General features: G+C 72.0%; 109 protein-coding genes (1 of these 109 only partly in view). 59 read left to right on the forward strand and 50 right to left on the reverse strand.

All coding sequences use genetic code 11. The features are described 5' to 3' along the window. Positions 1 to 323: 323 nt before the first annotated feature. Complete coding sequence (gene dnaG / locus ACIBK9_RS21595; protein ID WP_397160575.1) at positions 324 to 3122, reverse strand: DNA primase; 2799 nt, start codon at positions 3120 to 3122, stop codon at positions 324 to 326. A 242-nt stretch (positions 3123 to 3364) separates the two neighbouring features. On the opposite strand from dnaG, the gene ACIBK9_RS21600 reads away from it, so the two are divergent. Next, positions 3365 to 4237, forward strand: coding sequence for a M23 family metallopeptidase (locus tag ACIBK9_RS21600; protein WP_397160576.1), 873 nt, complete (start codon positions 3365 to 3367; stop codon positions 4235 to 4237). Here ACIBK9_RS21600 and ACIBK9_RS21605 read toward each other — a convergent pair. After that, positions 4200 to 5363 (reverse strand): NAD(P)/FAD-dependent oxidoreductase, encoded by a 1164-nt coding sequence (locus ACIBK9_RS21605; protein ID WP_397160578.1) that lies wholly within the window; start codon positions 5361 to 5363, stop codon positions 4200 to 4202. The two genes, ACIBK9_RS21600 and ACIBK9_RS21605, sit on opposite strands and share 38 nt — an antisense overlap. 77 nt (positions 5364 to 5440) lie before the next feature. After that, positions 5441 to 6661, reverse strand: coding sequence for a deoxyguanosinetriphosphate triphosphohydrolase (locus ACIBK9_RS21610; RefSeq protein ID WP_352352533.1), 1221 nt, complete (start codon positions 6659 to 6661; stop codon positions 5441 to 5443). A gap of 80 nt (positions 6662 to 6741) precedes the next feature. On the opposite strand from ACIBK9_RS21610, the gene ACIBK9_RS21615 reads away from it, so the two are divergent. After that, positions 6742 to 8232, forward strand: coding sequence for a M48 family metalloprotease (locus ACIBK9_RS21615; RefSeq protein ID WP_397160580.1), 1491 nt, complete (start codon positions 6742 to 6744; stop codon positions 8230 to 8232). Here the strand turns inward: ACIBK9_RS21615 and ACIBK9_RS21620 are convergent. Together ACIBK9_RS21620 and ppdK are read right to left on the reverse strand one after the other, a co-directional pair. Further along, the gene (locus ACIBK9_RS21620; protein ID WP_397160582.1) at positions 8229 to 8699 is read right to left on the reverse strand and encodes a GNAT family N-acetyltransferase; all 471 of its coding nucleotides are present in this window, start codon (positions 8697 to 8699) and stop codon (positions 8229 to 8231) included. The two genes, ACIBK9_RS21615 and ACIBK9_RS21620, sit on opposite strands and share 4 nt — an antisense overlap. Positions 8700 to 8985: 286 nt before the next feature. Beyond that, positions 8986 to 11622: a pyruvate, phosphate dikinase gene (gene ppdK / locus ACIBK9_RS21625; RefSeq protein ID WP_358292165.1), complete on the reverse strand. Its 2637-nt coding sequence runs from the start codon at positions 11620 to 11622 to the stop codon at positions 8986 to 8988. A gap of 419 nt (positions 11623 to 12041) precedes the next feature. On the opposite strand from ppdK, the gene ACIBK9_RS21630 reads away from it, so the two are divergent. Then, a complete protein-coding gene (locus ACIBK9_RS21630; protein ID WP_397160584.1) occupies positions 12042 to 12485 on the forward strand; it encodes a hypothetical protein in 444 nt (147 codons plus the stop codon). Between the two features lie 68 nt (positions 12486 to 12553). On the opposite strand, the gene ACIBK9_RS21635 is transcribed toward ACIBK9_RS21630, so the two are convergent. Together ACIBK9_RS21635 and ACIBK9_RS21640 are read right to left on the reverse strand one after the other, a co-directional pair. Further along, positions 12554 to 13726, reverse strand: coding sequence for an ATP-binding protein (locus tag ACIBK9_RS21635; RefSeq protein WP_397160586.1), 1173 nt, complete (start codon positions 13724 to 13726; stop codon positions 12554 to 12556). Next, positions 13723 to 14385 (reverse strand): response regulator transcription factor, encoded by a 663-nt coding sequence (locus ACIBK9_RS21640; RefSeq protein ID WP_352323395.1) that lies wholly within the window; start codon positions 14383 to 14385, stop codon positions 13723 to 13725. The genes ACIBK9_RS21635 and ACIBK9_RS21640 overlap by 4 nt, the downstream gene beginning before the upstream one ends. A gap of 150 nt (positions 14386 to 14535) precedes the next feature. Between ACIBK9_RS21640 and ACIBK9_RS21645 the strand changes: the two genes are divergently transcribed. Beyond that, a complete protein-coding gene (locus tag ACIBK9_RS21645; RefSeq protein WP_397160588.1) occupies positions 14536 to 15447 on the forward strand; it encodes a dienelactone hydrolase family protein in 912 nt (303 codons plus the stop codon). Between the two features lie 90 nt (positions 15448 to 15537). On the opposite strand, the gene ACIBK9_RS21650 is transcribed toward ACIBK9_RS21645, so the two are convergent. After that, entirely contained in the window at positions 15538 to 16923 is a 1386-nt protein-coding gene (locus ACIBK9_RS21650; RefSeq protein ID WP_397160589.1) for a glycine--tRNA ligase, read from the reverse strand. A gap of 94 nt (positions 16924 to 17017) precedes the next feature. Continuing rightward, positions 17018 to 17305, reverse strand: a complete 288-nt coding sequence (locus tag ACIBK9_RS21655) for an antibiotic biosynthesis monooxygenase (RefSeq protein ID WP_352352524.1) — start codon at positions 17303 to 17305, stop codon at positions 17018 to 17020. Between the two features lie 57 nt (positions 17306 to 17362). Here ACIBK9_RS21655 and ACIBK9_RS21660 point away from each other — a divergent pair, with 57 nt between their 5' ends. From ACIBK9_RS21660 to ACIBK9_RS21680, 5 genes are all read left to right on the forward strand, one after another. Next, positions 17363 to 17707, forward strand: coding sequence for a DUF6703 family protein (locus ACIBK9_RS21660; protein WP_397160592.1), 345 nt, complete (start codon positions 17363 to 17365; stop codon positions 17705 to 17707). 93 nt (positions 17708 to 17800) lie between these two features. Continuing rightward, positions 17801 to 18706, forward strand: coding sequence for a metal ABC transporter substrate-binding protein (locus ACIBK9_RS21665; protein WP_397160594.1), 906 nt, complete (start codon positions 17801 to 17803; stop codon positions 18704 to 18706). Then, positions 18703 to 19482, forward strand: a complete 780-nt coding sequence (locus tag ACIBK9_RS21670) for a metal ABC transporter ATP-binding protein (RefSeq protein ID WP_387672591.1) — start codon at positions 18703 to 18705, stop codon at positions 19480 to 19482. The genes ACIBK9_RS21665 and ACIBK9_RS21670 overlap by 4 nt, the downstream gene beginning before the upstream one ends. Continuing rightward, positions 19479 to 20351, forward strand: coding sequence for a metal ABC transporter permease (locus ACIBK9_RS21675; RefSeq protein ID WP_352323402.1), 873 nt, complete (start codon positions 19479 to 19481; stop codon positions 20349 to 20351). Before ACIBK9_RS21670 ends, ACIBK9_RS21675 begins: the two co-directional genes overlap by 4 nt. Further along, positions 20348 to 20737 (forward strand): transcriptional repressor, encoded by a 390-nt coding sequence (locus tag ACIBK9_RS21680; protein ID WP_352323403.1) that lies wholly within the window; start codon positions 20348 to 20350, stop codon positions 20735 to 20737. The genes ACIBK9_RS21675 and ACIBK9_RS21680 overlap by 4 nt, the downstream gene beginning before the upstream one ends. Here the strand turns inward: ACIBK9_RS21680 and ACIBK9_RS21685 are convergent. Next, positions 20677 to 21594, reverse strand: coding sequence for a DMT family transporter (locus ACIBK9_RS21685; RefSeq protein WP_397160596.1), 918 nt, complete (start codon positions 21592 to 21594; stop codon positions 20677 to 20679). The two genes, ACIBK9_RS21680 and ACIBK9_RS21685, sit on opposite strands and share 61 nt — an antisense overlap. A 91-nt stretch (positions 21595 to 21685) precedes the next feature. On the opposite strand from ACIBK9_RS21685, the gene ACIBK9_RS21690 reads away from it, so the two are divergent. Continuing rightward, positions 21686 to 22213, forward strand: coding sequence for a CGNR zinc finger domain-containing protein (locus ACIBK9_RS21690; protein WP_352323427.1), 528 nt, complete (start codon positions 21686 to 21688; stop codon positions 22211 to 22213). Positions 22214 to 22470: 257 nt separating this feature from the next. Here ACIBK9_RS21690 and ACIBK9_RS21695 read toward each other — a convergent pair whose 3' ends face one another. From ACIBK9_RS21695 to recO, 4 genes are all read right to left on the reverse strand, one after another. After that, entirely contained in the window at positions 22471 to 24060 is a 1590-nt protein-coding gene (locus ACIBK9_RS21695) for an ABC transporter permease (protein ID WP_397160598.1), read from the reverse strand. Then, positions 24057 to 24965, reverse strand: a complete 909-nt coding sequence (locus ACIBK9_RS21700; protein ID WP_397160600.1) for an ATP-binding cassette domain-containing protein — start codon at positions 24963 to 24965, stop codon at positions 24057 to 24059. The genes ACIBK9_RS21695 and ACIBK9_RS21700 overlap by 4 nt, the downstream gene beginning before the upstream one ends. Before the next feature lie 120 nt (positions 24966 to 25085). Beyond that, positions 25086 to 25868, reverse strand: a complete 783-nt coding sequence (locus ACIBK9_RS21705; RefSeq protein ID WP_397160602.1) for an isoprenyl transferase — start codon at positions 25866 to 25868, stop codon at positions 25086 to 25088. Then, complete coding sequence (gene recO / locus ACIBK9_RS21710; RefSeq protein ID WP_352352515.1) at positions 25865 to 26599, reverse strand: DNA repair protein RecO; 735 nt, start codon at positions 26597 to 26599, stop codon at positions 25865 to 25867. The genes ACIBK9_RS21705 and recO overlap by 4 nt, the downstream gene beginning before the upstream one ends. Before the next feature lie 140 nt (positions 26600 to 26739). On the opposite strand from recO, the gene ACIBK9_RS21715 reads away from it, so the two are divergent. The 5 genes from ACIBK9_RS21715 (at position 26740) to ACIBK9_RS21735 (ending at position 32119) form a co-directional block, all read left to right on the forward strand. Then, on the forward strand, positions 26740 to 28248 hold the full coding sequence (locus ACIBK9_RS21715) for a CDP-alcohol phosphatidyltransferase family protein (protein WP_358292123.1): 1509 nt from the start codon (positions 26740 to 26742) through the stop codon (positions 28246 to 28248). Then, entirely contained in the window at positions 28245 to 28964 is a 720-nt protein-coding gene (locus ACIBK9_RS21720; RefSeq protein WP_352323408.1) for a DUF5941 domain-containing protein, read from the forward strand. Before ACIBK9_RS21715 ends, ACIBK9_RS21720 begins: the two co-directional genes overlap by 4 nt. 383 nt (positions 28965 to 29347) lie before the next feature. Beyond that, positions 29348 to 29596 carry a hypothetical protein gene (locus tag ACIBK9_RS21725; RefSeq protein WP_397160603.1) on the forward strand — a complete coding sequence of 83 codons (249 nt, stop codon included), beginning with the start codon at positions 29348 to 29350 and terminating at the stop codon, positions 29594 to 29596. A gap of 96 nt (positions 29597 to 29692) precedes the next feature. Then, on the forward strand, positions 29693 to 31090 hold the full coding sequence (locus ACIBK9_RS21730) for a glycoside hydrolase family 16 protein (protein ID WP_397160605.1): 1398 nt from the start codon (positions 29693 to 29695) through the stop codon (positions 31088 to 31090). A gap of 81 nt (positions 31091 to 31171) precedes the next feature. Then, complete coding sequence (locus tag ACIBK9_RS21735; protein ID WP_397160606.1) at positions 31172 to 32119, forward strand: isopenicillin N synthase family dioxygenase; 948 nt, start codon at positions 31172 to 31174, stop codon at positions 32117 to 32119. On the opposite strand, the gene ACIBK9_RS21740 is transcribed toward ACIBK9_RS21735, so the two are convergent. Continuing rightward, the gene (locus tag ACIBK9_RS21740; protein ID WP_397160608.1) at positions 32116 to 34464 is read right to left on the reverse strand and encodes a GH1 family beta-glucosidase; all 2349 of its coding nucleotides are present in this window, start codon (positions 34462 to 34464) and stop codon (positions 32116 to 32118) included. The two genes, ACIBK9_RS21735 and ACIBK9_RS21740, sit on opposite strands and share 4 nt — an antisense overlap. Positions 34465 to 34555: 91 nt before the next feature. Between ACIBK9_RS21740 and ACIBK9_RS21745 the strand changes: the two genes are divergently transcribed. From ACIBK9_RS21745 to rocD, 3 genes are all read left to right on the forward strand, one after another. Further along, positions 34556 to 35044, forward strand: a complete 489-nt coding sequence (locus ACIBK9_RS21745) for an Lrp/AsnC family transcriptional regulator (protein ID WP_387672565.1) — start codon at positions 34556 to 34558, stop codon at positions 35042 to 35044. Positions 35045 to 35168: 124 nt separating this feature from the next. Then, entirely contained in the window at positions 35169 to 35966 is a 798-nt protein-coding gene (ddaH, locus tag ACIBK9_RS21750) for a dimethylargininase (protein ID WP_352323414.1), read from the forward strand. 1 nt (position 35967) lies between these two features. Next, positions 35968 to 37173, forward strand: coding sequence for an ornithine--oxo-acid transaminase (rocD, locus tag ACIBK9_RS21755; protein ID WP_387672562.1), 1206 nt, complete (start codon positions 35968 to 35970; stop codon positions 37171 to 37173). Positions 37174 to 37297: 124 nt separating this feature from the next. Here the strand turns inward: rocD and ACIBK9_RS21760 are convergent, their stop codons facing one another. The 4 genes from ACIBK9_RS21760 to ACIBK9_RS21775 form a co-directional block, all read right to left on the reverse strand. Next, positions 37298 to 38491, reverse strand: coding sequence for a CU044_5270 family protein (locus ACIBK9_RS21760; RefSeq protein WP_397160611.1), 1194 nt, complete (start codon positions 38489 to 38491; stop codon positions 37298 to 37300). Then, positions 38484 to 39074: an RNA polymerase sigma factor gene (locus ACIBK9_RS21765; RefSeq protein ID WP_364339567.1), complete on the reverse strand. Its 591-nt coding sequence runs from the start codon at positions 39072 to 39074 to the stop codon at positions 38484 to 38486. Before ACIBK9_RS21765 ends, ACIBK9_RS21760 begins: the two co-directional genes overlap by 8 nt. Positions 39075 to 39147: 73 nt before the next feature. Then, on the reverse strand, positions 39148 to 39873 hold the full coding sequence (locus tag ACIBK9_RS21770) for a class I SAM-dependent methyltransferase (RefSeq protein WP_397160613.1): 726 nt from the start codon (positions 39871 to 39873) through the stop codon (positions 39148 to 39150). A gap of 9 nt (positions 39874 to 39882) precedes the next feature. Beyond that, positions 39883 to 41436 carry an alkaline phosphatase D family protein gene (locus ACIBK9_RS21775; RefSeq protein WP_397160614.1) on the reverse strand — a complete coding sequence of 518 codons (1554 nt, stop codon included), beginning with the start codon at positions 41434 to 41436 and terminating at the stop codon, positions 39883 to 39885. Positions 41437 to 41652: 216 nt separating this feature from the next. On the opposite strand from ACIBK9_RS21775, the gene ACIBK9_RS21780 reads away from it, so the two are divergent. From ACIBK9_RS21780 to ACIBK9_RS21790, 3 genes are all read left to right on the forward strand, one after another. Then, entirely contained in the window at positions 41653 to 42930 is a 1278-nt protein-coding gene (locus tag ACIBK9_RS21780; protein ID WP_358292094.1) for a Glu/Leu/Phe/Val dehydrogenase, read from the forward strand. Between the two features lie 71 nt (positions 42931 to 43001). Then, complete coding sequence (locus tag ACIBK9_RS21785) at positions 43002 to 43196, forward strand: hypothetical protein (RefSeq protein WP_352323421.1); 195 nt, start codon at positions 43002 to 43004, stop codon at positions 43194 to 43196. A 28-nt stretch (positions 43197 to 43224) separates the two neighbouring features. Further along, positions 43225 to 43707 (forward strand): cupin domain-containing protein, encoded by a 483-nt coding sequence (locus tag ACIBK9_RS21790; protein WP_358292092.1) that lies wholly within the window; start codon positions 43225 to 43227, stop codon positions 43705 to 43707. Here the strand turns inward: ACIBK9_RS21790 and ACIBK9_RS21795 are convergent. Beyond that, positions 43676 to 44161, reverse strand: a complete 486-nt coding sequence (locus ACIBK9_RS21795) for a MarR family winged helix-turn-helix transcriptional regulator (RefSeq protein WP_397160617.1) — start codon at positions 44159 to 44161, stop codon at positions 43676 to 43678. The two genes, ACIBK9_RS21790 and ACIBK9_RS21795, sit on opposite strands and share 32 nt — an antisense overlap. A gap of 51 nt (positions 44162 to 44212) precedes the next feature. Here ACIBK9_RS21795 and ACIBK9_RS21800 point away from each other — a divergent pair, with 51 nt between their 5' ends. The 4 genes from ACIBK9_RS21800 (at position 44213) to ACIBK9_RS21815 (ending at position 48617) form a co-directional block, all read left to right on the forward strand. After that, on the forward strand, positions 44213 to 45292 hold the full coding sequence (locus ACIBK9_RS21800) for a substrate-binding domain-containing protein (protein ID WP_358292088.1): 1080 nt from the start codon (positions 44213 to 44215) through the stop codon (positions 45290 to 45292). A 57-nt stretch (positions 45293 to 45349) separates the two neighbouring features. After that, the gene (locus ACIBK9_RS21805) at positions 45350 to 46720 is read left to right on the forward strand and encodes an APC family permease (protein ID WP_397160618.1); all 1371 of its coding nucleotides are present in this window, start codon (positions 45350 to 45352) and stop codon (positions 46718 to 46720) included. Next, a complete protein-coding gene (locus ACIBK9_RS21810) occupies positions 46717 to 47721 on the forward strand; it encodes an acetamidase/formamidase family protein (RefSeq protein WP_397160620.1) in 1005 nt (334 codons plus the stop codon). Before ACIBK9_RS21805 ends, ACIBK9_RS21810 begins: the two co-directional genes overlap by 4 nt. A 71-nt stretch (positions 47722 to 47792) precedes the next feature. Continuing rightward, positions 47793 to 48617 carry a hypothetical protein gene (locus ACIBK9_RS21815; protein ID WP_358292081.1) on the forward strand — a complete coding sequence of 275 codons (825 nt, stop codon included), beginning with the start codon at positions 47793 to 47795 and terminating at the stop codon, positions 48615 to 48617. On the opposite strand, the gene ACIBK9_RS21820 is transcribed toward ACIBK9_RS21815, so the two are convergent. Genes ACIBK9_RS21820 through ACIBK9_RS21830 form a run of 3 tightly spaced genes read right to left on the reverse strand, consistent with a single transcriptional unit; the run spans position 48601 to position 50749 of the window. Further along, positions 48601 to 49485, reverse strand: a complete 885-nt coding sequence (locus tag ACIBK9_RS21820) for a Gfo/Idh/MocA family oxidoreductase (RefSeq protein ID WP_358292079.1) — start codon at positions 49483 to 49485, stop codon at positions 48601 to 48603. The genes ACIBK9_RS21815 and ACIBK9_RS21820 overlap by 17 nt on opposite strands. After that, a complete protein-coding gene (locus tag ACIBK9_RS21825) occupies positions 49482 to 50393 on the reverse strand; it encodes an NAD-dependent epimerase/dehydratase family protein (protein WP_397160622.1) in 912 nt (303 codons plus the stop codon). Before ACIBK9_RS21825 ends, ACIBK9_RS21820 begins: the two co-directional genes overlap by 4 nt. 2 nt (positions 50394 to 50395) lie before the next feature. Continuing rightward, entirely contained in the window at positions 50396 to 50749 is a 354-nt protein-coding gene (locus ACIBK9_RS21830; RefSeq protein ID WP_387648780.1) for a YrdB family protein, read from the reverse strand. 116 nt (positions 50750 to 50865) lie between these two features. On the opposite strand from ACIBK9_RS21830, the gene ACIBK9_RS21835 reads away from it, so the two are divergent. Then, complete coding sequence (locus tag ACIBK9_RS21835) at positions 50866 to 51561, forward strand: TetR/AcrR family transcriptional regulator (RefSeq protein ID WP_397160624.1); 696 nt, start codon at positions 50866 to 50868, stop codon at positions 51559 to 51561. Between the two features lie 67 nt (positions 51562 to 51628). On the opposite strand, the gene leuA is transcribed toward ACIBK9_RS21835, so the two are convergent. Further along, positions 51629 to 53335: a 2-isopropylmalate synthase gene (gene leuA, locus ACIBK9_RS21840; RefSeq protein WP_358292072.1), complete on the reverse strand. Its 1707-nt coding sequence runs from the start codon at positions 53333 to 53335 to the stop codon at positions 51629 to 51631. Positions 53336 to 53502: 167 nt separating this feature from the next. Beyond that, positions 53503 to 54321, reverse strand: a complete 819-nt coding sequence (gene ddaH, locus ACIBK9_RS21845) for a dimethylargininase (RefSeq protein WP_397160626.1) — start codon at positions 54319 to 54321, stop codon at positions 53503 to 53505. Positions 54322 to 54359: 38 nt separating this feature from the next. On the opposite strand from ddaH (ACIBK9_RS21845), the gene ACIBK9_RS21850 reads away from it, so the two are divergent. The 6 genes from ACIBK9_RS21850 to ACIBK9_RS21875 all read left to right on the forward strand — a co-directional run bounded on the left by ACIBK9_RS21850 (position 54360) and on the right by ACIBK9_RS21875 (position 61180). Beyond that, entirely contained in the window at positions 54360 to 54605 is a 246-nt protein-coding gene (locus tag ACIBK9_RS21850; protein ID WP_352327988.1) for a DUF2630 family protein, read from the forward strand. Between the two features lie 58 nt (positions 54606 to 54663). Then, positions 54664 to 55638 (forward strand): GNAT family N-acetyltransferase, encoded by a 975-nt coding sequence (locus ACIBK9_RS21855; RefSeq protein ID WP_397160628.1) that lies wholly within the window; start codon positions 54664 to 54666, stop codon positions 55636 to 55638. 26 nt (positions 55639 to 55664) lie between these two features. Beyond that, positions 55665 to 57764, forward strand: a complete 2100-nt coding sequence (locus tag ACIBK9_RS21860; RefSeq protein WP_397160630.1) for a glycoside hydrolase family 6 protein — start codon at positions 55665 to 55667, stop codon at positions 57762 to 57764. Positions 57765 to 57872: 108 nt separating this feature from the next. Beyond that, the gene (locus ACIBK9_RS21865; RefSeq protein ID WP_364339604.1) at positions 57873 to 59183 is read left to right on the forward strand and encodes an MFS transporter; all 1311 of its coding nucleotides are present in this window, start codon (positions 57873 to 57875) and stop codon (positions 59181 to 59183) included. A 9-nt stretch (positions 59184 to 59192) separates the two neighbouring features. Beyond that, on the forward strand, positions 59193 to 59858 hold the full coding sequence (locus ACIBK9_RS21870; protein ID WP_358292061.1) for a response regulator transcription factor: 666 nt from the start codon (positions 59193 to 59195) through the stop codon (positions 59856 to 59858). After that, the gene (locus ACIBK9_RS21875) at positions 59855 to 61180 is read left to right on the forward strand and encodes an ATP-binding protein (RefSeq protein ID WP_397160633.1); all 1326 of its coding nucleotides are present in this window, start codon (positions 59855 to 59857) and stop codon (positions 61178 to 61180) included. Before ACIBK9_RS21870 ends, ACIBK9_RS21875 begins: the two co-directional genes overlap by 4 nt. Here ACIBK9_RS21875 and ACIBK9_RS21880 read toward each other — a convergent pair. Beyond that, positions 61171 to 62070 (reverse strand): TAXI family TRAP transporter solute-binding subunit, encoded by a 900-nt coding sequence (locus ACIBK9_RS21880; RefSeq protein ID WP_397160635.1) that lies wholly within the window; start codon positions 62068 to 62070, stop codon positions 61171 to 61173. The two genes, ACIBK9_RS21875 and ACIBK9_RS21880, sit on opposite strands and share 10 nt — an antisense overlap. A 26-nt stretch (positions 62071 to 62096) precedes the next feature. Between ACIBK9_RS21880 and ACIBK9_RS21885 the strand changes: the two genes are divergently transcribed. Both ACIBK9_RS21885 and ACIBK9_RS21890 read left to right on the forward strand, forming a co-directional pair. Continuing rightward, complete coding sequence (locus ACIBK9_RS21885; protein ID WP_397160637.1) at positions 62097 to 62828, forward strand: Mut7-C RNAse domain-containing protein; 732 nt, start codon at positions 62097 to 62099, stop codon at positions 62826 to 62828. A gap of 235 nt (positions 62829 to 63063) precedes the next feature. Continuing rightward, positions 63064 to 63633 carry a hypothetical protein gene (locus ACIBK9_RS21890; protein WP_397160639.1) on the forward strand — a complete coding sequence of 190 codons (570 nt, stop codon included), beginning with the start codon at positions 63064 to 63066 and terminating at the stop codon, positions 63631 to 63633. Between the two features lie 20 nt (positions 63634 to 63653). On the opposite strand, the gene ACIBK9_RS21895 is transcribed toward ACIBK9_RS21890, so the two are convergent. Together ACIBK9_RS21895 and ACIBK9_RS21900 are read right to left on the reverse strand one after the other, a co-directional pair. Further along, on the reverse strand, positions 63654 to 63893 hold the full coding sequence (locus ACIBK9_RS21895; protein WP_352352481.1) for a DUF397 domain-containing protein: 240 nt from the start codon (positions 63891 to 63893) through the stop codon (positions 63654 to 63656). Then, positions 63884 to 64657, reverse strand: a complete 774-nt coding sequence (locus tag ACIBK9_RS21900) for a helix-turn-helix domain-containing protein (RefSeq protein WP_397160641.1) — start codon at positions 64655 to 64657, stop codon at positions 63884 to 63886. Before ACIBK9_RS21900 ends, ACIBK9_RS21895 begins: the two co-directional genes overlap by 10 nt. 107 nt (positions 64658 to 64764) lie before the next feature. Between ACIBK9_RS21900 and ACIBK9_RS21905 the strand changes: the two genes are divergently transcribed. Next, the gene (locus ACIBK9_RS21905) at positions 64765 to 65205 is read left to right on the forward strand and encodes an ATP-binding protein (RefSeq protein WP_397160643.1); all 441 of its coding nucleotides are present in this window, start codon (positions 64765 to 64767) and stop codon (positions 65203 to 65205) included. Here ACIBK9_RS21905 and ACIBK9_RS21910 read toward each other — a convergent pair. Continuing rightward, on the reverse strand, positions 65202 to 68618 hold the full coding sequence (locus ACIBK9_RS21910) for a protein kinase (RefSeq protein ID WP_397160645.1): 3417 nt from the start codon (positions 68616 to 68618) through the stop codon (positions 65202 to 65204). The genes ACIBK9_RS21905 and ACIBK9_RS21910 overlap by 4 nt on opposite strands. Before the next feature lie 79 nt (positions 68619 to 68697). Here ACIBK9_RS21910 and ACIBK9_RS21915 point away from each other — a divergent pair, with 79 nt between their 5' ends. Together ACIBK9_RS21915 and ACIBK9_RS21920 are read left to right on the forward strand one after the other, a co-directional pair. Next, positions 68698 to 71265: a BTAD domain-containing putative transcriptional regulator gene (locus tag ACIBK9_RS21915; protein WP_397160647.1), complete on the forward strand. Its 2568-nt coding sequence runs from the start codon at positions 68698 to 68700 to the stop codon at positions 71263 to 71265. Positions 71266 to 71355: 90 nt separating this feature from the next. Beyond that, a complete protein-coding gene (locus ACIBK9_RS21920) occupies positions 71356 to 71829 on the forward strand; it encodes a hypothetical protein (RefSeq protein ID WP_387672486.1) in 474 nt (157 codons plus the stop codon). A 31-nt stretch (positions 71830 to 71860) separates the two neighbouring features. On the opposite strand, the gene era is transcribed toward ACIBK9_RS21920, so the two are convergent. From era to ACIBK9_RS21960, 8 genes are all read right to left on the reverse strand, one after another. Next, entirely contained in the window at positions 71861 to 72769 is a 909-nt protein-coding gene (era, locus tag ACIBK9_RS21925; RefSeq protein WP_387672483.1) for a GTPase Era, read from the reverse strand. Between the two features lie 18 nt (positions 72770 to 72787). Further along, entirely contained in the window at positions 72788 to 73258 is a 471-nt protein-coding gene (locus tag ACIBK9_RS21930) for an NUDIX domain-containing protein (protein ID WP_397161064.1), read from the reverse strand. A 7-nt stretch (positions 73259 to 73265) separates the two neighbouring features. Further along, positions 73266 to 73583, reverse strand: coding sequence for a cytidine deaminase (locus tag ACIBK9_RS21935; protein WP_387672480.1), 318 nt, complete (start codon positions 73581 to 73583; stop codon positions 73266 to 73268). A gap of 10 nt (positions 73584 to 73593) precedes the next feature. Further along, entirely contained in the window at positions 73594 to 74247 is a 654-nt protein-coding gene (locus ACIBK9_RS21940) for a hypothetical protein (RefSeq protein ID WP_397160650.1), read from the reverse strand. Positions 74248 to 74554: 307 nt separating this feature from the next. After that, on the reverse strand, positions 74555 to 75850 hold the full coding sequence (locus tag ACIBK9_RS21945) for a hemolysin family protein (protein WP_397160652.1): 1296 nt from the start codon (positions 75848 to 75850) through the stop codon (positions 74555 to 74557). After that, positions 75847 to 76323: an rRNA maturation RNase YbeY gene (gene ybeY / locus ACIBK9_RS21950; protein ID WP_352329052.1), complete on the reverse strand. Its 477-nt coding sequence runs from the start codon at positions 76321 to 76323 to the stop codon at positions 75847 to 75849. The genes ACIBK9_RS21945 and ybeY overlap by 4 nt, the downstream gene beginning before the upstream one ends. After that, positions 76320 to 77357: a PhoH family protein gene (locus ACIBK9_RS21955; RefSeq protein WP_352352470.1), complete on the reverse strand. Its 1038-nt coding sequence runs from the start codon at positions 77355 to 77357 to the stop codon at positions 76320 to 76322. The genes ybeY and ACIBK9_RS21955 overlap by 4 nt, the downstream gene beginning before the upstream one ends. Before the next feature lie 90 nt (positions 77358 to 77447). Beyond that, positions 77448 to 77792, reverse strand: coding sequence for a histidine triad nucleotide-binding protein (locus tag ACIBK9_RS21960; RefSeq protein WP_358292033.1), 345 nt, complete (start codon positions 77790 to 77792; stop codon positions 77448 to 77450). Positions 77793 to 78071: 279 nt separating this feature from the next. Here ACIBK9_RS21960 and ACIBK9_RS21965 point away from each other — a divergent pair, with 279 nt between their 5' ends. Continuing rightward, positions 78072 to 78584, forward strand: coding sequence for a SigE family RNA polymerase sigma factor (locus tag ACIBK9_RS21965; RefSeq protein ID WP_049573205.1), 513 nt, complete (start codon positions 78072 to 78074; stop codon positions 78582 to 78584). After that, complete coding sequence (locus tag ACIBK9_RS21970) at positions 78581 to 79207, forward strand: hypothetical protein (RefSeq protein WP_397160655.1); 627 nt, start codon at positions 78581 to 78583, stop codon at positions 79205 to 79207. Before ACIBK9_RS21965 ends, ACIBK9_RS21970 begins: the two co-directional genes overlap by 4 nt. 7 nt (positions 79208 to 79214) lie before the next feature. Here the strand turns inward: ACIBK9_RS21970 and ACIBK9_RS21975 are convergent, their stop codons facing one another. From ACIBK9_RS21975 to hrcA, 3 genes are read right to left on the reverse strand one after another with little or no spacing between them, the layout of a single operon-like run. Further along, positions 79215 to 79940, reverse strand: a complete 726-nt coding sequence (locus ACIBK9_RS21975; RefSeq protein WP_387672470.1) for a 16S rRNA (uracil(1498)-N(3))-methyltransferase — start codon at positions 79938 to 79940, stop codon at positions 79215 to 79217. 9 nt (positions 79941 to 79949) lie between these two features. Next, entirely contained in the window at positions 79950 to 81086 is a 1137-nt protein-coding gene (dnaJ, locus tag ACIBK9_RS21980; protein ID WP_397160657.1) for a molecular chaperone DnaJ, read from the reverse strand. Between the two features lie 11 nt (positions 81087 to 81097). Further along, entirely contained in the window at positions 81098 to 82111 is a 1014-nt protein-coding gene (gene hrcA / locus ACIBK9_RS21985) for a heat-inducible transcriptional repressor HrcA (RefSeq protein WP_387672467.1), read from the reverse strand. 156 nt (positions 82112 to 82267) lie between these two features. On the opposite strand from hrcA, the gene ACIBK9_RS21990 reads away from it, so the two are divergent. From ACIBK9_RS21990 to ACIBK9_RS22000, 3 genes are read left to right on the forward strand one after another with little or no spacing between them, the layout of a single operon-like run. Then, positions 82268 to 83095 (forward strand): hypothetical protein, encoded by an 828-nt coding sequence (locus tag ACIBK9_RS21990; RefSeq protein ID WP_387672464.1) that lies wholly within the window; start codon positions 82268 to 82270, stop codon positions 83093 to 83095. 17 nt (positions 83096 to 83112) lie between these two features. Further along, complete coding sequence (locus ACIBK9_RS21995) at positions 83113 to 83922, forward strand: DUF3097 domain-containing protein (RefSeq protein WP_397160659.1); 810 nt, start codon at positions 83113 to 83115, stop codon at positions 83920 to 83922. Beyond that, positions 83919 to 84593 carry a DUF4870 domain-containing protein gene (locus tag ACIBK9_RS22000; RefSeq protein WP_397160661.1) on the forward strand — a complete coding sequence of 225 codons (675 nt, stop codon included), beginning with the start codon at positions 83919 to 83921 and terminating at the stop codon, positions 84591 to 84593. The genes ACIBK9_RS21995 and ACIBK9_RS22000 overlap by 4 nt, the downstream gene beginning before the upstream one ends. Here the strand turns inward: ACIBK9_RS22000 and hemW are convergent. Then, positions 84586 to 85803: a radical SAM family heme chaperone HemW gene (gene hemW / locus ACIBK9_RS22005; protein ID WP_397160663.1), complete on the reverse strand. Its 1218-nt coding sequence runs from the start codon at positions 85801 to 85803 to the stop codon at positions 84586 to 84588. The genes ACIBK9_RS22000 and hemW overlap by 8 nt on opposite strands. A 55-nt stretch (positions 85804 to 85858) precedes the next feature. Between hemW and ACIBK9_RS22010 the strand changes: the two genes are divergently transcribed. Next, complete coding sequence (locus ACIBK9_RS22010) at positions 85859 to 87064, forward strand: styrene monooxygenase/indole monooxygenase family protein (RefSeq protein ID WP_397160665.1); 1206 nt, start codon at positions 85859 to 85861, stop codon at positions 87062 to 87064. Between the two features lie 63 nt (positions 87065 to 87127). Beyond that, complete coding sequence (locus ACIBK9_RS22015) at positions 87128 to 88372, forward strand: glycoside hydrolase family 18 protein (RefSeq protein ID WP_397160667.1); 1245 nt, start codon at positions 87128 to 87130, stop codon at positions 88370 to 88372. Between the two features lie 27 nt (positions 88373 to 88399). On the opposite strand, the gene ACIBK9_RS22020 is transcribed toward ACIBK9_RS22015, so the two are convergent. Then, positions 88400 to 89032 (reverse strand): MOSC domain-containing protein, encoded by a 633-nt coding sequence (locus ACIBK9_RS22020; RefSeq protein WP_397160669.1) that lies wholly within the window; start codon positions 89030 to 89032, stop codon positions 88400 to 88402. A gap of 111 nt (positions 89033 to 89143) precedes the next feature. Next, positions 89144 to 89461 (reverse strand): hypothetical protein, encoded by a 318-nt coding sequence (locus ACIBK9_RS22025; protein WP_397160671.1) that lies wholly within the window; start codon positions 89459 to 89461, stop codon positions 89144 to 89146. Between the two features lie 200 nt (positions 89462 to 89661). Between ACIBK9_RS22025 and ccmA the strand changes: the two genes are divergently transcribed. Further along, positions 89662 to 90285: a heme ABC exporter ATP-binding protein CcmA gene (ccmA, locus tag ACIBK9_RS22030; RefSeq protein ID WP_397160673.1), complete on the forward strand. Its 624-nt coding sequence runs from the start codon at positions 89662 to 89664 to the stop codon at positions 90283 to 90285. A 55-nt stretch (positions 90286 to 90340) separates the two neighbouring features. Beyond that, entirely contained in the window at positions 90341 to 91840 is a 1500-nt protein-coding gene (locus tag ACIBK9_RS22035) for a DUF6297 family protein (protein ID WP_397160675.1), read from the forward strand. A gap of 27 nt (positions 91841 to 91867) precedes the next feature. On the opposite strand, the gene ACIBK9_RS22040 is transcribed toward ACIBK9_RS22035, so the two are convergent. After that, positions 91868 to 92350 (reverse strand): GNAT family N-acetyltransferase, encoded by a 483-nt coding sequence (locus ACIBK9_RS22040; protein WP_397160677.1) that lies wholly within the window; start codon positions 92348 to 92350, stop codon positions 91868 to 91870. 76 nt (positions 92351 to 92426) lie between these two features. On the opposite strand from ACIBK9_RS22040, the gene ACIBK9_RS22045 reads away from it, so the two are divergent. Both ACIBK9_RS22045 and ACIBK9_RS22050 read left to right on the forward strand, forming a co-directional pair. Next, on the forward strand, positions 92427 to 92720 hold the full coding sequence (locus tag ACIBK9_RS22045) for a hypothetical protein (protein ID WP_397160679.1): 294 nt from the start codon (positions 92427 to 92429) through the stop codon (positions 92718 to 92720). Then, positions 92717 to 93133, forward strand: a complete 417-nt coding sequence (locus ACIBK9_RS22050) for an acyl-CoA thioesterase (protein ID WP_397160681.1) — start codon at positions 92717 to 92719, stop codon at positions 93131 to 93133. The genes ACIBK9_RS22045 and ACIBK9_RS22050 overlap by 4 nt, the downstream gene beginning before the upstream one ends. 3 nt (positions 93134 to 93136) lie before the next feature. Here ACIBK9_RS22050 and lepA read toward each other — a convergent pair whose 3' ends face one another. Further along, a complete protein-coding gene (gene lepA / locus ACIBK9_RS22055; RefSeq protein WP_397160683.1) occupies positions 93137 to 94972 on the reverse strand; it encodes a translation elongation factor 4 in 1836 nt (611 codons plus the stop codon). 55 nt (positions 94973 to 95027) lie between these two features. Here lepA and ACIBK9_RS22060 point away from each other — a divergent pair, with 55 nt between their 5' ends. The 6 genes from ACIBK9_RS22060 (at position 95028) to ACIBK9_RS22085 (ending at position 103883) form a co-directional block, all read left to right on the forward strand. After that, positions 95028 to 96017, forward strand: coding sequence for a hypothetical protein (locus ACIBK9_RS22060; protein WP_397160685.1), 990 nt, complete (start codon positions 95028 to 95030; stop codon positions 96015 to 96017). 131 nt (positions 96018 to 96148) lie between these two features. Further along, the gene (gene rpsT, locus ACIBK9_RS22065; RefSeq protein WP_106235424.1) at positions 96149 to 96418 is read left to right on the forward strand and encodes a 30S ribosomal protein S20; all 270 of its coding nucleotides are present in this window, start codon (positions 96149 to 96151) and stop codon (positions 96416 to 96418) included. Between the two features lie 209 nt (positions 96419 to 96627). Further along, positions 96628 to 99687, forward strand: coding sequence for an ABC transporter permease (locus ACIBK9_RS22070; protein WP_397160687.1), 3060 nt, complete (start codon positions 96628 to 96630; stop codon positions 99685 to 99687). Then, entirely contained in the window at positions 99684 to 102275 is a 2592-nt protein-coding gene (locus ACIBK9_RS22075) for an FtsX-like permease family protein (RefSeq protein ID WP_397160689.1), read from the forward strand. Before ACIBK9_RS22070 ends, ACIBK9_RS22075 begins: the two co-directional genes overlap by 4 nt. After that, complete coding sequence (locus ACIBK9_RS22080; RefSeq protein WP_352352447.1) at positions 102272 to 103201, forward strand: ABC transporter ATP-binding protein; 930 nt, start codon at positions 102272 to 102274, stop codon at positions 103199 to 103201. The genes ACIBK9_RS22075 and ACIBK9_RS22080 overlap by 4 nt, the downstream gene beginning before the upstream one ends. Next, on the forward strand, positions 103191 to 103883 hold the full coding sequence (locus tag ACIBK9_RS22085; protein WP_358291996.1) for an ABC transporter ATP-binding protein: 693 nt from the start codon (positions 103191 to 103193) through the stop codon (positions 103881 to 103883). The genes ACIBK9_RS22080 and ACIBK9_RS22085 overlap by 11 nt, the downstream gene beginning before the upstream one ends. Here ACIBK9_RS22085 and ACIBK9_RS22090 read toward each other — a convergent pair. Continuing rightward, positions 103876 to 105180, reverse strand: coding sequence for an MFS transporter (locus ACIBK9_RS22090; protein WP_397160692.1), 1305 nt, complete (start codon positions 105178 to 105180; stop codon positions 103876 to 103878). The two genes, ACIBK9_RS22085 and ACIBK9_RS22090, sit on opposite strands and share 8 nt — an antisense overlap. Positions 105181 to 105248: 68 nt before the next feature. On the opposite strand from ACIBK9_RS22090, the gene ACIBK9_RS22095 reads away from it, so the two are divergent. Then, complete coding sequence (locus ACIBK9_RS22095) at positions 105249 to 105746, forward strand: MarR family winged helix-turn-helix transcriptional regulator (protein ID WP_397160693.1); 498 nt, start codon at positions 105249 to 105251, stop codon at positions 105744 to 105746. Between the two features lie 59 nt (positions 105747 to 105805). Further along, positions 105806 to 106945 carry an epoxide hydrolase family protein gene (locus tag ACIBK9_RS22100; protein WP_397160695.1) on the forward strand — a complete coding sequence of 380 codons (1140 nt, stop codon included), beginning with the start codon at positions 105806 to 105808 and terminating at the stop codon, positions 106943 to 106945. A gap of 27 nt (positions 106946 to 106972) precedes the next feature. Here the strand turns inward: ACIBK9_RS22100 and holA are convergent, their stop codons facing one another. Then, a complete protein-coding gene (gene holA / locus ACIBK9_RS22105) occupies positions 106973 to 107944 on the reverse strand; it encodes a DNA polymerase III subunit delta (RefSeq protein ID WP_397160697.1) in 972 nt (323 codons plus the stop codon). Between the two features lie 107 nt (positions 107945 to 108051). Here holA and ACIBK9_RS22110 point away from each other — a divergent pair, with 107 nt between their 5' ends. The 3 genes from ACIBK9_RS22110 to ACIBK9_RS22120 are packed head-to-tail and all read left to right on the forward strand — an operon-like array spanning position 108052 to position 109705. Continuing rightward, positions 108052 to 108483, forward strand: a complete 432-nt coding sequence (locus ACIBK9_RS22110; RefSeq protein WP_397161067.1) for an aldo/keto reductase — start codon at positions 108052 to 108054, stop codon at positions 108481 to 108483. Between the two features lie 18 nt (positions 108484 to 108501). Beyond that, entirely contained in the window at positions 108502 to 109407 is a 906-nt protein-coding gene (locus ACIBK9_RS22115) for an LLM class flavin-dependent oxidoreductase (RefSeq protein ID WP_397160699.1), read from the forward strand. Positions 109408 to 109465: 58 nt separating this feature from the next. Then, on the forward strand, positions 109466 to 109705 hold the full coding sequence (locus ACIBK9_RS22120) for a RidA family protein (RefSeq protein WP_397160701.1): 240 nt from the start codon (positions 109466 to 109468) through the stop codon (positions 109703 to 109705). Positions 109706 to 109977: 272 nt separating this feature from the next. Here ACIBK9_RS22120 and ACIBK9_RS22125 read toward each other — a convergent pair whose 3' ends face one another. From ACIBK9_RS22125 to ACIBK9_RS22135, 3 genes are all read right to left on the reverse strand, one after another. Continuing rightward, positions 109978 to 110133 (reverse strand): hypothetical protein, encoded by a 156-nt coding sequence (locus tag ACIBK9_RS22125; RefSeq protein ID WP_397160703.1) that lies wholly within the window; start codon positions 110131 to 110133, stop codon positions 109978 to 109980. Between the two features lie 170 nt (positions 110134 to 110303). Next, entirely contained in the window at positions 110304 to 110849 is a 546-nt protein-coding gene (locus ACIBK9_RS22130) for an isochorismatase family protein (RefSeq protein WP_397160705.1), read from the reverse strand. A 970-nt stretch (positions 110850 to 111819) separates the two neighbouring features. Further along, positions 111820 to 111905: the 3' end of a ComEC/Rec2 family competence protein gene (locus tag ACIBK9_RS22135; protein ID WP_397160707.1), read on the reverse strand. It continues 2899 nt past the right edge of the window; only the last 86 of its 2985 coding nucleotides appear in the window; its start codon lies beyond the right edge, outside the window; it ends in the stop codon at positions 111820 to 111822.

Raw genomic sequence — 111905 nt, forward strand, 5'->3', positions numbered from 1 at the left:
CCGATGCACCCACGGGAGACAGTCTGCAGTATTGGTTCCATCAAATGGCAGACCCATTTTTGTTGCGGAAGGTAAGACGATCAGCATTACCGAATTGAGATCGAGTAAAGGTTTGGCCCGAGTTTGATCAGGAAAGAAAAGTCAATTACGCGGTCTGGAATCCCACGTCCGGCGACGTCCGCCGGCCGGACGTATCTCTTTCGCTGCCCGGAAGAAGCCGGAGATGCCCCATTACGGCAGCGCGGACCGGCCGGGATTCCCCGCGAACCACCCGGTTCACCGCCCGTCCCCGCTGCCGAACTGTTATCAAAACGCCCCGGCGGTCAGCTTCCCGCGGCGCGCTCGCGCAGCACCCGGCGCTGCTGCTCCAACGCCACCAGCTCGCCGAACAGCTTGTTGTACTCCTGCTGCTCCTCCACCGGATTGAGGCGCTGCATACGGGACTTGGCCTGGGCGATGGCCCGGTCGACCGCGATCGCCTCGATGGCCGCCAGCATGGCCCCCGCGTAACGCTCCTCGGCGTGCGCGTCGGCCTGGACGGGCTCCACCGCGAACCGCGTCACCAGCGCCCTGGTGCCCTCGTCGTGAGCGTGCTCCAGCAGCCGGTCGACCCACTCGCGGCCGCCGTGACCGGCCGAGCCGGCGCCTCCGGCGGCCTGGATGACCTTGTGCAGCGCGACGTGGTCAGGCGCGGTGAACGCCTGCGGGTCGAGGGCGTCGAAGCGCGGCCCGAGCAGCGCCGGCCGCTGGACGGCCAGCTTGAGCAGCTCGCCCTCCACCCGCACGCTCGGATCGACCGGGGCCGCCTTGGGGGCGCGCTGGGGGCGGCCCTGCTGGGTGTTGGCCACCTCGCCGATGCGCTGCATGACGAAGCGCTCGTCCATGAACCCGAGCCAGCGGTCGAGGTCGATGGCGTAGCGCTTGCGCAGGCCGACGTCCTTGATCCCGGCCACGATGGGCGCCGCCGCGTCGAGGGCGGCGATCTTGCCCTCGTTGCTGCGCAGGTCGTAGCGGGAGATGGTGCTCCTGATGGCGAACTGGAACAGCGGCTCGCGGCTCGCGATGAGGTCGCGCACCGCCGCGTCGCCCTGCTTGATCCGCAGGTCGCACGGGTCGAGGCCGTCGCTCTGCACCGCGACGTAGGTCTGCGTGACGAACTTCTGCTCGTCGGCGAAGGCCCGCAGCGCCGCCTTCTGGCCGGCCGCGTCGCCGTCGAAGGTGAAGATCACCTCGCCGCGGAACTCGGCCTGGTCGAGCAGGAACCGGCGCAGGATCTTGATGTGCTCCTCGCCGAACGACGTGCCGCAGGTGGCCACCGCGGTCGGAACTCCGGCCAGATGGCAGGCCATCACGTCGGTGTATCCCTCGACGATCACCGCCTGGGCGCGCTTGCTGATCTCTCGTTTGGCGAGATCAATGCCATAAAGGACCTGGCTCTTCTTGTAAAGCGGCGAGTCAGGCGTATTCAGATATTTCGGGCCATCGTCGGAATCGAGCAACTTGCGTGCGCCGAATCCGATCACGTCACCCGTGGCGTCCCTGATCGGCCAGATCAGCCGCCCCCTGAACCGGTCGATCGGCCCCCGCCTGCCCTCCTTGGCCAGGCCGCCCTTGACCAGCTCGTCGGCGGTGAACCCGCGCCCCATCAGATGGCGCGCCAGCGCCTCCCACTCGGCCGGCGCGTAACCGACGCCGAACGTCTCGGCGTCGGCGCGCTCGAACCCCCGCTCGGACAGGAACCGCCGCCCCGGGGCCGCGTCGGGCCCGAACAGCTTCTCGGCGTAGAACTCGGCGGCCACCCGGTGGGCCTCGATCAGCCGGGCCCGCTCGCCGTGGTCGCGCTTGGGGACGTAGCCGCCCTGCTCGTACTGGAGCTGGATGCCGGCCCGCTGGGCCAGCCGCTCGACCGCCTCACCGAACGGCAGATGCTCGATCTTCTCGACGAACGTGATCACATCGCCGCCTTCCCCGCAACCGAAGCAGTTGCCGGTGAGGAGGTTGTCCTCCAGGACGAAGGCGTGCCCGTGCTCGACCGTGGCGCAGAAGACCTCCTCGACCCGGTCGGTCTCCTCGATCGACTGGACCACCCAGCCGCGCCGCGCGAACGCCTTGGAGGCGCCGGAGAACCGCAGCCGATGCTCGTCGATGAGGAAGAAGTCTTCGGTCAGGTCGTCGTTGACGAAGTGGACGCGGAAGATCGAACTCGGCTCGCGGCTGGGGAAGCCCACACGGACCTGCTCCGTGACGCCGTACGTGCCTATGCCAAGCCTTGTGCAGATCGTCCGGACGTATTCCAGCGTCTCCCGGTCGGCGCAGTTGAGCATGATCGTGCCGTCTTTGGCGACGTGCCCGTCGGCGGCGAGGTAGCCCGCGAGCCAGCCGTAGAGATAGGAGACGGACTCGTCGAGCGCGGGCAGCTCCTTGAAGAACCGTGGCAGGTGGTGGACCAGGAGCTGGCTCCTGCCCGACTTCCCGCCCCGGCCCTCCGTCACGAAGCTGAGCGGGAACCACTTGAGCAGCTGGGCGTCCTTGACGCTGTCGAGCGTGGCCCTGCTGCCCGAGCCCGCGCGGGTGCCGTCGCCGAAGGTGATGCCGTGGGCCACGCCGAACGGGGACGGGGTGGTGCGCTTGATGCGCGACCCGGGGAACACCGAGGCCAGGCGGTGACCCTGCTTCAGGTCTTTGGTGATGACCTCGGCGCGCTTGTCGCGGCGCCGCCCGGATCGTACGAACCAGCGGTGCTCGGGGGTCGCGAAGATCTCCTTGCGCTGCCCGTTGCGGGTCACCACGATCTTCATCAGCGATTGCACGCCGAACGACCTGAACGGCGCGTCGACCCAGGTGCCGTCGGCGGCCAGCACCCGATGCACGCCGCCCGCGAGTTCGGCGATGGGGCGCACGCCCTCCCACGTCATGACCCGCGTCTCCGCGGCGAGGCAGAAGTACATTCCGCGCTCGGGGGTGACGTTGAACGACGGGCTCTTCTCGTCGTGGAAGGGGCACAGGCCCTTGAGGTTGCCCCCTCCGGCGTTGCGCAACTGGATGTGCTCGCCGATCACGTCGGCGATGGGGGAACGCTCGCGTACGAGCGCGATGTCGACATCACGGATCCGGCCAGCCACGCCGGTGAGTCTATTCCGCCCGACCGACGGTTCCGCCCCGCGCGGGGTGTGCCGCGGCCGGTGAACGGCGTGGCACGGGCTGTCGACGGCCGGGGAAGACGCGCGTCACCTCTGGGTTGCTAAAGCGGGAAACTGGTGATGCGGAGTCCCGTGGTCGGCTACAAAGGTGAGGGTTGTCGGTGGAAACGGTGACACGGGTGAGGAAGACTATGCATTCCGGGCATATCGTACGGTGGGCCGTTGTGGCCGGCGCCGTACTGCTCACCGGCGCCTGCGCCCAGGCGACCGGGGTGGCGGGCGTCAGCGCCCAGTCGCCCTCCACGGCCCCGCCCACGGGCACGCCCACCGTCACCCCGGCGGTCACCGCCACCATCCCCTCGCCCGGCCCGTCCGGCCAGGACGGCGAGCAGCAGGCCGAGCGGCCGCCCAAGGGGGACGACCCGGTCAAGGTGCCGCCGCCCAAGCTGTCGAAGTTCACCTACACGTTCCCGGTCAAGGGTTGCGGCACGACCTACCAGCGCAGCCTGCTGGTGCTGCCCAAGACGACGATCTGGGCCCCGCAGGGCTGCTCGTTCGTCGCGCCGGTGGACGGCGTCGTGGACGAGGTCAACGTCAAGAACCGGTGGGCGCCCTCCACCGACAAGGGCGCCGACCGCGAGGGCCGGTTCGTCACGATCATCGGCGACGACGGCGTGCGTTACCTCGGCGGCCACCTCGACTCCGTCGCCGACGGCGTGCGGCCAGGCGTGCGGGTCAAGGCCGGGCAGCTGCTCGGCCGGGTGGGCAGATCGGGCAACGCCCGCGACGCCGGCTCCAACCTGTACTTCGCGATCTCCTGGAAGACCGGCCCGGCCTACTGGTGGGTGCGCCGGGGCATGGTCGAGCCGTGGGACTACCTGGACGCCTGGCGCTCCGGCAACCGCACGCTCTCCCCCCGCAAGGAGACGCTGGCGCTGCGCGGCAAACTCGGCGAGACGCCGCGCTGCGCGGTCCAGTGCACGTCGAAGAAGGTGCCGCAGGCCACCAAGCAGCCCAGGAAGCCGCGCAGGACCGCCGAGCCCAAGGACGACAACCCGATCACGGCGGACCCGTCGTCAACTCCTTTCGGTCAATGACGACGCCCGACCTGATCAGCTCCTGGATCTCCGGCACGGCGTCCCGGATGTTGACGCTCATGCCGGCGACCACCCGGCCCGCGCGCAGCCAGAAGGCGACGAACCGCAGGTCCTCCAGCGAACCCCGGCAGACGATCTCGTCGTGGCCGTCGGTGTCGCCGGTGAACTCCATGCTCAGGTCGTACTGGTCGGTGTAGAGGTAGGGGATGTCGTCGTGGACGACGTCCTGGCCGAGCATGGCGCGGGCGGCGGCCGGACCGCCCCTGAGCGCGCCCGACCGGTGCTCGACGCGGACGTGCCGGCCGTACAGGGGGTGGAAGGGCTCGGCGGCGTCGCCGGCGGCGTAGACGTCGGGGTGCGAGGTGCGCAGGGAGGCGTCGGTGCGGATGCCGTGCCGCACCTCCAGGCCCGCGTCGCGGGCCAGCTCCACCTCGGGCGCGACGCCGATGCCGGCCACCACGAGGTCGGCCGTCAGCCGCTCCCCCGTGCTGAGCCGCACGCCGGTGCCGGTGACCTCGGCGACGGCGGTGCCGAAGCGCAGGTCCACGCCGTTGCGGGCGTGCAGGCGGGCGAACACCGCGCCCAGCTCGGGGCCGAGCGCCCGGTTGAGCGCGGTGGGCTCGGGCTCGACGACGGTGACCGGGCAGCCCGCCGCGCGGGCCGCCGCCGCGCTCTCCAGCCCGATCCAGGACGCCCCGACCACGATGACGCTGCCGCCCTCGGCGAAGCGCCGCCTGAGCGCCTCGCAGTCCTCGACGGTACGCAGGTAGTAGGCGGGTCCGGGCAGGCGTCTCGGCGTCGCCCCGGTCGCGATCAGCAGCTTGTCGTAGGCCCGCCGGGACCCGTTGGCGAACCTGACGACGTGGTTGCGGGGCTCGATGCGGGTGACGGGCAGGCCGAGCCGCAGCTCCACGTCGTTGTCGGCGTACCAGCCGGGGGCGTGGACGTAGATCTTCTCCCGCTCGCCGCCGCCCCGCAGGTACTCCTTGGACAGGGGCGGCCGTTCGTACGGGCGTTCGCTCTCCGCGCCGGCGAGCACGACCTCGCCGGCGAAGCCCTCCTCGCGCAACGTCTGCGCGGCCTTGGCTCCCGCAAGGCCCGCGCCGACGATGACATATGTAGCCATGCGCGCAGTATCCGCCGACGAGGCAGGTCCGCAAAGCCGCTCGTGGGGGCGGTTTCACCGGCCCCGGCGGCCTGCCGTCACTTCGACAGGCGCCGGTGCCAGGCCACGGCCGAGGTGTCGGTGAGCGAGGCGATCTGGTCGATCACGACGCGCACGCGGGCGGGGTCGTCGGGGGCGTCCAGGAAGGCGGGGCGGAAGGCGGGTTCGAGGGTGGCGGGGGCGCCGAGCGTGATCAGCGAGGCCAGCTCGGTGATCAGCTCGCGCTGCCTGGCCTGGTTGGCGTGGTGGCCCTCGGTGGTCATCACGTAGTGGGCGGTGACGCCCTTGAGCAGGGCGCACTCCAGCAGCGTGGCGCGCGGCACGACGAGGTCGGCGCGGTGGCGGGCGCCGTGGACCTCCTTGGTGGCGGTCTGGGCCGAGCGGCAGAACCGGCCGATCAGGCCGCTGGTGAGCGCCTTGAGGCCGGCCAGGTCGGCGAGCGTGGCCTCGAAGCGGCGCGGCCACAGCGGGTCGGCGATCAGTTTGGCGAAGACCTCCTCCAGCTCGTTGAGGTCGGCGCCGGGCGCGTACCAGGCGCGGGTGACGCGGGCCACCGCGCCGCGCTCCACGGGGGACTGGAGCGCCTCGGGGGTGACGTGGCCGGAGTGGAGCGCGTCCTCCAGGTCGTGGACGGAGTAGGCGACGTCGTCGGCCCAGTCCATGATCTGGGCCTCGAAGCTCACGCGGCCCTCCGGGGCGCCGTCCCTGATCCACTCGAAGACCGGCAGGTCGTCGTGGTAGACGCCGAACTTCGGGGACTTCTCGCACGTCCAGGGGTATTTGACGGAGGCGTCGAGTGCGGCCCTGGTGAGGTTGAGGCCGGCGCTGCGGCCGTCGTCGGTCAGGACCTTGGCCTCCAGCCGGGTGAGCAGGCGCAGGCTCTGGGCGTTGCCCTCGAAGCCGCCGCACGAGGTGGCCAGCGCGTTGAGCGCCACCTCCCCGTTGTGCCCGAACGGCGGATGGCCGAGGTCGTGGGCCAGGCAGGCGGTCTCGACCAGGTCGGGGTCGACGCCGAGCGTGGCGCCCATCTCCCTGCCGACCTGGGCGCATTCGAGCGAGTGGGTCAGCCGGGTGCGCGGGATGTGCTGGCCGCCGCCGAGCGTCTCGCCGGGGCCCACGACCTGGGTCTTGGCCGCCAGCCTGCGCAGCGCGGCGCTGTGCAGGACGCGGGCGCGGTCGCGTTCGAACGCACCGCGGCCGGGGTTGCCGGGTGGTTCCGGGACCCATCGTTCCTGGTCGTGCTCGTCGTAGTACGACATTGGTGCAGTGATTTTATCCAGTTTCCTGTCTCCGCTAGTGTCGAGCCTCGCGAGAACCCCTTCCCCGGGAGCCCTCCCCCATGACGACAGCGTTCCGAGCGGTGCTGGCCTTCAGTCTGCTCGCCGGCTTCTACGTGCTGGTCGGCGTCATCCTGGTGGCCGCCGTGTTCTTCGACGTCCTGCTGCTGGTGGACTTCCACGCCGCGGCGCTGAAGGTCGCGATCGTGCTCACGCTGGCGGCGGGCGCGCTGGTGCGGGCGCTGTTCATGGTGGGCAGGAACCAGGGGGGCGAGCTGCCGGGCGTGCCGGTGGGGCGCGAGCACGAGCCCGCGCTCTGGCAGGCGGTGGAGGACCTGGCCCGGCGGGTGCGCACCGCGCCGCCCGACGAGATCCGGCTCGTCCCCGAGGTGAACGCGGCGGTCTCGGAGGACACCCGGTTCCTCGGGCTGCGCGCGACGCGGCGGCGCATGTTCATCGGGCTGCCGCTGCTCCAGACGCTCACCGTCGACGAGCTGCGCGCCGTGCTGGGGCACGAGCTGGGCCACTACAGCGGGGCGCACACGCGGCTCGGCGCGCCCGTCTACCGGGGGCGGGTCTCGCTGATCGCGACCGTGCAGGGGCTGGGCAACCATCCGATCATTCAACGGCTCTTCGCCGGGTACGCCAAGCTCTACCTGCGGGTGTCGCAAGCCGTGTCGCGTCGCCAGGAGCTGGAGGCCGACGAGTTCGCGGTGGCGATCGGCGGGCGCCAGGCCATGTCGGGCGCGCTCCGCAAGATCCACGACACCTCCCTGGGCTGGGACCTGTACGCCGGCGACTACCTGTCGCTGACCGGCGTGGGCGGCACCCGTCCGGCCTCGGTGTTCGGCGGCTTCCACGCGCTGATGAACGACCCCGGCCGGCGGGCCGAGATCGCCCGGCTGGGCGAGCGGCCCGAGGAGGTCTCGCCGTACGACTCCCATCCCAGCCTGGCCGACCGGCTGGCCGCCATCGCGGTGCTGCCCGAGCCTGAGCACGTCCCCGATCCGCGTCCGGCCCTGACGCTGCTGCGCGATCCCGACGTCGCGGCCGAGGCGGTCGAGCGGTCGATGTGGACGCCGGAGGCGCTGGCCGGGCTGCGCCCGGTGCCGTGGGACGAGCTGGTGGCCCAGGGCATGTACGCCGCGCGCAACGCCGAGGCCCTGCACGACCTGGCGGTGGCGGGACAGCGGGTGATGGGGGCGACGCGGCCCTACCTCGACGCGGCCTTCGAGGCGATCGCCAGGGGCCGCCAGGCGGAGCTGGCCGAACGGCTGCGCGAGCTGGGCTGGAAGCCGTCGGAGACGCTGCTCGCCGGGGTGCTGGGGCAGGCGCTGGAGGCGGTGCTGATCCAGCTAGGCGAGGCCAGGTGGACGCTGTCCTGGTCGGGCCCCGCCCGGCTGCTGTTCGAGGACGGCGAGGAGGTGGCCCTGGCCGAGTACGCGGCCAGGGTGGCGGGTGATCCGGAGGCCGTGGCCGGGCTGCGGCAGTGGCTGGGCGACCACGGGATGCGGCACGACTACGTGCCGGCCGAGGAGGCCCTGCCCCGTTAACCGGTCGCGGGCTGCCCGGCGTCCGGCCGGCGGACCATGAGGACGTCGACCTGGTCCTCGCCCTCGACGGTGAAGCCGTGCCGCGCGTAGAGCCGCTGGGCGGCGCTGCCCCGCAGGACGACCAGGCGCACGGTCGCGCGCTCGGCGTCGGCGCGGTCCAGCAGCGCCCGCAGCACGGCCGAGCCGAGCCCGCGTCCCTGGACGGCGGGGGCGAGGTAGAAGTGCTCCAGCCAGTGCCCGTCCTCGGCGGGGCGCAGGGTGACGCAGCCGGCGAAGGCGCCGCCGGCCAGGATGACGGAGGTGTGCCCGGGAGCGAAGGAGTCGCGGAAGCGCTGCCGTACCCGGTGCTCGTCGAAGCGGCCCAGCCGTTCCAGGTCGGGGCGCATCACCGTGGCCCGCAGCTCCGCGATGGCCTCCACCTCGTCCGGCCCGGCGGGCCGCAGCTCCCATTCCAGGAGATCTTTCATGCCGGAAAGTATCCCAAAAGCCGCTTTTCGCGCGATCTCCGGGGTTCATGGACAGGAAATCAACAGATCTTCAACCGGGCGCTCCTACGATCCGTCGCAAGGAGCGCTCCTCCAGGGAGCGCCGGCAGGGAGGGAACCCCCGTGAACTTAGGCGTCCCGGAGATCATCATCGGTTTCGTGCTCTTCTTCCTTCTGATCGGGATCGTGGTGTTCACCGCCGTGGCGCTGGCCAACCGGCGCCGCGGGTAGGGGCGGCCGGGGGCAGGGGCCCCGGCCGCCGCGCTCGTCAGCGGGTGTCGGAGTCGGTGTCGGTCAGGGCCGCGCGACCGGCCTCCAGCCGGGCCACCGGGATGCGGAACGGGGAGCAGGAGACGTAGTCGAGGCCGACCTCGTGGCAGAAGTGCACCGAGTCGGGGTCGCCGCCGTGCTCGCCGCAGATGCCGACGTGCAGGTCGGGGCGGGCCGCGCGGCCCTCCTCGACGGCGATCCTGACCAGCCTTCCGACGCCGTCGCGGTCCAGGGTCTCGAACGGGCTGACGCCGAAGATGCCGAGCTCCAGGTAGCGCGAGAAGAAGGCGGCCTCGACGTCGTCGCGGCTGAAGCCCCAGGTCATCTGGGTCAGGTCGTTCGTGCCGAAGGAGAAGAACTCGGCGGCCTCGGCGATCTGGCCCGCCGTCAGCGCCGCCCTCGGCACCTCGATCATGGTGCCGATCAGCGCCTCGACGCCGGTCTCCGCGAGGATCCTGGTCGCCTCCTCGCGTACGGACTCCAGCTCCTGGACCGACGCCACCAGCGGGATCATGATCTCCGGACGCGCGCCCGGGACCTCGGCCGCGGCCTGGGCGATCGCCCGCACCTGCATGGCGAACAGCCCGGGGATCACCAGGCCGAGCCGCACGCCGCGCAGGCCCAGCATCGGGTTCTGCTCGTGCAGCCTCTTGACGGCGGACAGCAGCCTGCGGTCCTTGTCGGTCACGTCGGGCGAGGTGGCGACCTTGACCGACAGGTCCACCAGGTCCGGCAGGAACTCGTGCAGGGGCGGGTCGATGAGCCGGATGGTGACCGGGTCGCCGCCCATGGCCTTGAAGATGCCGATGAAGTCGGCCTTCTGCAGGGGTTCGAGGGCGTCGAGCGCGGCCTGCCGCTCCTGGTCGCCGTCGGCCAGGACGAGGTCCTCGACGAGCTGGCGGCGCTCGCCGAGGAACATGTGCTCGGTGCGGCACAGGCCGATGCCCTGGGCGCCGAAGCGGCGGGCCCGCGCGGCGTCCTCGGGGGTGTCGGCGTTGGCGCGGACGCGGAGCCGGCGCACGGAGTCGGCGTGGCCCATGATCCGGTCCACGGCCCTGACCAGGTCGTCGTCCGGCTGCGCGCCCTCGAAGTACTCGACGACGGCCGAGTCCACGACCGGGACCTCGCCGAGGTAGACCTCGCCGGTGGTGCCGTCGATGGAGATCACGTCCCCTTCGGCGACGACCTCGCCGCCGGGGGCGGTGAACGTGCGCTCGCCGGTGGAGACCTCCAGCTCCTCGGCGCCGCACACGCACGTCTTGCCCATGCCGCGGGCGACCACGGCGGCGTGCGAGGTCTTGCCGCCGCGGCTGGTCAGGATGCCCTTGGCGGCGATCATGCCGGCCAGGTCGTCGGGGTTGGTCTCGCGGCGGACGAGGATGACGTCCTCGCCCCGGCCGGCCAGCTCGACGGCGCGCTCGGAGGAGAAGACGACCTTGCCGACGGCGGCGCCCGGCGAGGCGTTCATGCCCTTGGCGATCTTCTTCTTCTCGGCGCCGCCGTCGAAGCGGGGGAACATGAGCTGGGCGAGCTGGTCGCCGGTGACGCGGGTGACGGCCTCGTCGAGGGTGATCAGGCCCTGGTCGACGAGCTGGGTGGCGATGCAGAAGGCGGCCGCGGCGGTGCGCTTGCCGACCCGCGTCTGGAGCATCCACAACTTGCCGCGCTCGATCGTGAACTCGATGTCGCACAGGTCCTTGTAGTGGTTCTCCAGCGTCTCCATGATCTGCAGCAGCTCGTCGTAGGAGCGCTTGTCGAGGCGTTCGAGTTCCTGGAGGGGGATGGTGTTGCGGATGCCGGCGACGACGTCCTCGCCCTGGGCGTTCTGCAGGTAGTCGCCGTAGATGCCCTGCTGGCCGGAGCCGGGGTCGCGGGTGAAGGCGACGCCGGTGCCGGAGTCGTTGCCGACGTTGCCGAAGACCATGGCCACGATGTTGACGGCGGTGCCGAGGTCGGCCGGGATGCGCTCCTGGCGGCGGTAGAGGATGGCGCGCGGGGCGTTCCAGGAGTCGAAGACCGCCATGACGGCCAGCCGCATCTGCTCGCGGGGGTCGGCGGGGAAGTCCTTGCCGGTCTGCTCCCGGACGATGCCCTTGTAGGTCTCGACCAGACCCTGCAGCTCGCCCGCGTCGAGGTCGGTGTCCTGGCGGCGGCCCTTCAGCTCGTCGAGCGCGTGCTCGAACAGGTCGCCGTCGAGGCCGAGCACGGTCTTGCCGAACATCTGGATCAACCGGCGGTAGGAGTCCCAGGCGAAGCGGTCGTTGCCGCCCGCCTGCTTGGCCAGGCCGTGCACCGACTCGTCGTTGAGCCCGATGTTGAGGACCGTCTCCATCATGCCCGGCATGGAGAACTTCGCGCCCGACCGTACGCTGACCAGCAGCGGGTCGTCGGCCTGACCGAGCCGGCGGCCCATCTGGGCCTCCAGGGCGTCCAGGTGCTCGGCGACCTCGCGCTCCAGGCCGTCGGGAAGAGCGCCTTCCGTCAGGTAGTGACGGCAGGCTTCAGTGGTGATCGTGAATCCGGGGGGTACGGGCAGCCCGAGATTCGTCATCTCGGCGAGATTCGCGCCCTTTCCACCGAGAAGATCCTTGAGATTCCTGTTGCCCTCGGTGAAGTCGTAAACGTACTTGGCCACCACAGCTCCAATCCAACGCTTCTGCCCGGGACTCTACCGGCGAAATTGATGATGAAACTGCACTCCTCGGTTAAGTCATCGTTTTTGCAGGTCAACCGCCCGTGACAGGTCTAATCCAATTATAGGACCGCTGCCCGATAAATTGGTTTATACCAATTGGTTTACACCAATTCTTGAGAAAGAGGAGCGAGAGGTGGGGAATCGGATCCGGTCCCGCCAGGAGACGCCCATGGCGGCTCGCGGCAAGCCAAAGCGTCGTGCAGACTTCGTCGCGGGATCGGCCAAGCCCCCGCGGATACGGTGATCTACCTGGACCTCCGGCCCCCGCGACCGGCCGGCGGCCGTCGTGATCGCTCAACGTGACCCACCTCGGGTCGTTCCGCGATATGGACGTGATCGAGGCATGACACTCTGCTCGCATGCCCCGCACGACGCCCCGAGGTCTGATGGCCGCCTGCCTGGTCCTGGCGCTGTCCGCCTGCGGCTCGGGAACGCCCGAGCCCTCCGGGGGGTCGACGGTGCCGGGAGCGGAACAGCGGCACGCGACCCAGCTCCGGCCGGGCGACTGCCTCGTGTCCATCCCCGACGACCTGATCGCGACGATCGTGCCGTGCGGCAACCCGCACGCGGCCGAGTTCGGCATGATCTACGTCGTGCCGGAGGGGGCGTGGCCGGGCGCCGAGCAGGCCCGGCGGCAGGCCACGGACTTCTGCGCGCCGCGGCTGCGGATCGCGCCGGGCAGGCGGAGCGAGGTCAAGGTGACCGCGTTACCGCCGCTGGAGGAGGAGTGGCCGCGCCACCGCACGGCGTACTGCGTGGCGGTGGCGCGTGACGGGCAGCTCGTCGGGCGCGTGGTGGAGTAGGACGCACAGGCCCGTCGGCGCGGGCCCCACGACGCGGGTCACGCGAGGCGGTCAGGGAAGGCGGGCGGTCAGGCGGGCATGGGGTTGGTCTCGGGCGCCGGGCCCGCCGCGCCGTCGCGCGGCGGCAGCCACAACACGAACGTGGCCCCCTGCCCGAGCCTGGAGAACACCGCCACCCGTCCCCCGTGCGACTCCACGATCTGCCGGACGATGGCCAGGCCGAGCCCCGTGTGCCGGTCGCGCCGGCTGGCCTCGCCGCGCCAGAACCGGTCGAAGACCCGCTCCTGCTCGGCCACGCCGAGGCCGGGCCCGTCGTCCCTGACCGCGACCCACAACCAGCCGCCCGACCGGCCGGCCTCCACCCGGACGCCGCCGCCCGGCGGGGTCAGGCGTACCGCGTTGGACAGCAGGTTGGCCACGGCCCGGCGCAGCGCGTCCTGGTCGCCGGTCATCTCCAGGTTCCGATCCAGCCGCCGGGTGATCGTCAGGCCGCGGGCGGCGGCCGGCGCCGCGTACTCCTCGCACGCCTCCCGCGCCACCCTGCTCAGGTCGAGGTCGGTGTCGGCGAACGCGGTCGCCTGCCGCCGGGCGCTGGCCAGCAGGTCCTCCACGAGCCTGGTCATGCGGGTGGTCGCCCGGTCCACGATCTGCACGGCCCTGGCCCGCTCCGCCTCGCTGGCGTCCGGCGAGGCGAGCACGGCGTCCACGTTGGCCCGGATGATCGTCAGTGGGCTGCGCAGCTCGTGCGAGGCGTCGTCGATCAGTCGGCGCTGCGCGCTGAACGCCTCCTCCAGCCGGTCGAGCATGGTGTCGATGGTGTCGGCCAGGTCCTTGAGCTCGTCGCGCGAGCCGCCCAGCCTGATCCGCCGCGTCAGGTCGGTCGCCTGGATCTCCTCCGTCGTCCGGGTGATCGACCGGACCGGACGCAGCACCCGTCCCGACAACACCCAGCCGATGCCCAGGGACGCCAGGTAGAGCCCGGCCAGGGTGGCCAGCGAGTAGTCGCGCAGCGTGGCCAGCGTCCTGATGTTGACCTCGTTCTCGACCTCCTCGATGAAGACGACCTCCTGCTTGCCCACGTACTGGTTGCCGCGGTACGCCTTGGCGTACTCGGTCGAGTACGGGCGTTCCTCGGTGGTCTTGGAGACCGCGACGTAGATGCCGCCCAGCACCAGCGCGGCCAGCACGAACAGCAGCCCCGAGTAGAGCACGGTGAGCCGGAAGCGGATGGTGTGGATCACGCCGGCTCCCTGAGCCGGTAGCCGCGGCTGATCACCGTCTCGATGAGGCCGTCCTCCTGGAGCTTGCGGCGCAGGTTGCCGACGGTGACCCGGACGGTGTTGGTGAACGGGTCGGCGTGCTCGTCCCAGACGTGTTCGAGCAGCTCCTCGGTGGAGACCACGTGGCCGGGACGGGTCATCAGGTAGTGCAGCACGCCGTACTCCTTGGGGGTCAGGGCCAGGGAGCGGCCGTCGAGGGACACCTCCATGCGGGCGGTGTCGATGCGCAGCCCGCCCACCTGGAGGACGGCGGTGCCGCCGGTGTCCCTGCGCAGCAGCGCCCGCACCCTGGCCAGCAGCTCGGGGAAGGCGAACGGCTTGACCAGGTAGTCGTCGGCGCCCTCGTCGAGGCCGCGCACCCGGTCGTCGAGTCGGTCGCGGGCGGTGACCATGATGATCCGCACCCCGCGGCCGGCGGCCCGTACCGAACGGCAGAGCTCGAAGCCGTCGCCGCCGGGCAGGTTCAGGTCGAGCAGCACCAGGTCGTAGGTGTTGACCTCCAGCTTCTCGTGCGCCGACGGCGCGTCGTAGGCCACGTCCACCGCGTAGCCCGCCCGGACCAGACCCACCCGTAACGCGTCGACCAGGTCTTCCTCGTCCTCGACCACCAGCAGTCGCATGATCTTGACCATAGTTCCGGATGAGGGGTCACGCCATGGGGCCGGAGCGGCGTTCCCGGCTCCAGCACCACCTCACCAAACGCCAGCGAAAAACCACATAACTATCGCCTTTACACGATTTTTCGGTGTTCACCATTAGATCTTTCGACCATGACGCCCTTCCAGCGATATTTGGCAGAAGAAGTGGCACTCGACCACGTAGAGGGCCTGATCTCGCGGCGCGAGGCCCTGCGCCGCCTGGGCCTCCTCGGGCTCACCCTCCCCGCCGCCACTGCTCTCCTCGCCGCCTGCGGCGCCACCCCCGACACCGACCCGGCGAGCACGCCTACGCCGCTCGCGGCCTCGCCGTCCGGCACGGCCTCCCCCGCGGGCCCGGCCCCGCTGCCCACGCAGGAGATCACGTTCCCCGGCCCGGACGGGACCACCCTGCGGGCCGCCTGGTCCCCCGCCGCCGTCCCCAAGGGCGCGGTGCTGGTCATGCACGAGAACCGCGGGCTGACCGACCACATCCGCTCGGTCGCCGGCCGGCTGGCCGCCGGCGGCTACTCGGCCCTGGCGCCCGACCTGCTCTCCCGGGACGGCGGCACGGCCGCGTTCGCCGACACCGCCCAGGTCACGGCCAAGCTGGGCGAGATCCCCCAGGAACGGTTCGTGGCCGACATGAAGGCGGCCGTCGACGAGCTGGAGAAGCGGGCCGAGGGCGCCGGGCTGGGCATGATCGGGTTCTGCTTCGGCGGCGGGATGACGTGGCTGCTGCTGTCGTCCGGGGAGACCCGGCTGGCGGCCGCCGCGCCCTTCTACGGCCCGCTGCCCGACGACGCGGACCTGACCGAGGCCAAGGCGTCCGTGCTGGCGATCTACGCCGAGCACGACGACCGCGTCAACGCCACCAGGGACGCGGCCGAGGCGGCGCTGACGAAGGCCGGGCTCACCCACGAGCTGGTGACCGTCCCCGGCGTCGGCCACGCCTTCTTCAACGACACGGGCGCCCCCTACGACGAACGGGCCGCCTCGCAGGCCTACGACTACGTGCTGACCTGGTTCGGCCGCCACCTATCCTGACCGCCCCGGTTTGTCCTGCAGTCTGGCTGGAAAACGCGAGCGCCGCCCGCGGCGGAGAGCCGGGGCGGCGCTGGCGAGGTGAAACCGCGATCAGTCGTTGAGACGCTGGCGCAGGTAGGAGTCGACCTGGTCGATGGCGATGCGCTCCTGGGCCATGCTGTCGCGCTCGCGGATCGTCACCGCGTGGTCTTCGAGGGTGTCGAAGTCGACGGTGATGCAGAACGGGGTGCCGATCTCGTCCTGGCGGCGGTAGCGGCGGCCGATCGCGCCCGCGTCGTCGAACTCGACGTTCCACCGCCTGCGCAGCTGCGCGGCCAGGTCGCGGGCCTTCGGCGACAGGTCGGCGTTGCGCGACAGCGGCAGCACCGCGGCCTTGACCGGCGCGAGCCGGTGGTCGAGCTTCAGCACCGTGCGCTTCTCCATGACGCCCTTGGCGTTGGGCGCCTCGTCCTCGGTGTAGGCGTCGAGCAGGAAGGTGAGCGTGGCCCGGTCGACGCCGGCGGCCGGCTCGATGACGTAGGGGACGTAACGCTCACCGGTGTCCTGCTCGAAGAAGCTCAGGTCGACGCCCGAGGCCTTGGAGTGGGCGGTGAGGTCGAAGTCGGTGCGGTTGGCGATGCCTTCGAGCTCGCCCCACTCCGAGCCCTGGAAGTTGAAGCGGTACTCGACGTCGACGGTGCGCTTGGCGTAGTGGGACAGCTTCTCCTGCGGGTGCTCGTAGAGGCGCAGGTTGTCCTTGTTGATGCCCAGGTCGGAGTACCAGCGGAACCGCTCGTCGATCCAGTACTGGTGCCACTCCTCGTCGGTGCCGGGCTTGACGAAGAACTCCATCTCCATCTGCTCGAACTCGCGGGTGCGGAAGATGAAGTTGCCCGGGGTGATCTCGTTGCGGAAGGACTTGCCGACCTGGCCGATGCCGAACGGGACCTTCTTGCGCGCCGACTGCTGCACGTTGAGGTAGTTGATGAAGATGCCCTGGGCGGTCTCCGGGCGCAGGTAGGCCAGGCCCGACTCGTCCTCCACCGGGCCGAGGAAGGTCTTGAGCAGGCCGCTGAACTGCCGGGGCTCGGTGAAGGTGCCCTTGTTGCCGCAGTTGGGGCAGGTGATGTCGGCCAGGCCGTTCTCGGGCTCCTTGCCGTTCTTCTCCTCGTACGCCTCGACGAGGTGGTCGGCGCGGAAGCGCTTGTGGCACGACTGGCACTCGGTCAGCGGGTCGGTGAAGGTCTCGACGTGGCCGCTGGCCCGCCAGACCTCGGGGGCCAGGATGACGCAGGAGTCGAGGCCCACCACGTCGTCGCGCGACTGGACCATCGACAGCCACCACTGCCGCTTGACGTTGTTCTTCAGCTCGACACCCAGAGGACCGTAGTCCCACGACGCGCGAAGTCCGCCGTAGATCTCGCTCGACGGGTAAACGAGCCCGCGGCGCTTGGCGAGGCTGACGATGGTGTCCATGACGTCGGTGCGTCGTGCCATTTTGGTTGCGTCTCTTTCCGGCTGGAGGTCGGCGAGTGAATTCGGTGAGATCCCAGCTTAGGGGACGCTCACCCGGTCCCGCGCGCGAGTATCGCTACGCACCCTCTTGCGTGTACACGTCCTCGTACGCGCTGGGTTCGTTGACCATGAGGATCATCAACGGGTACATGACCATCCTGGAGGCCGACAGCGCCCTGCGGTAGAACCCGGCGCCCTCCCATTCGCTGACCAGCGCCCACAGGTTGGGCTCGTCGACCGAGCGGGCCAGCCGCCCGCGGTGGAAACCCGGCTGGGCGGCGAAGGTGTCGAGGATGGCGTGGCCCTGCTTGAGGAAGTCCTGGGACTGGGACTCTGGCACGGTGTATCGGATCACGGCGAGCACCAGCCCAGCCTAGAGGTGCGCACCCTGCTGTCAGGCGAACTCCCATAGGCTCTCGACGTGGCCTCCAAAAACAAGCGCCCGCTGCCCCAGGGCGAGCAGTTCTTCACGCCGGGCGCGGGCGGCGCGCGCAAGGCCGTCGAGCGGCGCAGCGCGGTCCCGATGACGTTTCTGTTCACGCAGGTGCCCAGGTGGGTGGCCCCCGCCGTGCTGGTGATCCTGCTGCTGGCCGCCTTCGCGCTGGCCAACTGGCTGGGCGGCGTGGCGGCGCTGGTGGTGCTGGCGTTCGTCGGGTGGCTGGCGTACCTGTCATGGCCGTCGCTGGGCATCGGCGGGCGGCTGCTGCGGGCCGTGATGCTGGTCTTCCTGGCGCTCCTGGCGGCTGACCGGTTTGGGACGTTCTAGTCCGGCCCGCCGTTCTAGTCCGGCCCGCCGGAGATTTTGACAATCATTTTCATTTTCTCCATACTTGAGGGCGTGATGTCCCGTACGCCCCCAATGCGCGCCGTAACCTTCCTCGCCGGAGCAGCCCTGCTGGCCACGTCCGCCTGTGGCGCCGGGGCCGCGGAGAGCACCGAGACCGCCGCGGGCGGCAGGCCCGCGGTGATCGCCGCCTTCTACCCGCTCCAGTGGCTCACGGAGCAGGTGGCCGGGCCCGACGCCGACGTGACCGTCCTGACCGCGCCCGGCGTCGAGCCGCACGACCTGGAGCTGGGCATCCAGCAGATGACCAAGCTCCAGGACGCCGCCCTCACGGTCTACGTCAAGGGCGTGCAGCCGGCCGTCGACGACGCCGTCTCCGCCGACACCGCCTTCGACGCCGCCGCCGTCGTCACGACGATCCCGGCGGGCGGGCACGCCGACGAGGAGGGCCACGCGGAGGAGCACGGCGTCTCCTACGACCCGCACATCTGGCTCGACCCGTCCCGGCTGGCCACGGTCGCCGGAAAGCTGGGCGAGCGGCTGGCCGCCGCCGACCCCGCCCACGCGCAGGCGTACAAGGACCGCGCCGCCACCGCGGCGGGCGTGCTGGGCGGCCTCGACCAGGAGTTCGCCAAGGGCCTGGCCGGCTGCGCCGGCAAGACGCTGGTCACCGCGCACGAGGCGTTCGGCTACCTGGCCGACCGCTACAAGCTCAAGCAGGTGGGCATCACGCTCGACCCCGAGACCGAGCCGTCGCCCAAGCGCCTGTCGGAGGTGGCCGCGCTGGCCAGGGCCGAGGGCGCCACCACGATCTTCACCGAGTCCCTGGTGAGCCCGAAGGTGGCCGAGGTGCTGGCCGGCGAGGTCGGCGCGAAGACGGCCGTGCTCGACCCGCTGGAGAGCAAGCCCGCCGGCGACTACCTGACGGCCATGCGCGACAACCTCAAGACCCTCCGCACGGCGCTGGGGTGCGCGGCATGAGCGAGACGGCCTTCGCGATGACCGGCGGCCGGGTCAGCTTCGACGGCCGGCAGATCCTGCGCGGCGTCGACCTGACCGTCTGCCCCGGCGAGGTGGTGGCTCTCCTGGGGGCCAACGGCTCGGGCAAGTCCACCCTGGTCCGCGCGCTGCTCGGCCTCACCCCGCTGTCCGGCGGCCAGACCCTCCTGTACGGCTCCCCGCCCGCCCGGTTCCGCGACTGGTGGCGCATCGGCTACGTGCCCCAGCGCCTCCAGGTCGGCGGCGGCGTGCCCGCCACCGTCCGCGAGGTCGTGGCCTCGGGCCGCGTCGCCAGGCAGAGCCGGCTGCGCAGGACCAGCGCGGCCGACCGGGCGGCGGTCGCGCACGCCCTCGACGCGGTCGACCTGACCGGCCGGGCCGGCGATCCCGTGCAGTCGCTCTCCGGCGGCCAGCAGCAGCGCGTGCTCATCGCCCGCGCCCTGGCCGGGGAGCCCGACACGTACGTGATGGACGAGCCCACGGCGGGCGTCGACGCCGAGACCCAGCAGCTCCTGGCCGACACGCTGGGCGGCCTGGTCCGCGACGGCAAGACGATCGTCCTGGTCGCCCACGAGCTGGGCCCGCTGGAGCCGCTGATCACCCGCGGCGTCGTGGTCCGCGAGGGCCGCGTCGCGCACGACGGCGAGCCGCCGCGGCCCGAGGGCGAGTGCGCCAGGCCCGGACACGAGCACCAGCATCCGCACGCCGAGGAGCCGCCAGCCGGCCCGCTGACCGGCTGGCAGGGAGAACCGCGATGATCGACCTTCTGCAGGAGAACCTCTTCCAGCTCGCGCTGATCGCCGCGCTGCTGGTGGGGCTGTGCGCGCCCGCGGTGGGCACGTTCATCGTGCAGCGCAGGCTGTCGCTGCTCGGCGACGGCATCGGGCACGTCGCGCTGACCGGCGTGGCGCTGGGCTTCCTGACCGGCACCGCGCCGGTGCTGACGGCCGTGGTCGTCTCGGTGCTGGGCGCGGTGGCGATCGAGCTGGTCAGGGCCCGGGGCCGGACCAGCGGCGACGTCGCGCTCGCCCTGCTGTTCTACGGCGGCATCGCGGGCGGCGTCATGCTCATGGGCATCGCCCCCGGCGGCAGCAACGCCAAGCTGAACTCCTACCTGTTCGGCGCCATCGCCAGCGTCACGCGGGAGGACATCTGGATCATCGGCGCGCTGGCCGTGGCCGTCATCGGCGTGGTCGTCGTCTTCGGCAGGGAGCTGTTCGTGCTCTGCCAGGACGAGGAGATGGCCAAGGCCAGCGGCCTGCCGGTGCGCTTCCTCAGCCTGCTGATCGCGGTCACCGCCGCGCTCACCGTGGTCATCGCCATGCGCGTGGTCGGCCTGCTGCTGGTCAGCGCCCTGATGGTGATCCCGGTGGCCACGAGCCAGCAGCTCACCAGGGGCTTCCGGGCCACGATGGGCCTGGCGATGCTGTTCGGCGTGCTCGCCTCGGTGGGCGGTCTGCTGGCCTCGACGATGTCGTCGCGGGTGCCTCCGGGCGCGGCGATCGTGCTTCTCGCCCTCGCCGGCTTCGTCCTGGCCCTGGCTGTCGGTAAATTCGTACGGCGAGGCCGTATCCAGGAGTCCCCAGTGAGCCGGCGACCACATGTCCGTGTCGAGGAGGTCGCATGACGACGAGGCGCGATGCCGTGCACGACACCCTTCGCCGCAGCGAGGGGTTCCGCAGCGCCCAGGACGTCTATGCAGAGATGCGCCTGCACGGCGCCAAGATCGGGTTGACCACCGTCTACCGGGCGCTGCAGGCGCTGGCCGACTGCGGCCAGGTCGACGTGCTGCGCACCGACGAGGGCGAGTCGGTCTACCGGGCGTGCGCCAGCGACGACCATCACCACCACCTGGTCTGCCGCCGTTGCGGGCACACGGTCGAGGTGGCCGGGCCGGCCGTCGAGCGCTGGGCGGAGGCGGTCGGCAGCGACCACGGCTTCACCGAGATCACTCACACGGTCGAGGTCTTCGGCACCTGCTCGTCCTGCTCGGCGCCGGCCCGCGTGGGCTGAGGGCCGCGGGAGCCGTACAGCACGCCGAGCACGACGGCGGCGCACCCGGCGAGCTGCAGCGCGGAGGGCCGCTCCCCCAGCGTGAGCGTGGAGATGGCGACCGTGGTCATCGGCTGCACGAGCAGCAGCAGCGCCGTGAGCGCCGCGGGCTGCCTGGGCAGCGAGTAGGTGATCAGCAGCCATCCGGCCACCTGCGGCCCCAGCGCGAGCAGCAGCAGCCACCCGTGCGCCGGCCATTCCGGCGCCAGGTCGGCCCCGCCGAACAGCGGGCTGAGCGCGGCGATCAGCACGGTGGCCACGACGGTCGCGTGCGCCAGGGGCCCTGCCGTCCGGCCCGGCCCGGCCTTCATGAGCAGCAGGTAGGCGGCGTACACGACGGAGGTCGCCAGCCCGGTGACGGCGCCCATGACGGGGTCGAGCCCGTACGCCGCGCCGTCGAACACCCCGGAGATCAGCACGACCCCGCCGAAGACGATCGGCGTGCTCGCCATGAGCCGGTTGGACGGGCGCTCGCGGAACAGGCCCCAGGCGGCGAAGGCCACGATGAACACCTGCAGGTTGCCCAGCACGGTGGCCAGGCCCGCGCCGACCAGCTTGATCGACTGGTGCCAGAACAACAGGTCGAGTGAGAACAGCACGCCCGCCGCCCAGGCCGGCAGCGCGTTCCGCCAGGGCAGGGGCCCCAGCTTCCGCCGTTCGAGCCAGGCGAGCAGCAGCATGGGCGGCACCGCGTACGCGCAGCGGAACAACGCCGACGTCGCGGGCGACGCACCGGACAACCGCACCAGGGGCGCGGAGGTGGAGATGATCAGTGCTCCGGCGATCGCGATCAGGACGATACGCCGATATGCACTCACGGAAACCCCCGGAGTCCCATGGGAGAGATACGCTGCGACCACGCTAGAACCGGCCCCGACAGGAGTCAACATGCCGTTTGGCCATGACATGGTGCATTCTTTGGCGACCGTTGTCGACCTGGTCAACACCTCGCCGTCCACCGGCGGCGACGACGGTCTGGCCAGCCTGGCCGAGTTGCAAGCCTTCGTGGAGTCCCGGCAGATCAGCGGCATCGGCGCGCTGACCGCCCGCGACCTCGGCCAGGTGCGCATGGTGCGCGAGGCGTTCCACCGGGTGTTCACGGCCTCCGACGTGGCGAGCGCCGTGCGCACGCTCAACGCGTTGCTCGCCGAGACGCGCATCACGCCCAGGCTGACCGAGCACGACGGCCACCCGCTGCACGTGCACTACTTCGCCACCGACGCCTCCCTGGCCGAGCACGTGGCCGCCGACTGCGGCGTGGCGCTGGCGCACCTGCTGGTGGAGGGCGAGATGGAGCGCCTGCGCACCTGCTCGGCCCCCGACTGCGACCGCGTGTTCGTCGACGAGTCCCGCAACCGCTCGAGGGTCTACTGCGACAGCCGCACCTGCGGCAACCGCATGCACGTCGCCGCCTACCGGGCCCGCCGCCGCGCCTGACCGTCCCGCACGCGAGCCGCCCGTCCCCGCGGCGATCGGGGGACGGGCGGCGGGTGCGGGTGATTCAGGGTGCTTCGCTGGACGTCTGCCACCACGGCGGCTTGGCGGTGGCGAAGACGTCGGAACAGTTGCACGAGCCGCAACCTGGGATCATCGGCCCTCCTTCATCGTGGGGGAACGAGTTGTACCCGCCTTCACCGGCTCTCAGCCTGACCCTCGTGCCAGAATTCCGGATACCGCCGCGACGCCACGTCTCCTCAGCCGACGTCGCGCCGCCGCAGGGCGAGCAGCCCGGCGGCCGTGAGCGCGGCCGTAAGCGCCAGCAGCGTCAGCTCCGGCATCGTGCCGAACGCCTGCCCCGCCATGATGTTCGGCAGGTAGTGGAACGGCTCGAACGGCGTGCCGCCCCACACCCCGTAGAAGGGCGCGACGACCTGTCCGAGCAGGGCGGTCAGGATCCAGGCCGCCCAGCACAGCGGCACGCTCGCCCGGGGCAGCAGCCCGTAGGCCGCCACGCAGACCGCCCCGACGCACCACGCCGCCGGGGCCTGGCTCAGGGCGGCGGCCACGAAGCGCGGCGCGGTGCCGGCGAAGTCGCCGAGGAGCGCGGCGTACACGGCGCTGAAGACGAGGGCGGCGAGCGCCGGCAGCGCGGCCGTGCCGAGCGCAGCCACCGCCAGGTGCCCGGCCGCCCAGCGGACCCGGGTCAGGGGCGTGGCCTGCACCTGGGCGGCGCGGCCCGAGGTCTCCTCCGAACGCAGCCGCACGACCATGAGCACCGGGTAGAGCGCGCTGCCGTAGGCGAGGATCAGCAGGTAGTACCACATGTAGCCGTCGAGGGCGTCCGCCGCGGGGACGCCGAGCAGGTTCGTGATGTTGGCGACCACGACGCTCGGGTGGGCCAGCACGTCCTTGGCCAGCGGGCCCATCGCGCCGCCCATCGCCGCGAACGCCGCCGTCCCCACCGCCCACTTCAGCAGCAGGCCGCGGTGCAGCCGCCAGGCCAGGGAGACCGGGCCGCGCAGCCGGGGGGCCTCCTGCTTGCCCGGCCGTTCCGGCAGCAGGCCCGAGCCGAGGTCCCGGCGGTTGAGCAGCGCGTACGCCAGCGCGCACACCCCCCCGGCGGCCAGCGTGGAGACGCCGAGCAGCCACCAGCGGTCGGCCCGGTAGGCGTCCACCAGGTGGCTCCAGCCGAGCGGTGACAGGGCCTTCAGCCACGGCCGGTCGCTCGCGTCGGCGGCGTAGCGCAGGACGTAGGCCAGGCCGAGGGCGTACAGGCCGATGACCGTGGCGGTGCGGGCGTCGCGCGCCAGTTGCGCGGCGACGGCGCCGACGCCCGCGAACACCCAGCCCGCCACCACGACCGCGGCGCCGTAGGCGAGCGTGCCGACGGGTTCGAGACCGGCGGCGAGCAGAGCGGCGGCGGTCAGCGTCCCGCCGGCCAGGCTGGTCGCCCCGGCCACCAGCAGGGCCGCGCCGAGCGGCGCCCGGCGGCTCACCACGCCCGCGCGGACCAGCTCGGTCCGGCCCGCGTCCTCCTCCCTGCGGGTGTGCCTGATCACGGTCGTCAGGGCGGCGAACGCGTTGATCACGTAGAGGAAGCCGCCGCTGCGCCAGGTCGCCAGCACCTCCAGGCGCGGCTCGACGACCCCGCCGCCCAGCGCGCGGAAGAAGGCGTAGCGGCGGACGACCTCGGTGTAGGCCAGCTTCAGCTCGTAGGTGCCCATGTTGCGGTTGATGTAGCCGACCATGGCCAGGCTCAGGGCCACCAGCAGCAGGAGCCACCAGGGGGCGATGGCGCGCTCGCGGCGCAGCGCCAGGCGGACGAGCGTCCACGTGCCGCTCATCGCACGGCCTCCGCCGGCCGGCCGGCCGCGTAGTGGCGCAGGAACAGCTCCTCCAGCGTGGGCGGGCGGCTGTCCAGGGTGCGCACGCCCGCCGCGGTCAGGCGGCGCAGCGCCGGGCCGAGGGCGTCGGCGTCCACGTCGAAGCGCACCCGGCCGCCCTCCTCGCGCAGGTCGTGCACGCCGGGGAGCCCGGCCAGCCCTTCGGCGGGCCGGTCGAGCTCGGCGTGCACGGTGGTGCGGGTCAGGTGGCGCAGCCCGGCCAGGGTGCCGCTCTCGACCGCGCGGCCGTCGCGGATGATCGTGACCCGGTCGCACAGGGCCTCGACCTCCGACAGGACGTGGCTGGACAGCAGCACGGTACGGTCGCCGCGCCGCCGCTCCTCCCTGACGACCTCCCGGAACGTCTCCTCCATGAGCGGGTCGAGCCCGGAGGTCGGCTCGTCGAGCAGCAGCAGCTCGGCGTCGGAGGCGAGCGCCGCGACCAGCGCGACCTTCTGCCTGTTGCCCTTGGAGTAGGCCCGGCCCTTCGTGCGCGGATCGAGGCCGAACCGGTCGAGCAGGTCCTTCCTGCGCCCGCGGTCGAGGCCGCCGCGCAGCCGGCCCAGCAGGTCGATCACCTCGCCGCCGGACAGGTCGGGCCACAGCGTGACGTCGCCCGGCACGTACGCCAGGCGGCGGTGGAGCTCGGCGGCCTCGCGCCAGGGGTCGCCGCCGAGCAGGCGGACGCTGCCCGCGTCGGCCCGCGCGAGGCCGAGCAGGATCCGGAAGGTCGTGCTCTTGCCCGCGCCGTTGGGGCCCAGGAAGCCGTGCACCTCGCCGGTGCGCACGCTCAGGTCGAGCCCGTCGAGGGCCCTGGTCCGGCCGTACGCCTTGACGAGTGCGGCCACCGAGATGGCGTCGCTCATGATGATCTGCCTCGTGACTGTTCGCTCGTACAGTTGACTACCCGAACGAGTAGGACGCTATATCGGCGTATAGTCACTGTCCAGCGCGGCAGCTCAGCAGGGGTGAACCCCGGGGTTTCTCTAGGCGCCGGCGACCTCGTTGGGGATCGCGCCGCCGTAGCGGCGGTCGCGCTTGGCGTAGATCTCGCACGCCGCCCACAGGTCGCGGCGGTCGAAGTCGGGCCAGAGCCGGTCGAGGAAGACCATCTCGGCGTAGGCCGACTGCCACAGCAGGAAGTTCGAGAAGCGCTGCTCGCCCGAGGAGCGCACGAACAGGTCGACCGGCGGGATCTCCGGCTCGTCGAGGTAGCGGGCGAACACCTTCTCGCTCACCTTGGACGGCTTGACCCGCCCGGCCGCGATGTCGGCCGCCAGCTTGACCGCCGCGTCGACGATCTCGGCCTGGCCGCCGTAGTTGACGCAGAACTGCAACGTCAGCTTGCTGTTGCCGAGGGTCATCTCCTCGGCGCTCTGCAGCTCGGAGATCACGCTCTTCCACAGCCGCCCCGGCCGGCCCGCCCAGCGCACCCGCACGCCCATGGCGTTGAGCTCGTCGCGCCGCCGCCTGATGACGTCGCGGTTGAAGCCCATCAGGAAGCGCACCTCGTCGGGCGAGCGCTTCCAGTTCTCCGTGGAGAAGGCGTAGGCGCTCAGGTAGGGGACGCCCAGCTCAAGGGCCCCCTCGATGACGTCGAACAGCGAGGACTCGCCCGCCTTGTGCCCTTCGGTGCGCGGCAGGCCGCGCGCCTTGGCCCAGCGGCCGTTGCCGTCCATCACGATGGCGACGTGCCGGGGCACGAGGTCACGCGGGATCGGCGGCGGGGTGGCGCCTGACGGATGAGGGGTCGGAGGCCGGACGTTCACGCATGCTCCCTTTCGACGTGTCGCAGAGAGCGTATTCCGTGTTCCAGATGCCATTGCAGATATGCGGCCACCAGACCGCTGCACTCGCTGCGGTGGCGCGACTCCGAGGCGTCGGCGGTGGCCCAGTCGCCGCGCAGCAGCGCCGTCATGAGCCCGATCGTCTCCCCCGCCGGCACCGCCGAGCCCGCCGGACGGCACGCCCCGCACACCACGCCGCCCGCGACGATGGCGAAGGCCCTGACCGCCGGGGCCTGGCACTTGGCGCACGCCTCCAGCGCGGGCGCGTAACCGGCCACCGCCAGCGAGCGCAGGAAGTACGCGTCGAGGACCAGCCTGGCCTCGTGGGCGCGTTCGGACAGCGTGCGCAGGCCGCCGACCAGCAGCAGGAACTGCCGCAGCGCCGGCTCCTTCTCGCCGTGGGTCAGCCGGTCGGCCGTCTCCAGCATGGCGCTGCCGGCGGTGTAACGGGGGTAGTCGACGGCCAGCGCCTCGCCGTAGGGCCTGATGGTCTCCGCCTGGGTGATCACGTCGAGCGTGCGGCCGGTGTGGAGCTGGAGGTCGACGTGCGTGAACGGCTCCAGCCGCGCGCCGAAGCGTGACTTGGTGCGGCGCACGCCCCTGGCCACCGCCCGGATCTTGCCGGTGCGCTTGGCCAGAACGGTGACGATGCGATCGGCCTCACCGAGTTTCTGCGTCCGCAGGACGACGCCTTCGTCGCGGTAGAGACTCACTTGCCCATCTTACGGCCGCACGCGCGGCATGTTCCGGGCATGCTCTGGTGACGCGAGTTTGCCCTGCCGTCACTAGACTTTGACGTCTGTCCCCGCATCACCCGTTGTTCAACCCCCCGCTACTGCCTCGAAAGGGAGTCATGACCCGCGTGGTCCTGCTGGGCTCTTCGCCCGGCCCCGACACCTCTCCGACCGGCCTGAGGCTGGCCGCGCTGCCCGGCAATCCCACCGTGGCCGAGCGGCTGCGCAGCCAGCTCGTCTCCTATGACCCGCGGCCCGCCACGATCGAGACCGGCGACGTGGCCGCCGCCCTTCGCGCCCTGGCCGACGTCGCAGAATCGGCAACGGAGAGCCTCTTCATCATCCCCCAGAACTCGGTCGTCCACGACGAGCTGATCTACCAGATCACCAAGGCCAAGCGCGGCGCGCTTGCGCTCGTGGCCAAGGAGCCGCGTCTGGAGGTGACCGAGGAGGCGCAGGAGGACACCGTACCGATCGACGAGGCCGACCCGGAGATCGGCTACGGCCGGCTCGAAGGGCTGCCGGTGCGCGCGCGCGTCGGCAAGTCGCGCGTCGTGTCGGTCGGCACCGCCAACCACGCGGTGACCAGGCCCAACGCGGTGCTGCTCGGCCCGCTGCACATCAGCGCCCGCAACGCCCCCGTGCTCGCGCAGACCTGCCGCGAGCTGGCCCTCATGGCCGACCGCTTCGGCGCGGACGACGACCTCGTCCAGCTCGTGGTGTTCGGCCTGGTGCGCAACGGCGTGTCGGTCGGCGTGCGCGGCCGCCGCGACCTGTTCTACCGCCGGGTGAGCACGCCGGAGGAGGTCAACGAGGCCGGCGCCGAGATGGCCGGCATGAACGAGGACCGCGCCCGGCTCAACAACGCGGTCAAGGGCGCCGACGGCTTCTTCACCACCTACTTCGTCTCCACCTACTCGCGCTTCATCGCCCGCTGGGCGGCGCGGCGCGGGCTCACGCCCAACCAGGTGACGCTGATCTCGATCCTGCTCGGCGTGGCCGCCGCCGCCTGCTTCGCCACCGGCGACCGGCCGTGGATGGTCGCCGGCGGCCTGCTGATCTACTTCGCCTTCGTCTTCGACTGCGTCGACGGGCAGGTGGCCCGGTACGCCCGCAAGTTCGGCGTGCTGGGGGCCTGGCTCGACGCCACCTTCGACCGCTTCAAGGAATACGTGGTCTTCGCCGGCCTGGCCGTCGGCTGGGTCGTCTCGGGCAACGGCGACGACATCTGGATCCTGGCGCTGGCCGCCATCGGGCTCCAGTCCGTACGCCACCTGCTCGACTTCTCCTTCGGCATCTCCAACCGCCGCAAGCCGCCCGGGCAGCTGCCCACCCTCCCGCTCGACGCCCCCGACGACCGCGACCTGCGCAGGGCGCTGGAGCGGCGCAAGGTCGAGCGCAGTCAGGGCCTGCGCGGCGTGCTCAAGATGTGGACCAGGGCGGGCAAGTTCCGCGCGGTCCACTGGGCGCGGAAGATGATCGTGTTCCCCATCGGCGAGCGGTTCGCGGCCATCGCGATCACCGCCGCCCTCTTCGACGCCCGGATCACTTTCCTCACCCTCGTGATCTGGGGCTCCGTCGCCGCCGCCTACACCCTCACCGGACGCCTCATGAGGTCGCTCGTATGATCACTCAACCGCAGGCCATGGCCACCCCCACGCCGGACCCCGACGAGGAACGCCGCCGCATCCAGACCGCCCGCCTGCTCGCCTACCGCGACGACGGCCCGCTCGTGCACGCCCTCGCGGGCAAGCTGGGCAAGGGCCTGCCGCCCGTGCCCGCCACGCTCGTGGCGCTGCTCGCCGTCGTCGCCGTCACCGTCGTCGGGCTGCCCGACAAGGGGCCGCTGCTGCTCGTGCCGGTGGCCATCACGCTGCTGCTCGTGCTGCCGACCGCGCCGCGCGACCACCTCGGCCGCTTCGACTGGCTCACCCCGCCGCTGCTGCGCGGCACCGAGTTCCTCGCCATGATCGCGATCGGCCTGGCCGCCGGCGCGCCGAAGTGGCTGCTGTTCGTGCTGGTCTACGTCGTGGGCTACCACACCTACGACACCGTCTACCGCACCCGGCAGAGCATCTGGCCGCCCGCGTGGGTGTTCCACGCGGGGCTCGGCTGGGAGCTGCGCCTGCTGATCATCGGTGCCGGTGCGGCGCTGGGCTGGCTGACGCCGGTGCTCGCGGTGCTGACGGCGTACCTGTTCGTGCTGTTCGCGGTGGAGAGCGTGACGAGCTGGGTGCGCCTGGACAAGGCCTCTGCGCAGGCCGGCGCCGACGCCGAGCAGGACCTTGAGGCCTCGCCCGAGGACGCGCTCGAACAGGCCACCGGCGAGGCGGAGAAGGGCTGAGCGGCCACCTCCCCCTCCGGACACGACGGCGGTCACGGGCTCCCGATCAGGGCGCCGGTGGCCGCCGTTTCGCGTGCGGGCGCCGAATCGCCCCGCCAGAAAAGGACATGACGGACTAGTCTGAAATCCAGGGACATTCGAGCCGAGGTCCGGTCCGGCCGGAGCCAGGAGACGCGGGTGGCGTTCTTGCCGCGGCCGTTCGGACGAGGAGACCCGCCGGACGGGCCCACGGACCGCCCCGGCCGGAGGGCGCCGATGACGGGCCTGTCCGGGCGGGTCGTGGTGGTGCTGGCGCTGGCCGCGGGCCCGGTGAGCGGGTGCGGCACGGATCCGGGCCCGGTGTGCGGCGCGGTCGTCGACCCAGGGCCCGCCGGATCACGCAGGTGCTCCCCCGGGCGGCCGAGCTGCTCGACTGCCCCAAGGAGGGCCGCGGCTCGGACGTCCTGGGCGCCCTGCGGTACGCGGTCAAGCAGCTCGGCGCGCGGCTGCTGCCGGACCTGTCCGGGTACGCGGTGGTGGTGCATGGATTCGTGCGGGCGAAGAAGTCCGACCCTGACCGGTTCTCGCTGCTGGAGAGCTTCTGGCGGGCGGCGTTCGAGGCCGCCGGGACGTCGTCCGTCGACCTGCTCTAGAGCGCTCTCCCATATTGACACGCGGTCAGCGGCGTGTTTACGTCGCGTCAAGAGAGCGCTCTCTCACTCGACTCCACCACCCCCCATGGAGCAGGGATGACAACAGAGATCCGGCACAGGCGCCGCCTGGTGGCCGTGGCGGTGGTGCTCGTGGCACTCACCGGCCTGCTCGTCAAAGTGGCCGTCAGCGCCTCGGCGTCCGTGCCGTCCACGCCGTCCGGCTGGTCGCTGGTCTGGTCCGACGACTTCAACGGCTCGGCGGGCACGCCGCCCTCGTCCGCCGAGTGGATCATCGACACCGGGCACGGCTACCCCGGCGGGCCGGGCAGCTGGGGCACCGGCGAGATCCAGAACTACACCTCCAGCACCTCCAACGTCAGCCTCGACGGCTCCGGCAACCTGCGCATCACGCCCCTGCGCAGCGGCTCGGGCGAGTGGACCTCGGCCCGCATCGAGACCAGGCGGGCCGACTTCAAACCGGCCGACGGGCGCGTCCTGCGCATCGAGGGCCGGATCCAGATGCCGGACGTGACCGGTCAGGCGGCGCTCGGCTACTGGCCGGCGTTCTGGGCGCTCGGGGCGCCGTACCGGGGGAACTACTGGAACTGGCCGGGCATCGGCGAGTTCGACATCATGGAGAACGTCAACGGCATCAACTCGGTGTGGGGCGTGCTCCACTGCGGCGTCAGCCCCGGCGGGCCCTGCAACGAGACGACCGGCCTGGGCGCGAGCCGGGCCTGCCCCGGATCGTCCTGCCAGTCGGCCTTCCACACCTACCGCTTCGAGTGGGACCGCGCCGCCAGCCCGAACCAGCTCCGCTGGTACGTCGACGGCCAGCAGTTCCACAGCGTGAGCCAGAACCAGCTCGACGCCACCACCTGGACCGACATGACCGGGCACGGCGGCTACTTCCTGCTGCTCAACCTGGCCATGGGCGGCGCGTTCCCCAACGCCCTGGCCGGCACGGGCACGCCGACGGCGGCGACCGTCCCCGGGCATCCGCTGCTGGTGGACTACGTGGCCGTCTGGCAGAGCGGCACGGTCTCCACGCCGACGGCGACCCCGACCGTCCCGGGCGGCGTGGACGCGCGCTCCACCATCCAGGCCGAGCGCTACCAGGCCCAGTCGGGCACCATCGTCGAGGCCACCACCGACACCGGCGGCGGGCAGAACGTCGGCGCCATCGCGAACGGCGACTGGCTGCGCTACGACGGGGTGAACTTCGGCTCCGAGCCCGCCCGCCAGTTCAAGGCCAGGGTGGCGTCGGGGGCGGCGGCCGGCGTGAGCGGGCTGGTGCAGGTGCGGCTGGACAGCCCGTCCGCCCCGCCGATCGGCGACTTCGCGCTGGCCAGTACGGGCGGCTGGCAGAGCTGGCGCACGGTCCCCGCCAACATCAGCGGCGTGACCGGGACGCACACCGTCTACCTGACCTTCAGCAGCGGCCAGCCCGCCGACTTCGTCAACGTCAACTGGTTCACCTTCTCGACGGCCTGACCCCTCTCAGGGTCCTCCTCGGGGGCGGCGGGCGTACCCAGGGCCCGGCCCGCCGCCCCCGGGCTGGGGGACAATGAGACGGTGCGCGAATTGCCGGTGATCGACATCTCCCCCTTGCTCGGCGACACCCCGGGCGGCGACAGGCAGGCCGTCGGCGCGGCGATCGGCGCGGCCTGCCGGGACAGCGGCTTCTTCTACGTCCGCGGGCACGGCGTGCCGCAGGAGCTCCTCGACCGGCTCGACGCCGCCGCCAGGCGCTTCTTCGCGCTGCCCGAGGAGGTCAAGGACGAGATCTCGATGGACCGCGGCGGCCCGGCCTGGCGCGGTTTCTTCCCGGTGGGCGGCGAGCTGACCTCGGGGCGTCCGGACCTGAAGGAGGGCCTCTACTTCGGCGCCGAGGAGCCGCCCGGCCCGCTCCCGCTGCACGGCCCCAACCAGTTCCCGGTCCAGGTGCCCGAGCTGCGCGAGGCCGTGCTCGCCTACCTGGACACGATGACGGGGGTCGCGCAGGCGGTCATGTCGGGGATCGCGCTCAGCCTGGGCCTGGACGAGGGCTACTTCCGCACCGGCTACACCGCCGACCCGACCGTCCTGTTCCGCGTCTTCCACTACCCGCCCGCGCCCCCGGACGACGACGAGACCTGGGGCGTGGGCGAGCACACCGACTACGGCCTGCTCACCCTGCTCCTCCAGGACGCCAACGGCGGCCTCCAGGTCCGGACGGCGGACGGCTGGATCGAGGCGCCGCCGCTGCCGGGCACGTTCGTCTGCAACATCGGCGACATGCTCGACAAGCTCACGGGCGGCCGCTACCGCTCGACCCCGCACCGCGTGCGCAACCGCAGCGGCAACGAGCGCCTGAGCTACCCGTTCTTCTTCGACCCCGGCTGGGACAGCGTGGTGCCGCCCCTCCCCTACGCCGCCGGCGAGCGCTGGGACGGCCAGGTCGACTTCACCGGCACCTACGGCGAGTACCTGCTGTCGAAGGTGTCCAAGGTCTTCCCGAGCCTGTTCGAGCGGCAGATCTAGGCCGACTCCCGCACCACCAGCCGGGTGGGCAGGACGACCGGCGTTGTGCTCCGGCCCTCCAGCCGCGACAGCAGCAGCCGCGCCAGCGCCAGCGCCTGCTCGGTCACGGGCACCCGGACGGTGGTGAGGGCCGGGGTGGTGGCCGAGGCGGCGTCGATGTCGTCGAAGCCCACGATCGCCAGGTCGTCGGGCACCCGCCGGCCCGCGGCGCGGGCGGCCGACAGGGCGCCGATCGCCATCTGGTCGTCGGCCGCGAAGATCGCGTCCAGGTCGGGGGCGTCGCCGAGGAGCTGGCCGGCCGCCGCCGTGCCGGAGGCCCGGGTCAGGTCGCCGATCGCCAGTCTGGGCCGCAGCCCGGCGCGGTCGAGGACCGCGCGGTGGCCGGCGAGCCGGTCTTGGGTGGCGACCAGGTCCATCGGGCCGCAGATCATGCCGATCCGGCGGCGGCCGGTGGCCAGCAGGTGCTCGGTGGCCGCCGCCGCGCCCGCGGCGTTGTCGGCGTCCACGTACGGCACCAGCGAGGCGACCGGCGGCCGGCCCAGCAGCACGAGCGGCACGCCGGTGCGCGAGAGCCGTTCGGCCAGGGTGTCGCCCCGCTCGGGCGGCAGCAGGACGACGCCGTCCACCAGGCGCGCCTCGGCGTGCCGGACGATGCGGCGCTGGCTCTCGGCGGTGTCGGCGAGCATGAGGGTGATCTGCTTGCCCGCCCCCTCCAGCAGGCTCGTCACGTACTGGACGACGGCCGCGACCATCGGGTCGGCGGCGCGCCTGGGGGCCGGCAGCACGAGCGCGACGGTGTCGGTGCGCCGGGTCACCAGGCTGCGGGCGGCGGCGTTGGGCACGTAGCCGAGCTCCTTGACGGCCCGCAGGACCGTGGAGCGCACCTCGGGGCTGACCGACGCCTCGCCGTTGACGACGCGGGAGACCGTGGCCCGGGAGACGCGGGCGCGGGCGGCCACCGTCTCCAGCGTGGGACGCCTGGGCGGGGCCTCGGTCAGGCCGTTTCGCCTGATGACGTCGCGGTACCACAATGCGCTGTCCTTGGGCCGCCTGCGCTGGGTGTCGAAGTCGACGTGCACGAGGCCGAACTTGCGCCGGTACCCCTCGGCCCATTCGAGATTGTCGAGCAGCGTCCAGGCGAGATATCCGCGGACGTTGGCGCCCTCCTCGACGGCGGTCCGCAGGGCCCGCAGGTGTTCCTCGATGAAATGCACGCGGTCGACGTCGTGAATGCCGTCGGGAGTGACCGTGTCGACGAAGTCCGCGCCATTCTCGGTGATCATCAGTTCGAGTTCTGGATATTCGCCGGCGAGCCGCCGCAGTAACAGCGACAGGGCGTTCGGGACGATCGGCCAGCCCATCGCGGTGACCGCCGTGGGAATGGTGCTGAAAAGCACGCCCGCGCTTCCCGGATAAGCCGGGTCGGCCGGTTCGCCGGGCTGCGCCTGGACGACGGCCGGCGCGTAGTAGTTGACGCCGAGCAGGTCGAGCGGCTGGGCGATGTCGGCCAGGTCGCCGTCGTGGACGTGCCCGAGCCCGGCGTGCTCCTCGATGACCGGCAGCAGGTCGGCGGGGTAGGCGCCGCGCAGCATCGGGTCGAGGAACTGCCGGTGGACGAGCGCGTCGATCCTGGCCACGGCCTCGGCGTCCTCCTCCGACAGCGGCCGGTCGGGGTCGCCGACCTGGGCCGGCGTCAGCACGGGCGAGAAGTTGAGCACGGCCCCCACCTCGGCGGCCCCGGCGGCGCGCAGGGCCTGGGCGCCCAGGCCGTGGGCGAGCAGCAGGTGATGGGCGCTCCTGAACGCCTCGGCGGCCGACCGGCGGCCCGGCGCGTGCACCCCCGAGCCGTGGCCGACGAAGGCCGCCACCCACGGCTCGTTCACGGTGAACCAGGTGCCGACCCGGTCGCCGAGCCGCTCGGCCACGATCGCCGCGTAGTCCGCGAAACAGCGGGCGGTGTCGCGGGACGGCCATCCGCCGCGCTCCTCCAGCGCCTGCGGCAGATCCCAGTGATAAAGGGTGGCCAACGGCGTGATGCCCGCCTCCAGCAGGGCGTCGACCAGCCGCTGATAAAAGTCGAGACCGGCCGTGTTCACCTTTCCCGAGCCGTCCGGAAGAATGCGCGGCCAGCTCACCGAGAACCGGTACGCGGCCATTCCCAGCTCTTTCATCAGCGAGACGTCCTCGCGATATCGGTGGTAATGGTCGCAGGCGTCGGCCGGGCCACCGGCGAAGGCGTCCCAAATGGACGGCCCGCGGCCGTCGGCGGCCGTGCCGCCCTCGATCTGGAAGGCCGACGTCGAGACCCCCCAGACGAAACCCTCGGGAAAACGTGCGATATTCATGTGGCGGCAATCCTCCGGCAGTGGACCGAACGCCCAGTCTCCCGCGCGGCGCTCGTCGCGCGCCAGCCTGGCCAGGCGGTATACAGAGCCCGTGGAACTGGACCGGCTCGATCGTGACATCATCGCGGCGCTCGTCGACGACGCCCGCGCGACCTACGCGGACATCGGCCAGCAGGTGGGGCTGAGCGCGTCGGCCGTCAAGCGGCGGGTCGACCGGCTGCAGAAGAGCGGGGCGATCACCGGCTTCAGCGCGCGGGTCGCGCCGCAGGCGCTCGGCTGGACCACCGAGGCGTACGTCGAGCTGTTCTGCCAGGGCAAGACCAAGCCGTCGGACATCGCCCTGGCCGTGGCCAGGTTCCCCGAGGTGGTGGCGGCGGCCACGATCACCGGCGAGGCCGACGCGCTGCTGCACATCAGGGCCACCGACGTGCGGCACGTCGAGCGGGTCATCGAGCGCATCGCGGCGGAGGCTTTCGTGGTACGGACCAAGAGCTCGATCGTGCTGTCGCGGCTGGTGGACATCCCGCCGGGAGCCGCCCTGACGGACTCGCGCAACGGATCGCACGTCACCGGCCGATAGACGCAACAGACCTGCGCCAACGCGCAATGCGCACCGCTTGGCCTGCGCAAACGTCAATTCTTAGGCTGTCCCCGTCTCCCCCGACACGGGAACTTCCCCTGAACTGACGACGACGGAGCCCTGCATGCCCAAACACTTCCTCATGTGCCGCCCGGACTACTTCGCGGTCGAGTACGCCATCAACCCGTGGATGGACCCCGAGGCCGGCGCCGACCGTGAGGTGGCGATCCGGCAGTGGGAAGGGCTGAAGTCGGCGTACGAGGAGCTCGGGCACCAGGTCAGCCTCATCGACCCGATCGAGGGCCTGCCCGACATGGTGTTCGCCGCCAACGGCGCGCTGGTCGTCGGCGGCCGGGTCTACGGCGCCCGCTTCACCTTCCCCGAGCGCGGCCCCGAGGGCCCGGCCTACCTGCGCTGGTTCGTCGAGCGCGGCTACCCGACGCTGGAGCCCACGCACGTCAACGAGGGCGAGGGCGACTTCCTCACCCTCGACGACGTCATCCTGGCCGGCACCGGCTTCCGCACCGACGTGGTCGCCCACCAGGAGGCGCAGGAGTACCTGGGCCGCCCGGTCGTCTCGCTGAAGCTGGTCGACCCGCGCTTCTACCACCTGGACACCGCGCTGTTCCCGCTCGACGGCCGCAACGTCGCCTACTACCCCGGCGCCTTCTCCCAGGGCAGCCAGGAGGTGCTGCGCGCGATGTTCCCGGACGCGGTGATCGCGACCGCCGAGGACGCCGAGGTGCTCGGCCTCAACGCGGTCAGCGACGGCCGGAACGTGGTGATCAACTCCGAGGCGTCCGGGCTCCAGCTGGAGCTCAAGCGGCACGGCTACGAGGTGATCCCGGTCGAGCTGTCGGAGCTGCGCAAGGCGGGCGGCGGTCCCAAGTGCTGCACACTGGAGATCAGGGGGGAGAAGTAACATGAGCACCAGCGCAGAGCTGATCGAAGTAAGCGAGCGCCGCAGCGCGCACAACTACCATCCGCTGCCCGTGGTCATCCACGAGGCGCACGGCGCGTGGGTCACCGACGTCGAGGGCAAGCGCTATCTCGACTGCCTGTCGGGCTACTCGTCACTGAACTTCGGCCACGGCAACCCGAAGATCATCGAGGCCGCCCAGGAGCAGCTGAAGAACCTCACGCTGACCAGCCGGGCCTTCTACCACGACCAGTTCGCCCAGTTCTGCGCCGGGCTCGGCGACCTCACCGGCAAGGACATGATCCTGCCGATGAACACCGGCGCCGAGGCCGTCGAGACCGCGATCAAGGTGGCCCGCAAGTGGGGCTACGAGGTCAAGGGCGTCGCGCCGGAGCAGGCCAACATCATCGTGATGGAGGACAACTTCCACGGCCGCACCACCACGATCATCAGCTTCTCCACCGACCCCGACGCGCACGACGGGTTCGGGCCGTACACGCCCGGGTTCAAGATCGTCCGCTACGGCTCGGCCGAGGCGATCAGGGAGGCGATCGACGACAACACCGTGGCCGTGCTCGTCGAGCCGATCCAGGGCGAGGCGGGCGTGCTGGTGCCGCCGGACGGCTACCTGACCGAGGTCCGGCGCATCTGCACCGAGAACAACGTGCTGATGATCGCCGACGAGATCCAGTCGGGTCTCGGGCGCACCGGCCGCACGTTCGCCTGCGACCACGAGAACGTCGTCCCCGACGTCTACATCCTGGGCAAGGCGCTCGGCGGCGGCGTGGTGCCGGTCTCGGCCATCGCCGCGGACGAGGACGTCCTCGGGGTCATCAAGCCGGGCCAGCACGGGTCCACGTTCGGCGGCAACCCGCTGGCCTGCGCGGTCGGCATCGCCGTCATCGACATCCTGAACACCGGCGAGTTCCAGGCCAGGGCCGCCCGGCTCGGCGAGGTGCTGCACGCGCGGCTGCGCGAGCTGGCCGGCAAGGGCGTGGTGGCGGTGCGCGGGCGCGGGCTGTGGGCGGGCGTGGACATCGACCCGGCCCTCGGCACCGGGCGCGAGGTCTCCAAGGCGCTCATGGCGCGCGGCGTGCTCGCCAAGGACACCCACGGGTCCACGATCCGGCTCGCGCCGCCGATCGTGATCTCCGAGGAGGACCTGGTCTGGGCGGTCGACCAGCTCGCCGCCGTCCTCGAAGAGCTCTAGGTCTCCTACGGCTTCGCCTGGTCGGGCCACCCGCCGTACCACGGCCGGCGGCCCTCCAGGAAGCGGCCGCCGACCCTGCGCGGGCGCGCCGCCGTGACGGCGCGCCCTGTGGGCCTGCTGGGGGTCACGAACCGGCGGGGGCGCTCCCCATCGGGGTAGGGGTGACGGTACGCGTCACCGTCGGCTCCGGCTCGCCGGTCGGCTCGACCGCGGGCACGCTGGTCGGCTCCGGGGTGAACGTGATCGTCGCCTCGGCCGTCGGCAGCTTCTCCGTCGTCGGGCCGGACTCCGACGGAATGGGCGTGGGTGCCTGGGTCTCCGGCATGCAGCTCGCGTCGGCGGCGGCGTCGGGGGCCTCCGGCAGCGCGTCCACCACGGAGACGTCGAGCTGGGCCGTCAACGCCACGACGCTGTCCTTGGGCGCGCCCGCCTTGGCGTCGACCACGACCTGCCGCTCGCCCAGGAACTCGTGCCCGGCCGGGTCGAAGATCAGCTCCTCGCGCACGCCCCAGTCGGCGACCCGGCCCAGCGCCACGCCCACGCGTCCCGAGGAGTCGGCGACGCCCTCGGCCGCCTCGACGCCGGGGATCGCCTTCACCGCCTCGAACAGGGCGTCCCGCTGCGCCTTGGGCAGGTAGTTCTCCCTGACGAGGTCGCCGGCGCGGGTGAAGGCGACGGCGTCCGGATCGACGTCCTTGTCGCCCTTGGGGGCCGACTGGTAGAGGCGGTCGCGCATGGCCGTGGCGTCGGCCGGGAGCGTGCTCAGGTAGGCGTAGTCGTCGCGGTAGGGGCCGCGCAGGTCGGGGCAGGAGGCCAGCCGGTTCCACTCGCTGCCCCGCCGGCTCGTGGCGTCCGCCGGCAGCGGCTGGCCCGGCCAGGGGCGCGGCTCGCGGCCCTCGATCTGCAGCAGGCCGTCCTTGCTGCCGTCCACGGACTTCCAGATCCTGCGGTGCTGGCGGTAGAGGTAGCGGCTCTGCGCGCCGGAGCTGTCGATCGACTGCGAGCCGTACATGGTGTCGGACTCGATCAGGATGAACTGGTCCGGCCGGGGGTTCAGCTCGCCGGCCGACAGCATCACGGAGGTGGCCGGGCGGGCGTCCGTCCCGCCCTGGCCGGACAGCGCCACCGCCACGCCGCCGACCAGGACCACCGTGACGCCGAAGGCCGCGGCCGTCTGCCAGCCCAGCCTGGGCAGCCGCAGGCGTCGCCCGCCGCGCGCCTCGGCCAGCAGTCGTTCCCTGGCCCGCGCGCGGGCCTGCGGCTCGTACGGCGGCGCCGGCGGCCTGCCGTCGGCGAACGTCTGGATCTCGTCATCCATGCTGGGGCTCCTCTGCGAAGGGATCGATGCCGCCGAGCGCCCTGCGTACCTTGACGCGGAGCCGGTGCAGCCTGGACCGGACGGTGCCGACGGGCACCCCGAGGGCGCGCGCGGCGTCCTCGTAGGTCAGGTCGGCCCACGCCACGAGCAGCAGCAGGTCGCGCTCGCTCGCACTGAGCCTGGTCAGCGCCCTGGCCAGGCGGGGCTGGAGCTGCTCGGCGGTGACCCGGTCGGCGCTGCGCTCGTCGAACGTGCCAGGACGCTCGGCGCCGACCCTGGCCATGGCCGCGGTGCGCCGCCGTTCGGCCCTGCGGTGCTGGGACACGACCTTGGTGGCGATGCCGTACAGCCAGGGACGGGCGTCAGGCAGGGTGCGGTCGTAGCGGCCGCGGCCGCGGAAGGCGACGAGGAACACCTCCCCCGTCACGTCGTCGGCCAGCTCGACGCCCAGGCGGCGGGCGGCGTACCTGTGGATCTCGTCGGCGTGCCGGTCGAACAGCGCGGCGAAACGCTCAGGATCGCTCAGCGAATGCCCGATCAGGGTCGAGTCATCCAGCGTTGCGGTTGTGTCCTCGACACTCACCACATCCGGTCCTCTCTCATGCGGTCACCCTGTTGTTGGCCGCACCGGGAAGCCCGGTTCCACCTTTTTCGGGCTATGCCGCCTTTCGCCGCTTTCGCCAGGCGGACAGGCCGTCGGGGGCCTCGTCCCTGATGAACCCGGCCGCCGTCAGCTCGGCGGCGAGCCGGTCGCCGCCGGGCCGGTGGGCCTCGCTGGTCACCTCGTCCTCGCTGATCACCACGCCGCGCTGCCTGATCCGGTAGAGGAAACGGGAGCGCACGGTCTCGCCGGTGACGTCGAGCACCTGGCCCCAGACCTCGTAGGCGTGCCGCCCGACCTGGTAGGAACCCATGAGCTCCAGCTCACCCGGCGTGGGCGCGGGCCGCTCGCGCCAGTTGAACAGCAGCAGCCCGCCCGGTTCGAGCTGCCTGGCCAGCACCCGCCACAACTCCTCCCGCCGCCCGGCCGGGAACGCCTGCAGCACCGAGATCATCACAACGGCCTCGACCGGCTCGTCCACATCGACGTCGAGCGCCCCGCAGGCCAGCACGGTGACCCGGCGCCGGGCCTGCTCGTCGGCGGCCAGCCGCGACAGCAGCACCGACCGCATGGCCGGCGCCGGCTCGACGGCGTACACCTCGCCCTCCGTCGCGCGCACGATCACCTCGGTGATCAGGCCGGTGCCCGCGCCGATCTCCATGACGCCGCCCCGCACCCCTTTCAGCAGGGGCGGGAGCGACTCGCGCATCTCGGGGACGTGCCCGTCCTCGTGCCACAGGTCGTAGAACGGCACGGCCCTGGAGTACTGGTCATCAGTCATGGGTCATTTCTACGCCAGCCGGGCCGAGTCGATCGGCCTGACGCCGTCGCCCGCCGACTCGTACCAGGTGATGGTGTCGGGGAAGGTCAGCGTGGCCAGCGCGTTCTGGAACAGCGGGCCCTTGGTCACCCGCCAGCGGAACGGCGGGCGCGGGATGCCGGCCAGCCGCGCCAGCAGGCCGCCCACCAGCGTCGCCAGCCCGAACTGGGTGAGCACGTTGGCCCAGCGCAGCAGCCGGCTGAGCGGGTTGCGGATCGGCGAGCAGACGACCTGGTAGATCTGCCCGGCCGAGGCCTTGGCCAGATAGGAGTAGTGGACGTCGCCGGACAGGATCACCGCCGGCTTGCCGAGCCGGACCAGCAGCCTGCCCAGGTCCTCGAACGAGCGCCGGAAGGCCGCCCAGTGCTCCAGGTCGACGGCCTGGCGCAGTTGCTCCGACCACCGCTGCACCGTGCGGCCCCACTTGCCGTCGCACAGCGCCTCGTTCCAGTTCTGGACGCCGTGCACGCCCTCGGGCAGCAGGAAGGGGATCGAGGAGCCGATGACCAGCCGCTCGGCCGGGGCGGCGGCCTGCTCCTGGAGCCAGGCCCACTCCTCGGGGTCGAGCATGCGCCGGTCGCCGGGGGTGAGCTGCCTGGCGCACCGGGTGTCGATCATGATGAGCCGGGTGTGCCCGAGGTCGCGGGTGTAGCTCCAGCGGTTGCTGCTCGGCTCGGCGTCGGCCTTGGCGGCGAAGGCGTCGAGGGCCGGGCCGCCGTCGCCGCCGCCCTCGGTGAGCTCGCGCACCAGCGGGTCGGCCGCGCGCTCGGCCGGCGTCAGGTTGCCGAGGTGCTGGTAGACGAAGTAGGCGCCGAGCCCGGCGACCACGCGGCGCGGCCACCAGCTCGTCAGGGCCATCTTCTCCCGCCAGGACTGGGAGGTGTTCCAGTCGTCGCGCAGGTCGTGGTCGTCGAAGATCATGGCGGTGGGCACGGTGGACAGCAGCCAGCGGATCTCCGGGTCGGTCCACGCCTGGCGGTAGAGCTCGGCGTACTCCTCGTAGTCGGCGATCTCGCCCTGCGGCTCGGTGGTCCTGCGCGCCTGGATGTAGTCGAGCATCTGGGGCGAGGGGCTGTCGGCGTAGACCTGGTCGCCGAGGAGCAGCAGCAGGTCGGGCCACTCCTCCTCGTCGGCGCGCATGAGGCTCACGCCGTAGGCGCGCAGCACGTCGTCGCCGTGGGTGCGGACGTGGGCCGAGTCGTGCGGCACGCTCGTGCGGCACGACCCGAACGCCAGCCTGCGGGGCCCTTCGGCGGGCAGCAGCCGCACCCGGCTGGCCGGGCGACCCGCCAGCGGCCAGACCTGGTCCCCGTCGAGGCTGACGGAATAGGAGGCGATATCCTGGGACAGGTCAACGAGATCCACGATCGCGTAGTGGTGACCGTGCACGGTGAAGGTGGGCGACCGATAAGCCCCGCCTGCCGTCTCGACGGTGACCGTGCAGGGCTCGCTGGTCTCCACCCAGATCGAGGCACTGACCGAGTCGACGTGACGCAACATCGGCCCAACCACGAGTGCGGGCATCCAACCCTCCGGTTTTCGACGATTCGGCACACTCTCGCTCGATAGCCTGCCAGAGTGGCACGTTCCCAGCACGTTGATCAACGGCTTGGATATCCCTTCATAACCTAGGCAAGGTCAAACTGCCCGGCCTAGGATGATCGAGACAACACGCCCAAGAGGGAAGGCAACGGCGCCTTCTCCCACAAAATGGGCGCGCATACAGGAGGAAACTCGACCATGAGCATCATGGTGCCGTCAAAGACGCCGGCGCTGATCACACCTGGTCAACAGGCGCTCGACTCCGCTCTTCACCAACTCAACCAGGCCGCCGCCCATCTCGGGCTCGACGACGGCCTCCGCACGATGCTGGCCACGCCCCGCCGCTCGCTGACCGTCTCGGTCCCGGTGCGCCGCGAGGACGGACGCATGGACGTCGTCCAGGGCTACCGCGTCCAGCACAACGTCTCGCGCGGCCCCGCCAAGGGCGGCATCCGCTTTCATCCCAGCACCGACATCCACGAGGTCACCGCCCTGGCGATGTGGATGACGTGGAAGTGCGCGCTGGTCGGCATCCCGTACGGCGGCGCCAAGGGCGGCGTGGCCGTGGACCCGGGCGCGCTGACCACGATCGAGCTCGAACGGCTCACCCGCCGCTACGTCAACGAGATCCTGCCGCTGATCGGCCCGGAGAAGGACATCCCGGCCCCCGACGTCGGCACCGACGAGCAGACCATGGCCTGGATCATGGACACCTACAGCGTCAACGCCGGCTACTCGGTGCCCGGCGTGGTCACCGGCAAGCCGATGACGCTCGGCGGCTCGCTCGGCCGCACCGGCTCGACCTCGCGCGGCGTGCAGATCGCGGCCCTGGCCGCGCTCGGGCGCTCGCCGGAGGGCGTCACGGTCGCCGTGCAGGGCTTCGGCAAGGTGGGCGCGCTGGCCGCGCAGTACCTGTCCGACGAGGGCTGCAAGGTCGTCGCCGTCTCCGACGTCACCGGCGCGCTCTACGCGCCCGGCGGCCTCGACGTCGCCCGCGTGCGCGCCTGGGTGGCCGAGACCGGCGGCGTGGCCGGCTACCCGCACGCCGACGCCATGGCCCACGACGACCTGTTCGAGCTGGACGTGGACGTGCTCGTCCCGGCCGCGCTCGAAGGCGTGATCACCGAGGCGAACGCGCCCCGCGTGCGCGCCCGGCTGATCGTGGAGGGCGCCAACGGCCCCACCACGCCGGAGGCCGACGAGATCCTGGCCGCGAACGGCACCACCGTCGTGCCGGACATCCTGGCCAACGCGGGCGGGGTGATCGTGTCCTACCTGGAGTGGGTGCAGAACATGCAGGCCTTCTCCTGGAGCTCCCGTGAGGTCGAGGTGAAGCTGCGCGACCTGATGGAGGGCGCCTTCGCCGAGGTCAAGTCGATGTCCGCCGAGCGCGGGCTGACGCTGCGGGAGGCGGCGCACGTGATCGGCGTGGGCCGGGTCGCCGAGGCCCACAGCATGCGGGGCCTCTACCCCTGACCTACTTTGGTCGCACGTGACCCGCCCAAGGTCGGATGCCGGGGCGGGTCCCGTTCTGCGACGGTCGGGGCATGAGGGGTTTCATCGGGGTCATGGCCATCATCCAGGGGCTCGGCGGGTTCGCCGGGCGCGTCTGGTTCGACACGGAGTGGGGGTTCGTGGGGCGGTTCGTGGAGCTGCCGCTGGCGGCCTACCTGGGGCTCGCGGTCGCGGGCCTGGCGTTGCTGCTGTGGTCCGGCCACGACGGGAAGAACCGCGAGAGCTGATCGCGGACGGGTCGGGCAGGATGGCCTCATGACCTATCCGGAACCACGCTATTCGGGCGACAAAGGCGAGCTGTCCGCCACGTACCGCCCCTACGAGCACGCACCCGAGCTGACCTACCCGACCGGCAACACTGCCCACTACCTGGCCACCGGGGCCACCACCAACGGCCAGTTCGGGCTCTACCGCTGGGTGATGGGGCCCGAGCCGTCCGGCCCGAGCCCCCACTTCCACAAGTCGATCTCCGAGTCGTTCTACATCCTCGACGGATCGGTGCGGATCTACGACGGCAGCCGCTGGATCGACACCCGTCCCGGCGACTGGGTGCACGTGCCCGAGGGCGGCGTGCACGCCTTCCGCAACGAGTCGGGCGAGCCCGCGACCATGCTGCTGCACTTCGCCCCCGGCGCCCCTCGCGAGGGCTACTTCGAGGGGCTGCTCGACCTGGCCGGCAAGAGCGAGGAGGAGAAGGCCGAGTTCTTCATCCGCCACGACACGTACTGGCTGGACTGACGGGGGCCGGCGCCTGCGCCGAGGCCCGGTCGAGGGCCGCGGCCAGCTCTTCCAGCTCGCGCATCAGCCGCTCGGTGCGCTCCTGGCCGAACGCGGCGGCGATGGCCCGGTGGTGGTCGGCCACCGCGCCGTCCACCCGGGCCAGCAGGTCGCGCCCCCGGTCGGCCAGGAACACCGCCACCCGCCGCCGGTCGCCCGCCGACGCGCCCCGGTGGACCAGCGCCCGGTCGATGAGCCGGTCGACCGCCTTGGTGAGCGTCGGGTGCGGCATGAGCACCGCCTCGGCCAGCTCCCCCATCGAGTGGCCGCGGCCGTCGGCCAGCGCGCGCAGGATGCGCCACTGCTCGACGGTGACGTCCTCGCCGGCCAGGGTCGCCGCCAGGCCGCGCGTGACCTCGCGTTCGGCGCGGCTGAGCACGTACGCGAGTGAGGACCCCAGCCCGGATTTAGCCATGAGAGATCAGGTCCTTTCACCGGAGAGCTAGTTCGGAGGATACTCGTCGGCGTGGCGGCGATCGTCGATCCTTTCGAGGCCCGGCTCATCCCCTCGGACGCGGTCCGGATCGGCCTGGTCGTGCCCGTGTCGGGGGTGCTCGGGCTGGTGGGGCCGTGCGCGATCAACTGCGCGGTGCTGGCCGCCGAGGAGGTCGACGCCCGCGGCGGCGTGCTCGGCAGGCAGATCGAGCTGGTGCTGGTCGACGGCGGGCGGCCGGGGCGCGAGGTGGCGGCCGAGGTGGCCGGCCTGGTCGCGTCCGGCACCGTCGAGGCGGTGGTGGGCACGCACGCCAGCGACGTGCGGATCGACGTGGTCGCGGCGATCGGCGGGCGGGTCCCGTTCGTGTACGCGCCGCCGTACGAGGGCGGGGGGCACGCGCCGGGCGTCTACTTCCTCGGCGAGACCCCCGGCAGGCAGCTCGAACCGGGCATCGAATGGCTGGTCAGCGTCCATCGGGCACGCCGCTGGTACCTGCTGGGCAACGACTACGTCTGGCCCCGCCTGGTGCACGCGGGCGCCCGCCGCCGGTTGCGGGCGCGCGGCGCGACCGTCGTCGGCGAGGCGTTCGTCCGGTACGGCGAGGCGGCCTCCTGGCTCGGCCGGATCGCCGACGCCCGCCCCGACGCGATCCTGCTCACGCTGATCGGCAGCGACCTGGTCGCCTTCAACCGGGCCTACGCGGCCGCCGGCCTCGGCGCGGCCCGGCTGTGCGGGGCGCTGGAGGAGCACGGCCTGCTCGGCATCGGCGGCGACGGCACCGGCGAGCTCTACGCGTCGATGGGCTACTTCCGCGACCTGCCGACCGAGGCCAGCCTGCACTTCGCCGAGCGGTACGCCAAACGCTTCGGCCCGCACGCCCCCATGCTCAACGCCCATGGCCATGGCTGCTACGAGGCCGTCGCGATGCTCGCCGCCCTGTCCGCGCGGGCGGGCAGCCTGGCCGTCCCCGCGCTCGACGCGGTGGCCGACGGCACCACGATCGTCAGCGCGCGCGGCCCGCTCACGCTGCTGAACCGGCAGGTGCGGCGCACGGTGCACCTCGGCAGGGCGGACGGCCTGGATTTCTTGCTTGAGAAACCTTTTCACTAGAAAGCTTTGGCTCTAAGGTGCGAAACGCCCCCCAACCTCAACAAGGAGCCGCGCAACATGAGCACCGTTGAGCAGTTCGGCTACCGCCAAGAGCTCAAACGCTCTCTGGGCTTCGCCGACCTGATGATCTATGGCCTGATCTTCATGGTGCCGATCGCACCGTTCGGCATCTTCGGCGGCGTGTTCCAGTCGTCCGGCGGCATGGTCGCGCTGGCCTACATCATCGGCCTGGTCGCCATGGCGTTCACGGCGCTGTCGTACTCGCAGATGGCCCAGGCGTTCCCCATGGCGGGCTCCGTCTACACCTACGCCGGGCGCGGCATCTCGGCGCCGGTCGGCTTCATCGCCGGATGGGCGATCCTGCTCGACTACATCCTGGTGCCGTCGCTGCTCTACCTCATCGCCAGCCTGGCCATGAACTCGTTCGTGCCCGGCATCCCGGTCTGGGGCTGGCTGGTCATCTTCGTGCTGCTCAACACGGCCGTCAACTACATGGGCATCCAGATGACCGCGCGCATCACGCGGGTGATGCTGGTCGCCGAGCTGGCCGTGCTGGCGATCTTCCTGGTGGTCGGCGGCATCGCCCTGGCGCAGGGCAAGGCCCAGGCGGGCGCGTTCACGCCGATCTTCGAGCCCTCGACGTTCACCTGGACGCTGGTGTTCGGCGCGGCGGCCACGGCGGTGCTGTCCTTCCTCGGCTTCGACGGCATCTCCACGCTGGCCGAGGAGAACAAGGAGGACGGCAGGCGGCTCGGCCGTTCGATGGTGGCGGCGCTCGGACTGGCCGCGGTGCTGTTCGTGGCGCAGACGTGGGTCGCGGCGCTGCTCATGCCGGACCGCGCGCAGCTGATCGCCAAGGGCGACGAGAACGGTGACGCCTTCTACCGCATGGCGGAGTTCGCCGGCGGCCACTGGCTGAGCGTGCTGACCGCCGTCGCCACCGCGATCGCCTGGGGCTTCGCCAACTCGCTGGTCGCCCAGGCGGCCACCTCGCGGCTGCTGTTCGCGATGGCCCGCGACCGCATGCTCCCCTCGTTCCTGGCCAAGGTCCACCCCAAGCACAAGGTGCCGGTGAACGCCACGCTGGCCGTCGCCGTGTTGTCGCTGGGCATCGGCCTCTACATGAGCAGCCTGGAGAACTACGGCATCCCGCTGCTCAGCCAGCTCGTGAACTTCGGCGCGATGACCGCCTTCCTGATCCTGCACGTGGCCGTCGTCGTCCACCACTGGTTCCGCAGGCGCAGCGGGAACGTGTGGGCGCACGTGGTCGCGCCGGCGATCGGCTTCCTCGTCCTGGCCGGCGTGGTGTACAACACCAAGCTGGTGACCCAGACGGTCGGCCTGATCTGGCTGGCGGTCGGGCTGGTCATCCTGGGTGTCAGCTATCTCGTCGGCCGCAGGCCCGTTCTTCCCTCGGAGGTCAAGTGAACGTCGTCTCCTACCACCCCACGCCGGAGGAGCTCAGCTACACCTTCGGCGGCCGTGCCGCCCTGGGCAGGGTGCGGCCCGGCACGGTGCTGGAGCTGTACACCGAGGACTGCTTCGGCGGCCGGGTGCGGACCGTGGCGGACCTGCCGTCGCGGGTCTGCGAGTTCCCGTACCTGAACCCCGTCACCGGCCCCTTCCACGTGGAGGGGGCCGAGCCGGGCGACACGCTGGCGCTGCACTTCGTCAGGATCACCCCGGCCCGCGACTGGGCGGTCTCCACCACGTTCCCGCACTTCGGCGCGCTGACCGGCACCCACACCACGGCGACGCTCCAGCCGCCGCTGGAGGAGCGGGTCTGGCGCTACGACATCGACGTGGACAAGGGCGTGGCCGTCTACCACGCGCGCAACAGCGACTTCAGCGTCGCGCTGCCGCTCGACCCGATGCACGGCACGGTGGGCGTGGCCCCGGGCGCGAACGAGGCCCGCATGACCATCACCCCCGACGCGCACGGCGGCAACATGGACACCCCGGAGCTGCGCGCCGGCGTCACCGTCTACCTGGGCGTCAACGTCGAGGGCGGCATGTTCTCGATCGGCGACGGCCACGGCCTGCAGGGGCACGGCGAGGTCTGCGGCACGGCCGTCGAGTCGGCCATGAACACGGTGGTCGCGGTCGAGCTGATCAAGAGCGTGGCCACGCCGTGGCCCCGGCTGGAGGACGACCTGCACCTGATGTCCACCGGCTCGGCCAGGCCCCTGGAGGACGCCTACCGCATCAGCCAGCACGACCTGGTGACCTGGACGTCGGAGCTGACCGGGCTCGACACGCTGGACGCGTACCAGCTCGTCAGCCAGGCCGGCCAGGCGCCGGTCGGGAACGTGTGCGACACCAACTACACCATGGTCGCCAAGCTGCCCAAGACCTACCTGGGCGCCCCCTCGGTGTACGAGGACGCCCACGCCCGCCTGCGCGCCCTGGGCGCCCAGTACGACGCATGACAATCCCCCACTTAGGTAAACCTTGGTGTCGCAGGTCAGGGCATTGATCATCTTCCCCGTAGAGTGGGAAAGTGCTCAGGTTGGTACTGTCTCTGGTCCTGCTCGATCCGGCTGGCGTCACCGATGTCGCGCAGCGCAGCGTCCCCGTCCCCCAGGTGCTGACCCCGGACGGCGACCGCCTGGGCTACGCGCCGGTCCCGCGCCCCTACACGGGGGCGCGGCGGCTGACCGGGGTGCTGCTCGGCCATGACCCCGTCACCCGCACCGACGTGTGGTGCGGCGGCGCGATCATCGGCTCGCGCAGCCGCAGCCTGGTGCTGACGGCCGCGCACTGCCTCTACCACGACGGCCGGCCGCTCAAGCGGCTGGTCTTCATGCCCGGGTTCGACAGGGGCAACCCGCGGCACGGCGTCTGGTCCGCGGTGCGCACGTGGGCGCCGGACCGCTGGCGGGCGAACCCCGACTCCCCCGACGTGCTGCCGTACGACGTCGGCCTGGTCGGGGTCGTCAAGGGCAGGCGCCCGCTGGAGGACGTGGTCGGCCAGGGCCTGCCGCCCCTGCGCACGAGCCGCGGCGCCGGGCTGCGCGGGCTCGAACTGCTCGGCTACCCGGCGGGCAAGCGCTACCCGGGCACGCAGATGTACCGCTGCCTGGGCGACGCGGTCGAGGGCTCGACGGTGGGCCCCGGGCTGATGGTCACCCGCAACTGCCATGCCGCCGCCGGAGGGAGCGGCGGCCCGGTGCTGTACGGCGACTCGGTGGCGGGCGTGGTCTCCTCCTCCAGCCCGCTGAGCGACACCGACGGCTACACAGTGCTCGCCCGGCTGGGCGGGACGACGTTCGACCGCATGTTCGCCAGGGCCGACGAGTCGATGCGGGTCAGGAAGCCAGGCTGACGGCCTCTTCGCAGATGGCATGGGTGATCAGGGCGTCCTCGGCGCTGATCACCCGGCCCTCGCGGACCGCGAGCAGGAACTCCTGGCAGATCTGCTCGATGCCGCGCTGCCGGGCGACCGGCACCCAGTCGGGCCGCCTGGTGAGCGTCTCGCCGCCCTCGTAGTCGAGGACGTCGCCGAGGTTGACCACCCGCCGCTTGATGCCGTCGCCCATGACCTCGCAGGTCTCCTCGGCGGCGCCGCTGACCCGGTTCATGACGCCGATCGCGGTGAACCCCGCGCCCGACAGCTCAAGGACGATGTGTTCGAGCAGGTCGCGGCGGACGCGGGTGCGGATCCTGGTCTCGGTGACCGGGCCGGGGGCGAGGAACCTGAGCGTGTCCACGACGTGGATGAAGTCCTCGAAGATGGCCCGCCGGGGCGCGTCGGGGTAGTTGTCGCGGTTCTTCTCCAGCAGCACGAGATGACGGGGAAGGGCCATGAGCCCCGCGTAGCCGGGGGCGTGGCGGCGGTTGAAGCCGACCATCAGCGACCTGCCCTCGGACTCGGCCAGGCGCACCAGGCGCTCGGACTCGGCCAGGCTGTAGGCGATCGGCTTGTCGACGTAGACGTGGATCCCGGCGCTGAGCAGCGGCTCGACGATCTCCGGGTGCGCCTCGGTCGCGGCGTGCACGAACGCGGCGTCGACCCCCGCCTTGATCACCTCGTCGACACTGGTGGACCGGTCGGCGACGCGGTAGGCGTCACCGAGCCGGTCGAGCCGCGCGGTGTTGCGGGTGCACAGGTGGAGGTCGAGGGACTGGGCGGCGAGCACGGGCAGGTACGCCTTCTCCGCGATGTCGCCCAGGCCGATCATGGCTATCTTCATCCGTCGAGCGTAGCCTTCAGCGCGGCCTCCACCGGCGTAGGCGCGACGCCGAAGACCTGCTGAAACGCCGAGGAGTCGAGCACGTAGGGCGCGGTGAACTGGTAGCGCACGTGCCGCAGCTCGCCGATCATGGGCGAGAACAGCCCGGACACCCGCAGCAGCGGCCACGGCAGCGTGGTCATCGTGGGCGCCGGCAGGTCCAGCAGGGCGGCCATCCGGGCGCCGACCTCGCGGAAGGTCATCGGATCGTTGGTGGGCACGTGCCAGGGGCGGCCCCACGCCCGCTCGTCGGCGCCGGCGACGATCAGGGCGTCGGCCACGTCCGGCAGGTAGGTCCAGCTGTGCGGGACGTCGGCGGGGAAGACGAGCCGGATCGTCCGGCCGGCCCTGAGCGGGGGGATGAAGCGGGTGCCCAGGTGGGACTGGTCGGTGGCGCCGGGGCCGAAGAAGTCCGAGCCGCGCACCTCGGTCACCCTGATCCGCCCTTCGCGGTGGGCGGCCAGCGCGTCGTGCCAGATCTTGGCCCGCACCCGGGCCTTGGGGGTGGTGGAGGCCAGCGGCAGGTCCTCGGTCATCGGGCCGGAGACGGGCCCGTACGGGTAGAGGTTGCCCAGGATGGCCAGGACGGCGCCGCTCGACTCCGCGGCGGCCAGGAACGAGGCGGCCATCGGCGGCCAGTCGGTCAGCCACCGGTGGTAGGCCGGGTTGACGCAGTTGTACAGGACGTCGGCCCCCTTGGCCAGCTCGGACAGCCGGGCCTGGTCGGCCACGTCGGCGGCCACCCTGACCGTGCCCTCCGGCCCGCGGCCCGACCGGGTCACGACGACGACCTCGTGCCCCTGCGCGGCGAGCTTGGCGGCCAGGTGCGTGCCGACCTGGCCGGACCCCACGACGACGTGCTTACCCATGATCAGACCTGCTTCCAGATGACGCGCAGCAGCGCGTTGACGACGAAGACGGCGGCGAAGACGATCGCCGGGGTGACCCGGCCGGCGGCGTAGAGCGCGAGCGCGCCGCCGCCGAACCAGACGATCTCCAGCGCGACGCGGGCCAGCCCGGTGAGCGGGATCGTGGCGTTCGCGCCGCCTCCCGCGCCGAACAGCGCCCACACGGCGATGAACAGCGCCGGGCCGCCCAGCCCGGCCAGGAGCTTGATCGCCCAGTTGGGGCTGAGCGTGAAGCCCCAGTAGGCCACCGCGCCCAGCACGCCGAGCTCCAGGAAGAACATCAGCGCGGCGTTGGCGTTCTTGGCGAGGGCGAGCATGGGGATCTCCTGGGGGGTGCGCTGTTCGCTTACGAGAGCAATGCTCTCTCAAAAGAGCGGCACTCGTCAAGAGCGGTGCTCTCGTTTTTTGCCAGTGCTCTGATAACCTGCTGTGCATGACAGCCAGCCGTACCGCGCGAGAGCGCGTGAGAGCCGAGCTCACCAGGGAGATCACCGACATCGCCCGCCGCCAACTGGCCACCGACGGCGCGGGCGGCCTGTCGCTGCGGGCCGTGGCGCGGGAGATGGGCATGGTCTCCTCGGCCATCTACCGCTACTTCCCGAGCCGCGACGACCTGCTGACCGCCCTGATCATCGACGGCTACAACGCGCTGGGCCAGGCCGTCGAGCAGGCCGAGGCCGCCTGCCCGCGCACGGCCCACCTCGGCCGCTGGCTGGCCGCCGGCCATGCCGTCCGCGACTGGGCGGTAACCCACCCCCACGAGTACGCCCTGCTCTACGGCTCGCCCGTGCCCGGCTACCAGGCGCCGCAGGACACCGTCGCGGCCCGGCTGCGCGACGTCACCGTGCTCGGCGCGATCGTCACCGACGCCTGGAACGCGGGCGGGCTGCACCCGCCGGCCGCCCCCGAGCCGCCCGCCGAGGTGGCCGCGGACGCCGAGAACATCCGCGCCCTGATGCCCGGCGTGCCCGACGACGTGGTGTGGCGGGCGATGGCGTCCTGGTCGACGCTCTACGGCTGGGTCAACTTCGAGGTGTTCGGCCAGTTCAACAACACGATCGACAGCCGGCGGGCGGCCTTCGACCACGCGCTGCGGCTGGCCGCCGCGGCGCTCGGCCTCGCCGCGTGACCGGAACGTCCCGGCACGGCGAAAGGGGCAGGAGTGAACGTGCACTCCTGCCCCTTTCGCGAGAACGTCAGCGCGTGGCGCGGTTGACCGCCGAGATGATGGCCTTGAGCGAGGCCGTGGTGGTGTTGGCGTCGATGCCCACGCCCCACAGCACCTGCCCGTCGACCTCGCACTCCAGGTAGGAGGCGGCCTTGGCGTCGCTGCCGGCGCTCATCGCGTGCTCGACGTAGTCGAGGACCCGCACCTTGATGCCGACGCCGGCGATGGCGTCGATGAAGGCCGAGATCGGGCCGTTGCCCACGCCCGCGATCTCCCGGATCTCACCGTCGAGACGCACGTCGGCGCCGATGCGATCTTTGTCGTCGACGGTCGACTCGTGGCGGTGGGCCATGAGGCTCAGCCGGCCCCAGCGGTTGGCGGGGTTGGGCAGGTATTCGTCGCGGAAGATCTCGTACATGGCGGTGGGGCTGATCTCGCCGCCGCCTTCGTCGGTGCGGGCCTGCACGACCTTGGAGAACTCGATCTGCAGCCGGCGCGGCAGGTCGAGCTGGTGGTCGGCCTTCATGATGTAGGCCACGCCGCCCTTGCCCGACTGGCTGTTGACCCGGATGACGGCCTCGTAGGTGCGGCCGATGTCCTTGGGGTCGATCGGCAGGTAGGGCACCGCCCAGGTGAACTCGGCCACCGGCGTGCCGGCCGCCGCGGCGTCGCGCTCCAGGTGCTCGAAGCCCTTCTTGATGGCGTCCTGGTGGGAGCCGGAGAAGGCGGTGTAGACCAGCTCGCCGCCCCACGGGTGGCGCGGGTGCACGGGCAGCTGGTTGCAGTACTCGGTGACGCGGCGGATCTCGTCGATGTCACTGAAGTCGATCTCGGGGTCGACGCCCTGCGAGAACAGGTTCATGCCCAGGGTGACCAGGCACACGTTGCCGGTGCGCTCGCCGTTGCCGAACAGGCAGCCCTCGATGCGGTCGGCGCCGGCCATGTAGCCCAGCTCGGCGGCGGCCACGGCGCTGCCCCGGTCGTTGTGCGGGTGCAGCGACAGCACGATCGAGTCGCGGTGCCGCAGGTTGCGGTGCATCCACTCGATCTGGTCGGCGTAGACGTTGGGCGTGGCCATCTCGACCGTGGCGGGCAGGTTGATGATGACCTTGCGGTCGGGGGTGGGCTGCCACACCTCGTTGACGGCGTCGCACACCTCGACGGCGTACTCCAGCTCGGTGCCGGTGAACGACTCGGGCGAGTACTGGTAGAAGACGTCGACGTCGGTGGCCTCGGCCAGCTTCCTGACCAGCTTGGCGCCCTCGACGGCGATGGCGGTGATGCCCTCCTTGTCCTGGCCGAACACGACGCGGCGCTGGAGGGTGGAGGTCGAGTTGTACAGGTGGACGATGGCCTGCTTGGCGCCCTCGATCGCCTCGAAGGTGCGCTCGATCAGCTCGGGCCTGGCCTGGGTCAGCACCTGGATGACGACGTCGTCGGGGATGCGGCCCTCGTCGATGATCTGCCGGACGAAGTCGAAGTCGGTCTGGGAGGCGGCCGGGAAGCCGACCTCGATCTCCTTGTAGCCCATGCGTACCAGCAGCTCGAACATCTGGAGCTTGCGATGGGAGTCCATCGGGTCGATCAGGGCCTGGTTGCCGTCGCGCAGGTCGACCGCGCACCACCGGGGCGCCTTGGTGATGACCTGGTCGGGCCAGGTGCGATCGGTCAGCCGGATCGGTTCGAACGGCTGATAACGATGGGCCGGCATGGGACTGGGCTGCTGGGCGTTCATGTCTGCTGCTCCTCGTCGGTCGAGTCGAAAGCGGCCGACGCGCATGACTGGCTCCGCGACGAGGGAGCCGGCCTTACAGGCCCTCGCCGCGGCAGCTAAGAAGCAGCCCGCGCAGCATGCCAAGCACGCTACCAGACGTCTCGGGATTCGCTGCCCTTGATCTCACATCATGAGAGCCGATCGGTCCACCGATGGTGAAACACCAGGTCAGGGCCGCGAAATTCCGGCGCGCGCCACTGTTGGTCCGGGATGAGCACGCTCAGGCAGGTGACGCAGCCCTCCAGCCGCTCGAACTCCGAGATGTCCACCCTCGTCACGACGAGCCCGCGCCGCTCCAGCATCGCCGCGGTCCTCGGGGCGGAGGCGGCCAGCAGCACCCGGTCGCCGCCCAGCGGCACCACGTGCGCGCCCGGCTCCTCCGGCGGTTCGAGCAGGCCGGGCAGCTCGACGCGACCGGGATCGCCGATGAGCGTCCCGTCGGGCAGGGCGGTCACCGCCGACTTCAGGTGCAGCACGCCGCGCAGGCCCACGGGCACGACCCGCCGCTCGGGCAGCAGGGCGGCGAGCTGGCTGACGCCCTCGTCGTCGGTGCGGGCCGACCTGCCGACGTACACGGTGGGGCCGACCTGGAGCACGTCGCCGCCGTCCAGGGTGCCGGGGCGGGCGATCCGGACCGCCTTCAGGCCGAGCTCCCGTACGGCCCGTTCCACGGACTCCACCTCCGGACGCCGCTCCGGCGCGCCCGGCCGGGTGAGCACGGCCAGCCGCCCCGACACCACCACGGCGTCCTCCACGAAGGGCGCGTCGGGCAGGTGGTCGGCGTCCTCGGCGTAGACCGGCCGCCATCCGGCCGCGGCCAGCGCCGCGACGTAGGCGTCGTGCTGGTGACGTGCGCGTTCGTGGTCCACGGGCGCACGCTCGATGTGCGTGACGATGCCCTCGGCGATCCGGGGTCCGGGCTTCCTTACCAGCGCGATACCAGACATAGGGCGTGTTCTATCACGCAGTCGTTAGAGTCTTGGGCATGCGGGACGACGAGATTCTCACCAGGATCAGCGCTCTGGTCGCCGAGGAGCACGAGCTGCGCGGCAGGCTGTCGGCGGGCGAGGTCACCTCCGACGAGGAGCACGCGCGGGTCAAGCAGCTGGAGGTGGCGCTCGACCAGTGCTGGGACCTGCTCCGGCAGCGCCGGGCCAGGCGCGGCGCGGGCGAGGACCCCGACGGCGCGGCCGTCCGCCCGGCCGGCGAGGTGGAGAACTACCGGCAGTAGGGCCCACCGGCGGTAAAACGGCTGGCCGGAGGCGGCGCCGATGCGATTGGCTGGACGGATGCACATCCAGCCAATCGACTTCGACCGGCCGGGCGAGCTGATGACGGGCCTGCACGACGCCTACCTGGCCGCCCACGCGCACGAGCCCGGCCCCAAGTTGTCGCTCACCCGCCTGTCCGTCATCGCCCTCCTCGGCCCTCCCGGCGACCGGGTCGAGTCCTGGGTCCTGACCGACGGCGGCAAGGTCGCCGGCGGCTACAGCCTGGCGCTGCCCCAGTCCGACAACCGGCACATGGGCTGGCTGTTCCCGCTCGTGGTCCGGCCCGAGCTGCGCGGCCGCGGCCTCGGGAGCGAGCTGTTCGAGCACGCCCTCGGCCGGATGCGCGCCCACGGCCGCACCCTGCTGCTCACCGAGACGCCCACCACCGGCGTCGGCGCCCGCTTCGCCCGCGCCCACGGGATGACGGTCGCGCTCCAGGAGGCCCGCCGCACGCTCGACCTGCGCACGGCCGACTGGGCCGCGCTGCGCGGCATGCTGCCCGAGGTGCCGGGCTACCGCGTCGAGCGGTTCGCCGGCCCGGCCGGTCCTGAGCTGCTGGCCGACCTCGCCACGCTGATGAGCGGCATGAACGACGCCCCGCGCGACGCCGACGTCGAGGACATGACCTTCAACCTCGACCGCCTGCGCCTGCGCGAGGAGCGCGTCACGCTCGGCGGCGAGACCTGTTACACGATGATCGCCAGGCGCGAGTCCGACGGCGCGCCCGCCGGCTACACGCGGATCTACCTCACCGCCGACCGCTCCGACGGCTGGGGCCACCAGGCCGACACCACCGTCCTGCGCGAGCACCGCGGCCATCGGCTGGGCCTGCTGCTCAAGCTGTCCAACCTGCTGTGGCTGCGCGAGCGCGAGCCCCACCTGGAGCGGATCATCACCTGGAACGCCACGTCCAACGCCCACATGCTGGCCATCAACGAGGCCATGGGGTTCGAGCTGCTCGACGAGTGGGACGAGTGGCGGCTGACGGTCTGACCTTTCCCCGGCTAACCTGACACGTCATGACGTTGGAGGCGCTGAGGGACGCGGATCCGCGGCAGGTGGGGCGCTACGCCCTCCTGGGCCGGCTGGGCGAGGGCGGCATGGGCGTCGTCTACCTGGGCGAGGAGCCCGGCGGCACCCGGGTGGCCGTCAAGCTCATCCACGCCAGGATGGACGCCGACCCCGACTTCCGGCGCAGGTTCGCCCGCGAGGTGGCCGCGGCCCGGCGGGTCGCCCGCTTCTGCACCGCCCCGGTGCTCGACGCCGACGTGCACGCGGACGTGGCGTACCTGGTCACCGAGTACGTCGAGGGGCCCAGCCTGGACGACGCGGTGCGCGACTCCGGGCCGCTGAAGGGCTCCGCGCTCGACGGGCTGGCCGCGGCCATGGCGATGGCGTTGCGGGCCATCCACGGAGCCGGGGTCGTGCACCGTGACCTCAAGCCGTCGAACGTGCTGCTGTCCCAGGTGGGGCCCAAGGTCATCGACTTCGGCATCGCGCGGCTGGCGGAGTCGGAGATGAGCAGCGCGATCGTGGGGACGCCGTCGTACATGTCGCCCGAGCAGGTGGCGGGGTCGCGGGTCGGGCCGGCCTCGGACATCTTCTCGTGGGGCTGCACGGTCGCCTTCGCCGCCGGGGGGCTGCCGCCGTTCGGGTCGGGGTCGGTGCCGACGATCCTGTTACGCATCGTCAACGAGGCTCCCGAGCTGCGGGGGTTGTCGGGGCCGCTGCTCGACCTGGTGACCGCGTCGCTGGCCAAGAGCCCGGCCGCCCGCCCCACGGCCCAGGACCTGATGGACGCCCTCAGCACCGCCACCCCCTCCGCCGCCCTCCCCACCCCACCCCCCTCCCCCACCGCCGGGCCGCCGCCCGCCGTCCCCCCTCCACCTTCCACCGCCGGGACGCCGGGCACCGTCCCCCCTTCTCCTCTCGAAGGGACGGACGCGACGGCGGCGGGGAAGCGGCGCATGAGGCTGCTGGCCGCGGCCGCGGCGGTCGTGGTGGCGGCCGCCGGCGTCACCACGGCCCTGCTGTGGCCCCACGGCGACACCCCCGCGAGCACCCGCACCGCCACCGGCACAGAACCGGCCTCCACCGCCACGCCCCGCAACCCGCTGCGCGAGAACGGCGTCACCTTCTGGTCCGAGAAGGAGAAGGCCGCCGCCCGCCAGGCCGCCGTGTGGCAGAAGGACCGTCCGGCCGACGCCGCGCTCATGGAGCGGCTGGCCGCCGTCCCGCACGCCATCCGCCTGAACCAGCCCGAGGTCAGGGCCACGGTCGAGACCGCCGTGACCGCCGCGCAGGAGGCGGGCGGCGTGCCCGTCTTCCTGGTCAACTACATGCCGGGCGGCGGCGACTGCGCCGCCGTCGGCGCGGGCGGGATGCAGGTCTACCAGGAGTGGGTCAAGGGCGTCGCCCGCCAGATCGGCGACCGCAAGGCCGTGATCATCCTGGAGCCGTCCAGCCTGGTCAACCTGCCCGGCACCAAGGACTGCGCGCTGGCCGGCACGGCCGAGCAGCGCTACCGGGACCTGCGCGAGGCCGTGCGATCGCTCAAGACCGGGCACCCCGGCACGGCCGTCTACCTCGACGGCAGCCAGGACCTCTACCCCGGCACCGAGGTCATGGCCCAGCGCCTGATCGGCGCCGGGATCGACCGGGCCGACGGGTTCTTCGTCAACACCGCCTCCTTCCAGCCCACCCCCAAGGCCGTCGAGTACGGCAAGTCGCTGTCGGCCTGCATCGCCGTCATGCGCAGGACGGGCGGCGCCACCTGCCCGAAGGACGCCGACCCAGGCGGCGACCTGCCGCACTTCGTGGTGGACACGGCCAGGAACGGCCAGGGCTCGTGGTCGCCGACGAAGAAGTACAAAGACCCGCAGACCTGGTGCAATCCACCGGGCCGGGGCGTCGGCGAGCGGCCCACGACCGACACGGGCGAGGAGCTGGCGGACGCCTACCTGTGGATCACCCGGGCCGGCAGCTCGGGCGGACGGTGCCGGCGCGGCACGAACGGCGACAAGGACCCCGAACGCGGCGTGGTGGCGCCGGAGAGCGGCGAGTGGTGGGCCGATCTGGCGCTCGAACGCGCGAAGAACGCCCGGCCCCCGTTGCGCTGAGGAAAACCCGATGTTAAGCGCACGTTAGATCTGAGCCGCCGCACCTTGTCCGAACAACCTTCTGGGGAGAGGCTCTGGCCTGCATCCACTCCCCCCAGGAGGTCCTACATGAACAAAGCGCGCGTGCCGTGGAAGGCAGTGATCGGCGGCTCCGTCGGCAATCTGGTCGAGTGGTACGACTGGTTCGTCTACAGCAGCTTCGCCGTGTACTTCGCCGCTTCGTTCTTCCCTGACGGGGACGACACGGCCAAGCTGCTCAACACCGCGGCCATCTTCGCCGTCGGCTTCTTCATGCGCCCGCTCGGCGGCTGGCTGCTCGGCCGGTACGCCGACCGCCGGGGCCGCAAGGCGGCGCTCACGCTCACCGTCACGCTGATGTCGGCCAGCGCGCTGCTGATCGCCATCGCGCCGACGTACGAGTCGGTCGGTTACGCCGGCGCGCTGGTCCTGGTGGTCGCGCGGCTGCTCCAGGGCCTGTCGGTGGGCGGCGAGTACGCCGCCAGCGCCACGTACCTGACGGAGGCCACCCCGCGCGGCCGGCGCGGCTTCGCCTCCAGCTTCCAGTACGTCTCCATGACCGCCGGCCAGCTCGTCGGCCTCGGCCTGCAGATCATCCTGCAGAACACGATGTCGAAGGAGGCCCTGAACTCCTACGGCTGGCGGGTGCCGTTCGTGGTCGGGGCCCTGGCCGCCGCCGTCGTGTTCTACCTGCGCCGCAGCCTGCTGGAGACCGAGGCGTACGGCGAGGAGGAAGAGGAGCGCCGGGACAAGGGCACGATCAGGCAGCTCCTGGCGCACAAGAAGGAGGCGCTGCTGGTCATCGCCCTGACCATGGGCGGCACGGTCGCGTACTACACCTACACGACGTACCTCACCAAGTACCTGTCGAACACCGCGGGCCTGCCGAAGGAGACGGCCACGCTGGTCAGCTTCTGCGCGTTGTTCATCTTCATGTGCCTGCAGCCGCTGGCCGGGTCGCTGTCGGACCGCATCGGGCGCCGGCCGCTGCTGATCACGTTCGGGATCGGGTCGATGCTGGGCACGGTGCCGCTGATGACCGCGCTGGGCGGGGCGAGCGGCTTCGGGGGCGCGCTCGTCCTGTCGCTCGCCGGCCTGGTGATCGTGACCGGCTACACCTCGATCAACGCGGTGGTGAAGGCCGAGCTGTTCCCGACGCACGTGCGCGCGCTGGGGGTGGCGCTGCCGTACGCGATCGCGAACGCGTTGTTCGGCGGCACCGCGGAGTACGTCGCCCTGTGGTTCAAGGACAAGGGCATCGAGTCCGGCTTCTACTGGTACGTCTCCGCCTGCGCCGCCGTCTCCCTGGTCGTCTACCTGACCATGCGCGAGACCCGCGACGCGGCGCTGTCCCGCAGCGAGGGCGCCGAGCCGTCGGATCCGGTCACCGCCCGCGTCTAACCTGGCACCATGCGGGTTCTCCTGGTCGAGGACGACGATCGTCTCGCCTCCGCGCTCACCACCGCGCTGGCCCGGCACGGCCATTCGGTCACCCGCGCCGGCCTGGCCGTCGACGCCCTCCGCCTGGCGGGGGGCGTCGACTTCGTCCTGCTCGACCTGGGCCTGCCCGACATGGACGGGCTCGACGTGCTGCGCCGGCTGCGCCGCGTCTCGGCGGTGCCGCTCATCGTGGTCACCGCCCGCACGCAGGAGCGCGAGGTGCTGCGCGGCTTGCGCTCGGGGGCCGACGACTACCTGGTCAAGCCGTTCCGCACGGTCGAGCTGATGGCCCGCATGGAGGCGGTGCTGCGGCGCGGCACGCGTCCGATGCCGGCGCGCGACCATGTGGTGTGCGTCGGCGACGTGCGCATCGACCTGGAGTGCAGGCAGGTCACGGTGGCCGGGCGGCCGGTGGCGCTGACCAGGCGCGAGTTCGACGTGCTGGCGCTGCTGGCCCGCGAGCCGGGCGTGGTGCGCAGCCGGGAGGAGATCCTCGACGAGGTCTGGGGCGATCCGCTGCTGTCGGCGTCCCGGTCGCTCGACGTGCACGTGGCGGGGCTGCGGTCCAAGACCGGGCGTCCTGGGCTGGTGGAGACGTTGCGCGGCACCGGCTACCGGCTGGGCCCGGCGGGATGAACGCGCGGCTGGTGGTCACGTTCACCACGCTGATCGTCTTCCTGATCGCGGCGCTGGCGGTGCCGCTCGGCCTGGCCTACGCCTCCCACCGGACCAACCGCCTGCTGCTCGACCGGCGCGCCGACGCCACCCGCTTCGCCGAGCTGGCCGACGCCGCGGCCCGCGACGACGACCGCACGGGCCTGATCACCGAGGTGTCCCGCTACGCCGACCTTTACGGCGCGGCCGTCCGGGTGCGCGACCGCGACGGCTCGATCCTGGTCTCGGCCGGCCGGTTCGAGGCCGACGACCGGGAGGCGACCCGGCTCGCGCTGTCCGGCCGCACGACCGAGGACCTGCCCACGGTCAGCCCGTTCGGCCCGGCCACGGTGCTGCTGGCCGAGCCCGCCGGGCGTGACGCGCAGGTGTCCGGCGTGGTGCTGCTGGAGGCCCCGACCGGGCAGGCCCGGCTGGACGTGTCGCTGGTTTGGGGCGCGCTGGCGGCGGGGGCGCTGGTCGCGCTGGCCTGGTCGGCGCTGGCGGCCCGGCGGCTGGCCCGCTGGATCCTGCGGCCGGTGACCGAGCTCGACCGCACCACGCGGGCCATCGCGCAGGGTCAGCTCGACGCGCGGGCGCATCCCGGGGCGGGCCCGTCGGAGCTGCGGCGGCTGGAGGAGCGCTTCAACGCGATGGCCGACGCGGTCTCGGCGGCGATGGAACGGCAGCGGGCCTTCGTGGCCGACGCCTCGCACGAGCTGCGCACCCCGCTCACCGTGCTCGGGCTGCGGCTGGAGAACCTGGAGCCGCACCTGCGCGAGGAGGGCACGGCCGAGTACGCCGAGGCGATGTCCGAGCTCGACCGGCTGGTGTTGCTGGTGGAGGACCTGCTGGTGCTGGCCAAGGTCGAGGCGGGCGCGGGCCTGGCGGGCAAGGAGGCCGGGCTCGGCGAGCGGCTGGCGGTGTGGCGCGAGGTCTACGCGGCCAAGGGCGTGTGCCTGGTGGCCGACGTCCCGGCGGGCGCGGTGGTGCCGGAGGCGGCGGCCAGGATCGCCGACATCGCCCTGGACAACGCCCAGAAGTTCGTCCCCGAGGGCGGCACGGTGACGGTCACGCTCGACGGCGGGACGCTGCGCGTGGCCGACGACGGGCCGGGGCTGGGCGCGGCGGAGCGGGCCGAGGCGCTGGGGCGGTTCTGGCGGTCGGGGGCGCACGCCAACGTCCCGGGCAGCGGGCTCGGCCTGGCCATCGCGGCCGAGCTGGCCAAGGCGTGCGGGGCCACCCTGCGGCTGCTGCCCGCCGTGCCGCACGGGCTGGTGGTCGAGCTGGCCCTGGCTCAGCCGTAGACCGAGCGGTAGTAGCGGGCCGCGCCCGGGTGCAGGGGCACGACGCCGGTGCCGATGGCGTAACGCCTGTCGAGGCGGCCGCCGGGAGCCGAGGGGGCCTGGAGGCGGTCGCGGGCGCGGAAGAGCGTCTCGGTGACGGTGAAGGCCAGGTCGTCGGGGAGCGTCGTACGGCACATCAGGTAGCTCGGCGTGCCCACGGTCGGCACCTGCCTGGCCAGCCCGTACGCGCCGGCCGGCACGGCGGCGTGCTCGTAGACCGGCCCGTAGCGGCGGCGCAGCACCGGCACCAGCGACTCCAGCGGCACCAGCGCGATGTCGTCGAGCGCGGCGAGCGCGGGCGTCGGCACGCCCCCCGACCAGAAGAACGCCTCGATGCGGCCGCCGCGCAGCTCGGTGACGGAGGCGTCGAGGCCGAGCCTGGTGATCTGCGGCGGCGTGCGCAGCCCGGCGGCCGACAACACGCGCGTCGCGGTCACCGCCGTGCCCGACCCCTCGACCCCGATCGACACCGGACGCCCCGCCAGGTCGCCGACGCCGGTGATGCGCGCGCCCTCGCGCACGACCAGATGCACGTAGTTCATGTACATCCGGGCCAGCGCGGAGACCGGCTGGTGGCGCACCCTGACCGCGTCGTCGGCGCTGTCTGCCAGCGCGAACCCGACGTCGGCCCGGCCGCCGGCCATCATGGTGAGGTTCTGGACGCTGGCCGCGGTCTCCACCACCCGCACGGTCAGCCCGTCGTGCCGCAGCTCGCCCGCCAGCCGCTGCCCGAGCGCGCCGTACGGGCCGCCCGCCAGCCCGGTGACCAGCCGCAGCTCGGCGGGCCTGGCCGTGGAGCAGCCGGCCGCGAGCGCGGCGAGCCCGAGGAAGGCTCGGCGGGACATGGGCATGATGTCACGGTATCCGGTCACGCAGAATGGACAGTGTGACCGAACGGGACGCACGCCTGCGCATCGCCGCCGAGCTGAGGATGTTCGTGCCCGTGAGCCGCCGCGGGGAGTGGCAGCGGGTGACCACCGACGGCACCTCGACGCTCGGCCATCACGTGGAGTCGCTCGGCATCCCGCTGACCGAGGCGGGGCCGATGCTGTCGGAAGGCCGCGGCGTGGCCCCGTCCCACCTGCTCGCGCCGGGCGAGACGGTCGAGGTGCACCCGATGCCCCGGCCGCAGCCGCTGCCCGCCGGGCCGCGGTTCCTGCTCGACGTGCACCTCGGCACGCTGGCCCGGCGGTTGCGCCTGCTCGGCGTGGACACCGCGTACCACAACGACATGGACGATCCGGCGCTGGTGGTCCAGGCCAACGAGGAGCGTCGGGTGCTGCTCACCCAGGACCGCGGCCTGCTGCGCCGCCGCGCGCTGTGGCTGGGCGCCTACGTCCACGGCTCGCGCCCCGCCGACCAGCTCCGCGACGTGCTCGAACGCTTCGAGCCGCCGCTGGCTCCGTGGACGCGCTGCACGGCCTGCAACGGCGTGCTCGTGCCGGTGACGAAGGAGGAGGTCGGGCCGCTGCTGGAGGCCGGCACCCGGCGCAGCTACGACGCCTACGGCCGGTGCGGCGACTGCGGACAGGTCTACTGGCAGGGCGCGCACAGCGGCAACCTTGAGGAGATCGTGCAATCGGCGCGCATTTGGGCCAATAGCCGCTGATTCGCGCTTTGAGAACGACCGTCAAGTTGATCTCAAAAACGCCCTCGGCCGGGGGTTACGCGGACGATCAAGGGTATGAGCAGGGGAAACGGCATCACCCGAAATCGGGTGCATACTGACACCCTTCCACCCCGTTGAGCAAAAGACTCCAATTCGACGTTTATCCGGAAAAATTCGGATACGTCGCGTTTCCGCGTATCCATCTCGCGGCGCACGATCGGGGGAAATACCGCAAATGGCCAAGAATCGAAAGCTCGGCCACGGCGCCGGGCCCGCTCCACGCGTATGGAGCGTCAGAAGGAAGTGGGCCACCGCCATTGTCGGCATGGCCACGACGCTGGTGGGCCTGCCCGGCGTCGTGGTGAAGTACAGCCAGGCGCAGAGCGAGCGGGAGACGCCCCGGCTCGTCATCACCGCGCCCGTCACCGGCCCCGGGGCCACCGCCTCGCCCTGCCCGCTGGTGAGAGGCACCGCCACGCTGCCCGAGGGCACGACCCTGCTGATCGGCGTACGCCGCACGACCGGCACGCCGCGCACCAGACACACCCGCTTCTACCGCGTCGACCCCGTGCGGGCCTCCGGCCAGTGGGACGTGCCCGTCTCGCTCGAAGGCGGCGACCCCGCGATGGCCGGGGAGTGGTACGCGATCACCGCGCTCACCGTGCCGACCGAGTGGGCCGACTTCCTGGAGAAGGTCGGCGGCACCCCGGGCGATCCGCTGATGTCCGCGTCCGCGATGCCGCCGCACGTGGGCGAGACGCCCTCCATAGAGGTCCAGCGGGACGCCGGCCCCGCCACCTGCTGAACCCCACCGTGACCTCGCCGTCAGGCGCGGTCGAACTCGCTCGCCTTCACGCCCGCCACGAACGCGTCCCACTCGGCGGGCGTGAAGAACAGCTTGGGCCCGTCGGGGTCCTTGGAGTCACGCACGACGACCAGCTCAGCCTGCCCGCCCTTGTGCGCAGGGCCGCCAGGAACGTTCTTGAGCTCGGCGATCTCGACGCAGTTGCCGCCGTTGTCGCCGGAAAAACTGGACTTCTGCCACTGGACACAGCTCAGGTCCATCGTTCCACCATGGCTTTCTTTATCGTTTCAAGGGACATGCTCAAGGGCAACGCCTCGGTACGGATGGCCTCGAACCGCTCCACGGCCGCCGAGACGTCCTCATGATCGCTCGTCGTGATGCCGCGCACCGCGGTTTCCGCGTACAACACCTCGGAGCCTCCGTCCAGGGTCGCGATCACGAAGCCACCCGTCAAGCCGGAGTGCAGCCCGTGCGGGAGGACCTGGATGCTGAGCCGCGGGGTGACCGCGTCGAGCAGCCGCCGCAGTTGACCCTTCATCAGCTCCGGCCCGCCGATGGGCCGGAACAGCACCGCCTCGTCGATGACGCAGCGCAGCGACGGAGGGTCGTCGCGGGCAAGGATCGCCTGCCTCTCCATGCGCGCGGCCACCGCGGCCTCGTTGCCGCGCAGCAGGGCGCGGGCGTACTGCTCGGTCTGCAGGAGGCCGGGCACCAGGAGCGGCTCGTAGGTGCGCAGGGTGAGCGCCGCCTGCTCCTTCTCGTGCCACTTGCCGAACCAGGAGGGGAAGACCTGACCCTTGCGCCAGTCGAGCAGGCGGCGCAGGGCGCCGCCGGTGCCGAGGGCCTTGTCGCAGGCCTCGGCGAACTCGGGGCTGGCCGGGAGCTGACCGGTCTCGACGCCGCTGATCAGGCCCTCGCTGAAATGGATGCGCTCGGCGAGCTGCCCCTGTGTCAGGCCCGCCGCCTTCCGGTAGTGCCGCAACTCTCTGCCCCATATCGCCTGAGGCGCGTAGAAGTCGGCCACCCTGCCCTCCCCTCGCCCGGGTTCAACGCCAACGGCACGGACTTCAAAGTCCACTCCTTGCAATCAGATCACTACCGACCGTAGTCATATGGCGTCACGCTGGCCACATGAAATCCGAAAGTCCCGCCGTGACGCTCGCCGACCGGCGGCCCCTGCCGGACACGGTCCTCGGCGAACGGCGGATGCCCCGGCACCCCGGTTGCGTCTCCTCCGTGCGGCGGTTCGTCCGCGACGTCGCCAAGGATCACGAAGCGGCGGAGGCCGCCGTCGAGATCGCCCAGCTTCTCGTCTCGGAGCTGGTCACCAACGCGCTCACCCACGCCCGCTCGGCGGAACCCGTCCGGGTCGTGGTGGTCCGGGAGGGCCGGCTGCTGACCGTGGAGGTCCGCGACTCGTGCGCCACCCTTCCCCGGATGGGCCAGGCCGACCCGCTGGCCTGCCGGGGGCGGGGGCTGGCCATCGTCCACAGCCTGTCCCACGACTGGGGCTGGAACCCCGTGCCGCCCGGCAAGGCGGTCTGGTTCCAGGTCGTCGCCTGGGCGTCCTAGCGGCACACGTCGAACGGCTCGACCCCCGGCAGGTACGCCCGCCACTCCGCCGCCGTGAGCGCGCGGCCGGCGCGGGCGCACACGGTCGCGGCCACATGCCGCCGGTCGAGGTCGTGCGTACGGAAGGCGCCGTCGTCGTCCAGGGTGTACAGCTTGGTGCCGTCGGCCGAGAAGCCGAGCCAGACGTTGTCGCCGGTCGACTCGGCCATCGCGTCGAACACGACCCCGACGTACCGCCGCGAGGCCACGTCCCACAGGCGGATCCGCGGGCCCTTCTCGTACGTGGCGATCAGCCGTCCGTCGGGCGACCAGACCGGCAGCTCGAACTGCTCCGCGCCCGGCACGCTGGGGAAGGCGCCGAGCATGGTCCGCAGGTCCCGGTCCCACAGCGTGATCCGGTCAGGATGCGAGAAGGCCACCTGGCGGCCGTCCGGGCTGTAGGCGAAGGCGCCGCCGACCCGCCGGGCCTCGGCCCCCAACGGCAGCGCGGTCCCGCCCGCCGGATCGTAGAGCCGCACCTCAGGGCCTCCCATGAGCAGCCGCGAACCGTCCGGCGCGAAGCTCATCGGCCCGGCGCCCGTCACCTTCGTGGTCCGCGCCCGCGAACTCGTGAGGTCGTGCAGCTCCAGCGGCAGCTGCCCCTCGAACCTGGACGGCAGCACGGCCAGGGTCCGGCCGCCGGGGTCGAAGGCGAGCGCGTCGGCCTTCTCCGCCCCCTTCCCGGCCAGCCCGAACGCCTGCGTCTCCCGCCCGCTCGCGACGTCGAGCACGCGGACGCGGGCGCCGTCGCCGTAGGCCAGCCGCGTGCCGTCCGCGCTGAAGGCCATCGCCGAGCCGTCGCCCTTCCAGGCGATCGGGCCGGCCAGACGGCGGCGGGTCGCCGGGTCGAGCAGTTCGAGCCGGTCGTCCCGCTTGACGGCCAGGATTCGGCCGGCCGGGCTCATCCGCAGGTCGGGCAGCTCATCGCCGAGCCGGGGATCGAACAGCGTGGAGACATCGACGGTGGAGACGCCGCCCGCCTCGTTCAGCAGGCGTACGGCCTTGCCCGCCAGGTCGAAGCGGACCTGCGTGACGCCGTCCGGCACCGGGAGCAGCAGAGCGGTCACCAGGCTGTCGCGCGGCCGCAGGACGAGCAGGTCCGCCGGACCCCACGTGGCCACGTACCGGCCGTCGAAGACCAGGTCCGCGGCCTGGCCGTTCGTGCCTTCGAGCTCGTACTCCGTGGTGCCGGAGGGCAGCTCGTACAGGCGGACCTTGGGTTTGTCGTGGCGGGCCACGTCCTCGACGACCACGAGGGCGCGGCCGTCGTCGCTGAACCTGGCCTCGACGGTGGTGCCGGTGCCGGGCAGCGTCGGCAGGTGCAGCCGCCGGCGGCGGCTCAGGTCCCACACCTGCGACCGGTCCTCGCTGTCGGCGACGAAGCCGTAGCGGCCGTCGGGGCTGACGCCGTTGAGTATCGCGCCGCCGGGGGCGGTGAGGGGCTTACGGGTGGCGACGTTCCACCACTGCTCGCCGTCGGAGCCGTGCGGCACCGCGAGCCGGCGGCCGGTGCGGTCGAACTCCAGCGCCCCGAACCCGCTCGCCCTGCTCGCGAACCGGCCGCCGAGGCGGCTGCCGGTGACGGCGTCCCACAGCCGCACGCCCTTGTCGTCCAGGGCGGCCAGCAGGCGGCCGTCGAGGCTCACGGCGACGCTCCGCACGCCCGCGCCGAGTCCGGCCAGCTCGTGCAGCTTCCGGCCGGTCGGGACGTCCCAGACGCGAGCGGTGCCGTCCGTCACGGAGGCCAGGACGTGACCGTCCGTGCTGAGCGCCTGCACGCTCCCCGCGTCCACATACGGCGCCACGAACACGTCGGTGACGTGCTGGGAGCCCGCGTCGTACAGAGCGCCCGCCGTCTCGATCAGCGCCGGGGCCAGCCGCCAGGCCGCCACGGAGAGCAGGCCGGCCAGCGCGGGCTCCAGCTCGCGCAGCCCGGCGGCGCGCAGCGCCAGCTCCCTGGCCAGGGCCTCGTCCCGTTGCCGGGCCGACTCCCTGCGCAGATACTCCGCCGCGCCGAGCCCGCCCAGCGCCACCACCAGCAGCACCGCCAGCACGGCCGCGAGCAGGCCGCGCCGCCGGGTGCGCCTGCGGGCCTGCCCGGCGGCGGCGTCCAGGAAGTCGCGCTCGCGTCCGGCCAGGGTGAGGTCCTTGCGTTCGGTGGCGGCCCACTGCAGCGTGCGGTCCAGGTTGGTGCCCTGGAGCAGGTCGGCGGGCTTGCGGCCGTGGGCGTCCCACTCTGCGGCGGCCTCGGCCAGGCGGCGGTGCACGGGCAGCCCCTCGCGGTTGCCCGCCAGCCAGTCGCGCAGCCGCGGCCACGCCTGCACCAGGCCGGGGGCGACCAACTCGTACGCGTCACCGCCCGGCGCCAGGATGCCCGCCGAGACGAACACGGCGAGCATCGAGTCGACCGCCTTGGCCTCGGGCAGCTCCTCGCGCTCCACGGGACGCAGGCCGTCGCCGTCGAGCAGCCGCAGGAAGACCTCGGGCACGGCCGTCCGCTCGTCCTCGCTCAGCTCGCCGTACAGCTCTTCGGCGATCGCCCCCAGATCGGGCCCGGCCCGCCCCCTCAGCTCCCCCGCCACGATCCCGCCACGGGCCAAGGGGTCGCCGGCGTCCCGGCGGGCGCCCTCCCCCAGCAGGCGGAGCAGCAGGTCCCCGGCGGCGGGACGGGCGGCGGGATCACGGGCGGTGGCCGCCGACACCAGCGGGGCCAGCTCCTCCGGCAGCCCGGCGACGTCCGCCTCGAACTCCAGCACCCGGCCCACGACCGCCATCGGCTCGCCGGCCTCGACCGCGTCGCGCCCCCGCGCCGCGAACAGCACCACCATCCCCCACGCCCAGACGTCGGCCGCCTCGGTGGCGGCGCGCCCGGTGAGCACCTCGGGCGCCATGTAGCCCGGCGTGCCCATGATCGGCCCGGTCGTGGTCGGCCCCACCTCCCTGGCCACGCCGAAGTCGATCACGCGCGGGCCGTCCGGGCCCAGGATGATGTTGTCCGGCTTGAGGTCGCGGTGGACGATCCCGGCCCGGTGGATGGCCGTCAGCGCGGTCGCGACGCCGATCGCCAGGCGGCGCAGCGCGTCCCCCTCGTACGCCCCCGCCTCCGCGGCCACCTCGCGCAGGCTCGGCCCCGGGACGTACTCGCTGACGATGTACAGCGGCGCGTCGTCCACCTGCGCCTCGATCACCCTGGCCGTGCAGAACGAGGCCACCCGCTGGGCCGCCGCCGCCTCCTTGGCCAGCCTGGACCGCGACTCCGCGCTGTCGGACCTGGGCACCTTGACCGCCACACGCTCCCCGGCCTCGCCGTACGCCTCGTAGACCACGCCCTGGCCGCCCGCGCCCAGCCGTGCGGCCAGCCAGTAACGGCCCAAGCGGTGAGGGTCGGACGAAATCAGGGGAGCCATCAGATGTGCCATTCTGATCGACATCTCCTCCGAAAAGGAAGGCCGCGTGGAATTCCGCATCATGGGGCCGCTCGACGTCCGCGACGGCGGCCGGGATCGCACCCCCACGACCCCGAAGCACCGGGACCTGCTGGCGATGTTCCTGCTGAACGCGGGCCGCCCGCTGACCGTGGAACGGCTGCGCCGGCTGCTGTGGCCACGCGAGGGCGGCGACCGCTCCGACTCCCTCGTCCGCGGGTACGTGGGCCAGCTCCGCCAGCTCCTGGGCAAGGACGTGATCACCACCGTGTCCGGCTCGTACGTGCTGGCGATCGGCGCCCACCAGCTCGACGTCGACCGGTTCCGGCTGCTGGTCGACCGCGGCTCGTACGAGGAGGCGCTGTCGCTGTGGCGCGGCCCCGCCCTGGAGGACCTCGACCCCGACGGCGAGCGGTGGGAGGAGACCCGGCGCCTGCGCGAGGAGCTGGAGGAGCTGCGGCTGCTCGCCCTGGAACGCCGCGTCCAGGCCGACCTCGACGCCGGCCGCCACCGCGAGCTGCTGGCCGAGCTGAAACGGCTGACCAAGCAGCACCCGCTCTGGCAGCGCTTCCGCGGCCAGTACATGCTGGCCCTCTACCGCAGCGGCCGCCGGGTCGACGCGCTGGCCGCGTACGCGGTGCTGCGCGACCAGCTCGACGGCGGCCACGCGATCGAGCCCGACCCCGAGCTGCAACTGCTCTACCACCGCATGCTCCACGACGACGTGTCGCTGCACGTCTCGGCGGGCCCCCCGGTGCTGCTGCCGCCGGACATCGCGAACTTCACCGGCCGCGCCGACCTGCTCGACCGGGTGGTCGGCGGCCACGTCGTCGTGCACGGCCAGGCCGGCGCGGGCAAGTCGGCCCTGGCCGTGCACGCCGCCTGGCGGGCCCGCGAGTCCTTCCCCGACGGCATCCTGTACGCCGACCTGCGCGAGACCACGGCCCCCTCGGCCGTCCTGGAGGACTTCCTGCGCTGGCTCGGCTGCCCGGCCCAGGCCATCCCGGCCGGGCTGGAGCAGCGCGAGCGCCTGTTCCGCACCTACACGGCCAACCGCCGCCTGCTGGTCCTGCTGGACAACGCCGCCGGCGAGGCCCAGGTGCGCCCGCTGCTGACGTCCTGCCCGACGGTCGTGACCAGCCGCTCATCGCTGGGCGGCCTGACCGGCGCGACCCGGCTGTCGGTCGGCGTGCTCGGTCAGGAGGACGCCCTGGCCCTGCTCGTGGCCGGCTCAGGACGGCCCGCGGACGAGGCGCTGCACCGGCTGGCCCGCTTCTGCGGCGGCCTGCCGATCGCGCTGCGCATCGCCGCGTCCAGGCTGGCGGCCCGCCCGAACTGGACGGTGGACTACCTGGTGGGCCTGCTTGAGGACGAGCACAAGCGGCTCGACCGGCTGCACGCGGGCGACCAGACGGTCCGCAGCGTGTTCGCCATCGGCTACGACGGGCTGCCCGAACCGGCCAGGCGGACGTTACGCGGCCTCGGCGCCCTGTCGGCCCCCGACTTCGCCGACTGGCTCACCGACCGGCTCGGCGGCGGCGCCGAGGCCCTGGTGGACGCCGGCCTGCTGGAGACGCACGGCGTGGACGCGGCCGGCCAGATCCGCTACCGCATGCACGACCTGACCCGGCTGTTCGCGCGCGAGCAGCCGCTGCCGGGCGTGCTGGCCGAGGTGTCGGAGCTCGTTCTGGCCCGGGTGCGCGCCTCGCGCTTCTCGCTGGTGTCGGGCGACCCCGCCACGGCCGTGGCGACCAGGGACATCAGGGAGTCGGTCGAGTGGCTGGACGCCGAGCGGCCGTTCCTGGTGAGCCTGGTCGCCGATCTGCACGCCGCCGGGCTCGACGAGCCGTGCTGGCGGCTGGCGCACCTGCTGGGGCCGTACCTGGAGCGGCACCGGTTCCTCGACGACTGGCGGGCGGTCTCGGAGCGGGCGCTGGAGTCCGCGCGGCGGGCCGGCGACGACCGGGGCGAGGCGCTCGTCCTGCTCGGCCAGGGCGACCTGCACCTGGCCGAGCGCGAATGGGACCTGGCCCACGAGAAGCTGCGGCTGGCGCTCGGCATGTTCCTGCGGCAGGGCCGCACCCGCGACGTCAACCACACCCGGCGCCGCCTGGGCCGGGTGCACCTGGAGCGGGACCGGCTGGAGGAGGCCGAGCGGGCGCTGCTGGCCTGCCTGGAGGCGGCCGACCACCAGCGGGACGCCGCCGACGCCGAGCGCGTGCTCGGCGCGGTGCTGCGCCGCGCGGGCCGGCTGGAGGAGGCCGCCGTCCACCTCCTGGCGGCCGTCGGTCACCTGACGGAGCTGGGCGACCGTCACCGGCAGGCCGACACCCTGCTCGACCTGGCCGCCGTACGGCTGGCGCAGGGCGCCAAGGCCGACGCCAGGTCGGCCGCCGAACGTGCCAGGGGCATCGCCGTACGGCTCGGCGACCGCCTGCTGGACGCGTACGCGCTGCTGGCCCTGGCCGGGGTCAACCGGGCCGAGGGGGCCGTCGGGCGCGCCCGCGAGCTGGCCGCGGCCGCCCTGGAGGTCTTCGACGAGACCGGCGACCGCCGTGCCGCCGCCAACGCCCGCGCCTTCCTGGCCACCCCCTGACCCCGTCCCCCGCCGCCCCCGCTGCTCGGCTTGGTGACGAGTCCGTCGCGTCGGGTGGTGAGGGCCGGGGGCCCGGCTTACAGTGATCGTGTGGCCGATGACCTCAAGCCCGCCCGGACGACGTCCGCCCGCCGCGGCGCCGCGCTGGCCGTCGCCGTCGCGGCCGCCCTCCTGGTGCTCACCGCGATCATGCCCTGGGCCGGCGTCGAGGCCCGCAGCGACCTGATCGGCGCCGGCGTCTCCGACGACGTGCGCGGCGTCGACGTCAGCACGGGCCTCTACACGCTGCTCGCCGGGCTGGCCGCGCTGGCGCTCGGCGTCACGGGCCTGCTGGGCGGCCGGCCGCGCGTGGCGGCGCTGGCGGTGGTGCCGGGCGCGGTGGCCACGCTGCTGCTGGTGATGTTCGTCGCCGACCCGCAGCGCGTCGGCGACCGGCTCTCCATCGACCTGGGCGGGCTGCTGTCGGTCGAGCCGGTCATCAGGTTCGGCTGGTTCGCCGCGCTGGCCTGCTCGGTCGCGATCGTGGTGCTGTCCGTGCTGGCCCTGGTGCGCCGCGCACGCTGACCCGCCCGGCCCGGCGGGGTCACCGGCGGGGTCAGTCGAAGAAGCCGAGGCGGCGCAGCTGCTTGGGGTCGCGCTGCCAGTCTTTGGCCACGCTGATCCGCAGGTCGAGGTAGACCCGCGTGCCGAGCAGCGCCTCGATCTGCTTGCGGGCCTTGGTGCCCACGTCGCGCAGCCGCTCGCCCTTGTGCCCGATGACGATGGCCTTCTGGGAGGGCCGCTCGACGAACATGTGGGCGTAGATGTCGAGCAGGTCGTCGCGCCCCTCGCGGGGCATCATCTCGTCGACCACCACGGCGATCGAGTGCGGCAGCTCGTCGCGCACGCCCTCCAGGGCCGCCTCCCTGATGAGCTCGCCCACCATCACCTGCTCGGGCTCGTCGGTGAGCTGCCCGCCCTCGTACAGCGGCGGCGACTCGGGCAGGTGCTCGATCAGCACGTCGCCCAGCACGTCGAGCTGCTCGCCCGACTGCGCCGACACCGGCACGACCGCCGCGAACTCGGCCACCTGCGACACCGCGAGCAGCTGCTGGGCGACCTGCTCCCGGCTCGCCAGGTCGCACTTGGTCACCACGGCGACCACGGGCGTCTTCTTCACCGCCGCCAGCTTGTCGGCGATGAAGCGGTCGCCCTTGCCGATCGGCTCGTTGGCCGGCACGCAGAAGCCGATCACGTCGACCTCGGTGAGCGTGGACAGCACCAGGCTGTCCAGCCGCTCGCCGAGGAGGGTGCGCGGCCGGTGCAGGCCCGGCGTGTCCACGATGACGATCTGGGCGTCGGGGCGGTGCACGATGCCCCTGATGACCCGCCTGGTCGTCTGCGGCTTGGACGAGGTGATCGCCACCTTGGCGCCGACCAGGGCGTTCATCAATGTGGACTTGCCGACGTTCGGCCTTCCCACGAAGCAGGCGAATCCGGCGCGATGATTGTCTGGCGAAGTCACATTGTGCATTGTCGCTTATCAGCTGCCATGTTCACGCCACCAGGCGAACGCGTCGGGCAGCGCCAGGGGTGTCCAGGCCGGCGTCGTCAGGCCGCCGGCCTCGTGCTCGGTCACCCACCGGTAGTCGTTGATCTCCTCGCCGTCGGGGGTCGGCGTGCCGGAGGCGAGGGTGCAGGCGTACATGGCGATGACGTACGCCACCTCGTGGCCGTTGGGGTAGACCGTGCGGTACTCGGGGCCGCCGTAGACGCCGATCAGCCCGCGCACCTCGACCTCGATGGCCAGCTCTTCGCGCAGCTCCCTGACCACCGCGTCCTGCGGGCGCTCATCGGGGTCGACGCCGCCGCCGGGGGTGGCCCACAGGCCGTCGTCGCCGTGCCGGGCCATCAGCACCCGTCCGGCGCGGTCGAAGACGCACCCGTTGACCGACGGCAGCATGAGCAGGTCGTTGCCGATCTTGGCGCGCAACCGGGCCAGGAACGGCGACATGGCCACGTCAGGACCTCAGCGTGCCGTCGGGACCGGCCACGAGCAGCGCCTTGACGCCCAGCTCGGCCGCGACCGCCTCGTCGGCCGGGTCCGGCTCGCCCGCCGTCACCAGCGCGACCGCCTCCAGCGAGCGCGCGCCGCCGGAGACGGCCATGGCCACCGCGACCTGCACGGCCGACAGCCTCAGCGACGACAACGCGACGCCGGTCGCCGAGTACGTGCGGCCGGTCTCGTCGCGCACGGCGGCGCCCTCGGCGGCCTCGTTGCGCGCCCTGACCGCCCGCGCCAGGGTGATGATCTTGCTGTCTTCAGGATCGAGAGTCACGGGAACCAGGTTAGGCCGTGGACATCGACAGCAGGGCGGCGACCAGCTTCCTCGTCCGGTCCCGGTCCACGTCGCTCATGCCCGCGTGCACGACCGACACCAGCGTGTCGCCGTCCCGCGACAGCACGACGTCGAGGGCGTACGGGTAGCCGTTCAGCCGTCCGCGCAGCCGTGCCGCGGCGGCCTCGTCCCCGGAGCGGGCAGCGTCGCCGACGTCCAGCCTGCGGGCCCGCAGGGCGGTGCCGCCCGACGTCCGGATCTCCCTGCACGACTCCAGGGCCTCGCTGAGGTCGTCGAAGCGCGCCTCGGCCTCGTCGCCGGCGTACCTGGCCAGGCCGACGGCCGCCCGCTCGCCCAGGCCGTCCCCCTGGTAGCTGACCGCCGCCTGGCCGGTGAGCCCCTCCTCGGGCGCGTGCCCGGCCGCCACGTCGAGCGCGGCCCGGCACGCCTGGTCCACCCGGCCGAACGGCACCCGCCAGGCCTGCTCGGGCCGTTGCGCGAAGCCGTCCGGCAGGCTCGGCCGCCTGGTGAGCACCTCACGGAGCTGGGCCATGGCCTGGGCGTCGACGACGGCCGCCACCTTCCCGTCCGCCCCGCCGCCGCTGCCCGCGCAGCCCGCCAGGGTCGCGGCCAGCAGCCCGTACACGATGATCCGCGCTTTCATGATTCCCCCTGGACCGCAGCCTCCCCCGGCGACGAATGCGGCAATCTCCGCAGAGGTTCCACCAAACGCAAAAAGGGTGCCCTCGCCCGGTTTCCAGACGAGAACACCCTTTACGCCGATCGACGTCCTGGCCGGCTAGCTGGCCGGAACGCCGTCGTCCCCCCAGGAGCGCCCTCCGGCCGCGAACCCCACCCGGCGTTCGGACGCTTCCTCGTGACACCCACCGCACCGGGTGTCAGGTATGAGACTGCCGGACCCCGCTTGCAGACGACTTGTAGAACGCTTGCGACATCTCCCCGCAAAGTGGTCAGTCACGGTCGGCGGCGGCCTGGACGTCGTCCTCCGCGGACGGCGCGACCCGGCGGACGACGACCGTGCTGATGCGGTTGCGCCGCCCGGCCAGGCTCTCGGCCGTCAGCTCCAGCCCCGCCACCTCCGCCTGCGACCCGGCGATCGGCACCCGGCCGAGCGCGTGGGCCAGCAGGCCGCCGACGGTCTCGACGTCGTCGACCTCGATCTCTGTGTCGAACAGCTCGCCCAGCTCGTCGACCGGCATGCGGGCGGTCACCCGCAGCGCGCCCTCGGACATGGTCTCCACGCGCGGGGCCTCCTGGTCGTACTCGTCGGTGATCTCGCCGACGATCTCCTCCAGGACGTCTTCGATGGTGACCAGGCCGGCGGTGCCGCCGTACTCGTCGATGACGATCGCGATGTGGATCTGCCGGGCCTGCATCTCGCGCATGAGCTGGTCGATGGGCTTGCTCTCCGGCACGTACGCGGCCCGCCGCATGATCGACTCGACCGTCTCCTTGCCGCCGCCCTCGCCCGACTCGTGGATCTTGCGGGCGATGTCCTTGAGGTAGGCGATGCCGATGACGTCGTCCTCGTTCTCGCCCACGACCGGGATGCGGGAGAAGCCGCTGCGCAGCGCGAGCGACAGCGCCTGGCTGATCGTCTTGCCGCGCTCGATGTAGACCATGTCGGTGCGGGGCACCATGACCTCGCGGACCAGCGTGTCGCCCAGCTCGAAGACCGAGTGGATCATCTCGCGCTCGTCCGGCTCGATCACCCGGCGCTCCTCGGCCAGGTCGACCAGGTCGCGCAGCTCGGCCTCGGAGGTGAACGGGCCGTCGCGGAAGCCCTTGCCGGGGGTCAGGGCGTTGCCGAGCAGGATGAGCAGCTTGGGCAGCGGGCCGAAGATGCGGGTCAGGCCGTAGACGATCGGCGCCCCGGCCAGCGCGACCGGCTCGGCGTGCTGGCGCCCCAGCGTCCGCGGCATGACCCCGACGACGACGTAGCTCACCACGATCATGACGGCCGCGGCGGCCACGTAGGCCCAGCCCTGGTCGTGCATGAGGTCGATGAACAGCAGCGTGGCGATGACCGTCGCCACCAGCTCGCAGCTCAGGCGCAGCAGCAGGAGCAGGTTGAGGTAGCGGGGCGGGTCGGTGACGATGGCCTGGAGCCGATCGGCCCCGCGCCGGCCCTCGCGCACGAACTCCTCCGCGCGCACCCGGGAGATGCGCGTCAGTGCCGTTTCCGCACTGGCGATCAGGCCACCGATGATCACAAGGGCGATGGCCCACAGCAACCAGGCGTTCACCGCGAGTCGCGCACCTCCTGCCAGGACTCGAGCATCTGGGCCTGCAGCCCGAACATCTCCTTGTGCTCCTCGGGCTCGGCGTGGTCGTAGCCGAGCAGGTGCAGGATGCCGTGGGTGCACAGCAGCTCCAGCTCGGCCTGGGCGCTGTGCCCGGCCTCCTTGGCCTGCCTGGCCGCGACCTGCGGGCAGAGCACGACGTCGCCGAGCAGCGCCGGGTCGGCCGGGCTCTCGCCGTCGCCGCGCGCGCCGCCGCCGGGACGCAGCTCGTCCATCGGGAAGGCCAGCACGTCGGTCGGGCCGGGCTCGCCCATCCACTTCTCGTGCAGCTCGGACATGGCGTCTTCGTCGACCACCACGATGGACAGCTCGGCGAGCGGGTTGATGCCCATCTCGCCGAGCACGTGGGTGGCCAGCGCGACGAGGTTCTCCTCGTCGACGCCGACGCCGGACTCGTTGTTGATCTCGATGCTCACGGGCGTCGTTTCCCCCGGTGGATGGCCTTCGGCTCCTGGGCGGCCTGGGTGGCGTCGTAGCGCCCGTAGGCGTCGACGATGTCGCTCACCAGCTTGTGGCGCACCACGTCGGCGCTGGACAGGCGGGCGAAGTGGATGTCGGGGATGCCCTCCAGGATGTCCTGGACGACCCGCAGCCCGCTCACCGTGCCCGAGGGCAGGTCGACCTGGGTCACGTCGCCGGTCACCACGATCTTGGAGTTGAACCCCAGCCGGGTCAGGAACATCTTCATCTGCTCGGCCGAGGAGTTCTGGGCCTCGTCGAGGATGATGAAGGCGTCGTTGAGGGTACGGCCGCGCATGTACGCCAGCGGCGCGACCTCGATCGTGCCCGCGGCCATCAGCTTCGGGATCGAGTCGGGGTCGACCATGTCGTGCAGCGCGTCGTAGAGCGGCCGCAGGTAGGGGTCGATCTTCTCGTAGAGGGTGCCGGGCAGGAAGCCGAGCCGCTCGCCCGCCTCGACCGCCGGCCTGGTCAGGATGATGCGGTTGACCCGCTTCTCCTGCAGCGCGCGCACGGCCTTGGCCATCGCCAGGTACGTCTTGCCGGTGCCCGCGGGCCCGATGCCGAACACGATCGTGTGCTGGTCGATCGCGTCGACGTACCGCTTCTGGTTGACGGTCTTCGGCCTGATCGTGCGGCCGCGGGAGGACAGGATGTCGAGCGAGAGCACCTCGGCCGGACGGTCGGAGGTCATGCGCAGCATGGCGATGCTCCGCTCGACCGCGTCGGGCGTGAGCTCGCCCCCGCTGCGCAGCACCTCGACCAGCTCCTCGAACAGGCGCACGACCGCGCCGCTCTCGTCGGGGCTGCCGGTGACGGTGATCTCGTTGCCCCGCACGTGGATGTCGGCCCTGAAGGCGCCCTCGATGACGCGAAGCAGCTCGTCACGGGAGCCGAGGAGGCTGACCATCGGGTATTCGTCCGGAATCAGCACCTTGGCTTGAGTGCGCGAGGGAGGTGCCGTGCGTCGGGATTCATGTAGTTCGGACATGGGCAGGCCAGCGGCCTGATGCCTCCCGGTCTGTTCGGTGTTCTTCTCCGCCCATCGTATCCGGCACCAGGCTGATTGCTCGCGTCAATATCAGCCGGGCGGCCACGTGAGGTCACGCCCTCCGAGAACATGGGCGTGCACGTGGAAGACGGTCTGGCCGGCGCCGGGGCCGGTGTTGAAGACGATCCGGTAGCCCCCCTCGGCCACGCCGTCCTGGACGGCGACGGCGTGCGCGGCCTTGAGCACGTCGTCGGCGAGCCCGTCGTCGGCGGCGGCCATGGAGGCCGCGTCGGGATGGTGCGCGCGCGGGATGACCAGCACGTGCGTCGGGGCCTGCGGATTGATGTCGCGGAACGCCAGCGCCCTGGCGTTCTCGTAGACGACGTCGGCCGGAATTTCCTTGGCCACGATTTTGCAGAAGAGGCAGTCGCTCACGGCAGTACCCTATCGAGAGCGACCGTTCGGCAGTCCGTTGCGAATCGGTAATCCGTGGTGTCGTGCGCCCGAAGATCCGCGCGGTTAGGGTGAGTATGCGACACTTCAGAGCAAAAAAGTTGATTCAGGGTCGGGCGAGCGCCACCTGGCGAGGAACACGACTGGGTAATGCACCCTAAGGAACCGGGGAAACCTTCAGAACCGGAAGAGAGTAAACCCTCTGGGAAGGCCGCGCGTCCCACTGATGTGACCACCGAAACCCTTCTGGCCGACAGGTCGATGGGGGCGGTGCCGGTCGGGTGGGATGCCGACATGGCCGTGACCGCGCTCTACAGCGCGCATTTCCGGTCATTGGTGCGTCTCGCGGTGTTGCTGGTGCGTGACATGGCAACCGCCGAGGAAGTCGTGCAGGACGCGTTCGTCGCCATTCACGGCGCCTGGCGCAGACTGCGCGATCCCGACAAAGCACTCGCTTACCTGCGTCAGTCTGTCGTCAACCGGTCCCGTTCCGTGCTGCGTCACCGCGCGGTCGTCGAGAAGTACGCACCCAAGGGCCTGCCGGACGCCCCGAGCGCCGAGAACGGCGCGATCGGCGAGCTGGAACGCTCCGCCGTCATCGAGGCGTTACGCGCCCTGCCGACCCGACAGAGAGAAGCACTGGTTCTGCGTTATTACGGAGATCTGTCCGAAGCTGAGATCGCCCACGCCATGGGCATCAGCAAGGGCGCGGTCAAGAGCCACACCGCCCGTGGAATGGCCGCGTTGCGGTCCGTCCTGGAGAAGATGTCATGACCCAGCCCCCCGACGAGTACGGCGACGTCCTGCGCCGTGCGCTCCGCGCGGAGGCGGACGCGGTCGTGCCCTCGCCGGAAGGACTGCAGATCATCCGCGCCCGCATCGAGCGGCGCGGCGTCCGTAACCTGTTCTGGTGGCGTGCGGGCGCGGCGGCGGTCAGCGCCGTGCTGGTGGCGGGGACGATCGTGATGGTCGTTCCCGGGCTGCGCTCCCAGATCTTCGAGACGCCCGTCAAGGTGGTGGACAACTCGACCACCACCCCCGGCAACTCCTCCACCAGGCTGTCCACGCCGCCCAGGCGCGACAGTCACAGCGCCGAGCCGCCGCCCGCGGTGGTCGTGCCGCCGAGCCACAGCGAGACCCATCGGCCCTCGGAGACTGCCAGGTCGACCAGGCAGCCCACGCCGTCGCCGACGCCGTCCTCGACGCCCTGCCCGAGCGGTGAGGCCGCCGGCGACCAGGAGTGCCCCGAGATCACGCCGACCCCCACGCCGACCCCGTCGGAGACGACCGACTCGCCGACGTCGTGCCCCTCCGACGAGTGCCCGCCGGACGACCTGCCCACCGGCCCGAGCGACCTGAGCAGCCCGCTGGTGGACGTGCCGCACACGACACCCTGAGCTGGAATCACCAGCGCCCGGTACGCGCGAGCAGCACGGCCGCCGCCGCCACCCCCGCCGTGGAGGTGCGCAGCACGGTGGGCCCGAGCAGCACGGGCACCGCCTTGGCCGCGGCGAACCTGCGCAGCTCCTCCTCCGAGACCCCGCCCTCCGGCCCCACGACGACGACGATGTCGCCGCCGGGCGGCAGTGCCACCTTCGACAGCGGCTCGGCGGCCTCCTCGTGCAGCACGAGCCCCAGCGCCGCGTCGGCCAGCAGCCCCTCGACCTGGGCGGTGGAGGCGAGCTCGGCCACCTGCGGCAGGTGGAACCGGCGCGCCTGCTTGCCGGCCTCGCGGGCCGTGGCACGCCAGCGGCCCAGCGCCTTGGCGATCTTGTCGCCCTTCCACTGCGTGATGCTGCGCGAGGCGGCCCAGGGCACGATCACGTCGACCCCCACCTCGGTCATCATCTCGACGGCCAGCTCGCCCCTGTCGCCCTTGGGCAGCCCCTGGACGACCACCAGCCGCCGCGCGGGCGGCTCGACGGTGTAGCGGGCGAGCACGTCGAGCGCGAGCGCGTCCTTGAACACCTCGCGCACCACGCACTCGGCGACGTCGCCCGCGCCGTTGGTCAGGTCGACCCGCTCGCCGGCGCGCAGGCGCCGCACGGAGGCCGCGTGCCGCCCCTCAGGGCCGTCGAGCGTGAGCTCGGCGCCGTTGAGGTCCTCGGCGAGGAACACGGGGACGGTCACGGGTGATCGTCACCTGCCGTTGAAGGCGTCACGCAGGCGGGAGAAAAAACCCTGCTGCCCCGGGGCGAACTTTCCCGGCGGCCGCTCCTCGCCGCGCAGCCTGGACAGCTCGCGCAGCAGGTCCTCCTGCGTCTGGTCGAGCCGCATCGGGGTCTCGACGTTGACGTGGATGAGCAGGTCGCCCCTGCCGGACTCGTTGAGCCGCTGCACGCCGCGCCCGTACATGGTGATGACCTGGCCGGACTGGGTGCCGGGGCGCACGTCGATCTCCTCGGATCCGTCGAGCGTCTCGACGGCGAGGATGGTGCCGAGCGCGGCGGCCGTCATCGGGATCTGGACCGTGCAGTGGAGGTCGTCGCCGCGCCGCTCGAAGATCTCGTGCGCGCGTTCGACGATCTCCAGGAACAGGTCTCCGGGCGGGCCGCCGCCGGGGCCGACCTCGCCCTCGCCGGCGAGCTGGATGTGGGTGCCGTCCTCGACGCCCGCGGGGATGCGGACCTTGATCGTACGGCGGGTGCGCACCCGGCCGTCGCCCGAGCACTCCTGGCAGGGGTGGCGGATGATGCTGCCGAAGCCGCCGCACTGGGGGCACGGCCGCGAGGTCATGACCTGGCCCAGGAACGAGCGGGTGACCTGGGAGATCTCGCCGCGCCCGTTGCACATGTCACAGGTGTCAGGGTGGGTGCCGGGGGCTGCGCCGGCGCCGTGGCACACCTCGCACAGCACGGCGGTGTCCACGACCAGCTCGCGGGTGGTGCCGAACGCCGTCTCGCGCAGGTCGAGCTCGACCCGGATGGTGGCGTTGCGGCCCCTCCTGGCGCGCGAGCGCGGCCCGCGGGTGCCGCCCGCGGTGCCGAAGAAGGCGTCCATGATGTCGCTGAAGGGAAAGCCCGCGCCGAAGCCGCCGGCGCCCGCGCCCGCGCCGCCGCCGAAGGGGTCGCCGCCCAGGTCGTACATCTGGCGCTTGTTCGGATCGGACAGCACCTCGTAGGCCTGCGTGATCTCCTTGAACCGCTCCTGGGTCTCAGGATCGGGGTTCACGTCGGGGTGCAGCTCGCGGGCGAGGCGGCGGTAGGCCTTCTTGATCTCGTCCTGACTGGCGTCACGGCGCACCCCGAGGGTGGCGTAGTAGTCGCTGTTTGCCACTTATCGACCTCTTAAGATGCAGCCAGGATCTGGCTGACGTAGCGTGCCACCGCGCGTACGGCGCCCATCGTCACGGGGTAGTCCATCCTCGTGGGACCCAGCACGCCGAGCCGGGCCAGTTGGTTGTCGCCAGAACCGTATCCGGTTGCGACGATGGACGTGCCGCGAAGGTAGGGGTTTTCCGAGCCGATGCGCACGGTGAGCGCGGACGGGGTGTCTGTGGATGTCTCGCCGAGCAACCGCATGAGCACGACCTGCTCCTCCAGCGCCTCCAGCACGTCGCGCAGGCCGGTGGAGAAGTCGGCGCCCGCGAGATTGGCCGCGCCGGCGAACACGATCTTCTCGTCATGGCGTTCGACGAGGGTTTCGAGCAGCACCGACAGGATCGTGGCCACGGCGGGCCGGTCCTCGGCGGGCAGCCGCTCGGGCAGGTCGGCGACCAGCTCGGGGACGTTGCTCAGCCCGCAGCCGTCGAGGCAGGAGTTGAGCACCGCGCGCAGATGGGCGATGCGGTCGTCCTCCACCACCTCGGGCAGCTCGATCACGCGCTGCTCGACGCGCCCGGTGTTGGTGATCAGCACGAGCATGACCCGCCGCTCGTTGAGCGGGACCAGCTCGACGTGCCTGACCGTGGAACGGGTCAGCGTCGGGTACTGCACGACCGCTACCTGCCTGGTGAGCTGCGCGAGCAGCCGCACGGTGCGGAAGACCACGTCGTCGAGGTCGACCGCGCCGGCGAGGAAGGTCTCGATCGCCCGCCGCTCGGCCCCCGACAGGGGCTTGACCTGCGAGAGCCGGTCGACGAACAGGCGGTAGCCCTTGTCCGTCGGCACGCGGCCCGCGCTGGTGTGCGGCTGGGTGATGTACCCGTCCTCCTCCAGAGCGGCCATGTCGTTCCTGACCGTTGCCGGGGAGACCTTGAGGTTGTGGCGCTCCGCCAGCGCCTTGGAGCCCACCGGTTCGTTGGTGGACACGTAGTCTTCGACAATGGCGCGGAGCACCGCCAGCTTCCGTTCGTCGAGCACGTGCTCACCTCCTGCCTCTGCCTAACAGGGAAACGACAGGTCTAGCACTCCGTGTTCCCGAGTGCCAAGTGTACGGCTCTCGCCCACAAGGTGCGATAACACCAGGTCCCATCCTGTTGCTAGCGACTTACAAGCGACAGGCCTCACACTTGCCGCATGACCGACAATTCCCAGCCCCCGCAGTACGGACCGCCCCAGGGGCAGGGTCCCTACTACGGTCAGCCGAACCAGTACGCCCAGCCTCCGTACCAGCCCCAGCAGCACGGCCAGCCGCCCTACCAGCAGCAACAGCCGCCCGCCCAGTACGGCCCCCCGCCCCAGTACGACCAGCAGAACCAGTACGGCCAGCAGAACCAGTACGCCCACCCCGACCAGTACGGCCCCCACAACCAGTACGGCGGCCAGCCGCAGTTCCCGGCCAGGATCGACGGCAAGGCGATCAAGCCGCGCCTGTGGTGGATCGCCGTCGTGTGGGCCGTGGCCGTCGTGCTCGGCGTCGTGGGCGTGGTCGTGTTCGCCGGCGGCGTGCTGAGCAGCGTCTCGGACATGGCCCCGACGAGCACGTTCGCGTCGGGCGAAAGCGTGAAGGTCGCGATCGACCCCGCCAAGCGCCCGGCCGTCTACATCGCCACCGACACGCGGGTCAACTACCAGTGCGAGATCTCCGGCGGCCCGGCCCAGGCCAGGCTGGTCAAGGTCTCCGGCACCCAGACGCTCAGCGCCGGCGGCACCACCTGGCAGGAGATCCTCGCCGTCAACGCCCCCGCCAAGGGCGACTACCAGCTGACCTGCGCCACGCAGGAGGAGTCGTCGGCCCGCTTCGGCGTGGGCCGTGACGTGCTGTCCGCGGCGGGCGGCCTGTTCGGCGGGGTGGCGGCGCTGTTCCTGTTCCCCGGCGCCGGCCTGCTCATCGGCATCATCGGCACCGTCGTCGTCCTCGTACGGCGCAGCGGCGCGCGTAAGCGCCTTGCGGTCAGCGGGTGATTTGCTACGGTCCCCGTGTGTACGAGGGCGATGTGCTGGCGGGCAATTGGCGGCGGCCGGGCAAGGGCAAGATCCCGAAGGTGCCCGCCGAACTCGACCTGGTCGTGGAGGACGCCGACAGCGGCTTCTGCGGTGCCGTGGTGGCCTGCGACAAGGAGGCCGTCACCCTGGAGGACCGGTTCGGCAAACGCCGCCTGTTCCCGCTGGCCCCGGCCGCGTTCCTGCTGGAGGGCAGGCCCGTGACGCTGGTGCGCCCGACGGCCGCGGCCCCGGCGGGGCCCAGGCGCAGCGCGTCCGGGTCCATCGCCGTGGAGGGGCTGCGGGCCCGGGTCGCCAAGGAGAGCCGGATCTACGTCGAGGGCGTGCACGACGCCGCGCTCGTGGAGAAGATCTGGGGCCACGACCTGCGGGTCGAGGGGGTCGTGGTCGAGTACCTGGAGGGCGTCGACGACCTGCCCGCCATCGTGGCCGAGTTCGCCCCCGAGCCGGGCCGCAGGCTGGGCGTGCTGGTCGACCATCTGGTGCCGGGGTCGAAGGAGAGCCGGATCGCGGCCCGGATCACCTCGCCGCACGTGCTCGTCGTGGGTCATCCGTACATCGACATCTGGCAGGCGGTCAAACCGTCCGTGCTGCGCATCCCGGGCTGGCCCGACGTGCCGCGCGGGGTGCCGTGGAAGGAGGGCGTGCTCGCCGCACTGGGCTGGCGCATGGAGCCCGCGGACGCCTGGCGGCGCATTCTGGGCGCCGTCTCGTCCTACGCCGACCTGGAGCCGGAGCTGCTCGGCCGGGTCGAGGAACTGATCGACTTCGTTACGGAGGCATCATGAGCCAGGCCCCGCCACCCCCCGACGACTCCACTCCCGACGTCCCGCCCTCTGACGTCCCGCCTTACGACGTCCCGCCTTACGACGTGCCGCCTTCTGACGTGCCCCGGGACCAGGGCTCGGGCCCTCAGCTCGGCTACGGGCAGCAGCCGGGTTCCCAGCCCGACTACGGGCGGCAGCCGCCGAGCCGGCCCGGTCCGCAGCCCGGCCCCATGCCCACGCCGCCGCCCTACGTCCCCCCGCCGCCCGGCTACGGCCAGCCCCCGGGCCACGGCCAGGCTCCGGGCTACGGGCAGCAGCCGGGTTACGGCTACCCCGCCGGGCCGTACGTGCCCGGCCGGTTCGGCCCGCGCCGCGGCAGCGACGACACCACGATGGCCATGCTCGCCCACCTGCTCGGCCTGCTGGTCTCGTGGATCGGCCCGCTGGTCATCTACCTGATGAAGAAGGACGAGTCCCCCTATGTCAGGGACCAGGCGGCCGAGGCGCTGAACTTCCAGATCACGATGTTCATCGGCTACGCGGTGGCCATCGTGCTGTCGATCGTGCTGGTCGGCCTGCTGCTGTTCCCGATCATCTGGATCGTGTCGCTGATCTTCCACGTCCAGGCGGCCATCGCCACCAACCGGGGCGAGAACTACCGCTACCCGTTCGCCATCCGCCTGGTCACATGAGCTCGGTGATCAGGGCGTCGGCCAGCAGCCGCCCCTTGAGGGTGAGCACCATCCGGCCCGCCCTGAACGGCTCGGGCTCCAGCAGCCCGCGCGCCAGCGCGCTCGCCACGGACGTGCGGGCGCCGGGGGCGACCTCGGCGAGCGGGTAGCCGGAGATCAGCCGCAGCTCCAGCATCAGCCGCTCGGCGGCCCGGTCGTCGCCGGTGAGCACCTCGCGCGCGTGCGCGGGCGAGGCGTCCGCCGCCAGGCGCTGGGCGTAGGCGGCCGGGTGCTTGACGTTCCACCAGCGGGTGCCGCCGACGTGGCTGTGGGCGCCGGGGCCGGCGGCCCACCAGTCGCCGCCGGTCCAGTAGAGCAGGTTGTGCCGGCAGCGGGCCTGCTCGGAGGTGGCCCAGTTGGACACCTCGTACCAGGAGAAACCGGCTTCGGCCAGCATCTCCTCGGCGATCAGGTAGCGGTCGGCGGCGACGTCGTCGTCGGGCATCGGCAGCTCGCCGCGCCGGATCCGGGCCGCGAGCCTGGTGCCCTCCTCCACGATCAGCGAGTACGCCGACACGTGGTCGGGTCCGGCCTCGATCGCGGCGGCCAGCGAGGCCCGCCAGTCGTCGTCGGACTCCCCCGGCGTGCTGTAGATCAGGTCGAGGTTGACGTGCTCGAACCCGGCCGCCCGCGCCTCCTGGACGGCCCGCGCCGGACGGCCCGGCGTGTGCCGGCGGTCGAGCACCTGGAGCACGTGCTCACGTGCGCTCTGCATGCCGAAGCTGATCCGGTTGAAGCCGCCCTGACGGAGTTTGTCGAGGTAGGCGGGGTCGACGGACTCGGGGTTGGCCTCGGTGGTGACCTCCGCCCCCGGCCGCAGCCCGAACTCGGCGTCGATCGCGGCCAGGACGCGCGCCAGGTCCTCGGGCGGCAGCAGCGTGGGCGTGCCGCCGCCGAAGAACACCGTCTCCACGGGCAGGTCGGCGTCGCCGAGCACGCGCCGGGCCAGGCGCACCTCCGCCACGACCGTGTCGGCGTAGTCGCGGTGGGAGGCGCCGGGCCCTAGCTCGGCGGCGGTGTAGGTGTTGAAATCGCAGTAGCCGCAGCGGGTGACGCAGAAGGGCACGTGCACGTAGAAGCCGAACGGGCGCTCGCCGAGCCCGCGCAGCGCGCTGTCGGGCAGCTCGCCGGAGGCGGGCGCCGGATCGCCGTCGGGCAGGGTGGATGGCACGTCATCCAGTGTGCCTGCTCACGGGTGTGCTCCGAGCCATCGAAGGAGGCGGCACATGACGGGCGTGGGAATCGTGGGCGCGGGGATCTCCGGCCTGACGCTGGCCTTGCGACTCCAGCAGCTCGGCGTCGCGACCACGCTCTACAGCGAGGGCGACGCGGCCGACCTGGGCCGCGGGCGGCTGCCGAACACGGTCGGCAGGATGGGCCGCGCGCAGGACCGCGAGCGGGAGCTGGGCAGCCTGCACTTCCTCGACCCCGGCTGCCTGCTGGTCAGCGGCAGGCTCTCGATCAAGGGCGATCCGCCGCTGGAGTTCACCGGCCGCGTGACCGAGCCGTTCCACGGGGTCGACTTCCGGGTGCTGCTGCCGGCGCTCATGGACGACTACACGAGCAGAGGCGGCCGCCTGGTCGTCGATCCCCTCCCGCCGGACGCGGGCCAGGTCGCCCACTGGTCGCGCGACCACGAGCTGATGGTGGTGGCCACCGGGCGGCGCTCGGTGCGCGAGCTGTTCCCGCGGGTTCCGGCCTGGTCTCCGTACGAGGCGCCGCAGCGGATCCTGGCCGCCGGGCTGTTCCACGGGTTCGATCCCGGGCCGGCCTTCGGCTTCAACATCTCGCCCGGTTGCGGCGAGATCCTGTGCATGGCGATGATGACGCGGTCGGGCGTGCATGGCGGCGTCCTGATCGAGGCGATCCCCGGCGGGCCGCTCGACGTGCTGGCCCGGGTGCCCGCCGACGAGTTCTGCAGGACGCTGCTCGCCCTGCTGCCCGAGCACGCGCCGCGCCTGGCCGAGCTGATCGATCCGGTCGCGTTCGAGCTGCTCGGGCCGGAGGACCTGTTGCAGGGCGCGATCACGCCGGTCGTGCGCGAGGCGGTGGCCGAGCTGCCCGGCGGCGGCGTGGCGCTGGCGATCGGCGACGCCTGGGTCACCAACGACCCGATCACCGGGCAGGGCGCGAACCTGGGCTCGGCCTGCGCCTGGATCGCGGCCGAGGCCATCGCGGCGGGCGGCCCCTACGACGCGGCGTTCGCGCGGGAGACGGCCCGGCGCATGTGGGTGGCGGCCGAGCCGGTCGTCGCGTGGACGAACGCCTTCCTGCGGCCGCCGGCCGAGCACGTCCTCACCCTGCTCGCCGCCGCCGCGACCAGGCAGGAGGTGGCCGATCTGGTGCTGTCGCTGTTCGGCGACCCGGCGCGCGCGTGGCGGCTGTTCTCCAGCGCCGAGGAGGTGTCGCGCGTCGTTGACGGCACGGGGTGACGGTTCTACGATCGCGTCAACTTATAGGAAAGTTTCTTATAAGTTCACCCCCCAGGAGCGCCCGTGAAGAAGATCGTCCTCGCACTCTCGCTCTTACTCGGGCTCACGGCGGTGTCCGCGCCCGCCGAGGCCCATCCCGGATTCAAGCGGGTCGCCTACTTCATCCAGTGGGGCGTGTACGGGCGCAACTACCACGTCAAGGACGTGGACACCAGCGGCGCCGCCGCCAAGCTCACCCACCTCAACTACGCCTTCGGCTTCGTCAACGCCGAAGGCTCCTGCTACTCGGCCGACCCCTGGGCCGACTGGCAGCGCCCGGTGCCGGCCGAGCAGAGCGTGGACGGCGTCGCCGACCAGCCGGGCCAGGCGCTCAACGGCAACCTCAACCAGCTGCGCAAGCTCAAGGCCAAGCACCCCGGCCTCAAGGTGCTGATCTCGCTCGGCGGCTGGACCGGATCCAAGTACTTCTCCGACGCCGTGCTCACCGCCGAGTCGCGGTCCGCGCTGGCCCGGTCGTGCGTCGACCTGTGGCTGCGCGGCAACCTGCCGGGCCTGGAGCCCGGCGCGGGCGCCGGCGTGTTCGACGGCGTCGACCTGGACTGGGAGTGGCCGGGTTCGGCGGGCAACGACGGGAACGTGATCAGGCCCGAGGACCGGCGCAACTTCACCCTCTTCGTCGAGGAACTGCGCGCCCAGCTCCGGGCCTTCTCCGCGAGCTCCCAGCTCACCGCCTTCCTCCCGGCCGCCGCCGCGAAGATCGACGCCGGGTTCGAGGTGCGCCGGGTGTTCCGGTCGCTCGACTTCGCCACCGTCCAGGGGTACGACCTGCACGGCACCTGGGAGTCGCGGACCGGGCACAACGGGAACCTGTTCAACGACCGGCGCGACCCCAACCCCGTCAGGTACAGCGTGGACCAGACCGTCCGCGACTACCTGTCGCGCGGCGCGCCCGGCCGCAAGATCGTCGTGGGCGTGCCCGCGTACGGGCAGGGCTGGACCGGCGTGACCGGCGGCGGCGACGGCCTCTGGCAGCCCGCGACCGGTCCGGCCGCCGGCAAGTGGGGGCCGGGCAGCGAGGACTACAAGGACCTGGTCGCCAAGCCCGGCAAGCGCTACCGGGACGTGCGCACCGGCGCGATGTGGCTCTACGACGGCAACGAGTTCTGGTCCTACGACGACCCGGCGTCGCTGCTGGAGAAGGCGGCCTACATCCGGCTCAAGGGCCTGGGCGGCTCGATGATGTGGTCGATCGACCAGGACGACGCCCGCGCCTCCCTCACCTCGGCCCTGTACACCGTCCTGCGCTAGACGGACGCCCGACCGGGCGGGCGGTCCCTAGTCGCTCGCCTGGCCCGCGCGCGCGGCCAGCTCGTCCCATTCCGGGGCGTGGCCGGGGACCGCGAGCACCCGGGCCAGCGCGTCGGCGTCGCCGTGGCGGGCGCGGAAGGCGTCCGCCACGGTCATCCCGGTCTCCGGGCGCGAGACGATCTCCACCTCGTCCCCCACGCCCAGCTCGCCCAGTTCGACCACGGCCAGGTAGGCGCCCGGCCGCGCGGCGCGCGTGAAGCGCTTGAGCCAGCCCGGCTCGTCCATCCAGTTGCGGAACACCACGCAGGGGATGCGCGGGCCGGTGACCTCCAGCAGGGCGCTGCCGACGCGCCACCGCTCGCCCACGAGGGCGCCGTTGACGTCGAGGCCCGCGGTGGTCAGGTTCTCCCCGAAGCGGCCGTCGCGCAGGTCGCGGCCGAGCTCCCCCTGCCACCAGTCGTAGTCCTCGCGGGCGTAGGCGTAGACGGCATGGGTGGGGGCGCCGTGGTTGGGCGTGTCGGCCCGCTCGTCGCCGGCCAGGCCGTTGCGCAGCACCTCCACCCGGTGGGGCACGGCCCGCTTGTCGATCGCCGTACGGCCGAGCTTGCCGGCCCATTCCGCGTCGGACGACAGCCCGACGTTGACGGAGAGGATGCGCATGCCGCGACGGTAGCGGACGGACGGGCCCGCGACGCACCGATTTTTCCGCCTTTCTCGCCCTATCAACAGAGAAGAACGGACATGTGACTATTCGGCCTGTTCGCCGAGCCGTCACCCGCGCCTGTCGTCGGGCTCCGGCGCCACCCGGGCGAGCTGGGACTCGGCGTCGAACTCGGCCAGCTGTAACAGGGTCTCCAGGGCCGCCTGCCTGGTCTCCTCGACCGAGCCGCCACGTTCGCCGAAACACTCGGCCGCGACGTCGAGCAGCGCCGCCACCACCGCCGCGTCGGGATAGGGCACGTCGACCACCACCTTGCCGTCGCCACCCACCTCGGCGGGTCTCAGGTGAAGCCGCAGCAGCCGCCTGGTCTCCTCCGCCACGGCCACCCCCAGCACAGCGGCACGCTCGAATCGCTCAGAAGCAATCACGTCACCCTCCAGTAGCACTGGTGTTCGGGAACAGCAAAGGTAGCGACCGGCACCGACAGAATCGGCTCTCCCGACCCGGAAAGGCCCCGGAAAGGCCCTGGGAAGGCCCCGGAAAGGCCCTGGGAAGGCGGGGGCAAGGCCCTGGAAAGGCCCTGGAGACCGGTCGCGCGGGCGGCCGGTGGGGTGGCTACGCTCGAACGGTGAGCGGTTTGATCATCGAAGTCGCGGACCTGTCCGTCGAGCTCGGGGGCAATCCCGTGCTCCGGAGCCTCGACCTGGTCGTCGAGCCGGGTGAGGTCGTGGCGGTCGTCGGGCCCAACGGATCGGGCAAGTCCACGTTGCTGCGCTGCCTGGCCGGCCTCCAGCCCGCCACCTCCGGCGAGGTCCGCGTGTTCGGCGCCGAGCCCGCCGACGACGCGCCCTTCTGGCGCCGCGTTGCGCTGCTCGGCGACGAGCCCGCCTGGTACCCGGGGCTGACGGCGCGCGAGCACCTGGAGCTCATGGGCGCCGTGTACGCCGAGGCGCGCATGACGGTGGACTCGGCGCTGGAGGAGTTCGCGCTGACCGAGCGGGCCGACGCGCCGCCGCTCAACCTGTCCACCGGCCAGCGCCAGCGCCTCTGCCTGGCCGCCACGCTGCTCAGGCCGAGCACGCTGCTGCTGCTCGACGAGCCCGAACGCGGCCTCGACGCGGCCTTCCGCGTCCGGCTCGGGGAACTGCTGGAGGAGTACGCCGACGAGGGCGGCACCGTGGTAATGGCCACCCACGACCAGGCCCTGGCCGACGCCGCCCGCCGGGTCTCCCCCGCCGGGGTGCCCGCATGAGCGGCCACGACGCCGTCGTCCGGGAGACCGGCCTGACGGGAAAGGCGGGCGGACGGTGAGCGCGGGCGAGGTGAGCGTGCGGTCGGTGCGGGCGTTCGTCCGGGCGCGCGGGCGTGCCCCGGCCGGTCTGGTCGATCGTTACGTCAGCCTGTTCGGCCTGTGCATGCTGCTCGCCGTCGTCGGGCAGCCGCTGTCCTCGGTGGTCTCCGGCCTGGGCGGGACGGTCGAGCCGGGACGGATGGGCGCCGGGGTCGCCCTGGTGCTGCTGGGGTTCGCGGGCTGCCTGGCGCTGGCGCGGGCGGCCGGGCCGGTGATGGTGCCGGCGGCGGAGGCGTCCTGGTTGCTGACCTCGCCGCTGGACCGGCGGCGGCTGCTCGGGCGTTCCGGGCGGGTGCTCATGGTCGTCGCGCTGGTGGCGGGGCTGCTGCTCGGGCTCGGGCTGCTGGCGGCGCTCGGCGCGCCCGGCGCGCTGGTGTGGCGGCTGCTGGCCGCCCTGGCGGTGGCGACGGCGGCGAGCGTGGCGGGCATGGCGCTGGCGATGCTCGCCCAGTCCTCCCCGACCTGGAACGTGTGGCTGACCGGCGTGCTGGTCGCGCTCCTGGTGCTGGCCGTGGTCGCCGTCAGCGGGCAGGCCCGTACGGCGCTCGCGGCCGCCGCGAACGCGCCCCTGCCCGCGCTGGCCGCCACGGCGTCGGCCATGGCCGCGCTCGCCGCCGTCCTGGCCCGCCGGGCGTGGGGGTCGCTGGCCGCCATCCCCACCCGTCTGCTGCTGACCGCCTCCACCCGGGCCGGGCACGTCACCAGTGCCGCCGTCACCCTCGATCCCGGCGCGCTGACCTGGATCGCCGAGGACAACCACTGGCGGGCCAGGAAGCTCGCCTCGCGGCCGTGGCCGGGGCTGCCCGCGCCGCTCGCGCTGGCCTGGCAGGACTGGGTGCGGCTCGGCCGCCGGCCCTGGCGGCTGGCGGCCACTGCGGCGAGCGCGGCGTTGCCCGCCGTGTTCGCCCAGGCGGGCGCCGCTCCGGCGGCTCTCGGGCTGGTCGTGCTCGGCGGGGCGCTGGCGGTGGCGGCGTCCGGCACGTCCGGGGCGCGCCGGGACGCCGACAACCCCGCCCTGGCCCGGCTGACCGGCGTGGGCCGGCGTCCGGCGCTGGCGGCGCGGGCGCTGCTGCCCGGCCTGCTGGGCGGCGTGTGGGCGGCCCTGGCCCTGGCCGGTGTCGCGGCGGTGGGCGGCCTTCCGTCCGGCACCTGGGTGTTCGGGCTGCTCAGCGCGCCCGCGCTCGCGGCCGGCGCGCTGCGGATGGCCAGGAGGGGGCCGGTCGACCATTCGATGCCGGTCATCGACACCCCAGGCGGCGCGGTCCCGACCGGCCCGGTGTTGTGGGCGGCGACGGGCGCCGACCTGGCGCTGCTCGGCTGCCTGCCCGCGGTGGTCGCCCTGGCCACCGGACCGGCCGCGCCGGGCGGGTTCCTGGCGGCCCAGGCGGTGGCCGGCCTGGTGGCGCTGGCGGGCGTCCTGGTGCGGCCCCGTCCTGGCGGGCGTTCCCGCCTCTGAGCGGTCAGGCGACCGCTCTCGGGCGGGTCAGGCGACGTAGAGGTCGCTCGGCACGCCGCCGTACGGGATCGTGCGCTGCCTGTGCAGGCCCGCCTTCTCCGCCACCCGGCGGGACGGCTCGTTGCCGTCCCCGATCAGGGCCACCACGGTGCCCAGGCCGCGCCCGACGCGCAGGGCCGCCCTGGCGAGCTCGACCGCGTACCCGTGGCCCCAGGCGGTGGGGCGGAAACGGTAGTACAGGTGGAGCACGTCCTCACCGTCCAGGGCCGCGTGCCGCAGGCCGCCGACGCCCAGCACCTGCGAGCCCTCGGTCAGCCGGGCGGCCCAGTAGCCGATCCCCCGGTCCGCCCAGTCGGCCAGCCACAGGTCGAGCATGACCCGGCTGGCCTCCAGGTCGACGGTGGGCCCGGCGGAGCTGTAGACGTTCGTGCGCGGGTCGGAATGGATCTCGTGCACGGCTTCGAGGTCCTCCAGGCGGATCCGGGAGAGGATCATTCGTTCCGTACGCACCACTTCCACCCTTTCAGGGTATCCGCTGCCATCGCTAAGCTATCGGTAGCAATCGAACAGCGATGAGGGAGCGCCGATGGACATCGCCCGCGTGCAGGCCTCGCTGCGTCTGATGGCGCGCGGCCTGGAGGAGCTGGCCGCCGCCCTGGGCGACGAGGAGCCGGGCGAGGCCGAGCGCACGGCCCGGGTCATCGCGGAGTGGGGCCGCCGCGGTCTCACCCAGAAGGAGGCGTCGGCGCTGTTCCAGCGGCACGGCTTCGCCCCCCAGACCACGGGCGGCTGGGCCCGCGGCGACTGGCTGGAGCTCGGCGACGACGGCCTGCGCTACCTCACCGCCAAATCACACTCCTGGCTGGAGGAACGATCATGACCTTCTCGGTACGCATCGCCGTACGCGGCTACGAGCTCGACACCCAGGGCCACCTCAACAACGCGGTCTACCACCAGTACGGCGACCACGCCCGCTGGGAGTGCCTGCGCGCGGCCGGCATCTCGATCGACGACCTGCGGGAGGCCGGCGTCGGCCCGGTAACGCTGGAGAACACCATCCGCTTCCACCGCGAGCTGCGCGCCGGCGACGAGGTGGAGGTGACCTGCGCGTTCGAATGGGGCGCGGGGAAGACGTTCCGGATCAGGCAGGAGTTCAGGGGCGCGGACGGCGAGCCGGCCGCCGAGCTGACCGGCGTCGGCGGCCTGATGGACCTGCGGGCCCGCCGCCTGGTCCCCGACCCGGGCACGCACTGGCGGGCGCTCGCGCGAACGCCCGCCGTGCTGGGCCTGTAGCGGCTACTTCTTGCTCTTGTCGGCGGCGGCGCCGGAGTCGGTGGACAGCGCGGCGACGAAGGCCTCCTGGGGCACCTCGACGCGGCCGACCATCTTCATCCGCTTCTTGCCTTCCTTCTGCTTCTCCAGCAGCTTGCGCTTACGGGAGATGTCACCGCCGTAACACTTGGCCAGGACGTCCTTGCGGATGGCCCGGATGTTCTCGCGGGCGATGACCCGGGCGCCGATGGCGGCCTGGATCGGCACCTCGAACTGCTGCCGCGGGATCAGCTCGCGCAGCTTCTTGGCCATGTCGACGCCGTAGGAGTAGGCCTTGTCCTTGTGGACGATCGCGCTGAAGGCGTCGACGGCCTCGCCCTGCAGCAGGATGTCGACCTTGACCAGCTCGGCCTCCTGCTCGCCGGCGGGCTCGTAGTCGAGCGAGGCGTAGCCGCGGGTGCGCGACTTGAGCTGGTCGAAGAAGTCGAAGATGATCTCGCCGAGCGGCAGCGTGTAGCGGATCTCGACGCGGTCCTCGGACAGGTAGTCCATGCCGAGGAGCTGGCCGCGCCGCCCCTGGCAGATCTCCATGATCGCGCCGATGAACTCGGCCGGCGCCAGGATCGTGGACTTGGTGACCGGCTCGAAGACCTGCGCGATCTTGCCGCCCGTCGGGAACTCGGACGGGTTGGTGACCGTGAGCTCCTTGCCGTCCTCCATGACCACGCGGTAGACCACGTTGGGCGCGGTGGAGATCAGCGACAGGCCGAACTCGCGCTCCAGGCGCTCGCGCACGATCTCCATGTGCAGCAGGCCGAGGAAGCCGACGCGGAAGCCGAAGCCGAGCGCGGCCGAGGTCTCCGGCTCGTAGATCAGCGCGGCGTCGTTGAGCTGGAGCTTGTCGAGCGCCTCGCGCAGCTCGGGGTACTCGTCGCCGTCGATCGGGTAGAGCCCGGAGAACACCATCGGCTTGGGGTGCTCGTAGCCGGCCAGCATCTCCTTGGCGGGCTTGACCGAGGAGGTGACGGTGTCACCCACGCGCGACTGGCGCACGTCCTTCACGCCGGTGATCAGGTAGCCCACCTCGCCGACGCCGAGGCCGCGCTCGGCGGGCTTGGGCTCGGGCGAGATGACGCCGATCTCCAGCGTCTCGTGCGTGGCGTTGGTGGACATCATGAGGATGCGCTCGCGCTTGCTCAGATGGCCGTCGATGACCCTGACGTACGTCACGACGCCGCGGTAGGTGTCGTAGACGGAGTCGAAGATCAGCGCCCGCGCGGCGGCGTCGGCCTGGCCCACGGGCGCCGGGACGGTCGCCACCACGTGGTCGAGCAGCTCGCGCACGCCCACGCCGGTCTTGCCCGAGACCTTGAGCACGTCGGAGGGGTCGCAGCCGATCAGGCCGGCCAGCTCCTCGGCGAACTTCTCCGGCTGGGCCGCGGGCAGGTCGATCTTGTTGAGCACCGGGATGATGTGCAGGTCGGCGTTCATGGCCAGGTAGAGGTTGGCCAGGGTCTGCGCCTCGATGCCCTGCGCGGCGTCGACCAGCAGGATCGCGCCCTCGCACGCCTGCAGCGACCGGGACACCTCGTAGGTGAAGTCGACGTGCCCGGGGGTGTCGATCATGTTGAGGACGTGGCCGTCCCAGGGCAGCCGCACGGCCTGCGACTTGATCGTGATGCCGCGTTCGCGCTCGATGTCCATCCGGTCGAGGTACTGGGCGCGCATGGAGCGGTCGTCGACCACGCCGGTGATCTGCAGCATCCGGTCGGCAAGGGTCGATTTGCCATGGTCGATGTGCGCGATGATGCAGAAGTTGCGGATCAACGCGGGGTCGGTCTGGCCAGGCTGAGTGCGCACCGAAGTCCGTTTCGACAGGGTTGAGGTCAAGCGTCTTTCATGGTGACATGCCCAGATGATTATCCGGACCGTCGTCCGCCGCGGCCTGCGCCTGGTCGCGCTGGCCTTGGCCGTCGTGGTGGCGCTGGCCGGCCTGCTCGCCGTCGCGCTCCGTCTCCAGTTTACCGGTGCCCCGGCGGCCTGGGCGAAGAGCACCGGCAACGACGCCCTCTGGCTCGGCCACGCCTGGGTCGACGGCCGCCGTACGGAGCGGGACGTGGAACAGCTCGCCGTCCGTCTGCGCACCACCGGAATCAAGGACGTGTACGTCCATTCCGGCCCGTTCGAGTGGGACGGCCGCCTTGATCCCGCCAAGTACCCCAAAGCCGCAGATTTCGTGACATGGATGCATCGGCACCTGTCCGGCGTCCGCGTCTCCGCCTGGCTGGGCCAGTCCGTCAAGAACGGCCTCGACCTCGACGACGCCCGGTCCCGGGCGAACGTCCTGGCCGGCGTGGCCGCCGTCATGAAGGCGGGCTACGACGGCGTCCACTACAACTTCGAGCCGATCGGCGACGGCGACACGGAGTTCCTCGACCTGCTGGACCGGACGAGGACGCACACGAAGCTGCTGTCCACCTCGACCCCGCAGATCGAGCCCTATCCCCTCATGCGCCCGGTGGGCAGGCTCGTCCTGGGCCACGACAAATACTGGTCGCAGGGCTATTTCCAGGAGGTCGTGAACCGGGTGGACCAGGTCGCGATCATGACGTACGACTCGGGGACGCCCGCCCAGTCCCTCTACGGCGGCTACGTGGCCAGGCAGGCCGCGCTCGCCCTCGACCTCGTCCCGGAGGGCAAGTCCCTGTTCGTCGGCGCCCCCGCCTACCACGACCACGGCCTGCCCTGGCTGGACGCCGCCGAGAGCGTGGCCATGGCCGCCGAGGGCGCCCGGCTGGCCCTGTCCGACCATGGCCGCCGCGAACGCTTCGGCCTGGCCCTGTACGTCGACTTCGCCGCCACCGAAGAGGACTGGAAGGAGTACATGACCCGCTGGCTGGCCTAAACTGAGAACACCCGGTGCGTTGATTTGAGCAGCCACCTGGGTTATTGGTACCCTGTTCACTTGCGTGTGGCGCGCCCTCTCATCGAGCCCGCGCGCCCCATCCATCCTTAGACTTTCACCGAGGCTTCTTCGTGGCGAACATCAAGTCCCAGATCAAGCGCAACAAGCAGAACGAGAAGGCGCGTCTGCGCAACAAGGCGGTCAAGTCCTCTCTGAAGACGGCCGTCCGCAAGTTCCGCGAGGCCGCCGAGCAGGGCGACGTCGAGCAGGCCGCGGCGCTGCAGCGCGTCGCCGCCCGCCAGCTCGACAAGGCCGTCAGCAAGGGCGTCATCCACAAGAACCAGGCCGCCAACCGCAAGTCGGCGATCGCCAAGCAGGCTGCCGCTCTGGCCGCCAAGTAAGCTCCTGCCGCCCGGCGACACCCGGGCGAGCGCTGACGCCGCACTCCTTCCCGGGGTGCGGCGTTCTTGGTCTTGTGCACTTCTTGTCACAGTTTCGATATCACATCGGCATCGCCGCGGGGTATCGGCTGAGCATCCCTTAACAAGATCACCTTGCCTCCCGTCCGCCCTCTCCGTGAGGGTTCACCTAAACGGACGAAGGGGGACACATGCGGGGGCCGTTGGTCGTCAAACGGGCGTTCAGCGAGCCTTTGCTCCTCCTGGCCGCGTTCGGCTCGATCTTGCTCGCCACCACCACGCTGGTGGCGCTCACCATGTACGCCTCCTCCATCGCCGACGCCGGCGTGCGCAGGACGATGGAGACCGCCTCCCTGCGCCAGACGTCCGCGACGATCAGCGCGCCGGTCACGGACAAGACGTTCCCCGTCTACGACCGGGCGGTGCGCGCCGAGCTGGCCAAGGCGTACACCAAGGCGCCGGCGCTCACCACGAGCTTCCGCTCCGACTCCTACGCCATGCCCGGCCAGGAAAAGCAGGAGCGGCCCGAGCTGCTCAGGTTCGGCAGCTACGACGGCCTCGACCAGCACGCCAAGCTCGTCTCCGGCGCCTGGCCCAAGGCCGCCGACGGCCGGGTGGAGGCGGCGGTCTCGCTGTCGGCGGCCTCGGCGGCCGGGTTCAAGGTCGGCCAGGAGCTGACCACCGTGGGGCGGTTGTCGCCGGAGCCCGTCCAGGTGCGCATCACCGGCGTGTTCCAGCTCGACGACCCCTTCGGCGAGCGCTGGACCGGGGAGACGCTGCTCAGCAGGGGCGTCGAACGCGGCGACTTCACCACGTACGGGCCGCTGATGGTCTCGCGCGAGACGTTCATCGGCCGCTTCGCCACCAACGTGAACGCCACCTGGACCGCCGAGCCCGACCTGCGCTCGCTGACGCCGGCCCAGCTGCGCCCGCTGGCCGCGGCGGTCGGCGAGGTGGGCGCGCACCTGAAGGCCGGCGACTGCCCGAGCTGCGTGACCACCAGCCGCCTGCCCGAGATGCTCACCCAGCTCGACACCGCCTCGCTGGTCGCCCGCTCGACCATGCTGATCCCGGTGCTGCAACTGCTGCTGCTGGCGGCGTACGCGCTGATGCTCACCGCGCGGCTGCTGGCCGACCACCGGCGCATGGAGGTGGCGCTGCTGCGCTCGCGCGGCGCGGGCACGCTGCGGCTGGCCGCGCTGGCCGGGGGCGAGGCGATGCTGGTCGCGCTCCCGTGCGCGATCGTCGCGCCGTTGCTCGGGCCGCCGCTGCTCGGGCTGGTGAGCCGGCTGCCCTGGATCAAGGCGTCGGGCGTGCGGCTCGACCCCTCGGTCGGCCTGGGCACGTTCCTGGTGTCGGTGGCCGTGGCCGTGGCCTCCGCGGTGCTGCTGGTGCTGCCCGCGCTGGCGGGCGCGCGGCGCACGTACGTGGAGGAGCAGTCGGCGCGCGGGCGCGGCGGCGGGCGCGGGCTGATCCAGCGCGCGGGCGCCGACGTCGCGCTGCTGGTCGTGGCCGGCCTCGCGATCTGGCAGCTCCAGCACTACGGCGCGCCGGTCACCACGACCGCGGGCGGCGGGCTCGGCATCGACCCGCTGATCATCTCCGGTCCCGCGCTGGCCCTGCTCACCGGCGGCATGCTCGGCCTGCGGCTGGTCCCGCGCATCTCCGCGGTGGCCGAGCGGATCACCTCCAGGCGCCCGTCCCTCGCCCCGGCGCTCGGCGCGTGGCAGGTCAGCAGGCGCCCGCTCAAGTACGCCGGCCCCGCGCTGCTGCTCACCATGGCCATCGCCATCGGCATCGTGTCCATGGCCACCGCCGCCACCTGGCGTGGTTCCCAGCTCGACCAGGCCCGCCATCAGGCCGGCGCCGACCTGCGCCTGTCCGGCCCGCCGGACGCCCCGGAGCTCGGCCCGCTGGGCCGCGGCACGGCGTTCACCGCCCTGCCCGGCGTGACCGCCGCCTCGCCCGTCTTCCGCGGCCAGACCGAGGTCAGCAGCGAGAACGCCATCCTCATCGGGATCGACGCGGCCAAGCTCGGCACGCTGTTCCAGCTCCGTCCCGACCTGGCCGACCGGCCCGTCGCCGAGATCTCCCGGGCGCTGACCGGACCGCAGGCGGGCAAACTCGACCTGCCGGGACAGCCGGCCGCGCTCACCCTGCGCGCCACGGCCGACGACGACCTGCCGGTGCGGCTGGTCCTGTCCGACGCGCTCGGGGTGTGGCGCGACGTGTCGCTGGGCGTGCTGAAGAAGGGCGAGAACACCCTCGACGTGGACCTCGCGGCGCTGGCGGGACGGAGCGGGAAGATCACGTACCCGCTGTCGTTGCGCGGGCTGGTCGTGAGCGCGCCGGCCTCCGGCAGCGGGAGTCTGACGGTGACCGGGATCAGCGCCGACGGGCGGCCGGTGACCGCGCCCGCCATGTCGGTGAAGGCCACCGGGCGGCAGCCCGCGACGGCCGTCTTCGGGTCGCCGCCGGTCCAGGGACCGCTGCCCGTGGTGCTCACCGCCGGCCTGTCCGAGTCGCTCAAGCTGGGCGTCGGCCAGGTGGGACGGGCCAGCATCGACCGCAGGGTCATGGACGTCAAGGTCGTGGCCGTCGTGGAGACGATGCCGACGACGACCGCCGGGCAACACGCCGTACTGGCCGACTGGGGGACGATGCAGGCGCAGGATCTGGCGGCGGCGCAACTGCCCAGGCCCGCCACCGAGTGGTGGCTCGCCACCCCGGACGGCCGGGCGGCGGCCGCGCTCACCAGCCGTCCCGCGTGGGACGTCACCGCGATCGACCAGCGCGCACTGGCCGCCAAGATGCAGGACGACCCGCTGGCCAGCGGCCTCCAGGGCGCGCTGATGCTGGGCTTCCTCGCGGCGCTGGTGTTCGCGGCGCTCGGCTTCCTGGTCAACGCGGCGGTCGCGGCCCGCGAACGGATGAACGAGTTCGCGATCCTGCGGGCGCTCGGCGTGAACTCCCGGCAGATGTTCGGGATGCTGGCGATCGAGCAGACGTTCGTGATCGCGCTGTCATTGGCGGCCGGGACCGGGCTGGCCGTGGTCGTGGGCATGCTCGTGGTGCCGCACATCGTGCTGACCGGGCAGGCGTCGGCGGTCACCCCCGGCGTGGTGCTCGACATTCCGTGGGGCGCCACGGGCGCCATGCTCGCCGGAGTGGCCGCCGTGCTGCTCGCCATCGTCGCCGGACTGGCGCGCAACCTGCGCAGGCAGGGTCTCGGCATTCGGGAGGAACAGTGAGGATCCCGCTGCTGGCCCGCACGCACCTGGGCGCGGTGGCCGTGCTCTTCGTGCTGACGCTGAGCGCCTGCCTGCTCGTCGCGGGGCTGCCCAGGGCGATGCAGTCGTCGTTCGACCAGGCGCTGCGCGAGGCGCTCAGGACCGCGCCCGCCGAGCAGGCCGACCTGACCGTCACCGTCGGGTCGATGTCGAAGGAAGAGGACCTGCACGAGCGCGAGCAGTTCGAGTCCAGGGACCGGCGCTGGCGTCAGCTCCTGCCCCCGGCGCTGCGGCCGCTGGTGGTGCCCGCCGGCACGGGCGACAGCCACATGAGCGCCAAGACCGTGGTCACCCCGATCCACGGCTCGGGCGGCACCATGTTCATGAACCTCGGCTGGCTGTCCGACGCCGACCGGCGGGTGGACTGGGTCCAGGGCCAGGCGCCGGGCAAGCCCTCGACCATGCGCTTCGAGGGCGAGACGATCCCGCTGATCGAGGTGGGCCTCGTCGAGTCCGCGCTGACCGCGATGGACCTGAAGATCGGCCAGGTCAAGGTGCTCGGCGAGAGCCACTACGTGGCGGTGAAGCTGGTCGGCGCGTTCAGGGCCAAGAAGGCCGACGACCGTTACTGGAGCCACAACAGCGACATCCTGACCGTCACCAGGATGTTGCCGCCGGGCAAGCTGGAGTTCGAGAAGCACATCACGACGATCATGTCCGACGACGGGCTGACCGCGCTCAGCGGCGACGGGCGCAACCTGTCCTACTACTGGGTGCTCCCCATCGCCCCGGACAAGGCCGACGCGCTGGCCGCGACCGACGTCCAGGCGGCACTCAGCGAGTTCGAGCGGGTGATCGGGTTGCAGGCGTCGGGCTCGTACAGCCCGTACCGGGTGCTGACCGCGCTGGCCAAGCTGCTGACGGACTTCCTGGCCGCCCAGTCCACCGCGCAGACCGTGATGTACCTGGTGCTCGGCGGGCTGCTGCTGGTCGCGGTCGGCGTGATCGTGCTGGCGGTGCAGCTGCTCTCCGGCCGGCTCGACCAGACGCTGGCGCTGACGCGGGCGCGTGGCGGGTCGCTGGCGCAGGTGGCGGGCACCGGCGCGGCGCTGACCGCGCTCGCCGTCGTGCCCTCCGGGCTCGCCGGGTACGCGCTGTCCTGGCTCGTCCCCGGGCCCGTGCTGCCGATCGTGCACGTCGGGCCGCTGCTGGTGGTGCTGGCCGCCGTCGGGTTCACCGCCGCCGGGCTGGCGGTCACCCACCGGGTGCCGCTGCACGAGCAGCGCGCGGACGTCAGCACCGCCCGCCCGTCCGCGCGCCGGCTCACGCTGGAGGTGCTGGTCGTGGTGCTCGCGCTGGCCGGGGCGTACCTGCTGCGCACCCGCGGGCTGGCCGCCTCGGTCGGGTTCGACCCGTTCCTGCTGGTGGTGCCGATCGCGCTGACGCTCGCCGCGGCGGTGATCATCCTGCGCTGCTACCCGTACCCGTTGCGGCTGCTCGTCCGGCTGACCGCGCGGCGGCCAGGTGCCGTGCCCTTCCTGGGGTTGACCAGGGCGGCCAGGGCACGCTCCGCGTCGGTGCTGCCGGTGCTGATCCTGCTGCCCGCGCTCGGCGTGTCGGTGTTCGCCGCGGTGATCTCCGACGGGCTGGTGAGCACGCAGCGGCTGGCGTCCTGGCAGCAGGTGGGCGCGCCGGTCAAGATCACGTCCCGGGTCGAGATCCCGGCCGACGTGATCGAGCGGGTGCGCAAGGTCGCGGGCGTCGAGCAGGTCGTGCTCGCGCAGACCGGCCGGGTCCAGGTCGGGTACGGCGCCGAGCGCGCCGAGGCCATCGCCGTGGACCTGCCCGAGTGGCGGCGGCTGCTGGCGGGGGCGCCGATCGGCGTGCCCACCGGGAGCGGCGCCTTCGTCTCGCCCGACCTCAAGGGGCGGGGCACGTACGAGATCGGCTGGCAGTCGCGGCTCAAGGTCCCCGAGGGCGGTGTGATCACCTCCGTGCCCGGCTTCTACAACCAGGGCAAGTTCATGATCCTGCCGATGAACTCGCTCGTGCGGCCCGCCGTGAACACCCTGCTCATCCGCGGCAACCCCGCGCTCGACCAGCTGCGCCCGCTGGTCCCGCTCAGCACCGTGGAGTCCCAGTCGCTGGCCCTGGCCGCCATCCAGGACGACCCGCTGACCAGCACCGTGCGCACCACGCTGGTCGTGGTCACGGTGTCGCTGGCCGCGTACGCGCTGGTCGCCGTCATCCTCTCGCTGGTGATCGGCGCGGCCGACCGGGCCAGGGCGCTGTCGTTCCTGCGCACGCTGGGCCTGTCGGACCGGCAGGCGCAGCGGCTCACCGTCCTGGAGATCATGCCGATGATCCTGCTGACCGCCCTGGCCGGCCTGCTGCTCGGCCTCGGGCTGCCCGCGGCGCTCGGGCCCGGCGTCGACCTGTCCTCCTACGCCGGCGACCTGCCCGTCGGCGACTACTCCCTAGACCTGATCACGCCGACCGCGCTGGCGGCCGGGCTGGCCGTCGTGGCCGTGCTGGGCGCGTACACGCACACCGCCATCAGCCGCCGTCGCAGCCTCGGCGCCGTCCTTCGAGTGGGGGACCTCACATGAACCCGACCCTGTCAGAGCTGGAAGCCAAGGCCACGCGGGAGAAGACCGCGTTCGGCGCCGACGCGCACATCGTCTGCGACAACCTGGTGCGCATCTACAAGACCGAGGGCGTCGAGGTCGTCGCCCTGCAGGGCCTCGACCTGGTGATCGACAAGGGCGAGCTGGTGGCCATCGTCGGCGCGTCCGGATCGGGCAAGTCCACGCTGCTCAACGTGCTGTCGGGGCTCGACGTGCCGACCGCGGGGGTGGCCAGGGTCGCGGGCACCGACCTGCTGGCGATGACCGCCAAGGACCGGCTGCGCTACCGGCGGTCCGTGGTGGGCTTCATCTGGCAGCAGACCGCGCGCAACCTGCTGCCGTACCTGACCGCCAGGGAGAACGTCGAGCTGCCCATGAAGCTGGCCGGCGGCGGCCGGGCGCGCCGCGCCCGCGCCGGCGAGCTGCTGGAGCTCCTCGGCGTCGGCTACTGCGCCGACCGCCGCACGCCCGAGATGTCGGGCGGCGAGCAGCAGCGGGTCGCCATCGCCGTCGCCCTGGCCAACGAGCCGCAGCTCATCCTGGCCGACGAGCCCACCGGCGAGCTGGACAGCGAGACGTCCGAGCAGGTCTTCGACTCCCTGCGCAAGGCGAACCGGGAGCTCGGCGTGACCGTGGTCATCGTGACCCACGACCCGCTGGTGTCGGAGCAGGTGGACCGCACCGTGGGCATCCGCGACGGACGTACCAGCAGCGAGACGCTGCGGCGCGAGGGCGCCGAGGGGCAGATCGTCGCCGAGGAGTACGCCGTGCTGGACCGGGTGGGCCGCCTGCAGCTCCCCCGCGACTTCATGAACGCCCTGGACATGGAACGCCGGGTGCGCCTCGAACTCGAATCCGACCACATCGGCGTCTGGCCCGCCCGAGAGGAGCCTTCCCATGAGCAATGAGCCCCTGGTCGTGGTGGAGGGGGTCCGCAAGGTCTACCGGAGCGGGCCCAAGGAGGTCGTCGCGCTGCGCGAGGTGTCCTTCGAGGTGTTCCCCGGCGAGCTGGTGGCGGTCCGCGGGCGTTCGGGGTCGGGCAAGACCACGCTGCTCAACCAGATCGGCGGCCTGGACCGTCCGGACGCCGGACGGGTCGTCGTGGCCGGGCACGAGGTCACGTCCATGTCCGAGGACGCCCTGCTGGCGCTGCGCCGGGACGTGGTGGGCTTCGTGTTCCAGTCGTTCGGGCTGATCCCCGTGCTGTCGGCGGCCGAGAACGTGGGGGTGCCGATGCGGCTGGCCCGCGTGCCGTCCGCCGAGCGGGAGGAGCGGGTCCGGCTGCTGCTGGCGCTGGTGGGGCTGGACAAGCACATGAACCAGCGGCCGTACGAGCTGTCGGGCGGTCAGCGGCAGCGGGTGGCGATCGCCCGCTCCCTGGGCAACCGGCCCAAGCTGCTGGTGGCCGACGAGCCGACGGGGCAGCTCGACTCGCAGACCGGGCGGCAGATCATGGAGCTGTTGCGCGCGCTGGTGCGCAGCGAGGGGGTGACGGCGCTGGTCGCCACGCACGATCCCAACCTGATCACGCTGGCGGACCGGGTCCTGGAGATCAGCGACGGCGTCGTCCGGGAACCCTCCCTCACCTGATCCGCCCCTCCTCTGCGCGCTCCGCCCGCTCACCGGCGGGCGGAGCGGGCGCGGGCCTGGGCGAGCGCGCCACGGCGGCGAGGTTGGCGACGGCGACCACCACCCCACCGGTGACCATCAGCACCCCCATCCCGGTCACGCCCGCCAGCGGCGCCGCGACGGCCAGCCCCACCGGCCGCGCCGCGAACGAGATGAGCTGGTCGAACGAACGCACCCGGCCCAACGCCCCCTCCGGGATCTCCTCGGCCACCACCGTCTCCCACAACGGGCTGAGCACCCCGAGCCCCACCATGGCCACGAAGTACGCCACCGCGACCACCACGGCCGACAGCCCGAACCCCACCGCCACCGGCAACGCCACCATCGGCAGCAGATAGAGCGCGGCCCCCACCTGAACGGCGACCAGCGGCCTGCGCACCGGCAACCGCGGCGCGACCAGCACCCCCGCCAGCAGCCCGACCGTGCCGCTCTGCACGATGATCATCCAACCGGCCTCGCCTCCCAGCCGCTGCACGGCAGCCACCGGCCCCAGGGTGAGGAACAACCCGGCCATGAAGTGCCACACGCCGTGCGACAGCACACAGGCCAGGAACCACGGTCGCCTCCTGACCTCCCCGAACCCTTCGGCCAGCTCCCGCCCGAACCCGACCCCCCACCGCCGACCGGCCTCCCCGCCGGGGACCGCATTCCGCTCCTCCGCGACCTTCTCGCGCCCCGCGCCCCCGACAGCCGTACGGACCCCGCCGAGCGTCAGCGCCGAGCACGCGAACAACATCGCCGTGCCCCCAGCGGCCCACCCGGGCCCGGCGGCCAGCGTGAGCGTCCCCGCGAGCGCCGGCCCCAGGACGGCCGACATGCTGGTCACCACGCCGATCCGGGCGTTCACCCGCAACCGGTCCGGTCCCGGCACCACCGCCACCACCAGCCGCGGCACGGCCGGACTCCCGAACGCGATCGCCGCCCCCGAGACCGCCGACAACACGGCGAGGTCGGGAATCCGAGCCACCCCGGCCAGCAGCTCGACCGCCATGAGCCCCTGGGCCAGACATCGCGTGAGGTCGGCGAGCAGCACGACCCGTCCGGGCCGGACCCGGTCGGCCAGCACGCCGCCGACCGGCAGCAGCAACAACAACGGCACCATCTCGCAGGCCAGCACCAGCCCCAGCGCCTCCCCCGACCCCGTGGCGCGCAGCACGGCCAGGGTCAGCGTGGTGGGGATCATGGCTGTGGCCAGCGCGGACATGCAGCGTCCGGCCAGCAGCCGGTTCCTGGGCCCGGCGAACAACGAAAACGACATGACCAGGAAGGTATTTCGTCAGCGAACGATTCGTCAACAAATTACTTGTTGGCGTATGATCCTGTGCCGTGGAGGATTCCGTCGATCGTCATCTGGCCCGCTGGCGCGGCAAGGCGCCCTTCGACGAGCGGGTGGAGGGCATCGTGACCCGCATGCAGTCGCTGGTGAAGCACCTCGGCCACGCCAAGGCGGCCGCGCTGGCCCAGACCGGCGTCCAGGACTTCGAGTTCCAGACGCTCCACAGGCTCGCCGCCCACAACGGCACCGCCACCCCGACCGAGCTGGCCGCCGAGCTGCTGCTCTCCCCCGCCGGCATGACGGGCCGTCTCGACACGCTGGAGAAGGCCGGTCTGGTGCGCCGCGTCCGCAGCACCGAGGACCGCCGTCGCGTGGACATCGAGCTCACGCCCAAGGGGCACGACCTCTGGATGGAGGCCATGGCCGTCCTGGCCGTGCTGGAGGCGGCCATGGTGAACGCCCTCTCCCCCGACGACCAGGACACCCTGGACAACCTGCTCAAACAGCTCCTGCTCTACGTGGAGACGAACCCCCATCAATTGCATTGAGGCGGGCAGGCGTCCGGTGATACCCATGCTGGGATGAAACTTCCGACCTCGGAGACCACATGGCCGTGACGCCGTTCCGCATAGAGGTTCCCGACGACGTACTCGACGACCTGCGCACCCGTCTCCGCAACGCCCGATTCACCCGCTCGCTGGACCACCGCCCCTGGGAAGGCGGAACCGACCCCGCCTACCTGCGGGAACTGGTGACGTACTGGGCCGACGGCTTCGACTTCCGCGCCCAGGAAGCCCGTCTCAACGAGCTGGACCACTGCAAAGCCCCCGTCCAGGGACGAGACCTCCACTTCGTCCGCATCCCCGGCACCGGCCGCGCGCCGCTGCCCATCCTGCTCTGCCACGGCTGGCCCAGCAGCTTCATGGAGATGCTTCCCCTGGCGGCCCGCCTGGCCGACCCCGCCCGGCACGGCGGCGACCCCGGCGACTCCTTCGACGTCGTGATCCCGTCGATGCCCGGTTTCCTCTACTCCGACCTGCCGGACGAGCCCCTCACCCGGCCCGCGATGGCCCGCATGCTGCACCTGCTGATGACCGAGGTCCTGGGCCACGAACGCTACGGGGCCTTCGGCGGCGACATCGGCGGCGCGGCCGTCGGCTGGCTCGGCGCCCTCTATCCGGACCAGGTGACCGGAATCCACCTCATCCACCCGCCCGCCCCCGCGTCCCTGGACGTCCCGCCGCTGACCCCCGACGAACAGGCCTTCCTGGACGCCGAGGCGGCCTACGACGAACGCGACGGCGGCTACAGCGAGATCATGCTGACCCGTCCGGACACGATCGCCGCCGCCCTGCTCGACTCACCGGCCGGACTGGCCGCGTGGATCGTGGACAAGCTGCGCGCCTGGAGCGACTGCCACGGTGACCTGGAGTCCCGGTTCGACCGCGACACCCTGCTCACCATGCTGACCCTCTACTGGGCCACCGGCTCGATCGGCACCTCGTTCAAGTCGTACTACGACTGGCCGAGCAACCCGCCCCGGCCGCCGATCACCGTGCCGTCCGCCGTCACCCTCAGCCACGAGCCCTCCGTGGCGAGCCTCCCCCGCAGCTTCGCCGAACGCGCCCTGACCGACCTGCGCCACTGGAACACCCCGGCCCGGGGCGGCCACTTCATGGCCCTGGAGGAACCGGCACAGCTGGCGACCGACATCACCACGTTCTTCCGCGCCCTACGCCCAGCCTGAGGAGCGCTGCCGCCGCGCGGGTGTTCGCTACCGGCCCGTACGGCTGGCGACGATCACCTGCACGGCATGCTCCAGGGCGTAGGCCGTGTCCGCGCCGCCGCCCTTGACCTGCTCGTCCGCAGTGGCCACCGCCTGGATCGCCCGGGACAGCCCCTCGGACCCCCAGCCGTTCAGTTGGCGCTTGACCCGGTCGACCTTCCAGGGCGGCATCCCCACATGGGCGGCGAGCTGCCCCCCGCGCAGGTTGCGCGGGGCGCTCCCCACCTTGGCCAGCGATCTCAGCCCGCCGGCCAGCGCACTCACCAGCAGCACCGGCGCGACGCCGGTGCTCAGAGCCCAGCGCAACTGCTCCAGGGCCTCGGCCAGGCGCCCCTCGATCGCCGAGTCGGCCACGTTGAAGCCGGTGACCTCGGCCCGGCCCTTGTGATAGCGCGCCACGGCCGCCGCGCTGATCGTCTTGTCCTCGGTGTCGAACGCGAGCTGGCTGCACGCCGCCGCCAGCTCCCGCAGGTCGTTGCCCACCGCGTCGAGCAACGCCTGGGCCGCGTCACCCGCGATGTTCCGCCCGGCCCGCTTGACCTCTCCCTTGATGAACTCCAGCCGCTCGCCGGGCTTGGTGACCTTGTTGATCGTCACCACCTGGGCCCCGGCCTTCTTCACCCCGTCGACCAGCGCCTTCCCCTTCACCCCACCCGGGTGCGCCAGCACGAGAACCGTGTCGTCGGAGGGCTGCTTCGCGTACGACACCACCTCGGTGATGACGTCCTTCGGCAGGTCTTGCGCCGAGCGGATGACGACCACCGAGCGGTCGCCGAAGAGCGAGGGCGAGGTCAGCTGGGTCAGCTCGCCGGTGGCGACCTTTCCGCCGACGAGATCATGCACCTCGGCCCCGGGATCGCCGGCCCGCGCCGCCGCGACGACCGCGCCCACCGCCCGCTCGGCAAGCAGCTCCTCGTCGCCGAGGACCAGGGTGACTAGTGCTGGATCGGTTCCCGCCATGTCAGGCAGCATGCCATGCGGCACCGACAACCTGGTACTCGACCGTTGCAGTTCGTGTTACGAACGGCTATAGTTCGGGACACGAACTACATTTGGCCGGAGTCATGATGACGTGTCTTACGGGTTGTGATGATCGTCGGGGGCCGCGGCGGCTCGGCGTTCCCCCGGACGTCGGGCGCCAAAACCGCGATGCGCGAGGGCCTGTCCGGCAACCGCTTCGCCGAGCAGCCGGTCTGTCGGTGTCCCGGTTGGCTCTGGGCACGATGACTCTCGGGGCGGAGACGTCCGAACCAGACAGTCACGCGATCATGGATCGCGCCCACGAGCACGGCGTCGACTTCTTCGACACCGCCGACGTCCATGCCGACGGCCGCACCGAGCAGATCACCGGCCGCCAGTTCGCCCAAGGGGACGGCAGGCGCGACAGGACCGCAAGCACTCTGGCCAGGCTGGACGAGTTGTTCCCGCCACCTGGCCCCACGGCTCCAAACCCGCACCAGAAGCGTACGCCTGGTGACCTCTTCTTTTTCTCCGTGTGACGTATGAAAGGCAATACTGTGTCTGCATCTGATGTGGTGTTCGGTTTCGGCGCGCATTCCGGTTTCGAGGACCTGCCCGAGCTGTTGCGCATGGTTCAGCAGGCCGACCGGGACGGGCTCGATCTCTTCTCGCTGTCCGACCATCCCTATCTCGGCGAGCGCCTGGACGCCTACGCCACGATCGGCTTCCTGCTGGGCGGCACGCGGCACATCGCCGGTCTGGCCAATGTCACCAACCTGCCGACCAGACCCGCCCCCATGCTGGCCAGGACGGTGACGTCGTTGTCGGCGCTGTCGAACGGCCGCGTCGTGCTCGGCATGGGCGCAGGAGGGCTGTGGGACCGCATCGCCGACATGGGCGTGCCCCGGCAGACCCCCGGCGACGCCGTGGACGCCTTCGAGGAGGCGATCGTCCTGATCCGGAAGCTGTCGGGCGGCGGCGCGCCGGTCACCCACGAGGGACGCCACTACCGGGTGCACGGGATCGAGCCCGCCCCCGTGGCCGCGCCCCCGGTATGGACCGGGTCGAACGGGCCCAAATCCCTCGCCGCCACGGGCAGGGTGGCCGACGGCTGGATCCCCGGCCACGCGGCCGACTGGCGCAGCGAGCGGTATCGCGCCTCACGGCCCATCATCGACGAGGCGGCCGCCGCGGTGGGCCGCGACCCACGCGAGATCCGTACGATCTACAACTTCCCGGGCCGCATCACCGACCGCCCGCTGCCCGCCACCCGCGACCACGACGGACGCTGGATCGGCGGCTCGGTCGGGCAGTGGGTCGAGGAGCTGACCGAAGCGGTGCTGGAGCACGACGCCTCGGGTTTCGTCCTCTTCTCCGCCGGCCACGGCGCCACCGACCTCACCACGCTGGCCCGCTGGGCCCGAGAGATCGTGCCGTCCGTCCGCGAGGCGATCTCGAAGTAGCGCGACGCGCCGTCCGCCTGTACGCGGACGCTCTTCCAGCCGAAAGGGGATCGGACAAATGTCACACGCCATCATCCATCCCGAGACTCTGCACAACCCGCCCGGAGACGGCTACAGCCACATCGCCCGCGCCTCCGGAGAGACCGTCTTGGTCGCCGGGCAGTACGCCTCCGACCGCGAGGGCCACGTCGTCTCCGAGGACTTCGCCGAGCAGGTCAGGCAGTCGTTCGCGAACCTGGGCAAGGCGCTCGCCGCGGTCGGCCTCGCCGACAGCCACGTGGTGCAGATCCGCACCTAGATCGTCGACCACGACAAGGACAGGCTGGAGATCCTTCTCAAGGCCGTCCATGACATCTGGGGGACCTGCCGCCACTCAGACGCTCGTGGGAGTGGCCGCGCCCGCCCTGCCCGACATGCTGTTCGAGGTTGACGCCGTCGCGATTCCCGACCAGGCCGCCTGAGCGCGCCCTGCCGGCGTCCACCATCCGTTCGCCGTCCGCGCGAGGACGGCGTGCCGGTGTTCGCTGCGCAGGCGATCGGCGAAACCGAGGTGGTCGGAGTCGCCGCGGGTCAGGACGACTTGCCGATGGAACGGAGTTCGCGCTGCAGATCCCGCCAGTGGTCGGGCAGTCCCGCGTCGATCAGGGTGATGCCCTCGCCGGTGTCGACGAGATAGCACGCCACGACGTCATTGCCGAGGCGGTGCAGATGAGGCGCCAGTTTCATGGAACTTCTCCCGGGGGTCTGGACTGAGGATGGAGTCTGACGGCGCGGCCCTCGGCCCGCGGCCTGACGGCGAAGGCCGCAGCCTGACGGCGAGAACCGCGGCCTGACGGCGGGGCCGCACTCGGAGGGCGAGGGGCGCGGACTGAGGGCGAGGGGCGCGGCCGTGATCGCTAGCCCGACAGGCCGTGCAGGGCGGTGATGACGCCGCGGCCGACGGGGGTGGTGAAGTCACGCACCATGCTCGTGACGAAGCTCGCCACGGACGTCACCGTGCCACCCGCCGCTTCGATCTGGCGGAAGGCAGCGCTCTCCGTGCGCTCCGACATGCCGCCGCTCGCGTCAACCAGCACGATCACGTCATAGCCGTCAGCCAGGCCGTCGAGCGCGGTGTGCAGGACGACGATCTCCGAGGTCACACCACAGACGACCAGCGTTTTGCGGCCCTCCGTGGCGATCGCCTCGCGCCATGCCTGGTCGTCCCAGCAGCACGGTCCGCCGCGCACGAAGGGGGACGCCTCGGGAAGTTCGGCGATGACACCGGGCCCACCTGGCCTGGGGGCGACCGACACAGTGAAGGGGATGTCCAGCGCCTGCGCGACCGTGCCGAGCACGCCAGCCGACCGCCTGATGACGTCGGGGCTGTTCGTGCTGCTCAGGGCGACGATGCTGTCCTGCAGGTCCGCGAAAACGATCTGCACGGTACGGGGATCGATCACTATTCTCTCCCAAAATCGTTCATGAGCTGAATGATAAGAGGACAGTAGCATGCCGCACATGAACGATGCCAAGTGAATCTGCCCCCGCTTTCGGCTCAGCAGGCCGACTCGCGACGCCCTGCCCGCACCCCTCAATCCCATCCGAGCACCCTCGAACGGCCCCACGCCCGACCGGCCGTGGACCGCCGCGCCGCGAGGCCCGCCCGTGCCACCACCGCCGACCCCGACCTTCAGTGGCCATGGCCTCCCGAAAGCCAGAGCCACTGGCCGGACGTCAGTGGCCCTGGCGGGACGTCAGTGGCCCTGGCAGGACGTCAGTGGCCCTGGCCTCCCAAAAGCGGCCGCCGCAGAGCGCCGCGTTTTTCACGGCGGCTGACGGTCACGCCTGCCCCTGACCTCTGCAAGCAGCGCAACACTGCCGAGAGGTTGGGGAGCGGGCCGCCGGTGACTCTCCAGGCCGGCGGCAAGCCGATCTCTCGGCAGGAACGCTGCATCAACCGCACAGAGGATCTGCGGGGCCGGCCTTCTGATGCGACAGAACACCCGACAGCCGTCCGAGCGACCCACGTCGGCGGGGAGCCCTTACTGTCCCGCGCTCCTCCGACCGCGGCCCAGAGACCCTCACTGGGCATGAAGAGACACCGCCCTCGCCCCGCTGACATCCCCGTCCGGAAGATCGGCTCGCCACCAGGCGCGAACGGTCACCGCCCCAAGAACCGCTGGTATCCCCGTCCAGGAGATCGGCTCGGACATCGAGCGTGAAGAGGCACCGGCCCGAGCCCCACCGTCACCCCCGTCCGGAAGACCGGCTCGTCACCAGGCGTGAGACGTCACCAGCCCGTGACCTGCTCATACCTCGACCACGGCCCCGGTGGCCAGTTCCTGATCGGTTCGTGCGACCCACCGGTGCCGGTTCCTGCCCCCTTCCGCCTCAATGAGCCTGAGTCGCGCTCGTTCGGCGTCGGAGCACTCATGGCCCACGGGGGACTACGGCCAGGCTGCCTTCGTGCTCGACGACTGCCAGGTCACCCGATCGATCGGTGCGGTAGATGGCGG

It is taken from the genome of Nonomuraea sp. NPDC050227, assembly GCF_044459705.1.
GTDB lineage: Bacteria > Actinomycetota > Actinomycetes > Streptosporangiales > Streptosporangiaceae > Nonomuraea.

Bases quoted from the DNA above. Each gene is read 5' to 3' on its own strand.
- ACIBK9_RS21605 (WP_397160578.1), bottom strand. From the start codon at position 5,363: ATGGCTACATATGTCATCGTCGGCGCGGGCCTTGCGGGAGCCAAGGCC.
- ACIBK9_RS21610 (WP_352352533.1), bottom strand. From the start codon at position 6,661: ATGTCGTACTACGACGAGCACGACCAGGAACGATGGGTCCCGGAACCA.
- ACIBK9_RS21615 (WP_397160580.1), top strand. From the start codon at position 6,742: ATGACGACAGCGTTCCGAGCGGTGCTGGCCTTCAGTCTGCTCGCCGGC.
- ACIBK9_RS21620 (WP_397160582.1), bottom strand. From the start codon at position 8,699: ATGAAAGATCTCCTGGAATGGGAGCTGCGGCCCGCCGGGCCGGACGAG.
- ACIBK9_RS21630 (WP_397160584.1), top strand. From the start codon at position 12,042: ATGCCCCGCACGACGCCCCGAGGTCTGATGGCCGCCTGCCTGGTCCTG.
- ACIBK9_RS21640 (WP_352323395.1), bottom strand. From the start codon at position 14,385: ATGCGACTGCTGGTGGTCGAGGACGAGGAAGACCTGGTCGACGCGTTA.
- ACIBK9_RS21645 (WP_397160588.1), top strand. From the start codon at position 14,536: ATGACGCCCTTCCAGCGATATTTGGCAGAAGAAGTGGCACTCGACCAC.
- ACIBK9_RS21650 (WP_397160589.1), bottom strand. From the start codon at position 16,923: ATGGCACGACGCACCGACGTCATGGACACCATCGTCAGCCTCGCCAAG.
- ACIBK9_RS21665 (WP_397160594.1), top strand. From the start codon at position 17,801: ATGCGCGCCGTAACCTTCCTCGCCGGAGCAGCCCTGCTGGCCACGTCC.
- ACIBK9_RS21670 (WP_387672591.1), top strand. From the start codon at position 18,703: ATGAGCGAGACGGCCTTCGCGATGACCGGCGGCCGGGTCAGCTTCGAC.
- ACIBK9_RS21675 (WP_352323402.1), top strand. From the start codon at position 19,479: ATGATCGACCTTCTGCAGGAGAACCTCTTCCAGCTCGCGCTGATCGCC.
- ACIBK9_RS21680 (WP_352323403.1), top strand. From the start codon at position 20,348: ATGACGACGAGGCGCGATGCCGTGCACGACACCCTTCGCCGCAGCGAG.
- ACIBK9_RS21695 (WP_397160598.1), bottom strand. From the start codon at position 24,060: ATGAGCGGCACGTGGACGCTCGTCCGCCTGGCGCTGCGCCGCGAGCGC.
- ACIBK9_RS21700 (WP_397160600.1), bottom strand. From the start codon at position 24,965: ATGAGCGACGCCATCTCGGTGGCCGCACTCGTCAAGGCGTACGGCCGG.
- ACIBK9_RS21715 (WP_358292123.1), top strand. From the start codon at position 26,740: ATGACCCGCGTGGTCCTGCTGGGCTCTTCGCCCGGCCCCGACACCTCT.
- ACIBK9_RS21720 (WP_352323408.1), top strand. From the start codon at position 28,245: ATGATCACTCAACCGCAGGCCATGGCCACCCCCACGCCGGACCCCGAC.
- ACIBK9_RS21730 (WP_397160605.1), top strand. From the start codon at position 29,693: ATGACAACAGAGATCCGGCACAGGCGCCGCCTGGTGGCCGTGGCGGTG.
- ACIBK9_RS21740 (WP_397160608.1), bottom strand. From the start codon at position 34,464: ATGAATATCGCACGTTTTCCCGAGGGTTTCGTCTGGGGGGTCTCGACG.
- ddaH (WP_352323414.1), top strand. From the start codon at position 35,169: ATGCCCAAACACTTCCTCATGTGCCGCCCGGACTACTTCGCGGTCGAG.
- rocD (WP_387672562.1), top strand. From the start codon at position 35,968: ATGAGCACCAGCGCAGAGCTGATCGAAGTAAGCGAGCGCCGCAGCGCG.
- ACIBK9_RS21760 (WP_397160611.1), bottom strand. From the start codon at position 38,491: ATGGATGACGAGATCCAGACGTTCGCCGACGGCAGGCCGCCGGCGCCG.
- ACIBK9_RS21770 (WP_397160613.1), bottom strand. From the start codon at position 39,873: ATGACTGATGACCAGTACTCCAGGGCCGTGCCGTTCTACGACCTGTGG.
- ACIBK9_RS21775 (WP_397160614.1), bottom strand. From the start codon at position 41,436: ATGCCCGCACTCGTGGTTGGGCCGATGTTGCGTCACGTCGACTCGGTC.
- ACIBK9_RS21780 (WP_358292094.1), top strand. From the start codon at position 41,653: ATGAGCATCATGGTGCCGTCAAAGACGCCGGCGCTGATCACACCTGGT.
- ACIBK9_RS21785 (WP_352323421.1), top strand. From the start codon at position 43,002: ATGAGGGGTTTCATCGGGGTCATGGCCATCATCCAGGGGCTCGGCGGG.
- ACIBK9_RS21790 (WP_358292092.1), top strand. From the start codon at position 43,225: ATGACCTATCCGGAACCACGCTATTCGGGCGACAAAGGCGAGCTGTCC.
- ACIBK9_RS21795 (WP_397160617.1), bottom strand. From the start codon at position 44,161: ATGGCTAAATCCGGGCTGGGGTCCTCACTCGCGTACGTGCTCAGCCGC.
- ACIBK9_RS21805 (WP_397160618.1), top strand. From the start codon at position 45,350: ATGAGCACCGTTGAGCAGTTCGGCTACCGCCAAGAGCTCAAACGCTCT.
- ACIBK9_RS21820 (WP_358292079.1), bottom strand. From the start codon at position 49,485: ATGAAGATAGCCATGATCGGCCTGGGCGACATCGCGGAGAAGGCGTAC.
- ACIBK9_RS21825 (WP_397160622.1), bottom strand. From the start codon at position 50,393: ATGGGTAAGCACGTCGTCGTGGGGTCCGGCCAGGTCGGCACGCACCTG.
- ACIBK9_RS21830 (WP_387648780.1), bottom strand. From the start codon at position 50,749: ATGCTCGCCCTCGCCAAGAACGCCAACGCCGCGCTGATGTTCTTCCTG.
- ACIBK9_RS21835 (WP_397160624.1), top strand. From the start codon at position 50,866: ATGACAGCCAGCCGTACCGCGCGAGAGCGCGTGAGAGCCGAGCTCACC.
- leuA (WP_358292072.1), bottom strand. From the start codon at position 53,335: ATGAACGCCCAGCAGCCCAGTCCCATGCCGGCCCATCGTTATCAGCCG.
- ddaH (WP_397160626.1), bottom strand. From the start codon at position 54,321: ATGTCTGGTATCGCGCTGGTAAGGAAGCCCGGACCCCGGATCGCCGAG.
- ACIBK9_RS21850 (WP_352327988.1), top strand. From the start codon at position 54,360: ATGCGGGACGACGAGATTCTCACCAGGATCAGCGCTCTGGTCGCCGAG.
- ACIBK9_RS21855 (WP_397160628.1), top strand. From the start codon at position 54,664: ATGCACATCCAGCCAATCGACTTCGACCGGCCGGGCGAGCTGATGACG.
- ACIBK9_RS21860 (WP_397160630.1), top strand. From the start codon at position 55,665: ATGACGTTGGAGGCGCTGAGGGACGCGGATCCGCGGCAGGTGGGGCGC.
- ACIBK9_RS21865 (WP_364339604.1), top strand. From the start codon at position 57,873: ATGAACAAAGCGCGCGTGCCGTGGAAGGCAGTGATCGGCGGCTCCGTC.
- ACIBK9_RS21870 (WP_358292061.1), top strand. From the start codon at position 59,193: ATGCGGGTTCTCCTGGTCGAGGACGACGATCGTCTCGCCTCCGCGCTC.
- ACIBK9_RS21875 (WP_397160633.1), top strand. From the start codon at position 59,855: ATGAACGCGCGGCTGGTGGTCACGTTCACCACGCTGATCGTCTTCCTG.
- ACIBK9_RS21880 (WP_397160635.1), bottom strand. From the start codon at position 62,070: ATGCCCATGTCCCGCCGAGCCTTCCTCGGGCTCGCCGCGCTCGCGGCC.
- ACIBK9_RS21885 (WP_397160637.1), top strand. From the start codon at position 62,097: ATGGACAGTGTGACCGAACGGGACGCACGCCTGCGCATCGCCGCCGAG.
- ACIBK9_RS21890 (WP_397160639.1), top strand. From the start codon at position 63,064: ATGGCCAAGAATCGAAAGCTCGGCCACGGCGCCGGGCCCGCTCCACGC.
- ACIBK9_RS21895 (WP_352352481.1), bottom strand. From the start codon at position 63,893: ATGGACCTGAGCTGTGTCCAGTGGCAGAAGTCCAGTTTTTCCGGCGAC.
- ACIBK9_RS21905 (WP_397160643.1), top strand. From the start codon at position 64,765: ATGAAATCCGAAAGTCCCGCCGTGACGCTCGCCGACCGGCGGCCCCTG.
- ACIBK9_RS21930 (WP_397161064.1), bottom strand. From the start codon at position 73,258: ATGTCGCCGTTCCTGGCCCGGTTGCGCGCCAAGATCGGCAACGACCTG.
- ACIBK9_RS21940 (WP_397160650.1), bottom strand. From the start codon at position 74,247: ATGAAAGCGCGGATCATCGTGTACGGGCTGCTGGCCGCGACCCTGGCG.
- ACIBK9_RS21955 (WP_352352470.1), bottom strand. From the start codon at position 77,357: ATGTCCGAACTACATGAATCCCGACGCACGGCACCTCCCTCGCGCACT.
- ACIBK9_RS21965 (WP_049573205.1), top strand. From the start codon at position 78,072: ATGGGGGCGGTGCCGGTCGGGTGGGATGCCGACATGGCCGTGACCGCG.
- ACIBK9_RS21970 (WP_397160655.1), top strand. From the start codon at position 78,581: ATGACCCAGCCCCCCGACGAGTACGGCGACGTCCTGCGCCGTGCGCTC.
- ACIBK9_RS21990 (WP_387672464.1), top strand. From the start codon at position 82,268: ATGACCGACAATTCCCAGCCCCCGCAGTACGGACCGCCCCAGGGGCAG.
- ACIBK9_RS22000 (WP_397160661.1), top strand. From the start codon at position 83,919: ATGAGCCAGGCCCCGCCACCCCCCGACGACTCCACTCCCGACGTCCCG.
- ACIBK9_RS22010 (WP_397160665.1), top strand. From the start codon at position 85,859: ATGACGGGCGTGGGAATCGTGGGCGCGGGGATCTCCGGCCTGACGCTG.
- ACIBK9_RS22020 (WP_397160669.1), bottom strand. From the start codon at position 89,032: ATGCGCATCCTCTCCGTCAACGTCGGGCTGTCGTCCGACGCGGAATGG.
- ACIBK9_RS22045 (WP_397160679.1), top strand. From the start codon at position 92,427: ATGGACATCGCCCGCGTGCAGGCCTCGCTGCGTCTGATGGCGCGCGGC.
- ACIBK9_RS22050 (WP_397160681.1), top strand. From the start codon at position 92,717: ATGACCTTCTCGGTACGCATCGCCGTACGCGGCTACGAGCTCGACACC.
- ACIBK9_RS22060 (WP_397160685.1), top strand. From the start codon at position 95,028: ATGATTATCCGGACCGTCGTCCGCCGCGGCCTGCGCCTGGTCGCGCTG.
- ACIBK9_RS22070 (WP_397160687.1), top strand. From the start codon at position 96,628: ATGCGGGGGCCGTTGGTCGTCAAACGGGCGTTCAGCGAGCCTTTGCTC.
- ACIBK9_RS22080 (WP_352352447.1), top strand. From the start codon at position 102,272: ATGAACCCGACCCTGTCAGAGCTGGAAGCCAAGGCCACGCGGGAGAAG.
- ACIBK9_RS22085 (WP_358291996.1), top strand. From the start codon at position 103,191: ATGAGCAATGAGCCCCTGGTCGTGGTGGAGGGGGTCCGCAAGGTCTAC.
- ACIBK9_RS22090 (WP_397160692.1), bottom strand. From the start codon at position 105,180: ATGTCGTTTTCGTTGTTCGCCGGGCCCAGGAACCGGCTGCTGGCCGGA.
- ACIBK9_RS22100 (WP_397160695.1), top strand. From the start codon at position 105,806: ATGGCCGTGACGCCGTTCCGCATAGAGGTTCCCGACGACGTACTCGAC.
- holA (WP_397160697.1), bottom strand. From the start codon at position 107,944: ATGGCGGGAACCGATCCAGCACTAGTCACCCTGGTCCTCGGCGACGAG.
- ACIBK9_RS22110 (WP_397161067.1), top strand. From the start codon at position 108,052: ATGACGTGTCTTACGGGTTGTGATGATCGTCGGGGGCCGCGGCGGCTC.
- ACIBK9_RS22120 (WP_397160701.1), top strand. From the start codon at position 109,466: ATGTCACACGCCATCATCCATCCCGAGACTCTGCACAACCCGCCCGGA.
- ACIBK9_RS22125 (WP_397160703.1), bottom strand. From the start codon at position 110,133: ATGAAACTGGCGCCTCATCTGCACCGCCTCGGCAATGACGTCGTGGCG.